Below are 115,343 nucleotides of genomic sequence, written 5' to 3'. Positions count from 1 at the left end.
GACGAAAGCTCAGGAAATGGGTGAGCTTCGAATTCGTGCTGGCCTTAGGGATAGTGCTGCTTGCCACCATCGTTGCCAACACGGTTCCTGCCAAGCACGCCCTGATCCAGGACTGGCCCTATTCCTTCCGTTTCTCCCTTGCCGCCACCTGGGGGGAGCCTGCCATCATGCTGCGCGTCTACAGCGGCATCGCCCTGCTCGCTCTGGCCGCGGCCGCAGTCTTCTTTGGGCGCAGGAAGCACTGGGACAAAAAGCTGCGCTTCGGGTTGCCCGTCCTCCTGGCACTCGCAGGTTTAGGCGTAGGCCTGCCGCCTTTGACGGTGGATGCCTATCCCGAGACCTACCGCAAGACCCCGGTGCCATTTGACACCATCTCCATTTCCAATGGCGCCGTCCATTTTGCCGAGAACTGTGTAGCCTGTCACGGGCTGCAAGGCAAGGGCGATGGCGTGATGGCCAAGAGCTTTGCCAAGCCGCCGGTGGACCTTCTGACCGAACCGCACACGGCCCGCCATACCGCAGGCGACTTCTTCCACTGGCTCTCCTTCGGCATCCCCGATACCGGCATGCCTTCCTTTGGCGACAAGCTCGATGAGGAAGACCGCTGGGACGTTGTGAACTTCCTGCACGCCATGTCGCGCGGCTACCAGGCGCGCCTGATGAGTCCCACTGTCAAGCCCGAGCAGCCGCAGCCCAACATGGGTCCGCCCAATTTCTCGTATATGGCGCAGGATGGCTCAAGCGGCACCCTGAAGGACTTCCGCAACCAGAAGAACGTACTGCTGGTATTATTCTCCTGGCCGCAATCGCGCGAGCGCCTGGCACAATTGGAAGCGCTCCATGCAGAACTGCAGGCCGGCAACACGGTGCTTCTGGCGGTGCCCGAGCATGATTTGAGCACAACCGCTCTTGGCCAGCTCAAAGCGAGCGTTCACTTCCCCGTCGTGACCGAAGGGGCGGAGGAGATCGTGCGCAGCTATGCCCTGTTCCGGCGCACGCTCTCCCATCCGGACCTCCTGGGTGCTGGCACGGTGCCTGACCACATGGAGTTCCTGGTGGACCGCTTCGGCTTTCTGCGCGCGCGCTGGATACCCGAATTCGATGGCGCGGGCTGGTCCAGCCCCGACATGCTGATGCAGCAGGTGGCGCAACTCAACCGCGAAGGGGAAATCCTCCCGCCGCCAGGCGAGCATGTGCATTAGCGATTAGCGGTAAAAGGGAGGCTGCCTCAATCAAGAGCCCCGACTCCTCATGTTCAATCGGGATTGCCTGTTTGAGGCGTGTTCTCTGGATCAGGCGGTTGTTCCACGTTTTCCTTCGGTTCAATCAGTGAACCCAGTTCTTCCAATGGCGGCAATTCCTCCAGGGAGCGAAGTCCAAGATCATTAAGAAATTCAACGGTCGTAGCATACAAGATGGGCCTACCCGGTACCTCACGATGGCCGACGGCAGATATCCAGCCTCTTGATTCCAATGCCTTCAGCACTGAACTGGCGACCGCAACCCCCCGTATCTCCTCGATATCGCCGCGTGTCACTGGCTGGCGATACGCAATGATGGCGAGCGTTTCCAATACTGCCCGCGAATAGCGAGGCGGTTTCTGCGGGTTGAGGCGATCGAGAAATTCCTGCATTTCCGCTTTAGCCTGGAAGCGCCACCCGCTTGCAACCTGCACGAGTTCCACGCCTCTTCCTTCCCAGTCCCTGCTCAACTCGTCCAGCAGGCGCCGCAGGATTTCCGAGCCTAGTTCACCCGCGAACAGTTTTTTCAGTTCCGACAGAGGGAGAGGTTCCGGGCTGGTGAGTAATGCAGCTTCCAGAACCTTTTTAACCTGAACAGGGGATGAAACAGAGAAACTAGGCGGTGGTAAGGACGCTGATCGGTCGGACATAAATCATTTCAAAAGCGTGCGGCTGACTGACCTCCACCTGGCGTTCCTTCACAAGCTCCAATAACGCCAGAAACGTCACCACAAGTCCCGCTGCTCCGGCAGCGGCATCAAATAAATCACTGAATTCCACAAAATGGTGTCCCTGCACATGCCGCAGGATACGGCTCATATGTTCGCGGACTGAAAGTTCTTCCCGCGTGATGTTGTGCCGGCGATTTACGTTCAGGCGCGCCATCAGGATAAGCCAGGCATTGCGAAGATCATCGGCGTTGACTTCCGGTAGGCGTTCAATCACTTTTTGCTCGATCCATACGTTCGTCAGCGCGAAATCGCGTTCCACCTGGGGCAGCGCGTTGAGCTTCTGCCCAGCGACCTTCATCTGCTCGTATTCCAGTAGACGCCGCACCAGTTCTGCTCGCGGGTCCACCTCGTCCTCATCCTCCCTGGCAACGGGTTTGGGCAGCAACATCCGCGACTTGATTTCGATCAGAACAGCGGCCATCAATAGGTATTCCGCGGCCAGTTCCAGTTTATTCGCACGCATCATTTCGATATAAGCCAAATATTGACGCGTGAGTTCCGCCATCGGTATATCGAGTACATCCAGATTGTGCCTGCGAATAAGATAAAGCAGCAGGTCCAATGGCCCCTGAAACGTATCGAGAAATACTTCCAGCGCATCCGGTGGAATATATAAATCCGATGGGATCTCCGTCACCGGCTCGCCATGTATGCGGGCAATGGGATTTACCACAGGGTTTGTCACCGGCGGAGCAGGGGGTTCCTCAATGGAAAGGCTTTGAAAATCGTTCATTCTCGGATAAATCGAGCAACGTCCATGATAGATAGCAAGCGTCGATGCGGCTGGACTGCCTATGTTGCTTCGTGCAAAGCAAAAATCAGGAATAATCCAGTCCCATTGCCTCCCTGACCTCGCGCATGGTTTCCTGTGCCAGCTTATCGGCCTTTTCGCAACCATCGGCAATGATATTTCGCACCAGTGAAGGCTCTTCTTCGTATATGCGTGCACGTTGGTGCATTGGTCGCTGCTCGGCCAGTATTGCATCGATGACAGGTTGCTTGCAGTCCAGGCAGCCGATACCCGCAGTGATACAGCCCTCATAAGCCCACCTCTTCGTATCTTCATCCGAGTATACGAGATGGAATTGCCATACCGGGCACTTCTCCGGGGTTCCAGGATCAATACGCCGTACGCGTGCGGGATCGGTCGGCATCGTACGAATTTTTCTGGTGACGCTCGCCGGGTCTTCGCGCAGGGTAATGGTGTTGTTATAGGACTTTGACATTTTCTGGCCGTCCAGTCCGGGCATTTTCGACGCTGTCGTCAGCATCGCTTCCGGCTCGGAAAGAATCATCTTTCCACCGCCTTCCAGGTACCCGAACAGGCGTTCCTGGTCACCCATGCTCAAATTTTGCTGCTCATCCAGCAACGATTTCGCTGCCGCAAGCGCTTCTTCGTTTCCCTGTTCCTGGTAACGGTTCCTCAAGTCCCGATAGAGGCGGGCTTTTCGGGAACCCAGTTTCTTGATCGCCGCTTCCGCCTTTTCCTGGAATCCGGGTTCCTTTCCGTAGACATGATTAAAGCGTCGCGCAATTTCCCGAGTGAACTCGATATGCGGCGTTTGATCTTCTCCCACCGGCACCCGTGTAGCCCGGTAAATAAGGATGTCCGCGCTTTGCAGCAAGGGATATCCAAGAAAGCCATATGTGTTCAATTCTTTTTCAACCAGCTTTTCCTGCTGATCCTTGTAGGACGGGACGCGCTCCAGCCAGCCTAGCGGGGTGATCATGGAAAGCAGCAGGTGCAACTCTGCGTGCGCGGGAATACGTGACTGTATGAATAACGTCGCCTGTGCCGGGTCGACACCGGCTGCAAGCCAGTCGATCACCATGTCCCAGACATGCTCTTCGATGATTTCCGGCGTATCGTAATGGGTTGTGAGGGCATGCCAGTCGGCGACGAAGAACAGGCATTCAAACTCGTGTTGCAGTTCTATCCAGTTTTTGAGCACGCCATGATAATGCCCCAGATGCAGCCCCCCCGTCGGCCGCATTCCCGACAAAACGCGATCAGCGAACATAAATCATTGCCTCGGTAACTTCCAACCAGAATCCTTCAGTAGAGAAGCAGTTCAATTAAGCATTGAAACCAAAAAACAACGCCATCAAATGGATCGTGATTGCAATCAGCGGTCCTATAACAGCCCCGAGTACACCCGTCGCCAGCAGAAACAAAAGGATCATGAAACCGTAAGGCTCGATCTTCGAAAAATTATAGGCCAGACGGGGTGGCAGCAGGCTTACCGCAACCCGACCTCCATCGAGCGGCGGCAGAGGCAACAGGTTCAGCACCATCAGCACCACGTTGATTTTGATTCCCGCCTCACCCATCAATATCAGCGGCTCGGCCAATCCGTCCTGGGGCAGCCCGAGCGCAAACTTGATGACGAACCCCCAAAGTATCGCCATGAAGAGGTTCGCGCCCGGACCGGCGAGTGCCACCCACATCATGTCCTGCTTGGGATTGCGCAACGCGGAGAAGTTGACCGGCACCGGCTTGGCCCAGCCGAACAGGATTCCCCCGAGCAGCATCGTTACGATCGGCAGAACGATGGTCCCCAGCGGGTCGATATGACGTATGGGATTAAGGCTGACGCGCCCCTGGGTATAGGCGGTGAGATCGCCGAAATGCTTGGCTACATACCCGTGCGCAGCCTCATGCAACGTGATGGCAAAAATGACCGGAAGCGCATAAATGGCAATGTTTTGGACAATGCTATCCATTCGGCATTCCAAAGGGTGCAAGGCTGCCCTTGCCTTGCCGTACTACCACAGGCGTATCCCCGGTCAGATCAACCACCGTGCTCATCTCGAGGCCGCAGGCGCCGCTATCCAGTATCAGTTCCACCCGATGCTCGAGACGTGCGCGGATTTCCAGAGGATCATTGAGCGGAAGCTCCTCCCCTGGCAGTATCAGGGTAGAGCTCAGCAGTGGTTCATTCAGTTCCGCCAGCAATGACTGGACGACGGCGTGATCCGGAATTCTCACACCGATCGTGTTGCGCCTGGGATGCAGCAGACGCCGCGGCACTTCCCGGGTAGCCTGAAAGATAAACGTGTAGCAACCGGGGGTGCAGGCCTTGAGCAACCGGTATTCCGTGTTATCGAATTTGGCGTAGCGCGAGATTTCCGTAAAGTCCCGGCACATGAGGGTGAAATGGTGATGCTCATCCACTCCGCGCAGCACGCGAATACGGCTCATGACGTTTTTGTCGCCCAGCTGCCCGCCCAGCGCGTAGCAGGAATCAGTCGGGTATACGATCACGCCTCCCGCCTGCACAATGGCCGAGGCCTGCCGTATCAGGCGCGGCTGAGGGTTATCAGGGTGAATGGAAAAGAATTGAGCCACGTAGCAAACAACGATTTGAATTTTTGGGAATGCTGCCCTCGTAAAAAGCAAGCATAATCTTCGCCTTACATCAGTCCGGGCCAATCATGCCAGACGGGGGCACAGTTGGCAGGTAAAGGAGGCATTCCACCGAGGTCGAAATAGCTCTCGCCCGGCCCATGAAAATCCGAACCGCGCGACGCCAGCAATCCCAGCCGCCGGCTATGGTTGGCGAAAAGCAGGGATTGCTCAGGTGTATGGCTTGCGGTAATCACTTCTATAGCCTCCCCGCCCAGGGTCTGGAATTCCAGCAGCAGTTCTTCCAGTGCATTCTTGCCTAATTTATAACGCCCCGGATGGGCGATCACAGCTCTGCCGCCACTGCTGCGGATCCAGTTTACTGCATCACTCAGCGAAACCCATTGATGGGGAGCATAGCCTGGTTTGCCTTTTACAAGGTATTTCCTGAATACCGTCCGTATATCCTTCGCGTAACCCTGCTCAACGAGAAAACGTGCAAAGTGCATGCGGCCGATCAGCCGTCCATTCCCCGCGTTCCTGCAAGCGCCCTCAAAACTGCCGTGAATACCGAATTTGTCGAGTTGCGCCGCAATATTGCGTGCGCGCGCCGTCCTGCCCTGGCGGATGGTGCTCAAGCCCTCGACTAGTTGGGGGTGTGCGGGATCGATTCCCAATCCCACAATATGCACGGTCTGTCCACGCCAACTGACGGAGATTTCCACGCCATCGATAAACAAAACGCTGTTTTTATCTGCGGCCTTGCGCGCTTCCTCCAGGCCGCCGATGTCATCGTGATCGGTCAGTGCCAGCACTTCCACGCCACGCGCAGCCGCATGCTCCACCAACTGGGTAGGAGTCAGCAAACCATCGGAAACCGTGGAATGGGAGTGCAGATCGATATTGAGCATGAAGAGGCGGTTCGCACGAAGCGAGAGAACGCATCATAACAAATAAGGGGCAGTATGAAAAATTTACCACGGAAAAGAAGCGAAAATTTGCTATCCGGCTGATATCGCAAGCACCCATGCCGCTGCCTTGCTCAAGGCCGCCCAAACCGGAAGAGTATTTTCGGGTAAAGTATGGAAAAGAACTCTTCCCATTCAAGTCGAAAAAATGAATTTCCTGCCGGTTTTTCTAGATATCCATGATCGTAATTGTGTGGTGGCAGGCGGGGGAGAAGTGGCCGCGCGCAAGGTCGCAATGCTGCTGCGCGCGGGTGCGCGTGTGACAGTCATCGCTCCGCAACTTTGCCCTGAGTTGCAGGAGCAACTGGATGAACAATCACAGGAAGGAAAGCTTGTTTATCGTGCCGAAACTTTCCATGGCGATCATCTGGCAGATGCCGTTCTCGCCATCGCGGCCACGGATGATTTCGCCGTCAATCAAAAGGTCTCGGAAGCAGCCAATCGGCTGCGCATTCCTGTCAATGTCGTCGATAATCCCGCTCTTTGCTCCTTCATCATGCCGTCAATCGTGGACCGTACGCCGGTTATTGTCGCGGTTTCGAGCGGAGGTACGTCACCTGTGCTGACAAGACTGCTGCGAGCGCGTCTGGAAACCATGATACCGGCGGCTTACGGTCGCCTGGCTGCTTATGCTGGCGAGTTCCGTGGCCGGGTAAAACACCGTTTCTCTCAGCCGGGGAAGCGCCGCCGGTTCTGGGAGCGGGTATTGCAGGGACCGTTTGCGGAAATGGTGTTCGCGGGCAAGGATCAGGCGGCAAAGGCCTGGCTGGAGCGCGAACTTGAAAATGAAACCGAAGAACCGGTCAAGGGAGAGGTATATCTGGTAGGGGCTGGGCCCGGTGACCCTGAACTGCTGACTTTTAGAGCCATGCGACTCATGCAGCAGGCAGACGTGGTCGTGTATGATCGGCTCGTGTCACCGGAAATCCTGGATATGGTGCGGCGTGATACTCCCCGGATTTATGCCGGCAAGGAACGCAACCGGCACACGATGCCACAGGAGTCGATCAATGATTTGCTGGTGCGCCTGGCCAGGGAAGGCAAACGCGTGTTGCGCCTGAAAGGCGGCGACCCATTTATTTTTGGCCGCGGTGGCGAGGAAATCGAAACGCTTTCGGGATACGGAATTCCCTTCGAAGTGGTGCCCGGCATTACCGCTGCGAATGGTGCTGCATCCTATGCCGGCATTCCGCTCACACATCGGGATTACGCCCAGTCCTGCATATTCGTCACCGGACACCTGAAGGATGGCAGTGTGGACCTGGACTGGCCAATGCTGGCGCGGCCGAAGCAGACCATCGTTGTTTACATGGGGTTGCTTGGATTGGCCGTTCTATGCAAACAGCTGGTCGCACACGGACTGCCCAATACCACACCCGCCGCAATCGTGCAGCAGGGCACCACCCGCAAGCAGCGGGTGCTTGCCGGTACCCTCGAAACGCTTCCCGACTTGACTGCTGCCGCCCATCTCGTTCCCCCCACTCTTGTTATCGTGGGCGAGGTTGTGAAGCTGCACCAAAAACTTGCATGGTTCCAGCCGGAGGAGAATCTGTCCGACGATGCAAAGTGAAATTATTGTGGACGGGTATTCTGCAAGGAGCATTCAATATCAGGTTAGATTTTGCCCGGGTCGACTCCGGGCAAAGGCGGGCTCCTGGTCTGCATGCCGTAGGCCAAACGCCACCTGATAATGGTAATGGTGTTTGGCGGACAGCCAGATGCTACTATTGCTACTATTCAGTGCCCTGGTTTACTTATCCGGCTGGGGCGTGATGCGCAGATAGGGGCGCGGAGCGGTATAGCCTTTCGGAAACTTCTGCTTGATCACTTCCTCATCACGGATAGTCAGCGGGATAATCACATCACCGCCGTCATTCCAGTTGGCCGGGGTAGCGACGGTATAGTTATCGGTCAGTTGCAGTGCATCGATCACCCGCAGCACCTCATCGAAATTGCGTCCGGTGCTCATAGGGTAAGTGAGGATAAGCCGCACTTTCTTCTTCGGGTCAATCACAAAAAGTGAGCGCACCGTCATGGTTTCCGACTGATTCGGGTGAATCATGTCATATAGCCCTGCGACCTTTCTGTCCTCGTCCGCAATAATGGGAAAGGCGACGGTACAGTTCTGCGTTTCCTCGATATCCTTGATCCACCCGGCATGTTTTGCCACAGGATCGACCGACAACCCGATCGCTTTCACATTACGCTTGTCGAATTCAGACTTGAGCTTGGCTGTCATTCCCAGTTCGGTTGTGCACACCGGCGTGTAATCCGCGGGATGCGAAAACAATACTGCCCAGGAATCATCTATCCACTCATGAAATTTGATCCTGCCGATGGAGGATTCCTGTTCGAAATCGGGCGCTGTATCGCCTAAGCGTAAGGTCATGGCATTCTCCGTGAGTTAAAACGTCGATGGAAATTTCATAGATATCGGCTCAATATAGCCTGCCTGCTGCAATCACTCAACAACTATTATTTGCGTTCATTATGCCTTGAGACGGTTGTTTTCGCCTTCGAAGGAAAACATCAGAACTCCTGCCACGAATCATCCTCCTTCCTGGCAACGATCGGAAAACCCCACGAATACGGAGGTTCGTATTTCTGCAAAATCTCATAATAGATCCGCACTGATTCTGCCAATACTACCGCTTGACCTCCACGCGCAAAGCCATGCTTGAGAGCACGGAAATGCTCGCTTTGGCTGAGTAACGGCAACGTTCTTTTCAGGTCAACCCACGCATCGGGGCTCAACCCCATCCGTTCCGCCAGTATGCGCGCATCTTCCAGGTGACTCGGCCCCTGGTTATAGGCAGCCAGCGCCATCCAGGTGCGATCCGGCTCCTTGATGCGCGTGGGCAGTTTATCCTTGAGTAACGCGAAGTAGCGTGCCCCGGCAAGTATGCTTTGGCGTGCATCCAGCCTATCCGTCACTTTCATCCGGTCTGCCGTGATTTCCGTCAACATCATGAGGCCACGCACGTTGGAGGGAGAAGTCGCCAGGGGGTCCCAGTGAGATTCCTGATAGGCGAGTGCGGCAATCAATCTCCAGTCGATGCCGCTCAGCTCTTCGGCTTCATGAAAATGTTCGCGCAACTCAGGCAAAACGGTGCGGCGTTTGGCAAGAATGCCGTTTACATCCGTATGATGAAGACGTTCTATGTGTCCGTAGTATCGGTCAAGCAGACGCGTCAAGGTGCCATCCTCCTGGATTCGGGTGAAGAATTTTTGTGTCGCCTCCAGTAACGCCTGTTCGGCAAATGGTGAAAATGCCCATGCTCGTCCTACCGAATCGCCCAAATTGAATGCTGCGTTCAGATTGGGGTAAAAATTCTTCGCGAGATTGATCTGGGTTGAATCCGCTACCACATAATCGACCTTGCCTTCCGCCAGTCTCGCGAGCAGTTCGTCGGGCGTGAGGTCCATTTCTTTCCATTTCAGCTCGGGCGCATCGTGCTTTGCCTTGTTCAGCTGCTCAGCGTGAGTTACGCCTTTCGCAATGCGAATAGTTCTTCCACCGAGCTGATGAAGGTTTTTTGGCTTGCTGTAGTCCGTGTTATAGGCGAGCTGGGGCTGTACGAGTTGGTAAATCGGGCCGAACTCGGCATGCCGCGAGTGCTTTGCGCTGATGTTCATGCCAGCGGCAAAATGTCCTTTGTGCCTTTCAAGGAGAGACCATACCTTATCCAGTCTGGGCACTGTCTTGAATCTCACTTTCATTCCCAGGTCCTTCGCAAATTCAGTGGCGAGGTCGTAATCCAGTCCGGCATAACCGCCTTCCGCATTCTCGTAATACGTGTCCGGACTATTGACGGTGATCACTACCAACTCATCCGTTTTGTCGAACGGCAATACCGATCTTTCAAACGAATCACAGGAAGTGAGCAGAGCGCCGCAACCGAAAATAGCAATTAAAAAACGAGAAAGAGATCGCATCGAGAAGAGATAACTAGAATCGGGAAACATTCTGCCATCGAGTCTTGTCCAAGCGCGAGAAAAACATAGGATAAGCTGATAAAATAGTTCATCACTGGAGAGGTACCGAAGTGGCCATAACGGCGCTGACTCGAAATCAGATGGTCAGGGTAACCTGGCACGTGGGTTCGAATCCCACCCTCTCCGCCAGCCTTCCTAAGTTATTGGTAATTCAATAACTTTCTAAGTATCTGTAGGTTTTTATGTTTTGCTACATAAAGTGCTACAAAACACCTCTACAGATCAATGCCTAGAAAAATCCCTTACCTGCAAAGACGCAGCGATACCTTTTCGTTCCGCGTGGCCGTCCCCGCTGAGCTTCAGGAAGTGATTGGCAAGCGAGAGTTTACCAAAACTCTTGAAACAGGGGAGAAAAGTGTTGCTATTTCGAAGATAAAGGAAGGTCAGTCTATCGATCGCTCGCGGTGCTGCTCACCGGCAGTTCCGGTCCAGGAGGTGTGAGTGGCATGAGGCGACGCGCTGCGATCCGCACGCTGCTGTGCGGGACCGCTGATGCGGCGAAGGTTGTACGCCGTATTGATCAAACCGACGTGGGAAAACGCCTGGGGAAAGTTTCCCAGCTGGCGCCGGTGACGGGGGTGGTATTCCTCGGCAAGAAGCCCGAGGTCGTTGCGTAGAGACAGGAGGCGCTCGAAAAGAACTTCCGCGTCGTGACCGCGGCCGATCATTGTATAGGCATCGGCGAGCCAGAAACTGCAAACGAGAAAAGTTCCTTCCTCACCGGGGAGCCCGTCTTTGGTTTCGCCAACGCGATAGCGCAGCACGAGTCCATCTTCCATCAGGTCGCGTTCAATGGCTTCTACCGTTCCCCGAAAGCGGGGATCGTCCGGTGGCAGAAATCCTACCTCGGCCATCAGCAGCAGGGATGCGTCCAGTCCCACGCCGTCGTAATGCTGCACGAATGTGTTCCGCTCCTTATCGTAGCCGCGCGCCAGCACTTCCCGATGAATCTCGTCGCGGAGCGTGCGCCATTTCCCGACAGGACCGGGGAAGCCGAATTGCTCCACAGCCTTTATGGCTCGATCAAACGCGACCCAAGCCATCATTTTCGAATAGACGAAGTGCTTGGCCCCACCGCGCACCTCCCAGATGCCTTGGTCTGGCCCGCGCCAAAGACTCTCCAGTCGGGAAAGAATTGCTTGCTGGAACCGCCAGGCATCCTGATGCGGCCCGAGTTGCGACTTACGGGCAGTATAAAGTGTGTCCATCAGCTCGCCGAACACGTCTATCTGAATCTGGTCGTGCGCGCCGTTGCCTATGCGTACGGGGAGGCTGTTCTCGTAACCCGGCAGCCAGGGAAGTTCGATTTCAGTCAGGCGGCGTTCGCCCCCGATCCCATACATGATCTGCATCTGGTCAGGGGCGCCAGCGGCAGCTCGGAGCATCCATTCCCTGAATGCCCCGGCCTCGTCGAAGCGTCCTGCATTCATGAATGCATATAACGTGAGAGTGGCGTCGCGGATCCAGCAGTAGCGGTAATCCCAGTTTCGGACTCCGCCGATCTCTTCGGGGAGGGAGGTCGTAAGCGCCGCGACGATGCCGCCGCTTGACTGATAGGAGAGCGCCTTGAGCGTAACGAGCGAGCGCTCGACTGCATCGTTCCATCCGGGTTCGTCGAACTCCGAGAGCTGGCAGACGCGGGTCCACTCCCGCCACCAGGCGAGCGTGTGCTCGAGTCTCATCCTGCTGTCGTCAATGAAGTGGGGCTCCCGATGTAGGGGATGATAGGCGAGCGTGAAGGGGATAACATCGCCTTCTCCCACCTCGAACTCGGCGACGGTGCACATGTGCTCGCCGCGAAGGGCGACAGGGGTTGCCAATTCCACCGCATCCGGCCCGGCAACGGCATGGATGCCATAGTCGCGGCGGCGTACCCAGGGAATGGTCTTGCCGTAACCGAAGCGCAGGGCCAGTTCCATCCGCATCGCCACCTTGCCTGACACTCCTTGTACAAGGCGGACGACGTCGACTCTCTCAGGGTCATTAGAAAGCGGCATGAAATCCACGAGCGTCACGATGCCACCCTCTGTCTCGAAGGTGGTTTCGAGGATCGGCGCATGGGGCAGATAACGTCGGCTAGGGCGTTTGCTCTTGCCAGCCGGGGAAATCCGCCAGTAACCATGCTTGGATGTCCCCAGCAGTGCGGCAAAGCATGCATCCGAATCGAACCGTGGAAGGCAAAGCCAATCCATCGAGCCATCACGGGCGACAAGCGCTCCGCTCAGCATGTTGCCGATGAATCCGTATTCCTCGATCGGTTTGCTCATCCCGCACCCCGGAATGCCGGATAGGCGGACATTGCACCATCGACGAACATTGTCGCTCCGTTCATGTAATCCGACAGATCCGAAGCAAGCCACAGCACAGCGTGCGCAATATCGTCAGGTTCACCGATACGCTTGTATGGAATAAGATCGAGCAGGTTTTTCATCGCCTCTTCAGTCCCCCATGCAGAGCGATTGATGGGAGTACGGATGGCGCCAGGAGCCACTGCGTTGACGCGAATTTTCTGGGGGGCAAACTCCTGGGCGAGCGAACGCATGAGCAGGTCCACGCCTCCTTTGGACGCCGCATAGTTAGCCTCGAATGCCCAGGGAATCACCTGATGGACGGAACTCATGCATATGATCTTGCCATTTGCCCGTGACACGTCGGGTTGCGCGCCCCGCCGCAGGAATTCGCGGATAGCTTCGCGAGAGCATAGAAACATTCCGGTGAGATTGACATCGATCACCTTCTGCCATTGGGAGAGTGTCATCTCCTGGAATTTGGCACTGCTCTCGATCCCGGCATTGTTCACCAGAATATGGAGGGTGCTGAAGCGTGCAACCGTGGCTGCGAACATCGCCACGACCTGATCCTCGTTGCTCACATCGGCGGCATAGGCAAAAGCGTCCCCACCGGCGTCTTCTATCTCCCGGCATACCTCGGCTGCATCTTTGCTGGCCTGAGGAAGATGATTGATTACAACCTTCACGCCTGCGCAACCCAGCGCGAGGGCGCAAGCGCGGCCTATGCCTGAAGACGCACCCGTTACCATGGCAACCTGTCCGGAAAGGCCGAACGTATCCTTGCTGATCGCGAACTGTTTTGCGTTCATTGGGGTTCCCTGATCCTCAATAGCTATCCTGTTGATCGATGAATTGAATCAGTGCAAAGCGTCTGCCCTTAACACGCCACACGCCTCTCGCCATCGGCGACCGATGCGAAGGATAAAGAACCGCGCCAAGCAGTTCGTCCCAGACTTTCGTATCCAGCTCAGCTTCGGGACTCCTAAGCTCTCCGGCTGCCTCGGGTCGGGTTTGCAGATAGGAAGGCCGCATACTTGTAATTCACGGGCGCTGATTTCAAAGTAGCACGCCTTCACAAGGGCGTCAAACTCGAACCCAGGCCGAAGAAAGAAATTGAATTGCGTTGTTTCTTTGAAGGAGGAGTTGCCAGACTCGCAAAACTTGATGATTCGACCTGTGCACCTTCGAGATTGATCTCATGGCAAACCCGCGCAAAATAGGTATGATATAACCGCTATTCCCGTTTCCTGTCCGCCCTCTCCGCAGAGCCAACAGTCACCGAAACAGGCGTAATGCGGGTTGTGGCGAGAAACCCGCAGACGACATGAGATACTCTGCTTTTTAGCAATTATCATTTCCTCGGGAAAATAAATGACAATCCAACTTACCCCGGAAAATATTCTTAAAACCGGTATGGCCTTCTGGCCGGCAAAGACCCTGCTTTCTGCGGTCGAGCTGGACGTGTTCACTCAATTGGCCCAAGGCTCATTGAGCCGAGGTACTCTTGCCGAAAAGGTAGGATTGCATCCGCGGGCGGCGTGTGACTTCCTTGATGCCCTTGTAGCGCTCGGCTTCCTGAAACGCGAAGGTGACCGTTACAGCAACACGTCCGAAACCGATCTGTTCCTCGACCGCAACAAGCCATCGTACATTGGCGGCATTCTGGAGATGGCGAACCGCCGGCTCTATCCGATCTGGAGCAATCTTACCGAGGCGCTCCAGACTGGCAAACCGCAAAACGAGATCAGGACGGGTGAGGCCGATCTCTTCGAGAAGCTTTATGCCGACCCTGCCGGGTTAAAGGAGTTTCTTGCCGCCATGACTGGCGTGAGCCGCGCGGCGAACATGACTATTGCACGTACCTTTCCCTGGCAGGGCTATCATACGTTCATTGATGTCGGCACGGCACAGGGGGACCTCGCTGTGCAGATCGCTCTTGCCAATCCTCATTTGCGCGGGATGGGTTACGACCGTCCGGAGGTTGGCCCGATTTTCGAGCAGTACGCTCAAGCGGCGGACGTGGGTGATCGAGTTTCTTTTGTGCCTGGTAATTTCTTCGACGAAGACCTGCCCAAGGCAGATGTCGTGTTGATGGGGCATATCCTGCACGACTGGGACCTCTCTACGAAAAAAATGCTCATCGCGAAAGCGTTTGACGCACTCACGGCAGGCGGCGCGCTTGTCGTGTATGAATCTATCATAGATGACGACCGGTCACAGAACGCGTTCGGTCTGATGATGAGCCTGAACATGCTGATAGAAACACCGGGAGGTTTCGATTTCACCGGCGCGGACTGCATGGGATGGATGAAAGAGGTGGGCTTTTCCGATACGCGTGTGCAACCCCTGATTGGGGCGGATTCCATGGTGATCGGCATCAAATAAACGTCCTTCCGCTCCCATTCCGCCAGCCTTGCCCTCTCCTGTATCATCGAGCCTCGCCCGTATTCGGAAAAATCATGAAAATCCAGGTCCTTACACTGCTGGCCGTTCCGTTGCTACATGCCTGTGCAGGCACGCCTGAATATACGCAAAGTTCGATGAAATTGAGGGATGGGACTACGCATTATTTCATTAAGACACGCATGGGGCCTTGTGCCAACAGCCGGGATTGGGCAACCAGAACGTTGACGAAGGGTGCCAATGAAATTTGCAAGGATGGCTACGTGCTCATTGACCAGCAGACACCCATCATCCTCGATCCGATGCGCGCCGCAGACAAGGATGGAGAGCTTTTGTGGCAAATCAGGTGCAACGATATCCGACAGTCTAACTCCTAGTTTTTTCCTGGTCGATGCCCCTCGTCACTGCCTGATTTCTCTTTGTAGGGGCGTACGTGTGCCAGACCGAATACCTCATGCAGGCTTCCTGCCAGGTCGTCCTGATTGATCCTCGACGTCAACAGAGGATTATTCATATCTTGAATTTCGATTGTCATCGTTCCGTCGCATTTTTTCTTCCGGAGGTGCCAACTGCTGTGTGTGATGCAACTGGCAGAGGGTTATACCGGTCGATGAAGAAGAAAAGTGGCGGACGGTTCCGTGCGACGCCTAATATATAATCTCAACGATGTGCTTTTGATATGTCTGCCTGATTCGCTTATTGACTGGAAACTGGGCAGACAATTGCGCCGGCTCCGGCTCCTTTTGCCTCTATTCAGCCCTAATCCAAGCCAAAATCCAAACCAGCATTGAGGGACTCTCGATATGAAACGCTATACCATCGAACAATTCATGGCGACGATCTCAATAATGGGGGCGTCGTTCAGCGCGGATGAAGAGCGCATCCTGTTCAGCAGCAATGAGTCGGGCATTTTCAATGCTTATACGCTTCCAGTGATGGGCGGTACGGCCGAGCCGATGACCCGCTCCACCATCGATACCACGTTTTCGGTCAGCTTCTTTCCGCACGATGATCGGGTACTGATCACGCGGGATTATCATGGTGATGAAAATTATCATCTGTTCCTGCTTGCCCCCGACGGCGAGGAGGAAGACCTGACACCGGGGGAAAAGCTCAAGGCGCAATTCATGGGCTGGAGCCCTGATGGACATGCTTTTTACGTCGCCACCAATGAGCGAGATGCCAGATTCTTCGATGTATACCGTTACGATGCCGAGACTTTTGCGCGAACCTTGCTGTACAAGAATCACCAGGGGTTCGATCTTGGTCCCATCAGCCGCGACGAGCGCTGGATTGCGCTGAACCGGTCGCATACTGCATCGGACAGTGACATTTACCTGTTCGATGTCGAAAAACAGGAAGTAAGGCACCTCACGCCGCATGAAGGCTCCATCAGTTTCCGTGCTGAAACCTTCGACCCCGCCTCGCGCAAACTCTTCTTTCTTACCACGGAGGGAAGCGAATTCAAGCATTTGTGCACCTATGATCTCACCTCCGGGGTCGTCTGCAACCACGAGAGCGCTGAGTGGGACGTGATGTACACCTATTTTTCACGCGATGGTCGATTTCGCGTAACGGGCATCAACGAAGATGGGAGTATCGTCATTCGTGTTGTCGAAATTGAGGATGGAGAAAGGGAAAAACCTGTAAAACTGCCAGCGCTGCCCGAAGGAGAAATCCGCGGTGTGGTCTTTTCGCAAAGCAGTGCGCGTATGGCCTTCTATGTAAATGGCGATCGCTCTCCCGATAATCTGTTCGTGCACGATTTCAACACCGGGCAGTTCCACCAGCTCACGCAGAGCCTGAGCAAGGAGATCGATTCATCACATCTGGTGGAGGCGGAAGTGGTACGGTTCCGATCCTTCGATGGAATGGTGATTCCATCCATCTATTACAAGCCGCATGAAGCATCAGACACTAACAAGGTGCCTGCGATCGTGTACGTTCATGGAGGACCTGGCGGGCAGACCATGCGGGGTTACAGCGCGCAGATTCAGTATCTCGTGAACCACGGGTATGCCGTGCTGGGCATCAATAACCGGGGAAGCTCCGGCTATGGTAAAACCTTCTTTACTGCGGCCAACCGCAAGCACGGACGAGAGCCCTTGTGGGATTGTGTGGAAGCGAAGACCTTTCTGGCCAGTCTCGGTTACATCGACCATGAGCGCATCGGTATCATGGGCGCGAGCTATGGCGGCTACATGACGCTTGCAGCCCTCGCATTCCGGCCTGAAGCTTTCAAGGTAGGAGTGGACATTTTCGGTGTCAGCAACTGGCTGCGCACCCTGGAGAGCATTCCTGTTTACTGGGAGTCCGTCCGCAAAGCCATTTATGATGAAATTGGAGACCCGGTGGCGGATATCGATTTTCTTATTGCGACTTCCCCGCTGTTCCACGCCAGGGAAATACAAAAGCCTTTGTTGGTCATTCAAGGAGCCAATGATCCGCGTGTGGTCAAGGCCGAGAGCGATGAAATGGTGGAGGCAGTCAGGAAGCATGGTGTTCCGGTGGAGTACATTGTTTTTCCTGATGAAGGCCACAGTTTTACCAAGAAAAAGAACCAGATCGAGGCCAATTGGCGAATACTGGAGTTTCTGGACAAGTATCTGAAAGGTGACGTGAACAAGACTGTAAGCCGGGGGGAAAAGTAGGACAACGCCGTTCCGCCGACCGTCCGATATCACCGGTGTAGGGCGGGCTTCGCCCGCCGTTTGCTTCCATCTTAATGTAGTACATGGGATAGCGGATAGCTTCGCCGTCAGGCAGGCGATCTTCATCGCCGTCGCGGCGCAGCCTCCTCTCCAAAAAACTCGCGTATCAGGAAATCCTCCAGGCCCTTGCTGTCTTCGGGTCGAGCGGAGAGGACGACCACACGGTCGAGACGATAGGATTCCCAGTTGAAATCCCCTTTGTGATATTGCCGGATCAGTTCGATCATTTTTCGAACGACGGCCCGTTGAATATCGCCACCGGGCCCGGCATCGACTTCCACCACCTCCCGGCGGGGAACGCTGCTATCCTTCTTCCAGGCACGAAACAGAAACTGTGCCGTTCGCGGCCCCATCCTGATGATCTGGAATATCCCGCTTGCGCCGGGCTCCTTGAGGTTGCGCATCACGTTAGCCATGCGCAGTTCTTCTTCGGAAGGCTCGCGCTCGATCGCCTCAGGTTCAACGGGTTCATCCTCGAAAATTCCGCTTGCCCGGCGCCGCTCCCGCGCCTCGTTCATATACGCCAGCAGATCTTTCGGGCGTTCAGTCTCTGGAGAAGCCTGTGGAACAGTTTTCTGAACCGGCGTGCGTTCCTTGCTGCCCTCACGGTTTTCCATTGCTTTTTCCCGTTTGGGTTTCAGTGGCTTGGTTCCTCCTTCTCCCAGCCGCGATTGAGGTCGAGGCTTAGGAGGTGGTTTAGGCGCAGGGGGTGCCTTGGGACTGGGGGGCGCGGGCGGCGGTGGCTTCTGTTCCGGTGTCTCTTCGGCGAGTTCCACGAAGCTGGCTTCAATCGCAGGAGGTCCCTTGATCTCCACCTCGGGCGCGGTGAGAAAGAACCCGAACGCCCAGATGATGAGCACCCAGAGGACAGACGCCAGCGGCAGGGGCCACCAGATGCGGATTTCCCTCGATCCGGACTTGAGCATCGTTCGGGATTACTTGTGTTTGACGGCTATCAGAAAGTGCTGTGCGCCCGCACTACGGGCACGCAGCATCGCCTGCACGACAATTCCTTGCGGTGCGTCGCTGTCTGCCGATACCACCACTTTCTGTTCGGAATCGCGCAGCAGTGGTTTGAGGGTGTCACCCAGCGTCTCCAGGGTCACGGGCGTGCGGTTGACAAAGATTTTGCTGTCGCTCGTCAAGGTCAATGTAACCGGCGTTTTGGCGCTGAGTTTCTCGGCCTCGCCTTGCGGCAGATTCACCTGCAGGGAATCGAGGTTCTGCATCGATAATGACGATAGCATGAATGTGGCAAGCAGGAAAAACATCACATCGATCATCGGGATGATTTCGATGCGCCCCCTGCGGTACTCCCTGGATTTACGCCGCTTCATGACGGCTCTCCTCCTGATCCAGGCGAATATGATCGATGAGGCGCGTGCCCAGCCGTTCCATCTCATCCATCGTTTGGGATTGAAGGCGGGAGAAGTAATTGAAGCCGAAGAGCGCAATCAGCGCAATCAGGAGGCCGACGACGGTGGCGACAAGCGCTTCGGCTACTCCTCCCGTCACGGCAGTGGGGTTGACCACCCCTTCGCCGCCAATGATCTGGAAAGCGCGCATCATGCCGATAACCGTGCCGACAAGCCCGAGCAGAGGTGCGGCGGTGACGATCGTTTCCAGAACCCACAACCGGCGTCCCAGCGATGTCTCGATCAACTGGGCTTCGTCTGCCGCGCGCGACTCCGTCCACCAGGACGGATGATGCCTGTTACTGATTACGACCTCGAAGAAGCGCTTGTAATAGTGGCGATCATCCAATCCGGAGAGTATTTTTTCCAGATCGGCCCATGCAAAGCCGTAAGTCTCAACCAGATTCAGCAGGTCGTGAGACAGGCGGGCAAACTTCCAATAGATGAACGCCTTTTCAAGCATGATCGCCAATGCGATCACCGCCAGCAAAGATAGCGGCACAACGGTAAAACCGCCGAGTTTCAGCGCGGTCCAGGTTGCATTCAGTTCCTGCATGTTTATCTCCGAGCGGGGACGATAAGTCCCATGTTGATTAAATTGTCGACAACTATTTCTTCAGTCCTTGCAATTTCCTGCAGCTGGAAAGAACGCTCTCCATCCCGCCAGGGCAAGTTTATGACGCGGTGAGACAGTGTGGTACGGCTTTAAGAGACGCGCTTCCCCTCCCCAAGAATAGGGGAAATTTACAGATCAGGCTGTTTTCGTTCTGCCCCTTTCGGTCTGCGGGAAGGTTTCGGTCAACACTCAAAAACACTCAAGCCTAATTTTCATCCTGCCAACCTGTAAAATCTTACAGCTATTCACCCAGCCCGTTTTAGGGTTTCATAGCTCTGTTTTTCCCGAGTTTTTTCCGAGTCGAATCGTTCTTGCAAAAGAGCATCAGGTTTTTCCGTAATGATATCCCTAAACCAAAACTACACAGGGAGTGTTGCGTGCGTTTCTGAGAACGCTCGCGATATGACCCGTCCTGCCACTGTGGAGAATATCCATACCCCGATTGCAGAAATTTTCGAGCAGAGTCTGAACGAAATTTATCTACTGAATGCTCAGACGCTGCATTTCGAGTACGCCAGCCGGGGAGCCCGGCGTAATCTTGGCTACAGCATGGATTCGCTGCAAAAAATGACGCTGCTGGAAGTCGAACGGGAGTTTGACGAAGCATCGTTCCGCGCTCTGATTGATCCACTCGTGAAGGGTGAGAAAGAAATCCTGGTTTTCGAGGCGACGCATCTGCGTGCGGACGGTACGCATTACCCGGTCGAGGTTCACCTGGAGTTGTCCACGCAGCCTGAGCAAGTGCAATTTCTTGCGATGGCGTTCGATCTCAGCGCCCGCCGCCGCGCCGAGGCCAAGTTGCGTGCAAATGAGGCGCGGTTCCGGACAATGATCAATACCATCCAGCAGCTTGCATGGATAGGGGAGACGGATGGATCCAGATCCTGGTACAACCAGCGCTGGTACGACTATACCGGAACCACTCCCGAAGAGATGATGGGCTGGGGCTGGCAAAAGGTTCATGATCCCGAACTGCTGCCGGAGGTAATAAAACGTTGGAATGAGGCTACTGCTGCCGAGCAGCCGCTCGATATGGAAATTCCACTGCGCGGCGCGGACGGGAAGCTCCGGGTATTTCTGACCCGCGCCGAGCCGTTAAGAAACGAGGAAGGTCAGGTTGTGCAGTGGTTCGGGACCAATACCGATGTCCATGATCAGAGACTTCTGGAAGAGGCGCAGCGTGAGACAGAAAAGCGGCTTCAGGTGGTGATGGAGCATATGACCGAGGGGCTTGTCATCTCCGATTTCAATCGTAATCTCCTCCACTGGAATCCCGCCGCTTTGCGAATGCATGAGATCGACGGTGCGGAAGAGGTCTTGGGCAATCTTCATAGTTTTGCCCGGATCTACGAGTTGTCGACCACCGAGGGCAACGTCATGCCTATAGATCAATGGCCTTTGCCGCGCATTCTCCGGGGCGAGCACCTGCATGATCTGGAACTGCGCATCAGGCGTCTAGATAAAGAGTGGTTGAGAATCTTCAGTTATTCCGGAACGGTCTTGCACTACGAGAACAGTAAAGGATTGGCGTTTCTTACCATCAAGGATATAACCGAGCGCAAACAGGCTGAAGAAGCCCTGCGTGATGCGAAGGTTAATCTTGAATACAAGGTGAATGAGCGTACCGCCCAGCTTCTTGCCAAGAGCAAGGAACTGGAAAATTTCTGTTATTCGGTATCTCATGATCTGAGAGCGCCCCTGCGCGGCATAGCCGGGTACAGCAGGCTGCTGCTGGAAAACTACTACGAACGCTTCGACGAGGAAGGTCGCAGTTTTCTGACAAATGTCCGTTCAGCCACCAAGCATATGACGGATTTAATCGAAGATTTGCTCTCCTACTCAAAACTTGAGCGTCGAAAACTGTCTTCGACCGTCATCAGGCTTCCCGCCTTCGTATCAAAGGTGTTGGCCCAGTTCGAGGATAGTCTGCAAAACGTGCGCCTCATTGTCAGTGTGGATGATTTCCACGTTCGCGCTGATCCCGATGGTCTTGCAATCGCTCTACGTAACCTGGTCGATAACGCCCTCAAGTTCTCCATACACGCTCCGGAGCCTGTCATCGAAATTCGCGCCTGGACTTCGGATAGCAATTGCATTCTTTGCATGCGCGACAATGGTATCGGATTTGATATGCGTTTTTACGACAAAATTTTTGAGATATTCCAGCGCTTGCAACGGGCCGAGGAATATCCGGGGACAGGCATCGGGCTTGCAATGGTGCAAAAAGCGATGGAGCGTATGGGAGGACGTGTGTGGGCGGAAAGCCAGGTAGGTGCCGGTGCTGTCTTTTACCTGCAACTGCCACTGTCCGGTCCTGCGCCAGGGCCATTCGAGCAGTTGCAAGAACAGGACTTATAGGGTGTGCTTTCATGAACACTGCGTTGCCGATTCTGCTTATTGAAGACAACCCGATGGATGTCGATCTCACCCGGCGTGCTTTTGTACGGCACAACCTGACCAATCCACTCGAAGTGCTGCGGGATGGTCAGGAAGCCCTCGATTTTTTTTCGAGCTGGAGAACGAGTGACCTCCCGCCTTCGGTTGTACTGCTAGACCTCAAACTGCCCAAAGTAAGCGGACTGGAAGTCCTGCGAACCATACGGGAGCATTCCGTGCTTGGAACTGTTCCGGTCGTAGTGCTTACGTCTTCCTCCGAAGATATCGATGTTCATGAAGCCTATCTGCTGGGCGCGAACTCCTACATCGTAAAGCCGGTGGACTTCGAGAAATTCATTGATGTGGCTCGCCAGATTGAGCTCTACTGGACTGTTCTCAATACCCATTGTCTTGCAAGGATTAGAGGTTTCTGAATGAGTTTCATGCAGGATGCGAGGTCGCCCAGGGCTCGGGCAATACCCCGGAGGGCGCGAGGATACGATAGGGGACCGAAGTCCGCAAAGGCCTTTTTCGACCCTCGGGGAGATCATTCAAAGGTTTTCCAATGAGAGTTCTCTACCTTGAGGATAATGCGTTGGATGCCGATCTGGTGCGATTGGAGCTGAAAAAACGCGCGCCCGACATCCAGCTCGATATCGTCAGTTCACTGGCAGAAGCTTTGCACCGCGTGGAAAGATTCCACGATCTCTATGGAACCAGCCTCGGAATCCCGGCGATTGCCAGACCGGAGCCGGATGCCCCTGCCCGCTATGATATTGTCCTGACGGACCTCAATCTTCCGGACGGGAGCGGTGAAACGTTGCTGGCTCAGATTCGCAGACGGCATCTACCGCTTCCAGTCGTGGTTCTTACGGGTTCCAGCAGGGAAGAAGCCATCCTCTCATTACTTCGAGCCGGGGCTGACGATTACGTCATAAAGCATGGGCGCTTTCTCGAAACTCTTGGGCTCGTGCTTCGCGCGACGCTCGACAAGTTCCAGACAGAAACTTACCGCCGCGCTACAGTACTCCAGGTTTTATACGTTGAGCCCAATCCGCATGACGCTGAAACGACGAAACAGGCACTGGCTTCCACTGCACCGCACCTTCGAATCGAGTCTGTTCAGTCAGCTGAGGAAGTTTTTTCCTATCTTGCTGGACAGAATAGAGAAACCGACGTTGACGTGTTGCTGCTCGATTATCGCTTGCCCGGGGCTTCCGCGACGGACGTTCTGAAGGAGCTTTGCCAGGTACGGGGGCTTGATCTGCCCATCATTCTCTTCATCGGAAGCGAGGACGAGGAGATCGCCAGGCAGTCACTGAAACTGGGTGCTGCCGATTACGTTGTGAAGACCGCAGGTTACCTCCAACGGTTGCCGACTGTCATAGAAAATGTCTGGCTGCGGGCAGAATCGAACAGAAGGGAGCGGGTTTTGCTGGAAGAGAGGACACGACTTGCTCTTGCCACGGAAGCAGCCGCCATCGGTATCTGGGAGTGGAACACTGCGACCAATGAAATGATCTGGAATGACCGGATGTACGAGATCTACGGGATTGCTTCCGGGAGCCGCATCACGTATGACATATGGAAATCCTATACCCATCCGGACGATCTGCCCCAGCAGGAGGCGCATCTGGAACGGGTCAGCGCCGAGGACGGGCGCGTTCAACTCGATTTCCGGATTCTGCGCGAACACAAGACAGTGCGTCATCTGCATATTGCGAAGGCATTGAAATGGAGCACCAATCCGGATGAATTGAGAATAGTGGGCACCGCCATCGACATTACCAAACGCAAGCAAACTGACTTTGCAATCCAGGAACATGCCATGCAGCAGGGACTCATTGCCGCGTTCGGGCAACAGGCGCTCGCCAGCGGGAATCTTGCCCTGTTGTGGAGCCAGGCAGCGGTGATCGCTTCTCAAGGTCTCCATGTCGAGTTCTGCAAGGCGCTCCAGCTTGCACCGGATTTCCGTTCTTTTGTTCTTAAATCCGGGATCGGCTGGCAGAAGGACTGGATTGGAAGGCAGATATCGTTTACGTACGAGAACAGCCAAAATCGCTTTGTGCTGGCGAGCCATCAATCCGTCATTGTGGAGGACTTCCAGACGGAAACCCGTTTCAAGGCTTCCAGCATCCTGAGGAGTCATAATATACGCAGTTGCGCGGATGTGCTTATCTCGGGGGCGGGAGGACCTTATGGGATCCTTGGAGCCTATTCGCGCGATCCGCAGCGCTTCACGTCCAGCAGTATCAATTTTCTGCAGAGTCTCGCGAATATTCTTGCAACCGCAATTGACCGCAAGACAACGGAGGAGCGTCTCACTTACCTGGCCCAGTTTGATCCCCTGACGGAACTGCCTAATCGAAGTCTTTTTCTTGATCGTCTCCGACAGGCGATGGAACATGCCCATCGCAACCGTCGCCGGGTCGGCGTGGTATTTGCGGATCTGGACCGGTTCAAGATCGTCAACGACACAATGGGCCATTCTACCGGTGACGAACTGCTGATCCATGTCGCAAAGAGACTGCAGCAGTGTGTGCGTTCATGCGACACGGTTGCCCGTCTTGGGGGAGATGAATTTGCTTTCATTCTGTCTGATCTCGTACAGGCTGAAGATGCAACCTTAATTGCGGAGAAGGTTATTTCGGCGCTCCACGTACCCTTCGAACTGGAAACACAGGAGATCTATGTCTCTGCGAGCCTTGGAATCAGCATCTATCCCGGCGATGGTACCGACGCAGACAGCCTGCTCAGAAATGCGGACACAGCGATGTTCCAGGCAAAAGAGCAGGGACCCGCGATTTATCAGTTTTACCTTCCGCAGATGAATGAGCGCGCGGTGGCTCGCCTGAAAATCGAGACGCAACTTCGTGGCGCCCTGGCGAGGCGCGAGTTCGTGCTTCACTACCAACCCAAAGCAAGCCTGATCAATGGAGAAATTACCGGTTTTGAAGCGCTGCTGCGCTGGCAGCACCCCGCGCACGGGCTGGTGCCCCCACTACAGTTCATTTCCGTTCTCGAGGATACGGGGTTGATCGTATCGGTAGGCGAGTGGGTGGTGAAAACGGTTTGTGAGCAGATCAGGGAATGGCAGGGCCAGGGGCTGGTGCTGCATCCCATTTCGATCAATCTGTCAGCGCGGCAGTTTCAGCAACAGGATCTGGATAGCGTTATTGGGGAAACGTTGAAGGCTACGAACATCGATCCGCGTCTGCTGGAATTCGAGCTTACGGAGTCGGTATTGATGAAGGAGGCCGAGATGGCCGCCAACGCCCTGCAGAATCTGAAAGCCTTCGGTGTCCAGATATCGATGGACGATTTTGGTACCGGCTATTCCAGTCTTGCCTATCTCAAGCGCTTTCCTCTGGATGTACTCAAGATCGACCGCGCCTTCATCCGTGACGTCACGACGGATCCCGACGACGCAACCATTACCGTAGCCATGATCAAGCTCGCGCACAGCCTCGGGCTGAAAGTAGTGGCTGAGGGCGTTGAAACAAGGGCGCAGCTGGATTTTCTGATAAGGCACGGATGCGACGAAATGCAGGGCTACTATTTTTCCCAGCCTTTGCCGCTCGAGGGCGCATCCAAAGTGCTCATGGATGGCTACCGTCTGTCAATGAGCAGGAGCGCTTGCGCCGAGCAGTAAGTCCCATTTACTCGCCGATCTTCACTCTCACTTGCTTCCCTGTTCCAGAAAAAACCCTTCCGTGCGCGCGCCTCCTAAACATAGCTCTTTCCCTAGCTCGGGATATTTGGTAATTTATCGACCGTAGTCCCAGTCCGCAGGGAGGGCGGACACTCCATGGATAATGACAAATGAAGAACGCCATATTGGTGGTTTGCGCCACGTTTGCGTTTATGGGAGGCGCTTTTGCAAAACCGGCCGACTTGTCTCTCCGGTCCAACGCAGCGCTGATTCTGGATCCACAGCGGGGACAGGTTCTTTTCCACAAGAACGCAGACAGTGTCATGCCGATTGCTTCGATTACCAAACTCATGACCGCAATGGTTGTGCTCGATGCAAAACTGCCGCTGAACCAGGAAATAGTCATCGACTCGGCTGATGTTGATGTCATCAAATATACTCGTTCCCGTCTGCGGGTAGGAACGAAGTTCACCCGCGGAGAATTGTTGCGACTGGCCTTGATGTCTTCGGAGAATCGCGCTGCTGCGGCGCTGGGACGTACGTATCCCGGCGGCCTGAATGCGTTTGTTACAGCCATGAACCGCAAGGCATTCCAGTTGGGAATGGGCAGCACCTATTTCGTTGACTCGACCGGCTTGAACAGCGGAAATGTCTCCACCGCGCGTGATCTCGCAAAAATGGTCAAGGCGGCACACGGGTACCGCCTCATCCGCGTATTTTCCACGACCGCTGCGCACGAGGTGGCATCTGTGGGGAAGGTACGCAGCCGCAACTTGAATTTCGTCAACTCAAACAAGTTGGTGAGGAGCAGCAGGTGGGATATCGGCATATCCAAAACAGGATTTCTCAGCGAGGCCGGGCGCTGTCTGGTGATGCACGCAAATATCACAGGCAAGCCGACCATAATCGTGCTGCTCGATTCCTGGGGAAAGAATTCCCGGATTGCCGATGCCAACCGTATCAAGAAGTGGATGGAAGCCGGCATGACTCGCAAAGTACGTGGTTAGCGTGTGCGGGGTGGCCTGCTTGCTGCGAGGGTAGCGCCACTTTCGTTCGGTTATCCTTTTGTTGATTCAGTGTGTGGAATCGCGTCCGGACCCGCCTTCGGACGCTCTCTTTCTATCGCTTTTTACAACCGGAACCGGCAGGTATTCTACCTTCGTATGTGGCACATCGTGCCTCTTGCCGAGAAGGAAGCCATTTTCCCCGATTTGGATGCGGGTGTCCGGAAAGGAGTTGTTGTGCAATTGCAATTGATTGCAGCGCTCGTCATCGTTTTCCTCATTGTCACGTTTGCAGTTCAGAATGCTGTTGAGGTAAGCGTCATATTCCTGCTTTGGCGTGCCGATGCATCGCTTGCCGTTGTGATCGCAGTCTGCTTCGGTCTGGGAGCGCTCATAGGGGCGCTCGTTACACTGCCGACCATGTTGCGCGAACGCATGGCGATAGGACGGCTACATAAAGAAGTCGAAGCGTTGCGCGCCGAGAATGACAGCTTGCGCGCCTTGAAGCAGAACGAAGCATCTGTCCCGTAAGGTTATTGAAGATGCGGACCAAAATGGACCGGGCTCGATTTTGCTGCAACCCGGATCGGAGCTTTGCGAGGGATTTGTTCAGTGGTTCCCTAAAGCAAGCGGAAAGCCAGGAGAGCCACGATAGTCGGTGGTATTGCCGCTGTCAGCAGACCTAACGGGTGAATGGTCGCATCCTCGAAATTGCCGCGCAGAATAGCGACCCCGGCAGGGTTGGGCGCATTCGCGATGATTGTGAGACCGCCTCCCGTAACGGCCCCTGCGACCAGCGCATATTTGAAAGAATCCGACAATCCCTCTACAAGCGAGCCAAGATAGGTAAGGGCTGCATTATCCGTTATCGCGGTCAGCAGCGTGGCACTAAAAAACACTGCCTCACTGCTCATTCCAAGCAATAGCGGCTGCAACCACCACTGCTGCTGTCCGCCCAGCACTACCAGACCGGCCAGGAAAAATGCCACCAGCAAACCCTCCCGCAGGATAAACCGGTTCTGATGTTTTTGATATGCATGGGCGATGCCAAGAAAAAACAGAAAAAGCCCCATAAAAGCGGCAGGATGATGAGCAAACGTTACTATCCCGATCAGGAAGATGAGGTGCACAGCTACAAGAAGGTCCGGCACTTTCTCTCCACGATCAGACAAATTCTGCCCCGGTCCCGCCTGGGACAATTCGCGGCGAAACAGCAACGTGGCGCTCCCCGCATTGATGATCACGGCGATAGCTGCTTTCCAGCCGAAAGTGGATATCATGAACCAGATGTCCCATCCCCATTTCCCAGCCACCATAAGCACGGGAGGTGCAGCGAAGGGTGTCAAGGTGCCGCCGATGGATACATTGACGAACAGAACCCCGAGCGTGGTGTATTTAAGCTTGAGCGAAATTCCGCGAGAGAAATAATTGTCTCGAAGAATCAGGGCAGCAAGCGTCATGGCTGCCGGTTCGGTGATGAAGGATCCGAGCAGTGGAACGAGGGAAAGCGTCGCAAAGTAGAAAACGGTCCCCCGCGACAGTGGAATGAACTGAGCCACGGTTCGTACCGAGAGCATGGCAAGCTGGAGGATCGGTTTTGTTCCAGCAACGACCATGATCGCAAAGACGAACATGGGTTCCGTAAAGTTACGCGAATCCAGGTAATCGATTGCGCTGTCGCGGCCTTCCACCGCAAACATGAACAGTATGAGAATCATGGCCCAGAAGCCGAATACGACTTCTACTTCACCCAATAAATGCCATATCCCTGCGTGGGCGGGACGCGTGTTTGCCAATCGTTCAAAAAATCTGGTGGAAAACGTATGCAGGAGTGCAACCGCGAATAGCGCTGCGCTGATTGCCTGAATTGTCGAAGGTGTCACCAACTCCCTTTATGTGGTAAGGATTGGAGGGTGGGAGCACAGAATACGATAACCTGCCCTCGGATAGGCATCTCCTTATGTCCTTATGGAGTGAAACTCCGAATGGTTACCGAAGACTGGCTGAATGCGCCGACACAATGACGAACAACATACCCTTTGCGATGATACAAGCGCAATGCCGTTCCCTTGCGTTACGAAGATGCCCGGGTTCTCGAAACAAACAGCGAAGCTCTTATTTCATTGCATCCAGGTTTGCCTGCGCGTCGGCATTGCCCTGGGCCGCCGCTTTCTTGAACCATTCTTTCGCCTTGGCCTCGTCTCTGGGCACGCCTTCACCTGAGTAATACATCACACCCACGTTATTTTCCGCGTCGACATTGCCCTGTTCGGCCGCTTTTTGAAACAACCCGAACGCCTTGGTGGAATCTTTAGGAACACCTTCGCCGTTGGCATACAGCAACCCCAGGTTGAATTGCGCATCCGCATAGCCCTGCTCAGCCGCGCGATGAAACCAGGCGGCGGCGGTAGCAGGATCGTTACTCAGGATTTTGCCCGAAGCATCCTTGGATATCGCTTCACCCGTATAGTACATAACGCCAAGGCCAGTCTGTGCTTTGGGATCGCCAGCCTCCGCGTCTTTTTTCAACCGCAGGAATTTTTCCTCCGGTGTAGAATCGCTCTCAGACCCGGCCGGCATGATTTCTTTCAATATTGCAGACTTCTCTTCCGGGCTCAGACTTTCCTCCAGTACTGATGGCATTTGCTTTTCAGAAGTGAACTCATCCGGCAGTTCCGTCTGCTGCTCGGCGGGTTTTTCTGCGTCCTTCGCTGTTTTCTGACCACATCCGGCAAGCATGAGCATCGGCAGCGCGAGCAATGTAACAAAAAGAGTTTTCATCAGATATTGTGTCCTGATCAATGAAACAGCATTAGCGGTCCGAACGTGAGAAACAGCGCTCACAAGCTGTAGTACATATCGAATTCGACCGGATGCGTCGTCATCCGGAAGCGCGTGACTTCTTCCATCTTGAGCTCGATGTAAGCATCTATCATATCATTCGAAAACACCCCGCCGCGAGTCAGGAAATTGCGGTCCTTATCCAGGCTGTCCAGTGCTTCATCCAGGGAAGCGCAGGGATTCGGAATTCTGGCAGCTTCCTCGGGTGGAAGGTCGTAGAGATTCTTGTCCATCGGGTCGCCCGGATGAATCTTGTTCTGGATTCCATCCAGCCCCGCCATCAGCATGGCAGTAAATGCAAGGTAAGGGTTCGCGGTAGGGTCAGGGAAGCGCACCTCGATCCGTCGGCCTTTGGGGTTATTGGCATAAGGAATGCGCACGGCAGCCGACCGGTTGCTGACGGAATAGGCAAGATTGATGGGTGCTTCAAAGCCCGGAACGAGGCGCTTGTACGAGTTGGTCCCGGGATTGGTTATGGCGTTCAAGGCCTTGGCATGCCTGATGATTCCGCCAATATAGTACATTGCCATTTCCGAGAGTCCGCCATAACCGTTTCCGGAAAACAGGTTTCGTCCGCCTTTCCAGATTGACTGGTGCACGTGCATCCCGGAACCATTGTCACCGACAATGGGTTTGGGCATGAAGGTTGCGGTCTTTCCGTAAGAGTGGGCGACGTTGTGCACCACATATTTGAATACCTGAGTCCAGTCAGAGCGCTTCACCAGGCTGCTGTACTTGGTACCTATCTCACACTGTCCGGCAGTCGCCGTTTCGTGGTGATGCACTTCAACTTCGATACCCATTTCCTCAAGTGCAAGACACATCGCCGATCGGATGTCATGCAAGGAGTCGATTGGGGGAATGGGGGAATAGCCTCCCTTGATACCAGGACGATGCCCGATGTTGCCACCCTCGTATTTTACTCTCGAACTCCAGGCTGCTTCTTCCGATTCGATTTTTACGGAACAGCCGGACATGTCCGCGTGCCAGGTGACGGAATCAAAAATGAAGAATTCAGGCTCCGGGCCGAAAAACGCGGTATCGCCGATGCCTGTCGATTTGAGGTAGGCTTCGCCGCGTTTTGCCAGGGAACGGGGATCGCGGTCATAACCCTTGCCATCCGAGGGCTCCACTACGTCACAGGTGATGAACAGTGTAGCCTCGTCCATGAAGGGATCCATTCGGGCGGTGTCGGTATCCGGTATCAGCAGCATGTCCGATGCCTGCACACCCTTCCAGCCGGCGATGGAAGAGCCATCGAATGCGTGACCGTCCTCCAGTTTATCAGCATCGACGGCGTGAGCGGGCAGGGTTACATGTTGTTCTTTACCGCGGGTATCGGTAAATCGTAGATCAACGAATCTGACTTCGTTGTCCTGAATCATTTTCAGAACATCGGCTACCGCCATTTCAGTCTCCAAACCATGTCAATATGCAATCGTGCGAAAGCGCCTTCCTTTTAAAAAGTGGAGTGTTCTCATATAAAGGGAATTTGCAGAATTAATATTATATATCAGGAGGGGAACGGCCATTCCCTCAGCAATAAAATACCGCAAGCTGGAAGAGGTACGGTTTGTTGCACTCTGTGCCTGGATTGAAGTTTTCCGGGCATCCAGATGGCTGAAAATCGATTACCATTACATATTATTTCATTCTTGTCATGGGTAAACCATATGGAAACCGAAACAATCACCGCAATACTCGAGAGGGCGCATAAGCGTGCCGAGGAAATGGATCTGCCCTATCAGGGGGCGCTGCTGCCGACCGAGGCGCTTACCCTGCTTCAGGAAGCGCCCGATGCAAAACTGGTGGATGTACGCTCACGCGCGGAATGGGATTGGGTAGGAAGAATTCCAGGTGCAGTGGAAATCGAATGGCAGTCTTATCCGGGAATGCGTTCCAACCCTGATTTCATCAACTATCTTTCCAGTCAGGTAGATCAGGAATCGTTGGTCATGTTCATCTGCCGTACGGGGGGACGCTCGCATCAGGCCGCAGCTACCGCTTCCGAACTGGGTTATACGAATTGCTACAACGTTCTCGAAGGATTCGAAGGTGAGAAGGACACCACCGGCCATCGCGGTAAGAAAGGCGGTTGGAAGGCGGCAGGACTACCCTGGGTACAGAGTTGAGTATCTTTCGTCTCCATCACTCTGAGTTATCGTCCCCCTGCTCATCCTGAGCCTCAAGGGGCTCAAGGCCTGCTTATCGCGGTGACAATAAGCTGGAAAATAATGGAGAATAAGTGCATAAGCAAAACTCATTGACATGAATCCTTCTCACGCTGCCGACCACTGAACCATCCCGGAGTAGGCCGTAATCAGGACGATAATCCCGAACCCGATGCGATACCAGGCAAAAACGGAGAAATCGTGCTGGCTGACAAAGCGGAGCAAGCCCCGCACCGCGAGAAGCGCACTGATAAAGGACGCCACGAACCCGATCGCGAACACGCTCACGTCATCCAGATGAAGAATATCGCGATTCTTGTAAAGATCATAAAAAGTCGCCGCGAACATAACTGGAATCGCGAGGAAAAATGAAAATTCAGTAGCGGCCTTGCGGGAGAGGCCGAAGAGGAGGCCCCCAATAATGGTGGCGCCTGAGCGCGAGGTGCCGGGTATGAGTGCCAGGCACTGCGCCAATCCCACTTTCAAGGCATGTTTCCAGTCCATGTCTTCGACCCGTTCCACGTCCACCACATGTGGCCTGCGCTCGGCCCAAAGAATCAGAAGGCCGCCGACTATGAATGCCAGCGCGACCGGCACCGGATGAAACAGGTGTTGCTTGATGGTTTTGATGAACAGCAAACCCAGAATTGCGGCTGGCAGAAACGCGATCAAAAGATTCAACACGAAGCGGTTTGCATCCTGACGGGAGCCGATGTCCGTTACTACATGCCGAAGCTTGACGCGATATTCCCAGCATACCGCCAGAATCGCGCCAAGCTGAATGACAATGGTAAATACCTTGCCCTTTTCGTCATTGAAGTTGAGCAGGTCGCTGACCAGAATCAGGTGACCAGTGGACGAAATCGGAAGAAATTCCGTCAGACCTTCGACTATGCCAAGGATGAGCCCCTTGAGGAGAAGAAACCAGTCCATTCCAGATTATCCGGCAGAAACCAGGAGGTCGCGGGTAACCGGGAACGAACGGGAATGAACCATGGTGTTACCAGGGAATACGGGCAATGGGATATCCAGTAGAGACGTAGCGCCGAGGGCGTGACTGTTATTTTTTGATATTATCGCATCAAACCGGCTTCGGGTTTGAGAATACTTGCGATGCTTTTGCGGGAAGAGCGCAGGAATGAATGCCCTGGCGCAATGTAGCCGCCTGCATCCTCCTGCCGCCTCCCCATTTCGCTTTTTCAACCGCAAGCCTGCGCCCAGGCTCACTCGTCATGCCGCTCACACCTTGCTGTAAATCTCTGTTCCTCCTGCTACAAATTCGCTCGCTTTCTCTTCCATGCCTTTTTCCAGGGCCTCTTGCTCGCTGACACCTTTGCTCGCCGCGAAGTCGCGCACATCCTGCGTGATTTTCATCGAGCAGAAATGTGGACCGCACATCGAACAGAAATGGGCGAGCTTTGCGCCTTCCTGCGGCAGGGTTTCATCATGGAACTGCCTTGCCTTGTCAGGATCGAGGCCGAGGTTGAATTGATCCTCCCAGCGAAATTCGAAGCGTGCTTTGGAAAGAGCATTGTCGCGTAACTGTGCGCCGGGATGCCCCTTTGCCAGATCTGCGGCATGCGCGGCGATTTTATAGGTGATGATGCCATCCTTGACGTCATCCTTGTCTGGCAGGCCGAGATGCTCCTTGGGCGTCACATAACATAACATCGCGGTACCGTACCAGCCGATCATGGCAGCGCCGATGGCAGATGTTATATGATCGTAGCCAGGGGCGATGTCGGTAGTGAGAGGCCCCAGCGTATAGAACGGGGCTTCGGCACAGTATTTCAGCTGCATATCCATGTTCTCCTTGATGAGATGCATGGGAACATGGCCAGGGCCTTCGATCATTACCTGCACGTCGTGCTTCCAGGCAATCTGTGTCAGATCGCCGAGGGTTTTCAGCTCCGCAAACTGGGCTTCATCATTCGCATCATATATTGAACCGGGGCGCAATCCGTCACCGAGGGAGAAGCTCACATCGTAAGCCTTCATGATTTCACAGATTTCCTCGAACTGCGTATACAGGAAACTCTCCTTGTGGTGGGCAAGACACCACTTCGCCATGATCGATCCGCCGCGGGAAACGATACCGGTGAGCCGTTTTGCCGTCATCGGAACATAGGCGAGCCGTACGCCGGCATGAATGGTGAAATAGTCCACACCCTGTTCAGCCTGCTCTATCAGCGTATCGCGAAAAATTTCCCAGGTCAGGTCTTCCGCCTTGCCATTTACTTTTTCCAGGGCCTGGTAGATCGGCACCGTGCCGATGGGAACGGGACTGTTGCGTATGATCCATTCGCGCGTTTCATGGATGTTTTTTCCCGTGGAGAGATCCATTACGGTATCTCCCCCCCAGCGTATTGCCCATGTCATCTTTTCGACTTCCTCCTGGATGCTTGAGCTTAGCGCCGAATTACCGATATTTGCATTGATTTTCACCAGAAAGTTGCGCCCGATGATCATCGGTTCGGATTCGGGATGGTTGATGTTGGCGGGAATGATTGCGCGTCCCCTGGCGACCTCATCACGTACGAACTCGGGCGTGATGTGGCGGGGCAGGAACGCGCCGAAATCATGGCCCGGGTGCTGGCGTGCAAGTAGTTCCCGCTGTTGATCGGCCAAATGCTCGCAACGCTGATTCTCACGTATGGCAATAAATTCCATTTCCGGCGTGACGATGCCACGTCGCGCATAATGCATCTGTGTCACGTTTGCTCCGGTTCTGGCGCGGCAGGGGCTGCGCTTCAGGTCGAAGCGCAATTCGGCCAGGCCTGGGTCATTCAGACGTTGCCTGCCATAGATGGAGGCCGGACCGGAGAGAATCTCCGTATCGCCGCGCTCATCTATCCATTTTTCGCGCAGCGGCGCCAGGCCGGAGCGAATGTCAATTTTGACCGCCGGGTCGGTATAAGGACCGGAAGTGTCATAGACATAAATCGGCGGGTTTTTTTCCGCTCCCATGCTGGCGGGCGTATCGGACTGGCTGATTTCACGCATGGGAACCCGGATATCCGGGCGGGAACCGCTCAGGTAGGTTTTTCGTGACCGAGGCAGAGGTTTGACCGCGCCTTCGTCAACCTGGGCGGTTTTGCCCGAAAAGGGCGATGAACTTTGTGCCGCGCTTGAAACTGTTGCATTCATATTACGCTCCTTGAGTGCCATAAAGGAGCGGGACGACCGGACAACCGATTCCCAGCTTCCCTACGGCGGCATTATCCGTGTCAGGTAGAGGAACCAGCGAATAAGCGTGATATGCAAGTGTACTTATTCGCGGGTTCCATGAGGGACTCTCTCACCGGTTTCCGGCTGCTCGCGGAAACGGACCCCTAGCTGCTGCTGTGAAGCTAACGGAAATGTGGAATAATTGCAAGTTTGTTATGACATTTCATATAGGAGCAGATGGTTGGATATGGATCTCGAACAAAGCCGGTATAACATGGTGGAGCAGCAAATTCGTACATGGGAGGTGCTGGACCAGGAGGTTCTCCAACTATTGTTCGAGCTGCGGCGCGAGGAATTTGTCCCGGCAGCTTACCGTTCACTTGCATTCGTCGATATGGAAATCCCGCTGGGATACGGCGAGGTAATGCTCGCCCCCAAGCTCGAGGCGCGGATTCTGCAGGAGCTGGGAATCAATAATACCGACAGAATTCTGGAGGTGGGGAGCGGCAGCGGTTACCTGACTGCGCTGCTTGCCAAAAAGGGGAGATTTGTTCATAGCGTCGAGATTGTGCCGGAACTGGCGGCCATGGCCGAAAAAAACCTGCGGACCCATCAGATTGCCAATGTCCTGGTGGAAAATGGCGATGCTGCCCGCGGCTGGGCCCAGCACGGCCCCTATGATGTTATCGTCCTGACCGGATCCACTCCCGTGCTGCCGGAGGGATTTCAGAAGAGCCTTAAAACTGGTGGGCGCCTCTTTGCTGTAGTGGGCGATCCACCGGTAATGCAGGCTCTTCTCGTTACTTGCGTGGCACAGGAGGAAAACGGACGTGCAGGCGCATATAGCACAGTCGGCCAGTTCGAAACCTGTATTGCGCCCCTCAGAAATGCAAAGCAGCCGGCGAGATTTACATTCTGATCTTTCGGCCCGAACTCCAGGAATTGCAGTCCACGCGACTTATCCATTGCTACTCCCCTATAGCTATCCGTCTATCTTTAACTGTAGTCAACGAAGATGTTCTTTTCAAGCAGCGCAAGGCGGTCCGGAATCAAATTGAAAATTGCGCCGTACGTCCATGCGCTCCTGTTTATCGGAGCGCTAAGCACTCCGCTGCAGGCCGCGGATATCATGGACATCTATCATGAAGCGCTGGAAAATGATGCGCAGTTTCGCGCAGCCCGCTTCACGCACCAGGCCGCGCAGGAAAAACTGCCCCAGGGCCGGGCGGGCCTGCTGCCCACCGTAACGCTTGCAGGTGTGCGCCGGCGGCAGTGGATCGATATAGAAAAAATCAGCGGAACTGGAACCGCGACCGGAACGGGTGTGGCCGCCAGACCTTCCGAAGTCGTCATCGATAACCAGAGCCTGACCATTACCGCCACTCAGCCGATCTATCGCAAGGAGAATTTTGCGATCTACGAACAATCGAAGCTTCAGGTTGCGCAGGCCGATTCGGAGTTCATCATTGCGGCACAGGATCTGATCCTGCGTGTGGCGCAGGCGTATCTGGATATTCTGTTGGCAGAAGTAAACTTGGAGGTTGCAGAGGCGCAGAAAAAAGCCATCAGCGAACAACTGGCGCAGGCAAAGCGCAACTTCGAAGTCGGAACCGCTACCATCGTCGATACTCACGAAGCTCAGGCGCGTTTCGATTTGACGGCTGCGTTGCAGATAGGCGCCCTGAACGAACTTGAAGTGCGCAAACGGACGCTCGAACAGATCATCGGGCGGATACCGGAGGATATGGTTCGTCCCACCGAGGTGCCCTCCGATCTGCTCACGTTGAAGTATCCCAGCATGCAGGACTGGATCAGCGTGGCCGAACAGAACAATCTCGCGCTGAAGGTCCAGGAGGCGGTATATGAAATTGCAAAAAAGGACGTTGAACGGGCTCAGGCGGGGCATTATCCGACGCTCGATCTCGTTGCGATATACAGCGACCAGAAAGGGGTGGGGGGTACGATCACGGGGCGTCCCATTGACCTGACATCGAAAGAAATCGGCGTACAGCTCAGCTTTCCGCTGTTTCAGGGTTTTGCGGTGCAGTCGCGCGTGCGCGAAGCAGTTGCTATCCAGGAAAAGGTGTTGCAGGACCTGAACAATACCCGGCGCAACAGCGTGCTGCAAGTAAGCCAGCAGTATCTCAATGTCACCAATGGCATTGCGCAGGTAACGGCGCTGAAGCAGGCGCTGGTGTCCAGTCAGAGCCAGGTCGATTCCACCAAGCTCGGCCAGGAAGTAGGTGTCCGAACCGAGGTAGACGTGCTGAATGCACAGCAATTGTATTATTCGGCGCGACGAGACCTCGCGCAGGCGCGCTACAATTTTCTCATGTCACGATTGCGGTTGAAGGCAGAGGCGGGAGAGCTGGACGAGGAGGATTTGAAGGAGGTGAACGATGCGTTGTTCCGGCCGCAAGCCCCAGGTCCCCTCCAGTCCCCACTCGCCGCGCATTGACGGGCGCCTGCCCCGGTGGTAGATTTTCAGGGGAAACGTGAAAGGTGGCATGCACACCGATGAGCACGCCGATGAGCACGTCGTGAGGCAGGCGTCCACCAAAAGGATGCTACGCTGTCGTAAACTGCTTTTCAGGCAACTATCTTCTCCTCCGGGCACCCCTCATTTCAGGAAGGTTGCCAATCTTATCCCGGAAATCGATCAATCCAACATAACTTGATCATGAATTCGCCCTCTGCTCCCAATTCATCCTGGAATCAAAAACCTGTTCTCTCCAGTGGCCAGAAGCCCAGCGGTATTCGAGACAGTCGGCCGAAGGAAGGCGACTACGGTGTACTGGATGCGAAAACGTTCGATGCGATCGAAGCCGATGAGTTATTCGATTCGGTCAATCACGCTATTACTCATGCAGGGCAATCTGTGCTCTATCGCTCGCTTGCGCGACCGGAGACAGATGCGGCGCTGATTCAAAAGAAACAGGAAGCAGTACGGGAACTCGCGTCAAATTCAATGCTTCGTGAAGCGCTTCAGCACTTTGTCGATACGGTGAAAGAGGGGGAACAGTCCCTTTATCATTTACTCTACGGTACTTTTAACGGGGGAATTGCCATAGACAATTCCAGGGGTGGTAAAGATGAAATGGAGTTCAGCGGTTACGGTTACCACCAGTTCATCGATGGTACGGGGTTTGCGATCGACATGGTCGAGACGGTAGAAATTCTACCTCAGCCGCAAAGCGCTTATCTCCGGGAGCTATTCCAGACTGTTCGCGACTTCGGCAAATCAAGAATTTATTCCCTGATGCGCGGACCTGTCTATGTCTCCGAAGGAAAATTCAAGACCCGGGAAGAAAAGCCGCGTTACCTGCCGCTCTCGCGCTTCACGCCGTCCATGTTCAAGCCGGTTCCGGTATTTTTCGTTGTGGCTGCGCTCGCTGCGGCGCTTTATTTTTTTCAGGGATTGCTGGCGAGTTTCGGCATCGCTTATCTCGGCTATGGGATACTCGTGCTGGCAGTGCCGATTCTGCCCGTTGTTCTGATTGCAATTGCCGCCTCCGATCGCGATACTGTCATCTATCCACTACGCAAGCTGTTCAAGCACAGTCCTGAACTGGCGCGATTGGTGGATGTGCTGGGAATGCTCGACGAACTGCTCTCCTTCCATCGCTATTCGGCAGCCTTCGGCGGCAAGATGACCTTGCCGGAAATATCGGAAAGCGAGCGGCACGCACTGGAAGTCACGGAAGCGCGGAATCCCGTGCTCGCGAAGGCCAACTCCAACTATGTGCCGAATGATGTTTCGCTCGATGATGCCGGCCGCTTGCTGGTCATTACCGGTCCCAACAGCGGCGGCAAAACTGCGTATTGCAAGACAGTCGTCCAGATTCAACTGCTGGGACAGATAGGTTGTCATATTCCCGCCGCTAGCGCCCGCCTGGTGCTGGCTGAGCATATTTTCTACCAGGTACCGGATCCCGGCCATCTGGATGAGGGCATGGGGCGCTTTGGCCACGAACTGAAACGCACGCGCGAAATTTTCTTCAATTCCACGCCGCGCAGTCTCGTCGTGCTGGATGAGCTTTCGGAGGGAACGACATTCGAAGAGAAGATGGAGCTCTCGGAGTATGTTCTCGCCGGTTTTTACAAGCTTGGCGCAAGCACCTTGCTGGTTACCCATAACCATGAACTGTGCGAGCGTTTGCAGGACAAGGGGATAGGCCGCTATCTCCAGGGCGAGTTTTCGCCACAGGGTCCGACCTATCGCCTGATTCCCGGTGTATCCCGGGTGAGTCATGCGGATCGGGTTGCGGCTGCCCTGGGTTTCAGTAAGGAAGATGTGGAAAAGCACCTTGCCAGCCGCGGCTAATTGCCAGGATCAGCAGGTGGGGTAAAGAGAGGTTCTACTATAAAGAGAGGTTCTACTATATTGCTGGATGCATTTTGTTCTTTGTAACGCTTCATCCTGCCTGCTTCAGACAACGATCTATTGTTGAATTACCCAGAATTCCCGTATAAAGGATCTCACCTGGTTTTCTCAAGTGGAAAGCTGTGAGTGCGCAACGCTTTTGCGGATTCGCCGCCGTCTGATCCCTGATCATTGCGAGTGGCTCTGACCAGATGCGCGACAAGCCTCGGCCTTCAAGCCGGGGAAGGATAGCGCGGACGCCTGCTGCTCTTTGATGTACTGTCGAATCACTGAGATTGGAGCGCCGCCACAGCTACCGGCAAAGCAGGACGGTGACCACAGTGCACCGTCCCATAGCTTCTTGCGGATGCTCGGGTAGCTCTTCTTGCGGATCATCTGGCTGGATACGTCCTTGAGGCTGTTCACCAGCGCCGAGACGGATACTTTGGAGGATAGTTCATCAGCAGGTGGACGTAATCGTCCTCGCCGTCGAACTCCACCAGTTCCGCCTCGAAATCGGCGCAGACGCTGGCGAAGATGTCACGCAGGCCGTCGAGAGTTTCCTTGGTGAACACTTCGCGGCGGTATCTGGTTACGAAGACCAGGTGCACATGCATCAGAAATACGCAGTGTCTGCCGTGCCTGATATCGTTGTCGTTGCTCATAGGCCAAACTATACTATCCGCATGAAACGTCTCCAAGCCTTCAAATACGAACTGATGCCGGCTGGCGAACAGCAGCACCAGATGCGCCGTTTCGCCGGGTCGTGCCGGTTCGTGTTCAACAAGGCGTTGGCCTTACAGAAGGAACGCTACGAGCAAGGCGAGAAGAAGCTCGGCTACGCCAGTCTGTGCAAGTTGCTCACCGAATGGCGCAACGGAACACAAACGCCATGGCTCAAGGATGCGCCCGTGCATCCGCTGCAACAGACGCTCAAGGATCTTGAGCGCGCCTACGCCAACTTCTTCGCCAAGCGGGCCGATTTCCCGCGTTTCAAGAAGAAAGGCCAGTCCGACAGCTTGCGCTATCCCGACCCGAAGCAGATCAAGCTCGATCAGGGCAACAGCCGCATCTTCCTGCCCAGGCTGGGCTGGCTGCGTTACCGCAACAGCCGTGAGGTGCTAGGCGAAGTCAAGAACGTCACAGTCAGTCTGAATGCAGGCAAGTGGTTCATGTCGATCCAGACTGAGCGTGAGCTTGAGCAGCCGATTCCGCAGGGCGGCGCGGTCGGTATCGACATGGGTATCACCCGTTTCGCCACGCTGTCGGACGGCACGTTCTACGCGCCCCTGAACAGCTTCAAGCGGCATGAGTCCGCGCTGCGCCTTGCGCAGCAGGCGATGAGCCGTAAACAGAAGTTCAGCAACAACTGGAGACGAGCGAAAGCTCGCATCCAGCGTATTCATGCCCGCATCGGCAACGCCCGCCGCGATTACCTGCACAAGGCCACGACCACGATCAGCCAAAACCACGCAATGGTGTGTATCGAGGACTTGCAGGTGAGCAATATGTCCAGGTCGGCGGCAGACACAGCCGAACAACCGGGTAAAAACGTTCGGACCAAGTCCGGCCTGAACAAATCCATCCTCGATCAGGGCTGGTTCGAGTTTCGCCGCCAACTGGACTACAAGCTGGCGTGGAATGGCGGCTATCTCATCGGGGTGCCGCCGCAGAACACGAGTCGCACCTGTCCGTGTTGCGGCCATGTATCAGCCGATAATCGCCAGACGCAAGCCAGGTTCGCGTGTGCGGAATGCGATTTCGAGGAAAACGCCGATGTCGTCGGCGCGATCAATATTTTAAGGGCGGGACACGCCCGGTTCGCCTGTGAAGTGAGCGATGCAGTCAGGTCGCCAGCAGCAGGAACCCACCGAAGCGACTCAGGGGCAACTCAATGCCGCGCTTGAGCGCCGTAGGAATCCCCTGCCTTCAGGCGGGGGAGGATGTTAAAGGGGCAGCATTCATCACTGAACGACACCAAAGCGAGTGGCTGCTCGCAGGTTCGCACTGAATCCGGAAGTCGAAAGGGTCAGATATGACTAAGTCTTTAATAACTGGAGCCAACGGATTTGTCGGTTCCGCAGTAACGCGCTGTTTACTGGAAGCGGGCCATGAAGTGCGCTGTCTTGTTCGGCCAGGAAGCGATCGACGAAATCTTGATAAGTTGCACGTTGAAATTTCGGAAGGTGACTTACGCTCTGCTCCCTCCCTGAAACGGGCAGTCGCCGGGTGTGATAACTTGTTTCATGTGGCAGCAGATTACCGCCTGTGGGTACCCAATCCGGATACCATGTACGAAATCAATGTAAAGGGAACCCGGGCACTGGTTCTTGCAGCCGCCGAAGCTGGAATGAAACGCATAGTCTATACCAGCAGTGTAGCGACGCTGGGCACGACTGAAAATGGCGTTCCTGCCAACGAAGATACGCCTTCCAGCCTGGGATCGATGTGCGGACACTACAAGCGATCGAAATTCATGGCTGAAGAAATTGTTCAGCAGATGACGCGGGAACATAACCTGCCCATGGTCATCGTCAATCCTTCCACGCCGATAGGGCCGCGTGATATCAAGCCAACCCCCACCGGCCGCATCGTAGTGGATACATTGCGCAATCGAATGCCGGCATACGTGAATACCGGCTTGAATATCGTGCATGCTGACGATATCGCTGAAGGCCATCTGCTGGCGTACAAGCATGGAAAACCTGGCGAGCGTTACATCCTCGGGGGCGAAAACATGACTTTGCTGCAGATTCTGCAGAAAATCGATGAGATAAGAGGCAAGCAGACCAGGCGACTTGGTCTTCCCGTCAAGCTGATGGTGCCCGCTGCCTGGTTGATGGAAAAAATGTCCGCCGTTACCAAGGTTGAGCCACGCGCTACCGTGGATAGCGTCTCCATGGCAAAGAAAAAAATGTTCTACTCCAGTGACAAGGCGGTAAGAGAACTGGGTTATCGCTATCGCCCGGCTGCGGCTGCGCTCGAGGATGCAATGAACTGGTTCCAGGCAAACGGTTACTGTGGCTAGTCCAGATATTTCACCGATTCACGGATAATGACGAGGTGGACCCGCTGGCGCGCTCTACTGTGCGCCTTTTCGGCTTCGGTCTACCTGTTCCGCAGTAACGAGACTTCCCCGGTTGCCCCACGAGTTACGGATATACGACAGCACCAGTGCAATCTCCCCATCGGGCAGAACTTGCGCAAATGGCGGCATTCCGTAGGGACGTTGCTGGACCTCAGTGACAGGAGCATATCCGCCATTGAGAATGCTGCGGATCGCGTTGGTCGGGGATGCCATTGTCACCCCACGGTTGCCGGCTAGCGCCGGATAGCTTCCCGGTGCGCCTTCCCCCAGGTTTCCATGGCAGTCCTGGCAATAGGTTTCGTAAATCTTCCCCCCTTTTTTAAGCTGCTTGTCGACTTCTTCGGTAAGGGGAGGGGCGATTCCACGGGAGCGAGGCTCGGTTTCGGGCAAAGATTTCAGATACTTTGCCACGGCGCGTGCATCGTCTTCTGTCAGGAACTGGAGACTCTGGCTGACAACATTCGCCATCGGTCCCGTAGTCACAGCGCGCGAAGTGGACCCGGTTTTTAGCAATCTCTTAATGTCTTCGATCGGCCAATCGGCGGTACTGGCCTCCTGGAGGGAAGTCAGCGACGGCGCATACCAGTTTGAACCCATGAGCTGACCTCCTCCCAGGATATCTCCTTTGCTTATTCCCAATATGTTGCGCCGGGTATGACATGCGTTGCAATGCCCGAGCCCCTGCACGAGGTAGGCCCCCCGGTTCCATTCTTCATCCTGCATCGTGTCAGGAAGATATATGCCTGGAGAAAAATAAATAAGCTGCCAGAGATGCAGCAGCGGACGCCAGTTGAAAGGGAAATTGATGCGGTTGGGTGCATTACGCTGCCTCACGGGTGGAAGTGATTGAAGGTAGGCAAAGATGGCATCCGAATCTTCGCGCGATACCCTGGTATATTCCGAATACGGAAATGCCGGGTAAAGGAGATTTCCATCGCGCCCCCTGCCGTTATGGAGAGCTCGCCAGAAATCTTCCTCGCTCCAGAGGCCGATACCCGTTTCTTTATCAGAAGTGATATTAGGCGTGATGAATATGCCGATCGAAGTATCGAGGATGTGTCCTCCAGCATATGGGAGTCCGCTATAGGCCGTGTGACAACCCAGGCAGTTGCCGATGCGTGCCAGATAAGCGCCGCGTGCCCGCTGCCCCTCGATTTCGGCAGTATCGCGTATCTCCGCTGCCTCCGGCTTTTCTGCTGCCGGCGACAGCGTAATGGGTGGCACCAGCAAAATGCCCAGGCCGGTAAATCCGGCAATCAGGATTGTTAGAGAGCCGTATAAGCCGTATCTCATTTTGGATTGCTTGTTTGTGGAATGATGCTGGCGCAGCGTCTTGCCAGCCTCTTGGGCAATTCTACCCCCGCACCTGCATGTCTCTCGTCCGACTCGGAAACAGGTTGCGCGGCCAGCCACATGGCAACAGCGCTTACCTCTTCGGTGGTAAGCTTCTTTGCTATTTCCGACATGCAGTCGGGCGTTCGTCCGCGCATCAGCGCGCCGTGCTGCCAGTTGCCGAACTGGGCCATGATATATACGCGCGGGAGACCAATAAGACCGGGAATGAACGGCGCTATGCCCATCAGGTCCTTGCCGTGACATCCGACGCAGGCGGGTATATTCCGGGCAGCATCTCCATGCTCGATCAGTTCGCGCGCTATTTTGACTTTGGGCGATGAAGTCCGCATTGGTTCAGGTGGAGGAAAGGCCTGTTTTAGCGAGGCAAAATATTCGGCCATCTCCCACAGATATGCGTCGGGCAGGCCTTCGAGCAGCAGGGCCATGGGCCGATAGTGGCGGCGGCCATCCCGGAAATTCCGCAGCTGATTGAAAAGATAGCCTTCCGGCTTGCCTGCGATGCGAGGGTAATATTCATCTCTACCCTTTTTATCTTCCGGACCGTGACAAATGATGCATGCCTTCACACGTTCTTCCGTTGTGTCCGGAATCTCGTGGGCTACGGCAGGCAACCCGATCAGCAGCAAGGCGATCAGGGCTGATCCAATGAGGATAGGAGGATTCATTGTGGAAGGTTCTTCTTGTGCAAGGGATTGCGGCCGTTACAATAAAAATTATCCTCAATCGGGACCACGCTAGCGGGCGAACCTGCGCACCACTGTCATCAGCTCATCGATTGCTGTGTCTCCCTCTCCCGACTTGATCGCACTCTGCATGCAGCCATGCGTGTGATTTTCAAGCAGGCGCATTGCGACAGCATCGAGCGCGGACTGAAGCGCGGACACCTGATTCAGGATGTCAACGCAATAACGGTCTTCCGTGATCATTTTCGCCACGCCGCGCACCTGGCCCTCGATGCGGTTGAGGCGTTTTATCAACGCTTCCTTATCCGGTTGCACCACCGCAGTTGGCATGTGGCAAGGTTTCTTGTCAGTTTTCGACTTCAAAGCCTGCATCCTTGATTGCCTCCCTGAATTGATCAGTATGAGCCTTGGAAGCATCATACTCAATGGTTACCTGTTGCTGTTCCAGGGAGACATTTGCATTGCTCACCCCGGGTATCTTTTCCAGCACATTTTTCACGCTATTGACACAGCCCATGCAGGTCATTCCGTTGATTTTTATGACTTCCGCTTGCATTTCTGCCTCCTTTGGTTGGTTTGGCTGGCTGAGGTTATTTATTATCGCTCATCCCGTGACGAAAGCTCAGGCACTCGCTCGCCAGCGCTTCAACAACAGGGAATTGCTTACCACTGATACCGAGCTCATTGCCATCGCCGCACCTGCAATGACAGGATTGAGCAGACCCATCGCCGCGAGCGGTATCCCCAGCACATTGTAGAAAAAGGCAAAGAAAAGGTTCTGCCGGATTTTCCCCAATGTCATCTGTGAAAGGGAGATGGCGTCGACCACGCTCATCAAATCATCGCGCATGAGGGTAATGTCGGCTGCCTCGATCGCGACGTCCGAACCCGCACCGATGGCAAAACTTACGTCAGCCGCCGCCAGCGCGGGCGCATCATTGATCCCATCGCCCACCATGCCGGTAACTTTGCCGCCTTCCTTCAAATTGCCCACCTCTGCGGCCTTGTCCTGTGGCAGCACCTCGGCCCGATACACGGTTATCCCTGCTTGGCCTGCGATTGCAGCCGCGGTTGGCGCATTGTCGCCGGTGAGCATCACAACCTCGATACCCATCGCTTTTAATCGCGACACCGCCCGTGCTGAAGTTGCGCGGAGCTGATCGGCGATGGCGAGATAGCCCACCATCTGGGGAGATTCCCCGGAGGGCATATTCACGGCGACAAGGCCGACGACCGTCTTGCCTTCGGACTGAAGGGCAGATACTGCATTCTCATCAACCCGCGCCCCGTGTTCCCGCAGGAATCCGGGTGAGCCAAGAATATACCCGATATCGCCAACATTGCCAGTGATGCCGCTGCCAGTGACAGCCTGAAAATTGGTTACAGGCTCCGGTTGAATACCCGTTTTACTGGCATGTTCCATGACTGCTTTTGCCAGAGGGTGTTCCGAACTCTGTTCAAGGGTCGTCGCAATGCGCATCAGCTCTCGTTCTGTAAAAGGCTCGGCAGGGACGATATCCGTAAGCGCTGGCTTACCTTCGGTGAGCGTGCCGGTCTTGTCCAGGATGAGTGTCTCGATTTTCCCGGCATGCTCGAGCGCTGCGGCATTCTTGACCAGCACGCCGCTCTGCGCGCCGCGGCCTACACCTACCATGATGGCGGTCGGGGTCGCCAGCCCAAGCGCGCAGGGACACGCGATCACCAGCACCGCCACCGCGCTGACCAGGGCCGGGACAAAATTGCCCGCCAGCCACCATGTCAGGATAAAAGTCAGGATACTGATGGCAGTCACGATTGGCACGAAGATACCGGAGATGGTATCCGCGAGACGCTGGATAGGCGCTTTCGAGCCCTGCGCTTCCTCAACCAGGCGAATAATGGCCGCGAGCTGGGTATGTGCGCCGACACCTGTAGCGCGGCATTTCAGCATGCCCTGCTGGTTCACTGTGGCGGCGTATACCGTGGCGCCTGCCTGCTTTGCCACGGGGAGGCTTTCCCCTGTCAGCATCGCTTCGTTTACACTGGATGCACCTTCGAGGACGATGCCGTCTACCGGCAGGCTTTCGCCCGGGCGAACCAGAAAAATATCGCTCTCCTTGAGCGTATCCACGTCCACCTCGATGATCTCGCCGTTGCGCTCCACACGCGCTGTCCTGGGTTGCAACTTGACGAGTTCCTCGATGGCGGCGGAAGTCCTGCTTTTGGCGCGTGCTTCCATCAATTTGCCGAGCAGCACCAGAGTGATGATGGCCGTGCTCGCTTCGAAGTAGACATGCTGATCCAGCCCCAGCAACGTGACCACCGCGCTGAAAAGATAGGCCATGCTGGTGCCCAGCGCGACCAGTACATCCATATTGGCGCCACCGCCTCGCAACGCGTGCCACGCACCCGCATAGAATCGCTTGCCTATCCAGAACTGTACCGGCGTGGCCAGCAGCAACTGGAGCCAGCGCGGCAGCAGCTCCATCTCACCGCCCCATAACATCGGCCCCATCTGCACCAGCAGCGGCACGCTGAGAGCCACAGAAATCCAGAACATGCGAAGCTCCGCCTGATAGGCAGCCAGCTTGCGCACTTTCTCTTCGGCACGACTAGTATCGCTGAGCTCGCGGGCGCCATAGCCAGTTTTGACGACAGCGTTGATGATATCTTCCACCGTTTCCACGGCAGGGTTGTAACTGACATGCGCGGTTTCGGTTGCCAGATTGACGGAGGCGGTAACGCCGGAAAGCTTGCTCAACGCCTTCTCGATCCGGCCGCTACATGCCGCACAGGTCATGCCAGTGATCTGCAACTGCACCGACTGAGGCGCAACTTGGAAACCTGCTTTTTCAATGGAATGAATCAGATCTTCTGGCTGAGTGCTCGACGCGTCAAACTCGATCCGCGCTTTTTCGTTGGTGAAGTTTACTGCTGCCTGCACACCTGGCAGCTTGTTGAGGTTTTTTTCGATTCGGGTCGCGCATGCCGCACAAGTCATGCCTTCGATGGGCAGTTCGATATGCCTGAGAGTAAGAGAACTCATGATGGCGTCTCCAAAACGGTCAGCTAACTTTATACCCTATAGGGGTATATGTCAAATCCCTTCGGTTGTCAAATTCCTTTAGCTGTCCATCCCTTGGGTACCTTGGCAGCAATCATCGTAGCAACCACGACGCCGACAGAAATGAAGCTGCTCATTGTGCCATCCACAGATAATCAATACCAGGGTAGGGTATATAAACTTTGGCAGGGAATGGAGTAAAAGGTTCAAGCAGACGATTTCATCTTCCAGCTTGAAGAAGATGGCGAAGGATGAAAGTGCTTCGCGATGCGAGCGAGCTGGGGAGTCCAGCCCGGAACGGTGAATCCAGCAGCGTTGAGGCAAAAGCTCAAGCCGCGCCGCAGAGCAAGTCTCTGTAAGCGGCGAGTAACGATGGACTGGATAAAATCCGTCCCGTCCCTTCGGGTTGCGCATGAAAAAACGTGGATGCTGCGTTGCAAAGCTTGACCATAGGTTCACTATGCCCTGCACTTCGCGCCTTGCCCCACGCTTTTTCGTGCAGCAACGCGGGTCGCGAAATAAGTGTTAACAGGCCCTAGACAATCGAAACGATCCAGATTTTCAATCCTCCCGCCGCAATTGGGGGAACAGGATGACATCGCGGATACTCGGGCTATCGGTCAGGAGCATGACCAGCCGGTCGATGCCGATACCTTCTCCGGCGGTGGGAGGCAGGCCGTATTCGAGTGCGCGGATGTAGTCGGCATCGTAGTGCATGGCTTCCGCATCGCCTGCTTCCTTGGCTCTGGCTTGCTCCAGGAAGCGCGCCGCCTGATCCTCCGGATCATTCAGCTCCGAAAATCCGTTTGCAATCTCACGCCCTGCTATGTATAGCTCAAACCGGTCGGTTATCGCAGGATTCGTGTCATTACGACGCGCAAGCGGCGACACTTCCGCCGGATAATCGACAATGAAAGTAGGTTCGAACAGCAAATGCTCAGTGGTTTCATCAAACAGGGCAAGCTGTAATCCTCCTATACCGTCCTCGGGCTTATAAGGAATTCCGAGTTCCTGCAATTTCTTCAACAGGAATGCGCGATCGTCGAGCTGCGCCTCAGTATATTCGGGATGAAATTTCCGGATAGCCTGGGTGATGGTGAGCCGCTCGAAGGGTTGCGCCAGATCCAGTTTCCGCCCCTGATAAGTGAAGCTGGTGGCGCCCAGCACCTTTAGCGTTACTTCCCGCAGCAGGGCCTCGGTAAGATCCATCAGATACGTATAGTCCCGATAGGCCTCGTAAAACTCCAACATGGTGAATTCGGGGTTGTGCCGTGTGGAAATCCCTTCATTCCTGAAGCTGCGATTTATTTCGAATACTTTTTCCAGGCCGCCTATTACCAGGCGCTTGAGATAAAGCTCGGGTGCAATGCGCAGATACAGCTGCATGTCCAGCGCGTTGTGATGCGTGATGAAGGGCCGGGCAGCCGCACCCCCGGGGATAGGATGCATCATGGGCGTTTCGACTTCCAGATAGCCGTGGCCCGCCAGAAACTCGCGGATGGTCTGGATGATCCTGGAGCGCGCGATAAACACCTTGCGACTGGTTTCATTCGTGATGAGGTCGAGATAGCGCTGCCGGTACTTCTGCTCCTGGTCGGTCAGCCCGTGAAATTTTTCCGGCAGCGGTCGCAGCGATTTCGTGAGCAATCTCAGGTTTGTTACCCGTACCGACAATTCCCCGGTGCGGGTCCGAAACAGGGTACCCTCTGCACCCAATATGTCGCCAAGATCATAATGCCTGAATGCGTCATAAGCGCTGTCGCCCGCTACATCCTTTGCAATGTAAAGCTGGATGCGACCGCTCATATCCTGCAGGGTGGCAAAGCTTGCTTTGCCCATGACTCGCTTGAGGACCATGCGGCCAGCCACGCAAACGGGTATCGGCTCTGCCTCCAGCGTTTCGTTGGCGTGCTCACCATACTGGCGATGAAGGTCCGCCGAGAAATGCTCGCGGGGAAAGTCATTGGGAAAGGCATTGCCCGTCGCACGCAGCGCATCCAGTTTGGCACGCCGCTCCTCGACAAGCCTGATCTCCGCCTGAAACCGATCCGTTTCCTCCGAATCCTTCTCTAAAGCCTCATCCATCTCAGGTCGGTCCTCTTATACGCCTTGTTTCAAGCTTGCTTCGATAAAATAATCCAGATCCCCATCGAGGATAGCCTGGGTGTTGCCGCTTTCCACCCCCGTCCGCAGGTCCTTGATGCGCGCCTGGTCCAGCACATAGGAGCGGATCTGATGCCCCCAGCCGATATCGGTTTTCGTGTCTTCTATCGCCTGCTTTTCCTCATTGCGCTTGCGCAGCTCCGCTTCAAAAAGGCGCGATTTCAGCATGGCCATTGCGTCCGCGCGATTACGATGCTGCGAACGCCCGCTCTGACATTGAACGACGATACCGGTAGGGTTATGGGTAATCCGGATCGCCGAGTCAGTCTTGTTGATGTGCTGGCCGCCGGCACCCGAAGCGCGGAAGGTATCGACCCGCAGGTCCGCGGGATTGATATCGATTTCGATGGTCTCATCCACTTCCGGATAGACGAATATACTCGCAAACGAGGTATGACGGCGATTGCCGGAATCGAACGGCGATTTGCGCACCAGTCGATGGACGCCGGTTTCGGTGCGAAGGTAGCCATAGGCATATTCACCCGATATTTTGAGGCTCGCGCTCTTGATTCCCGCCACTTCGCCCGGCGACTCTTCCATCACTTCCACCTCGTAGCCACGGCGCTCGCAATAACGCAGATACATGCGCTCCAGCATCGCGGCCCAGTCCTGCGCTTCGGTACCGCCCGAGCCGGACTGGATATCCACGAAGCAGTTATTCGTATCCATGGGGTTGGAAAACATGCGCCGGAATTCCATGTCCGACACTGCTTTTTCCAAGTGGCTGATGTCGCGCGCCACGCTTTGAAGAGTAGGGTCGTCATCCTCCTCTTCCGCCATCTCGAACAGCTCCCGCGTATCCTGCAACTGGCGGGAGATTGTTTCCAGGTTGATGACGACGCTTTCTAGCATCTTTTTTTCGCGCCCCAGTTCCTGGGCACGCTTGTTGTCATCCCAGACAGCCGGGTCTTCCGTCAACCGATTAAGTTCGGTCAGACGTGTTTTTCTGGTATCGAAGTCAAAGATACCTCCGCAGTTCTGCTGCCCGGCTATCCAGATCGCCGAGCTGGTGGGTGAGAGCGTTGACGTGTTCTGCTTCCATGAAAAAATGCTTTCAAAGTATAAAGGGAGTAAAAGGGAATTATACAGGAAGCGGCGCCCAGCCTCAGGCTGGATGCGGATGATCCGACTCTTTCGGCAAGGGGAAATTCTCATTGATAGAGCGCGGATTCAGTGGAGCGCTTAGAGAACAGTTGCTTCTCCAGGCCATTTCACGAAACCCTGCTGTGATGATATCGCTTGCCCAGCAGATTTTGATTGGGGCCTTCAACGGGCCGGAATCAGGGTGTCGCATACCAAGGCTACGCCGTCTATCATCTTGCGATCACCGCTGCCGTCGATGGTTCTGAACGCCATGCCGGTTGCTAGCATCCCAGCAGGACACGATATCTCCTTCTCCCAGTCTTCATCTGGTGGCTCACGTTTGGAACCCGGGCAATGCGGGCGTTTGACGAAGGAGGTCAAAGACCGATCACAGGAGACGGTTTTGAAGGCAGGAGCGTCCGGATCACAAATATTGAACTCACTACCACCAGAAGAACCTTGCGTGCAAGGAGGTACGGCTACAGTAACGGTCTCCGCGCCAAGAATGCATGCATCATAGTTGCCAATCAACGCTATACCTTTCATTTTGTTCCTGGCCGAGTTCATGCAAATCTGGACGCCAGTGACGAAAGCGCCATTCGGGAGTGAGGGGGTGAGTTGATCTCCGACTTTATGCCCAGCGCATTCCGAAAACTTTAACGATGATTGTGCTTCTCGGGTTGCCACGTCCCTATATTTGATTTCCATATAACATGGATCGTCAGAATCCTCACCGATAGACACGCCGTAGATCGCACCATTCGCCGAGGCTGCCTTAGCCAAAGTCTTGTTTGTCGGCCCCTTGCCAGATGTCGAGGTAGGAACCGGATGATCTGATAAATGTTGAACAGTCCGGTCGGGTGCCGAACCCGTAGCAGAACCTGGTTTGCCTAGCCGTTTCTTGGGGCAGTCCGGATCTTGGGGACATGCTGCTGCATTGCATACGCCATCCTGTCCGCAAGGAGGTGGGCCGCTTGGGCTATCCAGCGCCGCTATCTCAACAACCTTTTTCGTCTGTTCCGCTGTCACGCTTCCCGCGCTGCTGGCGAGCAGCAGAATTCCAATCCAAGTTATCGTAATCCGTTGGCAGTCCATAATTCTCTCCTGCTAAATCCTCAGAAAGCATCGATGTGGTCTCGCGATAATCTATGCTCGATACAATCCTTTATATGTACGCTACCGCACCCGTTTTCCGGGTCGTTGTTCTCGCTGGTTCAAAAGCGGCGTCCAAACATGATTAATTTTCTATCCCCAGGTTTAAACCACCGGCTTTAGCCGGTCAGCTTTAGCATCTCCGGGCGTTATTTCCCCTTGTTTTTTGGAAAGCGTGATCTATTTTTAATAGTGTTTCCTTACCCCTGACAGAAAAATGGTAAATGGCGGAATTTTCCCGATCAGCAAGGAAATACAGGCGAGCATGAAAAGAATCATCGGCATGAGAATAGGCGCTATCCACTCAAGGAGGACGCTAATTGCCGGGGTGTTGAAAAAGAACTGTGGGTCGCCTGCTCCAGGAGTAACTCCACCAGGAGGGAAGAAAGGGTCGGTTACGTGATCTTGTTAACTTAACTATTGGTGAGAGGAAAAAATGAAGAAATTAACTCATGCTTTTCTATTGGGAGTAGTACTGCTGGGCTCCACCGCCGTTATTGCCCAGCAACGTGAAGCTGGCGGAACCACCGGTGATCCGGCAAACCGCGCTGTAAACATTAACCTGGGCAGCACCGGAGGTGCGCTGGATAATTCCGCCCTGGCAACAGTTCGCCGGCAGGTCGGCAAGGCCATTTCCTCGGAGGCTGTCGATACTTTCATCGTCTACAGCCCAAGAATCGGTGGCCCTATACCACGTGAAGGTGGCATCAGTGCCTGTGCGGAGGCGGGATTCAGCGCAAAACCTAACCAATTTAGGGAGTTTGTACAAAATTTGCGTGGAATCCACCCAAGGGCAGGTACCTTCCTGAATGTTGAGCTTACAGACCAGTGTAAACCTGTTGGTTCCGGGACAGGGGAGGGGAACGTTTGTGGCGGCATTGCTGGAAAACGTTGTCCCGATGAAAAACAGTACTGTGATTTTGGGGTCGGTCAATGCAAGATCGCAGACGCGCAAGGCACCTGCAAGACAAAACCAAGAAATTGCACGCGCGAATTCCGGCCCGTTTGCGGCTGCGACGGAAAAACGTACGGGAACGCATGTACAGCGGCGGCTGCAGGAGTATCAATCGACCATGAGGGTGAATGCAAGACTGAGCAGCAAGCGTGCGGAGGAATCGCAGGTATTCGATGCCCCGAAGGCAAAACCTGTGTGGACGATCCTTCCGATGATTGCGATCCCAAGCGGGGCGGGGCCGATTGTCCGGGGATTTGCAAAGGTAGATAGCTTATGCCCTATGGGAAACCTCGTGGACGGGTGGCTTATCCGTCCATCAGGTTTTCCATCCAGGGTGTCCAGGGCTCCTGCGGCAAATCCGTTCACTTCCGCAATTGGCAACCCCCAGACCCGCATCTGAGCGCATATCCCGCCTTCACCGACAGCTACCTGCCAGCCGTTTCAGTATCACGAAAACGAGACGGAGTAACTATATTGTGAGGGGATAAACGAATACGCGGGAAGCTATAGTCCCGCTTATTGCTCGCCCAGTTTGAGCGCTCGCTCATCAAGGAGCGGCAGCGGGAAGGGATAGCCCTGGCAAAGGCCAAGGGAGTCTACAAGGGCAGGAAGCCGGCCCTGAGCGCAGACAGGATTGCGCAGCTGCGGGAGCAGGCCGCAGCGGGAGCAAACCGGACAAAGCTGGCGAAAGAGTTTGGGATAAGCCGCGAGACCCTTTATCAATACATCCGATAAGAAGAAAGATCCCGCTAGTTGGGGGAAAGTTTAAAAATAGAACCAAAAACCAAAGATCGAAAGAAGCTCCTTTGACAGTATGAACTCCATTATCTACATTGAAGCAATGGATTGTCAAACACGCCTTGCCGGAGAATATCATGACACTACTCAGCCATTCCTTCAAAGTTCGCCATCTTATCCTGGCTGCAGCCTTAACTACCGGCCTTGGTTTTGTCAATCATGCAAACGCCGAAACAACCTTCCTTGTTGACCTTAACAGCAGGACGGTAATTGACCTGGGCAATTTGGGAGGGGGCTCGAGCGATGCCCGCGGCATCAACGATGCCGGACAGGTGGTGGGAGCCTCTTTCACGGCTGATCGTAATTTCCATGCCTTCATCACTGGTCCTGATGGGGTGGGGATGAGAGACCTGGGCACTTTAGGCGGGGGCTCGAGCTATGCCTACGGCATCAACGATGCCGGACAGGTGGTGGGGACATCTAGCATGACTGAAGGTAATTCCCATGCCTTCATCACTGGTCCTGATGGGGAGGGGATGAGAGACTTGGGCACTTTAGGTGGGGACGAGAGCGAGGCCTATGGCGTCAACCATGCCGGACAGGTGGTTGGATACTCTCACACGGCTGAAGGTAATTCCCATGCCTTCATCACTGGTCCTGATGGGATGGGAATGAGAGACCTGGGCAGTTTGGGCGGGGGCGGGAGCTATGCCTTAGGCATCAACGATGCCGGACAGGTGGTGGGGACATTTAACGTGGCTGAAGGTAATTTCCATGCCTTCATCACCGGTCCTGATGGGGAGGGGATGAGAGACCTGGGCAGTTTGGGCGGGGGTGAGAGCTATGCTTCCGGCATCAACGACGCCGGGCAGGTGGTGGGGGTGTCCTACACAGCTGCAGGTGGACACGCTTTTATCACCGGCCCCGACGCCGTGGGAATGACCGATCTCAATTCACTGGTGCACTTGCCGGGCGGGCTTGTGATGACCCAGGCAGTTGCCATCAACAACAGCGGGCAGGTACTCGTATCTGCTGAGATTCTACCTGTCATTCCCGAGACGGAATCCTACGCCCTGATGCTGGTGGGCCTAGTCCTGACAGGCGTCATGGTGCGGCACAAACAGAAGGCAGATGCGCTGGAAGGGGTCTCATATCGAGCGTAGTCTTGGCGGATTGCCGCAATGAAACGTTCCGACGTATTGCTGGGGGTGGAATGATTGAGCATGAGGAAGAAAAAGAACGAGATGCGTTCACACTTCGGTGAGATAAAGCTCAAGGGTTAATTGGGCAGGGTGAGGCAGGTTTTCCGCTCCGTGCAAAAGCACTCCCTTTTGCTACAGCCAAGGCATGTCTGGGTCAAGCTAGGGAATATCCCCGTGTTATTGAATGCGGGCTGGCTCAATTTTTCTTGTAGAAGGGGAAACGGCTAAAAAGAATTTATGAATTAATAAGCACGCCAGTAAGCCGGCTTACGTCGTAGTCTCACTAAATGAATCCGTTCAATAAATTGCCTTCCCTCGGCCTCTCCCGCTACCAGATAGGACAGTTCTCCGTGTTGCCTGGAAGCTTTACTGCCCCAGCAGCGCATAAGGACCCAATCACCCAGCAAGTCACGAACAAGCTCAACCTCATACCACCGCTGCGCCGTTTCCCAACGTGCACGCGCAACCATTCGTTAACCCTTTGGTGAGTTTTTGTCCAAGCTGCCTCGCTATGTTTATGCAGTCTCTGGGATTACACGTATTTCAAGATGCAGACCAGCTGCAGCAGCCATGTTTACCAAGGTGTCAAGGGAAAACAAGTTGATTTTGCCACGCATCAAATCAGAAATACGCGGCTGCGTGACGCCAAACAGCTTGGCGGCTTCAGTTTGGCTGATGTTGTTGTGGAGCAAATGATTTTTCAGAGCCAGCATTAGAGACGACCGAAGCTTCATGTTTTCTGCTTCTTCGGGAGTGTCTTCAATAGCGTCCCATACGCTGGTAAATCGCTCGTTACTCATTGGGCTAACCTCAATTCCTGTAAAAGGTCACGATAGCGTTTCTCGGCCAAATCGATATCAGCTTTACTGGTTTTTGGTGTCTTCTTTTGAAAGCAGTGAAGCACATAGACGGTATTGGCGAATTTTGCGACATAAATCACTCGGAAAGCACCTGATTCGTCCCAGATGCGGATCTCTCGCACGCCTTGACCGATAGTGTTCATTGGCTTCCAATGGTCTGGATCACTGCCATGTTGCACCAAGTGGAGCTGGAAACCCGCCTCACGGCGGACAGAGGTAGGGAAGGCCCTTAAATCATTAAGGGAGGTTCCCCTGAATTCAATCCGCTTTGGTTCATCTGCTGGCTTATCCACAGTGCTAACTATACAAAATCTTGTATGTTTGTAGCAACGATTATATGTCGATTAAAAGGATTCGTATGGCTCCCTCGACAATGAACAGCATGTCTTATCGAATCAATAAGCCTCTTGATTTGCTAGCCAAGCTGAGCCTGGAAACCGGCGACTTCGGTTCGATGGTTGATGTTCTGGCGTAATCAATGATCATTTGCTCTCACAGGGATTAAGGATGCTGTGATAGAGAGCCCCTCATAAATCAAATCAGTGTCTATTGATAGGCTTTTTGGGAGGTTAATGAGTCTCTCATTAGAGCTAGATCTAGTGAGAGATCGGCCTTGCTCGCTCACACCTTGTCTTCGTTAAAGCTCGAGCAGCAAAAGTTAGCAGGGATACCATTTTTTGGCTACTCCGGGGGTACTGCAGTTAGGGGTTAAGGTGCGTAATATATAAATAAAAAATTATGATCACAATCAAAACACTTGAATCTTATTTATAGTAATACTGAGTACAATGTTCCAATGTCATAGGGCTCCAACCATAAATTAAGAGATCAAGGATTGAAATGAACCAAGCAACCAAGTCAGTGTCTCCGTATGGGTTTTGGAAGTCGCCAATTACCTCCGATTTAATTGTCGCCGAGGCGGTTACTCTCGTCGATGTTCTCTTGGATAATGATGACGTTTATTGGATCGAAAGCCGTCCAAAAGAAGCGGGACGCTTCGTTTTAGTAAAACGTTTAGCCGATGGGACTACGCGCGAGGTTGTGCCGGAGTCATTTAGCACACGAACACGGGTTCATGAGTACGGTGGAGGTGCTGTTTTAGTTAAAAATGGTACGGTATATTTCAGTAACGATTCAGATCAAAAATTATACCGTCAAAATCCGGGGGGACCTCCTCTCGCCATTGGGAGTGCACCTCAATGTCGGTATGCCGATGGCATTATTGATGAGAGTCGCGGCAGAATTATCACGGTACGCGAAGATCATAGCCAAGCAGATGGGGTAGCGGTCAACACTATTGTTGCCGTTGCCGTAGACGGTCTAAGTGACGATCAGATCCTAATTTCAGGCAACGATTTTTATTCCAACCCACGGCTTAGCTCCGATGGAAAGAGGCTTGCGTGGCTGACGTGGAACCATCCCAATATGCCATGGACGAGTTCGGAATTGTGGACGGCAAATGTGACTGACTCAGGCGAAATTACTTCGCCGCGGAAGATCGCTGGCTCTATAGATGAGTCGATTTTTCAACCAGAATGGTCGTTGAATGGGACGTTATATTTCATTTCGGACCGAAGTGGCTGGTGGAACTTATATCGAGTTAAGAACGATTCAATCGAAGCGGTTATGCCCAAAAAGGCTGAATTCGGTCAAGCGCAATGGTCCTTCGGTATGGCGACGTATGGATTCGCCTCAGACAGCAGGGTAGTGGTTAGTTACATTGCGAATGGCCGCACGCATCTTGAGATTATTAACGAGGAAACAGGGGATGTAACACCCATCAGTTTCCCTTACACGGAGGCGGCTAGCGTACGTGTAAATGCGAATTACATAGTTGTCAGGGCGGGTGCTCCGGACAAGCCTTCATCGGTCGTCAAGATCGGAATAAAACCACCAGCTACCATCGAGATTCTCCGGCGGTCAACGGAGGTCATAGAAGATTCCTCTATTCATGCCTACATTTCGATTCCGACACTTATCGAGTTTCCAACTGGCAACCGAAGTGCGTATGGATGGTATTACGCGCCATACAATCCGGACTTCACGGCTAGCGTAGATGAGTTACCGCCGCTCATTGTAAAAAGCCATGGTGGACCTACTGCTGCAGCATCCAGTACGCTTGACCTAAGAATTCAATATTGGACGAGTCGAGGATACGCGGTTGTTGATGTTGACTACGGGGGGAGTACGGGTTATGGCCGAGAGTTCCGCAATCGTCTTTATCAGACCTGGGGGATCGTGGACCTTGAGGACTGCACAAATGCAGCGCGCTTCCTTTGTAAAACCAAACGAGGTGACGAAGCACGTACCGCGATCACTGGGGGGAGTGCTGGGGGATACACTACCTTGTGTGCGCTCATATTTAATGACTTTTTCAAAATAGGTGCCAGCTACTATGGGGTTGGGGATTTAGAAGCTCTGGTTCGGGACACGCATAAGTTTGAATCCCATTATTTGGATTGGCTGGTTGGCAAATATCCCCAGGAAATAGAGAAATACAAGGCTCGTTCCCCTATCAATTTTACTGAGCGATTATCAGTGCCAGTGATTTTTTTTCAAGGTAACGAAGATAAAATAGTTCCTCCAAATCAAGCGGAAATGATGGTTAGTCGAATACGTTCAAAAGGACTTCCCGTAGGTTACTTTTTGTTTCATGGCGAGCAACATGGATTCCGCCAAGCCTCCAACATCAGACGATCACTGGATGCTGAACTGTACTTTTACGCGACGCTGCTAGTGCGATCCGGACTTCAATTTTAGTCGCTGGCATAGCTAAGCGCAGATCCTAAGCTTACCTAGCATGGAAATCATGAGCTAGTGAGCGTATCTGGGGTTAGACGCGGCTCGGGCAACGTACGCCAATCCTCTATCATTTTCGAGCGCTTTTTGCGCAGATTATCTCCAAACCAGCTCCCTTTCCCATCCAAACAATTCCTGGGCATGGCTCATGCGTCGATCGGCGTTCCAACTGTTCCAATCAGGATAGATTTGATGTGCCCCCGATAGTAGTGCCATGGGCGTTCTAGGGTCTGTTGACGTTGACCCTACCCCGGAATCAGTACCGGTCTAAAGTGATGTGCTCCCCATAAAACGTGCCATTTGGAATCTAGTAAAGTTCGTTTTTCGAGAGGAGAATGGACGTGAAGAAGCGATTTACGGATGAGCAAATTATTGGATTTCTGAAGCAGGCAGATGGAGGCATTCCTGCCAGTCAAAAGCACCGCCGTGCTTTAGGGCAACTGCTCGGCTACGGATGCGCCTGGCAGCTGCCGCCGCCTTACTGGAATCATGAAGAGGAGTATTCGGAATTAACCAGGCCACGGCTTTGCCATGGCGGGTGATAATCACCTCCAATCTTGTTTCCGAAGAAAATTGCCTCTCCCCTCTTATTATTTTTACCCATGATAACCTATTTTATCATGGGTAAATTTTGCCCCGACTCCCCCTTCCCAAACTCAAAGTGCTTCCCCAAACTCAAAGTACTTCCACCAGCAACAGGAAAAACTCGATCAGAAAAAGAAAAGGGCTCGTGACATCGTGGGGCGATGTGCGCCGAGCCCAAATGTAGAAGGAAAATAATGCGTAAAACAAACGCGGTACTACTGGCAACTTCAAGGAGAAGTCACAAGCAGAATAATGGATTTTTACCCCTCTGGGAATGTGGCAAATTGTCGCACCGTTTATCGCAGGGGTTGGGGGATGGGAATATCCCGTTTACAGGTTCAGGGAATCTGTTCAAGAATTCTTGAGGGCGTCTGCGTGAAAACGCAGGTGCTCTCCGATAAATGTGCTGATAAAGAAATAGCTGTGATCGTAACCTTCACGCATGTTGATTCGTACAGGGTAATTCGCCGTATTACATGCGGCGATAAAACGTTCGATTTTCAGTTGCTCGGCCAGAAACTCATCGGCAGAGCCCTGATCGATCAACATGGGCAGATACTCCGAGGGGCGGGCAGATTCTATAAGCAAAGAGGCGTCATAGTTCCACCAGTTCTTGACGTCATCTCCCAGGTAGTGACTGAAGGCCTTCATACCCCACGGACTGGTGGTAGGATTCACGATAGGTGCGAAGGCGGATACTGATCGATAGCGCTGCGGATTGCGCAAGGCGATCATCAGAGCGCCATGTCCTCCCATTGAATGACCGCTGAGCGAGCGCCGATCAGCGAGAGGAAAGTGTTTCTCCATCAGGGGCGGCAACTCATCGACGATATAGTCATACATCCGGTAATGCCGGCTCCAGGGCTCTTGCGTGGCATTCACGTAGAAACCCGCGCCCAGGCCCAGATCGTAGGCATGATCGATTGCTCTCGCCACCTTTTCTCCTCGCGGACTGGTGTCTGGCATGATCAACGCGATGCCAGATTCTGCTGCCGCCCGCTGCGCCCCGGCTTTAATCGTGAAATTCTCATCCGTGCAGGTCAAGCCAGATAGCCAATAGACAGCAGGCACTTTTTCGCCCTGGTCTGTCGCCGGTGGAAGATAGATGGAAAAATTCATTTCGCAGTTCAGCGATGGCGAAAAATGCCTGTAGCGTTTTTGCCATCCGTCGAACGAACGATGCGATGAGAGAAGCTGCAACTCCTCTGGATTCTGATTCATGGGTACAAACCTTTGCGGTTAACGGAAACTGCACAAATCATTTGTCGAAACGTATCACCGTGCGGATGGACTTGCCCTCATGCATGAGGTCGAATGCCTTGTTGATATCCTCCAATCCCATCGTGTGGGTAATGAAGATGTCCAGCTCGAATTCTCCATCGAGATAGCGCTGCACATAACCCGGCAACTCGGAGCGGCCTTTTACGCCACCAAAAGCAGATCCGCGCCATACGCGCCCGGTAACGAGCTGGAAGGGACGGGTGCAGATTTCTTCTCCCGCGCCGGCAACGCCGATAATCACCGATTCCCCCCAGCCCTTATGACAGCATTCCAATGCCGACCGCATGACCTTTACATTGCCGATGCATTCGAAGGAAAAATCCACGCCGCCATCGGTCATCTCGATGATCACCTCCTGGATGGGTTTGTCGTGGTCTTTGGGATTCACTACATCAGTAGCGCCCAGTTGACGCGCAATTTGAAATTTGTCCGGATTGATGTCGATAGCGAGGATGCGTCCAGCTTTGGCCATCGCAGCACCGATTATCGCGGCCAGCCCTATGCCACCCAGGCCGAATACCGCTACCGTATCGCCTGCCTTTACCTTTGCAGTGTTGGTCACCGCACCCAAGCCGGTCGTAACGCCGCAGCCGAGCAGGCAGACCTTTTCCAGCGGTGCTTCCTTGCTGATCCTGGCCAGGGCAATTTCAGGGATTACCGTATATTCGGAAAAAGTCGAAGTACCCATGTAATGATAAATGGGTTTTCCATCCTTTGAAAAACGGGTAGTGCCATCCGGCATCAACCCCTGTCCCTGGGTTGCCCTTATCGCCTGGCACAGGTTGGTTTTCCCCGATCTGCAGAACTTGCACTGGCGGCATTCGGGGGTATACAGCGGGATGACGTGATCGCCTGCCGCCACGCTGGTCACCTCCTCGCCGACCGCCTCGACGATGCCGCCGCCTTCATGCCCCAGAATAGCCGGAAATTTGCCTTCGGGGTCTTTCCCGGACAAAGTATATGCGTCTGTATGACAGACTCCCGTAGCGACTATGCGCACCAGCACCTCGCCTTTCCTTGGCGGCATCAAGTCCACTTCCTCGATCTTCAAAGGCTGGCCTGGGTTCCACGCCACTGCCGCGCGGGTTTTTATCGTATCCATGTAACGTATGCTCCTTATTTTTGCACGATCTCGCATTAGTATGCAGGAGGATGCGGGCGACTTACAAATGCGGCACGGGTAAATCAGTATCCATCATTTTCTGATCCCTCCACGGGCGCGTTGGTTTGCTTTTTCGGTTGACCTGTCCTATGCTGGAACAGCCGGTTTTGAATATTTTGAATATTCTGCACGCTGGTGATTTGCCTTGTTAACCACTATCAGGAGATCATGATGCGAAGAATATACTTTCTGGTTCCCGACATTTCGACGACCAAACGCATTGTCGATGAGTTGCTTCTATCCCGAATAGAGGAAAAACACATTCATGTGGTGGCCAAGCGCGGTACCGAGCTTGAGGATCTGCCCGAGGCCAGCCTGTTGCAGAAGACTGACTTCATTCCCGCGGTGGAACGGGGGCTGGCGGTAGGCGGTACCGCCGGTGCTCTGGCCGGACTGGTTGCGGTCGTTCTGCCGCCAGCATCCACGGTAATTGCGGGCGGTATTGTGCTGGGAAGTGCGCTTGCAGGAGCAGGTGTCGGCGCCTGGGCGGGAAGCCTGATTGGTGTGAGTGCGGCAAGCTCGAGAATAAAGCAATTTGAACAGGCGATCGAAGCAGGTCAATTGCTCGTACTGGCTGATGTGCCAAAAGCTCGTGTCGAGGAGATCGAGGCGCGCATAAAAAATCATTTGCCGACTGTAGAGATTGAAGGAACCGAACCGAAACAGCCCGCTTTTCCGTGATCGGGCAGTCTGCGCCATCAGCGCTTTGAATTGCGCAATGGAATAATGTTGCACTCTGTTCAGTTGCGAGGTGAGCGGGAAAGGTAGCCCTGACAGCGACGAGGAGCAGTGAGAATTGCGTATGCTATATATGATTTTATCAGCAGATAATTTGCATTGATCCTCAGCGCGTGAGGGGCAAAGGTGAACGCGGATAGGCTGGTTCTCGTAAAGGCCCGGGAGTCGGCGGAATCTTGTTGGCATGTTTCCGGATACCTCTCTTTTGCCCTTGGTTCTTCTGGCTGGGATCTGCATTTTCGTATCGCAATCTTTGCGGTACCCGATTTTGCCGGAAATCACATCCAGTTTGCCGCCAAGGTTTTAGTTTTGCCCCTACTGGTTTATCATTCCCCATTCCCAACCGGGATCAAACTGGAGAAAGGCAATGGCTGGCTTGAGTAAAAACACGCCTGTTCCCGTCGAAATCAAGCTGCACCGAAAATCACGATTGCTGGAAATCACTTTCAGTGATGGAAAGACGTTCCAGTCCACCAGCGAGTTCCTGCGGGTGTATTCGCCCTCGGCGGAGGTGCGAGGTCATAGCCCCGGCCAGGAAGTGCTGCAGACCGGCAAGAAAGAGGTGAATATCAATCGTATCGATCCGGTAGGCAACTATGCGATCCAGCTGACTTTTTCTGATGGCCATAATACCGGGCTTTATTCCTGGGATCTGCTCTACGAGTATGGCCTGCACCAGGATGAAATGTGGCAGCGTTACCTGCGTCGAATCGAAGAAGCGGGAGCCAGCCGGGAACCGGCCGGGCATTTACCGGGCTCAAACCTGGAATCGGCGGCAAAAAGCTGAGACTATCCGGAACAAGGCTTCTTCTCCCTCTACCCTTTATTTAAGTTGAACATCGATGACGAGAACTACCCATTTTGGCTTTAAGACCGTGTCGGAAACGGAGAAAGCACGCGAGGTAGCAGGTGTGTTTGATTCTGTTGCGGAACGTTACAACCTGATGAATGACCTGATGTCTGGGGGCATGCATAGGCTGTGGAAGCGATTTGCAGTTGAGGTGAGCGGAGTCCGGACAGGTGACCGTGTACTGGATATTGCCGGGGGAACGGCGGATCTGAGTTCGCTCTTACTTGAGCAGGTGGGGAGCAGGGGAGAGGTCTGGCTGACCGATATCAACAATTCCATGCTGACCATTGGCCGCGATCGTTTGCTGGATGAAGGTACTGCCGTGCCGGTTGCACAGTGCGATGCGGAAAAGCTGCCATTCCCCACCAATTACTTCGATTGCGTAAGCGTTGCTTTTGGTCTGAGGAACATGACGCACAAGGATGTTGCGCTGAAAGAAATGCTGCGCGTATTACGCCCCGGTGGCTGCGTTATCGTGCTTGAATTTTCCAGGATATGGAAACCTCTGCAACGGCTCTACGACCTCTACTCGTTCAAAGTACTTCCCGCGATGGGTGGTTTCGTCGCAAAGGACCCGGACAGCTACCGATATCTCGCTGAATCCATCCGCGTGCATCCCGGGCAGGAGGAGTTGAAGCAATTGATGCAGAAAGCCGGATTCGAGCGCGTGGAATATTTCAATCTTGCCGCAAATGCGGTAGCACTGCATCGCGGGTACAAGTTCTAGAAATCTTTCGAAAAACTTGCCCGGAAGCTGGCAGACTTTCTTCTCGCAGTATGTCTGCTATCGTACAGAAACCCTTTCCGTAGCTGATGGTATTGTTGGTTTTTCCTGTTGTTATTCCTGCTTTCACAGGCGGATGGAAAAGAGGCAAGAGAAGCGGTAATCATGACAGATAAGAGCGGAGTGTTCTCATTTTCCCCTGAATTTTCTCCTGATGCTTCCTTTCTTCCTTTATCCGCAGGGAGGCGCTTCGGGAGCGGCAGCGCAGCAGGCAATAAGCTTCTGAATCGGCCATATGCACCGCTTTAAAAAAGCTGCTTTAAAAAGCTTTGTGCAGGTGTTGCTGGAGGTGCTTGTATAGCAGGCAATATCCCTCTTTTCCCATGGCTTCACACGGAAGTATAAGGAAGACCCGTTCATGTGCGTCGGCGAACCCGGAGATTCGCGACCGATTTTTTCAAGTTATCATGATGATCGACGTCCACCACTCGGTACTCCTTTTTGGCGAAACACTGATAGACCGGTTCCCCGGCGGGGATGTGCTCGGTGGCGCACCTCTCAATGTTGCCCGCCATTTGCGCGCTTTTGGCTGTGCACCTGTTCTCGTGAGCCGGATAGGCCAGGATGCGGAGGGTGCGCGTCTGTTGCAGGCGATGGAGAGGGCCGGATTGAGCACGCATGGTGTACAGCTTGACTCGGTTTACCCTACGGGCGTGGTAGCGGTCCATCTGGGAGCGGAAGGGCATCGGTTCGATATTGTCCCTAACCAGGCCTACGATCATATTCATCCACGTCTGGCACGGGTAGCCGCGCTTGCGGCAAACCCGGAAATGGTCTATTTCGGAACGCTGGCTCAGCGCGCCGATTCGCATCGCGCCCTGCGCCATATGTTGCGCGCAACCAGCGGCCAACGTTTTTTTGATGTCAATCTGCGCGATCCCTGGATTTATGGCGAACGACTGCACTGGTCGCTGCAGCATGCTGATATCGTTAAGGCGAACGACGATGAACTGGATCGCATCGCTCAACTGTTGAATATAGATGAGCCTGTTGCCGAGGCTCAGGCCAGAGCGCTGATTGAGCGATATCAGTTGCGCGGGATGCTCATTACTTGCGGCGGAGCCGGTGCCTGGTGGCTGGAGCGAGCGGGAGAAAAAATATCGATCGCGCCGGACAAGGCAGCGGATGTTGTCGACACGGTGGGAGCGGGTGATGCGTTCTCTGCGGTCTTCATATTCGGCTTGTTGCAGAGATGGGGTATGCCCGTCATCTTGAAGCAGGCACAGCAATTTGCCAGTGCAATTTGCGGAATACGGGGGGCTATTCCCGAACACGATGATTTTTACGAACCGTTCATTAGACAGTGGCCAGTGGACGGTTAGGAGACGGATGAAAGAGTTATACATACTGATGCTGAGCCTGCACGGGCTGATTCGGGGAAACGACATGGAGTTGGGGTGCGATGCGGATACCGGCGGCCAAGTGCTGTATGTAGTGGAGTTGGCGCGAGCACTCGCGCGTCAGCCCCAGGTCGGCAAAGTGGATCTGCTCACGCGAAGGATAGAAGATCCTTCGGTTTCCGCGGATTATGCCCGTCTTGAGGAAACGCTGGGCAACAACGCGCGCATTATCCGCCTTCAGTGCGGTCCCCGCCGCTATCTGCGCAAGGAAAGCCTCTGGCCCTATCTGGATCAACTGGTGGATCGCGCACTGCTTTTTCTCCGCGGGCAGAAGCGCTTGCCGGATGTTATCCACAGCCACTATGCCGATGCCGGTTATGTCGGCATGCAGCTTTCCCAACTATTGGGCATCCCTCAGATTCATACCGGGCACTCCCTGGGACGCAGCAAGCAACAACGCCTGCTGGCACAAGGCCGGAAGCCGCAGGCACTGGAGCGCCAATTCAGCTTCTACCGGCGAATAGCCACAGAGGAAGCCGTACTGCAACATGCTAGCCTGGTCATAACCAGCACGCCTCAGGAAAGCGTCGAGCAATACGGGTTGTACACCAACTATCGCCCGGAACGCGCGGTTGTCATTCCGCCGGGAACTGATATATCGCGTTTTTCTCCTCCCAGCCGTCAAAAACCAGTGGAAGTGGAGACCGCGGATCTCATCGATCGCTTTCTCGCGCACCCGCGCAAGCCCCTGGTATTGACCATTTGCCGTCCTGAAATTCGAAAAAATCTGGGGGCGCTGGTCGCCGCCTTCGGCAATTCGCCCAAACTGCATGAACAGGCCAATCTCGCCATCGTGGCGGGCAACCGGGATGACATCCGTCAACTGGATGCTGCCCAGAACGAAGTGATGACCGATCTGCTGCTGGATATCGACCGCTACGATTTATGGGGCAAGGTGGCGCTGCCCAAACACCACAAGCCTTCCGACATCGCCGGTTTCTACCGTCTCGCAGCCCAGCGGCGCGGCGTGTTCATCAATCCGGCGCTTACCGAACCCTTCGGCCTTACACTGATCGAAGCCGCCGCCAGTGGGCTTCCCATTGTCGCGACAGAAGATGGAGGACCGCGCGATATCGTGGCGAACTGCAAAAACGGGATACTGGTAAATCCATCGGACACCGGTGCGATTGCCGAAGCGATCGAGTATGCGCTTGCTGACCCTATGCGCTGGCGGCGCTGGGCGCGGAACGGCGTTTCAGGGGTAAAAAGCCACTACACGTGGGAGGCGCATGTCAGGAGATATCTGCACGTTCTGTCGCGTCTGCTGTATCAGGAGCGTAAGCGCATCCGCCGGAACCTGGCGATATATCAAAGGCAACCGCGCCCGCTGCCTTTGATATCGCATATGCTCATCACGGATATAGACAATACGCTCCTCGGCGACCGTGCTGCCCTGCGTCGCCTTCTTGCTATCCTGCGGGCGACGCCACCCAACCTGGGCTTTGGTGTCGCCACTGGCCGCACGCTGGAAAGCGCTGTGAAAATATTGAAGGAATGGGGCGTACCCTTGCCCGATGTGCTGATCACCGCGGTGGGCAGCGAAATCTATTATGGTCCCGAACTTCGTCCGGATATCGGGTGGCAAAACCTGATCAAGTATCTATGGCGTCGTGATGCCATTGAAAACGTATTGCGGAAAGTGCCGGGACTCAAGCTGCAGGCGGGCGAAAACCAGCGCGAATTCAAGCTCAGCTACAACGTGGATCCGGAAAAAATGCCGCCAGTAGCCAAAATCCGCACATTGTTGCGTGAGCAGAATCTGTCAGCACACCTGATCTACTCACGACAGACTTATCTCGACGTGTTGCCGCTGAGGGCGTCCAAAGGGCGGGCAATACGTTATCTTGCCTATAAGTGGGGACTGCCGCTACGCGCGTTTCTGGTTGCGGGGGATTCCGGCAATGATCATGAAATGCTGATCGGTGACACCCTCGGCGTTATAGTCGCCAACCATAGTTCCGAACTCGCAAGCCTGAAAGGGAATGAGCAGATCTATTTTGCCCGGTCCGCATATGCCGACGGCATTGCAGAGGGTATGGCGCATTATGAATTTGGTACTTCCATCATGGAGACTGCAAATGCTGGACAAATTTGAAGCCTGGGCTGTCGATCATCGCGGTGATATGTATACGCTTCTGCGCAGGTGGTTCGAACTGGAAAGGCCGCTTCTGCTTCATTCCGATCTGGGAGCGGTTTTTGATGCGTTGAGCGCGGATCATGCGCATCTGCTTGCTGACTCGCAGGTGCAGGAGATCGTAGACATTTTGCAGGAAGCGGTGTGCCGGCCGCCAATGGTCTATATGGCGGCCCGCGAGGACGCGGGGTGCTGGTGGTACGCGCGCCTGCATCTGGATCGGCTGATCCCCGAGCCTGTCACCGTGTCGGAATATCTCGCTTTCAAGGAACTGCTGGTAAATCCGGAGGGAGCGAATGAGCCCGTGCTGGAAATTGATTTTGCGCCTTTTAATCGCAGTTCTCCAAAGCTCAAGGAAATCCGGTCTATAGGACAGGGTGTGATTTTCCTCAACAAGCAGCTTGCCGGGGGTCTGTTTGGGCAACTGGGATTGGGGTCGGACAAGCTGCTGCATTTCCTGACAGTACATTCCATGGATGGGAAGCAGTTGATGCTGGGCAGCAACTTCACCGATGTACCGGCGCTGCGTTCCGGACTGCGCAGGGCTTTGAGTATGCTTGAGAAGTATCCCGACGATACCGAGTGGAAGGATGTTGCCGAACCGCTGGGGGGTATCGGGTTTGCGCCTGGCTGGGGAAATTGCGTGGGCCGTGTGAGCGAGACGATGAGTTTGCTGGTGGATATTCTGGAAGCCCCCTCTCCACAGATCCTGGAGAACTTCCTCGCCCGCATTCCGATGATCTCGAAACTGCTGATTCTGTCTCCCCATGGCTACTTCGGCCAGGATAACGTGTTGGGATTGCCGGATACAGGCGGGCAAGTGGTATACATCCTCGATCAGGTGCGGGCCCTGGAACGGGATATGAGCGAGCGTCTGATATTGCAGGGAATAGATGCGCCGCCAAAAATCCTGATCGGCACGCGCCTCATCCCCGACGCGGGCGATACACTCTGCCACCAGCCTCTGGAAAAAATTCACGGTACCCAGAATTCGTGGATCGTGCGGGTGCCATTTCGCAAAGCGAGCGGTGAAATCGTTCGCCATTGGATTTCCCGGTTCGAGATATGGCCATACCTGGAAAATTTTGCGCATGACATTGAACGCGAAGCACTGGCCCAACTCAGCGGTAGTCCCGACCTGATCATAGGCAACTATTCCGACGGAAATCTTGTCGCCTCGCTGATTTCCAAACGGATCGGCGTAACCCAGTGCAATATTGCGCATGCGCTGGAGCAGAGCAAGTACCTGCACTCGGCGTTGTATTGGCGGGAGAACGAAGCTCAGTATCACTTCAACTGCCAATATACCGCCGATCTCATCGCGATGAACAGCGCCGATTTCATCATCACCAGCACCTTTCAGGAAATTGCCGGTACTGAGCAGACAGTAGGCCAATATGAAACGTACCAGAACTATACGATGCCGGGCTTATACCGGGTGGTGAACGGCATTGACCTTTTCGATCCCAAGTTCAACATTGTTTCGCCGGGCGCGGATGCGGAAGTCTATTTCTCTTATCTCGACCGCGAGCGGCGCCTGGATGCCCTGGTTCCGGACATCGAGCGTCTTTTGTACGGGGATGATCCGGGCGTGCCCTACCGCGGCTACTTCGCTGATCCTGCGAAACCTCTGATTTTTACAATGGCTCGCCTGGACATGGTGAAGAATCTTACCGGCCTTGCCGCGTGGTTCGGGCAGTGTCAGCCCTTATCGGACGCAGCCAACCTTCTGGTAATCGGCGGGCATATCGATCCAGCAGCCTCCAGTGATGGCGAGGAGCGTGCCGAGATCGAGCACATGCATGCGCTCATGAACGAGTACAAACTGGAGGGACGCATGCGTTGGCTTGGCACCCGACTGGAAAAAAATCTTGCCGGTGAGTTGTACCGGCACGTGGCGGATCGTCGCGGCATTTTTGTTCAGCCGGCGCGATTCGAGGCATTCGGGCTGACCATTATCGAGGCCATGGCCTCCGGCCTGCCTGTATTCGCCACCTGCTATGGCGGCCCGCGCGAAATCATTCAACATGGGGTTTCGGGCTACCATTTCGATCCCAACAATGGATCGGCGGCCGCTTCCGCCATGACGGATTTTTTTGCGCGAGCGGCAGCCGATCCGGGTTTTTGGGACAAGGTTTCCCAGAGGGCCTTGCAGAGGGTCGAAGCGCGCTATACCTGGCGTCTCTATGCCGAAAGAATGATGACGTTATCGCGTATTTACGGCTTCTGGAAGTTCGTCAGTAAGCTGGAGCACGAAGAAACCGTGCGTTATCTCAACATGTTCTATCACTTGCAGTTTCGGCCCATGGCAAAGGCGCTTCCCCAATAAAAGGGCGGTCATGCTGTCGTTTTTAAAGAATAAAGACCAGTTCCAATGCGCGCCGTGTCGTCAATTGTGAAAGCTTATCTGTTGTTCGGCGATGTTTTCTCTGCTGTCGGCATCACTTGAGAACGATCGGCAGCATGCAGTTTCTGGAATAGATCCAGCAGGCAGTTTTTTACCGTAAAAGTGCTGACCTCCAGTATCGCAGCCGTTTCAGAAATCGTTTTACCCATCCGGGTCCACTCCATTATCGCGATTTCGCGAGGGCTGAATCCATACTCCTCCGGATTTAACGGAACCAGGGCACGTCGGTTGTTCCGGAGCGGTGGATCGATGCGGCCGAATGCCGCGTCGATGTATGGAAGCAGTATTCCGATGACGTCCTTCGAGGAAGGGGAGATATTCCTGCTCGAACTGAACATCACGTACAGACAATCATGCTGTCCGCGTTTGTCGCTGATGCCATGTATCAACATGGAATGCATACCTTGCAGCGCCCCTCCCAGAGGACATTGCAGGACGCGTTCTTCCATCAGAAAACCATATTCGCCGCTACCAAGAGCGTAAGGAGCCTTGCCAAGTTGAACCCAGCGGCGGAACAGTCCCTGGAGTAAGGGCAGCAGCGTCCTTGCATCCGAGTTTTCGCTCCTCACTTCGAGCAAGGCAGAGACAACGTCATGACACACAGCATCTGCATCGAAATCTCCCCATGCAGCGAGCATGATCTCGTGAGGCAGGTAGTGTTGCATCTCACCTTGCAACCACAGCAATAGATCATAGTGACAGCTTACTTCCAGCCCTTCCTGGATGATATGGCGATATCGCTCCACGTGTTCCATAGAAAAAGAGGGCGACAGGTTCATCTGGAATATTCAATTGAAGTTACGGGAGATATCCATTCACCCTATAATGTAAGCAATATTCACGCCAGGACGTAATTCGCGGATTTCAAAGGTCGAACAGACGTTTGATGGAAGAAATATGGGAAGAATGTAAAGATTTCTGACAGGTGATCAAACCTGTTTAAACTTGTAACGCCGAAGCTCCTGGATTATTTCTACCCACCGCAACGCCGGAACATGGCTTTTCCGTAGCTGGTATTTTCTTGTTGACCACTTTCTTTGTTGATAAAATGAATTGGATTTAGCCCCTTGAGGGTTCTTGAGCTAGAGCTATTTGTTCCAGAGACAGGGGAACAGGGCAGGTTGAGAATAGGGCGAGTCACGATTCCTCCCCTGAGAGGGGGAAAGGCACGTCTTTTTTATTGCCGATTTTGACCAGTGCGGAGAAATTCCGTAAAGGAGTATCATGAACAAGAGAGTAAACGACAAGAGAGTAATAGCGATGGCATTCTCTATTATTATTCTGTCATGGTCCGTCTCTGCCTTCTCATTGCAGCAGCCGGAATCACAGTCGCAATCGCAATCACAATCGGCTTCATCCCCGGAGCTGCCTCATGGAGACGGTTGGCGCCTTGTGCGCTCGATTCAGCTTGGCAACTCAAAAAATTATATCCATATGGTCCTGATCGATGGCAAGCGGGATATGGATAAGGCGGTTTACGGCGCTGCACTCAGCAAGATATGCAGATCGGAACCCGATTTCTGCAGAGTCAGATTCTGGAATGAAGAACGTTACGTAGCTGACTCGATTTCGTTTACAGATGCTCAATTCAAAGCGCTGCGGGCCGAATACATATTCAATCGTGCCGGCCAGGTGCAGCAAATGAAATATGCATGCACGGTCGTATCCGACAAGAATCAGTGTTTCTCTCACTGAGGAACACGATCAGGTACATCCGGAAAGGCGGTGGGAGGTTTGTCCGCGCTGACCATAAAGAACAGGAAGCTCAGATGATACGCAGATTGATCAGTTCAGGATCAACGTTCGAACAGGAGATCGGTTACTCCAGGGCTGTGGTTGAGGGTGACTGGGTCTTCGTCTCAGGCACGACAGGTTTTGACTACAGCAAAATGACAATTTCGGACGATCTTCTTGAGCAGGCTGAGCAATGTTTCAGAAATATCGGTGCTGCTCTGGATGAAGCTGGGGCAAGCATGAGAGATGTTGTGCGCGTCACCTATATATTGCCTGATGCTGCTGACTTCCCCAAGTGCTGGCCCATATTCCGGAAATATCTCGGGGATGTAAGGCCAGCGGCAATGATGTTGGCTGCCGGCCTCTCGGATCCGCGTATGCGTATCGAGATACAGGTAACCGCAAGGCGCGGTTCAGGAGCGTGAGATATTTGAACGATCAAGGGAGAGGCCTGCTGCTGGCGGAGAGGATGATTGGGGCTTGGGATTCCACGCTAATAACAAATGAGGAGGGGGTAATTGATGGCTGAAAAAACAAACAAGATTTTTATCAGTTTTGCACTCAAGGACAGAAGTGCGCACGATCAGCTTCTGGAGCAATTGAAGGAGCAAACAAAATTTTCCTTTGAGGAGATGCCCGTCAAGCAGTCCTGGGAGCCTTCCTGGAAAGACGAGTGCCGGGAGACGGTGAAGGGATGTGATGGCGTGATTGGCCTGATTACCAAAAACTATGTCAGAGCCGACGGCCAGCAATGGGAACTGCGCTGCGCCTACGATGCGAGAATGCCTGTACTGCTTATTCACGGAGATTCCGACAGGCTCCCCTCCAAACTGCCTGAACCCGTTGGAGACCGCGAGATCGATGCGTGGAACTGGCCAGCAATCTCATCGTTCCTCGACAGACTATAAGCATTTTTTCCTGAGCACTCCGGGCGGCAAAAAACCGGATATTGCCGACCGGAGCATGTCAGTATTTTCATGCACTGCCTTTCATAACCTGGGGAAACCTGTCAGAAGGCGCTCGCAGCTTGAACTAAGTTCGATCGCTGCCTTCGACGGAAGTGTAAGCGGGCCGGCCGTTAAGAGTATCGCTGAAGGGTATCGATGCTCCCGATGGAGCCGTTCGGTGAGTCGAGAAAACGTTTATTGCAACACGCCCAGATCCGCTACCCGTTGTTCGATAGTCCGCATCATTTCCTCATAGGCGGGCGCTCCGATTCCCCCAAAGCGTTTTTTGAACTCGGCCTCCGGCATGAATTCCGGCAGATCGGACCAGGAGGGCATCAAATCCGTGTCCCCAATGCCGGAAAGGACGCGATACTGAAGTTGCTGGGCTGATGTCTCGCTTGCTACCGCCTTTTCTCCAAATTTTGTGCCTGCGTGATCTGCAGCAAGATCGTTAAAGGAGAAGCCGCTGCCATGGCGGGAGTCCTCGAATTCCTTGTACAACCCGATTGCATCCGCGAGTGCGGTATCGGCATAGGCAGCGATAGCGGCGGAAACCATGAAGTGCTTGGCAAAATCATCACGACCATCCAGTGTTACAACCTGAGGCTGGGCTCGGGGCCAGGTTGTTTTTCCTGGAAGAATCCGCTTCAGTGAAACGCCCAGCACATGTGCCGTAGCCACCAGAATAAGGGCGCGGTTTTCAGCACGCGGGTCGGCCTCCGTCGATTGTCCGGCCGCTGCGCGCATGAGCGGTGAAAGCACGTCCGACAGCGATAATTCTTTCTCGCCAGTTCTGCTGCTTTCCACCAGCAGACGTTGATAACGAAGCAAACGTTCGCGCTCCTCTTCGCCTATGATCGAGGCCTTCATGCCGTGGGAGAGGCCGCCGCGCCAACGATAAACAATGGTCAATTCATCCGGGGAAACCTTTACCATCCGAAGCGAGTCCAAACTGTCCTTATATTCCGGGCTCTCTCTTAGCCATTCCAGTATCCGGGGCATGAGCATGTCCGCAAGCGCGTCGGGCAACGAAAGTTTGCCGATCTGGATCGATCTGAGCTGTGGCAGGTGATCGGTCTCGACTAAAGATGCTTGAATGTTGAGATACCTATCCGGGTAGCGCCTGAGTGGAGTCTCGGAAAGAGGAATGCTGAGGCGAATCACTGCGCTTCGATGGGCAAGGGTGAGGTGAGCGCTGCCTTTCAGGAGCCTGCGCGCCAGGTAATTTACGGCCAGATCCGCATCTGCCGGCATTATCCTTGCGGCAGCGAACATTCCCGGACGTACCCAGTAACGGTGCTTATCCACAATGCGCTTTGCGCGTTCTATGTGATCCGGAGTCAGGACGACCTGACGGTTGACGCGTGGGCGATCTTCAATGGCGAGCGAGATTATGACGACCAGGATCAGGGAAAAAATCAATAGCAATCCAGCCGAGACAATCAGAAGTTTGCGCATGAAATTTTATTGAAGTGTCCGCTCAGGACAAAGGGCGCACGATGCCGGTATTCCGGACCATGGCATCTGCGCCCTTGTGAATTTACCGGTCCTGTGGGTTTGCCGCGAAAGGATAAAGAAAAACGCCGCGGTTTCGACTGATGCTCAAATCGCTTTCTCAAAAAAGGCGGAACAGATCACAACGGTTCCACAAGGCATGCAAGCCGTGCCAGGTAGGGCGGCGCATGCTGCACCCGGGCGATGATTATCCCGACTTTACCGAGAATGCTCAAGGAGGACTTATCAAGGGGTTTCTAATACCACCAGTAGGGGTGGTAGAATCCTCCCCAATAGGGTCCGCCATAATAATACCCATACCCGAAGTATGGACTGAAGCCGTAGCCGGGGCCACCATAATAAGTGTAAGGCTGATATTGGTACGCCGGCCATAAATAAATGCCTTTGGAAGAAAGCAGAGGCAGACGTACGTGTTTTTTTCCTATCGTACGCTCGATATCACCTTCGATTGTTCCCGCAACTGTGATTTCTTTATCCTTTGCATAAACGGCGGGATCCAGAAATTCGGAACTCTTGATCACGAAACGTCCCTCGCTCTGTTTGTTCAGTTGCGGCCGTCCGGAATAATTGAGGGGATAGGACAGCACCTGCACCAGGGTGAAGTTTTCTTCATTTTCAACATCAATCACCATGCCTCCCCAACGGACGGACGTATCCTTATAGCTGTTCGGGTTCTGGCTCACCTCGCCATAACCGACCTTTGCCACCGGTACGTCTCTCACTGCCGCTGGCAGTCCGACGCACCCGCTCAAGAAGATACAGACGAATAACAGGTATGGTCTCATCTTTTTTCCTTTTATGAAAACACGGCCCATGGATTGTTTATTTGCCATCTTCGCCTAGAATTGGAATTTCTTAATAGAGCCACTACAAGCATAGTTTAATCTGGGTTAAAAATACGTCCCATTATTAATAGGGCGCCTTTGAATACTTTCTCGCGACTGGGCAAGCTGTCAGCAGATTCCTTGGGGTTTATGCCGTCAGCGTCGTGAGCAGGAAGATGCTTTCCTGAAGTCGGCTTATGCCTCGTTGCTGAAAGCGCGGATTTTCCGCCAGCACGTCGCGTTTTGCGAGCAGACGAACGTCCGCGCGTTTTCCATAAAGTACCTCTACTTCGGCTGCGGAAACCGCAAAAGGCGGACCGGACATTTCGGACTCGGGATAATCGAAAGTAACGAGCAGTATCGGGATTGCGGGCGGCAAGATGCGCAGCAGGTGGTCTGCGTATGCGCGGCGGGTTTCCGGGGATAGCGCGACCAGGGAGGCACGGTCATACACTGCCCCCATCTCTGCAAGGTCGTCTTTTTCCAAGTCGAAAAAATCTCCACACAGGATGCGGATGCCGTCCGCATCCCACTGATCGAATTTCTCGCCGACGGTATGGCGAGGGGAATATTCGTTTTCCTTGAAGAACGCTTCTACTGCCAAAGGGCTTAATTCCACCCCCAGCACGGAAAGATTCTGCTCGCGAAGCCATATCATGTCACGGCTTTTGCCGCAGAGGGGAACGAATACCTGTTTTCCGGCCGCAACCTGTAATTTCAGCCAATACTGGCGCAAATATGGATTGATCTCGCCTTGGTGAAAACCGATTTCTTCCTGCCTCCAGCGTTCCAGCCAGTATTCTTTCTTCATTTTCCTGTGTTCTCCCGGCGTTATTTAAGATAAATTTATCCTGCCGCCATCCACTTGAGCTCGCAAAAGATTAAGCCGACAATGTTTCGCCGATATAAAAATCCGCCAAAATTATCTCGCTGACAACTACGAAATGCTTCAAAAACTTGCTGCACTTTTCAAGGAATTCGGATTTTTTGCTGGTCTGTTATATATTTCAGACCGTTTTCTTGCGAATATCTCACCGCACCTGCGACTGTATTTCTACGATATTATGGTCCAGCCGATTCACAAAGAGCCGCTTATTCCAGAGCGATTAAGCAGGAATCTTGAAATTCGCGAGATCAAACGAGGTGATCCGGAAGTGGAACTCATGCCAGCGCGGCCGGACATAAAGGAGGCCCGTTTCGAGCAGAATGCGGTCTGCCTTGGCGCTTTTCAAAAGGGAAAATTTATCGGATATATGTGGTTTTGTCCCCATACCTATATAGAAGACGAAGTTCGCTGCATCTTCCTGGTGTCACCCGCCGGCGAAGCGGTCTTCGATTTCGATTTCTACCTTTTTCCTGAATATCGCATGGGCCGAGGATTTATCGGCATGTGGAGCGGAGCCAATCAATATCTTAACGAGCGAGGGATAAAATATACGTTCAGTCGTATCACCCGGACGAATATCGCCTCGCGCCGGGCGCATAGTCACCTGGGATGGAAATGTGTAGGACGCACCCTATTCCTGCAGGCCGGGCAGTTGCAGTTCATGGCTGCCACTATTTTTCCCTTCCTTCACTTGTCGTTTGGGAAGTCCGGGCGTGTTCAGCTAAAATTACGTCCCGATGCTCTGCTGGTCCAATAATCCCTCCCTGAAATAAATGTGGAACTCGGGCTTGCCAGGGCAATCGAAAGCACCAGAATAAACCAGAATATCCAAGTGCCCGAAGTGCGAAGGGTTGAAGGAAGTAACCTCAGGTCTTTTTACGCGGTACCGCGGTATGAAGCATCAGGCGGCCGAGCGTCAGCAATTCAGGAGAAACTCCTCTTCACTGTGTGCTGTCATGTTTTTCAGTGCTGAGTTCTCTGATCCATGATTCCTGGCAATAGTGAGGCAATGTATCCGGGTGTACACTTCGTTTATTTTATATTGAGAGGCTATATCCATAACCGAGGGTGAACATGAATTTGAATGCAAAGAAAACAACCACAGCTGTTCAATCTGCTTCCGAAAACCCCAAGTTGCGTGTAATGCCCAAACAACTCTTTTCCCGAACTCCTGTTCTTACAGGTGATAATGCTGCGGCAAAGCGCGAGGAAATACGCGAATACTTTCATTCCACGCTGGACCGTTACGAGCAACTCTTCGAAACGTTGCGGGGAGATGCAGCCTACTTCAAAAAACCCATTTCTTTGCGTCACCCGCTCATATTCTACCTCGGCCATACGGCCACCTTCTTTACAAATAAACTGCTGCTCGCGGGTCTGATCACTGAACGTATCAACCCAAAAATGGAATCGATGTTCGCAGTGGGTGTCGATGAAATGAGCTGGGATGATCTGGATACGACGCATTACGATTGGCCTTCTGTCGAAGAGGTGCGAGCCTATCGCAGAAGAATGCGGGAAGTCATCGACCAGCTTATTCATGAAACACCCCTGACCCTGCCCATCGGCTGGGACAGCCCCTGGTGGACGATCATGATGGGTATCGAACACGAGCGCATTCATCTCGAAACTTCGTCAGTCCTTATCCGGCAGCATGCGCTGGAATACGTCGTGCCCCATCCTGCCTGGGAGCCCTATCGTAAAACCGGACCCGCGCCTGACAATCAGTTGGTGAAGGTACCGGAAGGCACCGTGCAGCTTGGGAAGAAGAAAGATGATCCTTTCTACGGATGGGATAACGAATACGGTACGCATATTGCGGACATTACAGCCTTCGAAGCCGGCAAGTACCTGGTGAGCAATCAGGAATTCCTGGAGTTTGTCGAAGCAAATGGGTATGGAGCCGAAAGTTACTGGGAAGAGGAAGGGCGCGCCTGGCTGAAGCATGCTGCCGCGAAGCATCCCACCTTCTGGATCCGGCGAGGCGTCGAATGGGAGTTGCGTCTGATGACCAAGGAAGTTCCCATGCCCTGGGATTGGCCCGTGGAGGTGAATTATCACGAAGCCAAGGCCTTCTGTAACTGGAAAGCGTCCGTGAGCGACCAGCCTTATCGCCTCCCGACAGAGGATGAATGGTACCGTCTCTATGAGGTGGCGGGATTATCCGAGGTTCTGGCTGCCGCACCAGCCGAAGCCAACATTCATCTCGATCATGGTGCATCCAGCCACCCTGTCAACGAATTTGCTCAGGGCGATTTTTACGATGTGGTCGGGAATGTGTGGCAGTGGACCGAAACGCCCATTTATCCTTTCGACGGCTTTGATGTTCATCCCCACTATGATGATTTCACAACCCCGACTTTCGATGGCAGGCACAACCTTATCAAAGGAGGGTCCTGGATTTCCTGCGGCAACGAATCCCTGAAGAACTCACGTTACGCGTTCCGGCGCCATTTCTTTCAGCACGCGGGTTTTCGTTATGTGGTCGGCGCTGCCCCGGCGATTCAGCATGGCTCGCACTACGAAACCGACAAGCTGCTCTCCGAATATGCGGAATTTCATTATGGAGAGACCTATTTCGGTGTGCCAAATTTTCCGAAAGCGCTGGCCGAGCTCGCTATTGCCGCCATGGGGGACAAGCCGGCGCGCAAGGTGCTCGATCTGGGCTGCGCATCGGGGCGGGCTGCCTTTGAACTGGCGCGACATTTCGATGAAGTGACAGGAGTCGATTTCTCCGCCCGCTTCATTGGGCAGGGAGTTCAGCTGGCGTCGCAAGGGGTATTGCGCTATACCCTGGCCGATGAAGGTGATCTGGTCTTTTACCGGGAGCGGACGCTGAGTGGACTGGGCCTCGATAACGTCAGGCATAAGGTGGCGTTTTATCAGGGCGATGCCTGTAATCTCAAGCCGCTCTATACGGGTTATGACCTGATCCTCGCGGCGAATCTCATAGACCGCCTTTATGATCCGGCCAAACTGCTCACATCCATACATACGCGCCTCAATCCCGGCGGTATTCTGCTGATTGCCTCTCCCTATACCTGGTTGGAGGAACATACCAAGCGGGAAGCCTGGATCGGCGGCTTCAAGCGGGATGGTGAAAGTTTCGGAACGCTCGATGGCCTGAAAGAAATTCTGGGTACCCACTTCAAGCTGATTCAGGGGCCCACGGAAGTTCCATTTGTCATTCGCGAAACACGCCGTAAATTCCAGCATACGCTCTCGGAAGTAACAATCTGGGAGAGAGTTGCTTGAATAGAAGCTCATCTATCGGAAACCAGGATTTTGATAAGGAAATCGACCGGACCGGGACAGCCAGCCTGAAATACGACAAGCGCCAAAGCATGTTTGGCGCAGCGGGAGTGATTCCCCTATGGGTCGCGGACATGGATTTTGCCGCTCCAGCCGCGGTCACCCAAGCGCTTTCCCGACGCGCCGCCCATCCGGTGTATGGGTACACTGTCTTTCCCGACAGTTTGTATGAGTCGCTGATTGATTGGCTGAGGCGTCGTCATGGCTGGGAGATCGAGCGAGACTGGATCATGATGTGCCCCGGCGTGGTTCCGTCGTTGCATGCCGCCATCATGACCTTTGCGCAACCCGGAGAACCGGTTATCGTGCAGCCGCCGGTATATTTCCCCTTTTTTTCTGCCGTCACCAGTACCGGCAGGCAACTCGTACAGAATCCGCTGCGGTTGCGGAATGGCCATTATGAGATCGATTACGATCATCTCGAGCAATGCGCGCAAGGCGCGCGTGTCCTGCTGTTATGCTCACCGCATAATCCCGTCGGCAGGGTGTGGAGCAGGGGGGAGCTCGAACGCATCCTGCGGATAGCGGATAAACACAACCTCGTGGTATTTTCCGACGAAATCCACGCTGATCTGGTTTATCCCGAAGCCAGGCATCATATGCTCTCACGGCTGGCGAAAGCATGGGCCGGAAGCAAGGCGAGTGTCATAACAGCTGTCGCCCCCAGCAAGACATTCAACATTCTCGGATTGAATCTTTCCGCTCTCGTCGTGCCGGATTCCAGGCATCGGGAAGAGCTTGCGCGGACGTTCGATATCCTGCATGTCAGCGCATCCAATCCTTTCAGCATTGCTGCTTTCGAGGCAGCCTATCGGGAAGGTGAAGTCTGGCTGGATGAATTGCTGGTTTATCTACAGAAAACCCGTGATTTTGTCTCAGAGTATCTGGAGATCCACCTCCCGGAAATCCACCTCATCGACCCCGAAGGCACGTATCTGCTCTGGTTTGATTGCCACGAGCTGATGAACACATTGGGGATGACTGATATCCAGCTCAGGCATTTTTTTGTGCATGAAGCGGGTATCGGCATGAGTCCGGGCACTTTGTTTGGCGAAGAAGGCAGCGGTTTCATGCGCATGAATATCGGTGCTCCCCGTAGCATCATTGAAGCAGCACTTGAAAGCATCAGAAAAGCTGTGCACAAAGCGAAGCAGGGGAGCGCCTGAGCGTATGGAGGTTCCGGCAGTTCTGTTTTCCCAGGAAGGGAAGCTCCGCTCGTACTCATGAAACAGCCGCAACAAAGAACAACCAGACAATAACGAGCGCTGTTTCAATACATGAGCGAAGCACTCAAATCCTGGAGCGGCTGGATAGCGGTCTTCTTTTCCATATGCATCTGGACCGGCTTCATTCTCGTCAGCCGATACGGAGGAATGGGCACATTGACAAGCTGGGATATTGCCCTGCTGCGATTCGGAGTAGGCGCTTCGATCGCCGTCTTTTTTTTGCCGCGAATCCTGCTGCCCCCACTCAAGGTGATAGCCCTGTTCTCGCTGTTCGGCGGCATCGGTTACGCTGCGGTGGTATACGCTGCCTTTCGCTGGGCGCCGGCAGCTCATGCTTCCGTTCTGTTGCCCGGCACACTGCCTTTTCTGACTGCGATTATTGCGTGGCTGTGGTTCGGCGAAAGATTTACAGGCGCGCGCCAGATGGCGCTGCTTATTGTTTTTGTCGGCATCCTGCTGACCGCCGCTGACTCGCTCTCACTCGGAACACATGTATCTTCCACGCAGATTCTCGGTGACGTGCTATTTCTTTGCGGGTCCTCATTATGGGCGATATTCACGCTGCTGCTTGCGCGCTATCCGATGCCGCCGCTTGCTGCTACTGTAACGACCACCCTGGGCAGCGCGGCAATTTACCTGCCCGTTTGGCTGTTATTTCTGCCCAGCAATCTCGCACAGGCCTCTGTTCGCGAAATCATCATTCAGGCAGCATATCAGGGCGTGCTGGTCGTCTTTATCGCGATGCTGCTCTATACGTTCGCCGTGCGTCGCCTCGGGTCGCAAACGGTCGCCCTGCTGATGGCATTCGTGCCCGTCGTATCCGCATTGGCGGCCGTGCCTGTCCTGGGAGAACCCTTGTCTCTGCTCACTCTGGCTGGATTGGGGGCGGTTACCGTAGGCGCTGTGCTAGGAGCGCGCCAGGCATAAATATTGGACGGGGAGTAAATGCTCAGACACAGCATCCCGATAAGGGCATAATGAGCACTATCTGATACTCCAGCCGACCATACTCGGGTTTCGGGGTGGAGGAGCTGCGTCATTGTGCTCGTGTACATGTGAATCTCGCTCTGCGAATTGTTCTTGAACGATGACGCCTCAAAGCGAGGCAAAGATGCCTGTCGCGAACTGGGGCGAACGAAGAGACAGAACCGCTCCTGTTCGCTATTTTTGAATATCTGATATTGATTCCCCTATATAGAGTAATGCCGGAATCCGGTCTTTCGCCGATTTCTCCCGATGACATGCTGTCAGACGCAGGGGCGCCTGCTCTGCCGGCTGCCTGGATTGCGGCTGTTGAATCCCAGCTTTCCAGGGAAGAAAAGGTGGCGGCATGGCTCGAAACTGACCTCAATGGCCGACTGCATTTTGATCCTGGACTTGTAGTCGTCACCAATAAACGTCTGCTCGTTAAGGTGGGAGCGGAGGAGTCGGCAACGTGGCAGGAGTGGAACTACCGATCCGGACTGACGCTTGTGCGCAGCGATCATGCAGGTGTCGGCAGCCTTGAACTCTTCGATGAGAACGCGCTGCTTGCACGCTGGCGCTACACATTGGGGAGGGATGCTGCGGCCAGCCGGCTGATCGATAATTTCCGTGAGCAACTTCATTATCACTTGACAGGGGAGTTTCGCCCTTTACCTGTACAGATTCTCTGCCCCAAGTGTCACCGGATACTGGATATCCCCCTGGCTCCGGGGCAGGAGGAGTGCGAAGCGTGCCGCAAGCAAGTACACGCGCCCCCCTCTACCTGGACCCTGTTACGCTTGTGGCGTTTCGCCAGACCCTACAAGTGGAGGCTTTTTGCCGGTTTTCTTCTGACGCTCGGCAGCACGGGAGCGGCGATGGTGCCTCCGTACCTGACCATGCCCCTGATGGACAACGTACTGATTCCCTATCAGAACGGCAAGCCGATTGACGTTGAACTGGTCAGCTTTTATCTGACCGGACTGCTCGGAGCCGCGATTCTGGCTTGGGGACTGGGGTGGGCGCGTACTTACGTGCTCGCACTGGTTTCCGAGCGCATTGGCGCTGATTTGCGCACAGCCACTTTCGAGCATCTTCTCAAACTCTCACATGCCTATTTTGGCGGCAAGCGCACTGGCGATCTCCTGGCGCGCATTGGGTCGGAAACAGATCGTCTCAACATTTTCCTGTCGCTGCACCTGCTCGATTTCGCGACCGACGTGCTGATGATCGGCATGACGACCGTTATCCTGGTCTCGATCGAGCCGTGGCTCGCGCTGGTCACGCTGACGCCATTGCCGATCATCGCGTGGTTGATCCATCTGGTTCGCGATAAGTTGCGGACCGGGTTCGAGAAGGTCGATCGCGTTTGGGCCGAGTTGACCAGCGTGCTTGCCGATACCATCCCCGGCGTGCGGGTGGTGAAGGCGTTTGCACAGGAGAAGCGGGAGGCAACCCGCTTTCGCGCCGCCAATGAACGCAACCGAGAAGTCAATGACCGGGTCAATAAGGTCTGGTCGATGTTTACGCCAACGGTCGTGCTGCTGACCGAGATCGGTTTGCTGGTGGTGTGGGTTTTCGGTATCTGGCAAGTATCAAAAGATGAAATCACGGTAGGCGTGCTGGCGGCTTTTCTCACCTACATCAGCCGTTTCTATGTCCGGCTGGACTCGATGAGCCGCATCGTCTCGTTTACGCAAAAGGCCGCTGCCGGCACCAAGCGCATCTTCGAAATTCTCGACCACGTTTCCAGCGTTCCGGAGCCGGCCCACCCTGTGCACCTGCCTGCTGTAGACGGGCGTATCGAGCTGCGAAATGTCGGGTTCCGCTACGGTACCCGCGCGGTCACGCACGATATCAATATTACGATCGAACCGGGTGAAATGGTGGGTCTGGTAGGGCACAGCGGCTCAGGCAAGAGCACGCTCGTCAATCTCATCTGCCGCTTCTACGATGTGACGGAAGGCGCAATCCTGCTGGATGGGGTGGATATACGCGCACTCCCGGTCGCGGAATACCGCAAGCATATCGGGCTTGTTCTTCAGGAACCCTTTTTGTTTTTCGGTACCATTGCCGAGAATATTGCCTACGGCAAACCGAACGCGACGCAGGAGGAAATTGTTGCCGCCGCACGAGCCGCGCATGCGCATGAGTTTATTCTCCGCCTGCCGCACGGCTATGACTCCCTGGTCGGCGAACGGGGGCAGGCGCTCTCGGGCGGAGAGCGGCAGCGCATATCAATTGCAAGGGCACTGCTAATCGATCCGCGTATTCTGATACTGGATGAAGCGACATCCTCCGTGGATACGACCACCGAGAAAGAGATCCAGAAAGCGCTCGAAAACCTGGTGCGCGGTCGGACTACCATCGCGATTGCCCACCGGCTCTCCACGTTGCGCGATGCCAGCCGGCTTATCGTGCTTGACCGCGGAAGCGTTATCGAAATAGGCAATCATGATGAACTCATGGCGCGTGAAGGGCATTATTACCGGCTTTACCAGGCGCAAGTGCGTAATGTGGACACAGAGGACGATCTGCGCAGGCTGAGCCCGGAGCCAAGGGCTGAAGGTGGCCGGGAATGACGGAAAAAGCGCCCTTATACTACTCCCTGAGCCGCAATGCCTTTGGACGACTGGTGTTTACCGGAGCGAACGGGGAGGTACGAGAGGGTGTGGTTCCGGTACGGGCTTTTCCCATTACCGCTCCCTGCCGCGGTATCTCGCTGGTCGATACGGATGGCCATGAGCTGGCGTGGATCGAGGTGTTGAGCGACCTTCCCGATGAGACGCGCAGGCATGTTGAAACGGATCTTGCCAACCGGGAGTTCATGCCGGAAATCAAACGCATCGAGGCAGTTTCAAGTTTTGCCACCCCCAGCACCTGGCGGGTTGAAACCGACCGCGGTGCTACGTCGTTCGTGCTCAAGGGCGAAGAATACATTCGCCGTCTGACTCCAATCGCTTTGCTGATCACCGACAGCCAGAACATCAATTTCCTGATACGCGACCGTACGGCGCTCGATCATCACAGCCGAAAGGTTCTCGACCGCTTCCTCTGATTCAAAGCCAGGGTAGCGATTCCGGTACTTGCAGTTGGAGCATTGTTTCGCAGTTGCGTGCTTACAGCACCCCTCTGCAAAGCCTGTCGCTGACAGGAGACATATAACATTGCGTGATATCAACGGCATATTTTCGCCGGGAAACCGATTGTCGGCAAATGGCGACAGAATAGGCTCTTTTCCTGCTCCAAATAACTGTTTTGCAAAGATTATTTTAGCTGGCATAATCCATGCTTGATTTCTTGCGGATGGGGACTCCGTACTGAAAGCGAGACGCTCGTGAGAAAATCATTTGCTTTTCATATTAATTTATCTGGTTGTAAACCTATTGTAGTCAGCCGCGTTAGTTCAACCTTACCTTATTTCTTGTGAGAATCTCACTTTATGCTGGCTTACGCAGATACCACACCTGACTACATAGCGGTAAATCGAGATATCAAGTTTATTGAAATACGCCACCTCAACGGACCCAATATCTGGAGTGTTCGTCCCGTACTTGAAGCCATTGTCGATATCGGGGAACTCGAAGACTTTCCCTCCGACACAATCCCTGGTTTCTATGAATGCCTGTCTTCCTGGCTTCCTTCGCTCATTGAGCACCGCTGCAGCTATGGAGAGCGGGGCGGATTTCTGCGCCGTTTAAAGGAAGGTACCTGGACTGGCCATATTCTCGAGCACGTTACGCTTGAACTGCAAAATCTGGCGGGAATGCCTGGCGGCTTCGGTCGGGCGCGCGAAACATCCTTGCGCGGTGTCTACAAGGTGGCTGTGAGCGCCTGGCATGAGGATATCGCGCGCAATGCTCTCGCAGCAGCAAGGGAATTGCTGCTTGCGGCAATGGATTATTCGCCGGGGAACGAACCTTACGATGTGAGAGGCGCTGTTGCGCGTCTGCGCGGTATGGTCGATTCGCTGTGGCTGGGGCCATCCACTGCCTGCATTGTTGAAGCTGCCGCCAGCCGCAACATTCCGGCGATTCGCCTTCTTGCCAGAGGCAATCTGGTACAGCTGGGTTATGGCATCCGAAGCCAGCGCATCTGGACAGCCGAAACGGACCGCACTCCCGCAATTGCAGAAAGCATCTCGCGCGATAAGGATCTGACCAAGGTGCTGCTGCAATCGTGCGGTGTCGCCATCCCTGAAGGCCGCATCGTTCACAGCGCTGAGGATGCATGGGAAGCGGCGCAGGAAATCGGTCTGCCGGTGGTGATCAAACCGTGTGACGGAAATCATGGACGCGGTGTTTTTATCGAGTTGAGCAAGCGTGAAGAAATCGAGTCCGCTTATAGGGTAGCTCTGGAAGAGGGCAGCGGTGTCCTGGTTGAGGGTTATGTTCCCGGTACGGAACACCGTCTGCTGGTAGTCGGGGACCGTCTTGTCGCCGCAAGCCGGGGTGATTCCGTTTCGGTTACAGGCGATGGGATTTCCACCATAAACGAACTGATCCAGCAGCAGATCAACTCTGATCCCCGCCGGGGGGAAAGTGAAGAGTATCCGCTGAATCCGGTCAGTGTGGATGGGGTAACGATAATGGAACTCCTGCGGCAAGGTTTCACCACGGATTCAATACCCCTTGCCGGACAGGAAATCATCATTCAGCGTAACGGTAATCATGCTTTCGATGTTACCGACGAGGTGCATCCCAGTACGGCGGCGGCAGCTTCGCTGGCGGCGCGTGTTGTCGGCCTGGATATTGCGGGCATCGATCTTGTCGCCACGGATATCGCGCGGCCGCTTGCAGAACAGGGCGGAGCCATTGTCGAAGTCAATGCGGGGCCCGGTTTGCTGATGCACATCAAGCCCGCTATCGGTACCCCGCGTCCGGTCGGTGAAGCAATCGTCGAGCATCTCTTCCCGAGCCACGAGGACGGCCGCATTCCGATTGTAGGTATTACCGGCAGTTATGGTACAACCAATCTGGCTCATCTCATTGCTCAACTGCTCGTGCTATCCGGAAAGCAGACGGGTCTGGCATGCAGCGACGGCTTCTATCTTGACCGCAGGCAAGTGAAAAAAGGTGATCAGGCCAACTGGAAGACAGCGCGCAACATTCTCATGAACCGGTCAATCGAGGCAGCGGTTTTTGAAAACGGCAGTGACAGCATGCTGCGCGAGGGATTGGCCTACGATGGTTGTCATGTCGGCATCGTTACCAATGTGGAGTTGACCCGTCATTATGGAAAATATCTCGAAACCCCCAAACAGGTCTTCGACCTGTTGCGTACCCAAGTCGATGTAGTCGTGCCCGCAGGTGTGGCAGTGCTCAACGCCAGGGAGTCGATGCTGGTGGAAATGGCTGCGCTGTGCAATGGGGAAATTATTTACTTCAGCCTGGATTCCGATCTTCCGGTAATAAAAGAGCATTGTTTACACGGTACCGCTGGTATAAACGGCGTTCAAGGCAAACGGGCGGTAACGGTTCGAAACGGAGAAATTTTCCTTGTTGACGGGTCCGGTGAACTGCTACTGAGTAAATTGAACGATGTTCCGGTTACATGTAACGGGCAGGATGTTTTGGAGGTCGAAAATGTACTCGCGGCAGTAGCCGCCGCATGGTCACTCGGCATCGACCTGGCCGTCATACGCGCGGGGATTGGAAACTTTCACGCGTTTAACAAGGCGTAAAAAGAATCAGTAAACCTCCGCTGAATAAGAAACGCTAGGAGAACTGCCGATGCAAGTATCACGTCTCCGCGCTTTGCGCGGGCCCAATTTGTGGAGCCGTCAGACAGCCATAGAGGCAGTCGTTTCCTGCGACACTCCTGAATTCCTGCCGGGCGGCATGCCGGGTTTTCTGGATCGCCTGTATGCACGATTCCCGCAAATCGATTTGCTTCGAACCGCATCTTGCCCTGAAGCGGAAATGCTTGCGCATGCGCTCGAGCGCGCTGCACTCGGACTGGAAATACAGGTGGGTTGTCCGGTGGCTTTCAGCAAGACCGCTCCGACGCTTGAAGCCGACATCTATCAGATCGTCGTGGAATACAGCGAAGAGGCGGTTGGCAGGCTCGCCTTTGATCTTGCACAAGCTCTGTGCAGCGCGGCTATCGCAGATACCCCTTTCAATCTGGCCGATGCTCTGCAGCATCTGCGTGAGCTCTATGAGGACATACGCCTGGGGCCGAGCACCGGTTCAGTAGTGCGGGCAGCGGTTGCCCGCGGCATTCCCTTCCACCGGTTGACTGATGGCAGCATGGTGCAATTCGGCTGGGGTAGCAGGCAGCGGCGTATTCAGGCTGCAGAAACCTGCCTCACCAGCCTGGTAGCCGAGTCGGTTGCGCAGGACAAGGAGCTTACCCGATTCTTGCTGGATGCTGCCGGCGTACCTGTCACACCCGGAAGGCCGGTTACAAGTGCGGAGGATGCATGGGTGGCGACCTGTGAAATCGGCAGTCCTGTCGTCGTCAAGCCGCAGGACGGCAATCAGGGAAGGGGAGTCCGCGTGAATCTCGTGAGCCGCGAACAGGTGGAAGCAGCGTATGCCGTTGCAGTTGAAGTCACTGGAAAAGTAATGGTTGAGCGCTACATTCCCGGCCACGACTATCGCATGCTGGTAATCGGCAACAGGCTGGTCGCCGCAGCACGACGTGAGCCACCCCAGGTTGCAGGGGATGGGATTCACACGGTTGGAGAATTGGTGGAACAGATCAACAGTGATCCGCGACGCGGTGAGGGACATGCCAACGCGCTTACAAAAATCCATTTGGATGAAATCGCTCTTGCCCACCTTGCAACTCAGGGTCTGACATCGGAATCCGTGCCCCCAGCGGGCACGCGAGTGGTTCTCAGGAATAATGCGAATCTTTCGACCGGTGGAATGGCGACAGATGTTACCGACGAAGTTCATTCTGAATTTGCGGCGCGTATGGGCGAAGCTGCGCAGATGATTGGCCTTGATATCTGTGGAGTAGATGTTGTCTGCGAAAGCGTGTCCAGACCTTTGGAGGGACAAGGCGCCATTATCGAAATCAATGCAGCACCGGGTTTGCGCATGCATTTGCAGCCTTCCTTCGGCAAAGGGCGTGCGGTGGGAGAGGCGATCATTGCAAACATGTTCAAGAAGGGTGATGATGCCCGCATCCCGGTAGTGGCGGTCACAGGCACCAACGGTAAAACGACTACCGTCAGGCTGATTGCCAATATTCTTGATTGTCAGGGTCTGCGCGTTGGCATGACAAGCACGGACGGCGTCTATATCGAGGGGCAGCGTATCGACACCGGCGATTGCAGCGGTCCCAAGAGTGCAAGAAAAGTGCTTCTTCATCCGGATGTGGACGCGGCAGTGCTTGAAACTGCGAGAGGTGGTCTGCTGCGCGAAGGATTGGCTTTCGATCGTTGTGATGTCGCAGTGGTTACCAATATCGGAGTCGGTGATCACCTCGGTCTTTCCTACATCAATACCGTGGAAGATCTGACCGCCGTCAAACGCATTATCGTGCAGAATGTGAAGCCCGGGACGGGTGTGGCAGTGCTGAATGCGGCTGATCCGTTTGTGGCAGGCATGGCCGCTCATTGCCCTGGCAAGGTCACTTTTTTTGCGCGCGATCCAGATAATCCCGTGATCGCGAAGCATCGCGCTCAACGTAAACGTATCGTTTATGTGGATGGCGACGCAATCATCGCTGCGGAAGGCAATTTCGAATATCGCCTTCCGTTTGCAGGCATCCCTGTGACACAGAATGGCGCGATCGCATTCCAGATTGAAAACGCCATGGCGGCCGTCGCAGCGGGTTGGGCGCTGGGTCTCGACTGGCAGATCATTCGCGGCGGTCTCGCGAATTTTGTCAGTGACATGCAAACCGCCCCCGGCCGCTTCAATTTCTTCACTCATCGCGGCGCTACACTTATTGCTGACTACGGCCATAATGTCGATGCGATTCGCGCACTTGTAAATGCGATCGACAAAATTCCGGCGAAACGGCGTTCTGTGGTTATCAGCGGTGCTGGCGATCGACGTGATGAGGATATTCGACGGCAGACGGAAATATTGGGAGATGCTTTCGATGAAGTGGTGCTTTATCAGGATCAGTGCCAGCGCGGACGCGCGAATGGGGAGGTATTGAGCCTGCTGCGGCAGGGCCTGGAAAAGGCTAAACGCACCCGGAAGATCAAGGAAATCTACGGGGAGTTTGGAGCCATTGACGCCGCATTTGACGATCTGAAAGAGGGAGAATTGTGTCTTATTCTCATCGATCAGGTGGATGAAGCGCTTGGATACATCACCAAGCGGGTGGTGGCTGGCTGATAGGGGAGTTGTCCATTCCCCGAAGCCTCGCGGAATACCTCTTGATCCGAGCGTTTCAAGGATTTCTTACTCCGGGGTTTCTTACTCCGGTTTTACGCAAAAACGTCGAGTCCTTCTTCTCCGTTCGCCCGATCCTGAGCTTGATGAAGGATCGAAAGTGCGAACGCAGCTCAGGACAGGCTTGTCGAAGGATTAAGGGCTAGCTAATTGCTGGAGACGTTGCCACTTCCCCCCCATTTGCTCTCGAAATCCGCATTATTTCGGGGAGAGTGGGCAGTTTTAGCTCCTTCCCGGTTGCAATCCGCAAAAATTGAACCTAAACTGAAAATCACGTCAGTAGAGATACCAGTTTGCCCGGTGCTGAGTTTATGTTGTTCACCTACGAAGGAGAATTTCATGGCTGGAGATAGCGTTTACAAAATAACGGAGATAATCGGAACCAGCACGACTTCCTGGGAAGACGCCGCCAGGAACGCCGTGGAAACAGCATCAAAGACATTGAGAGACTTACGCGTTGCTGAAATAGTGAAGCTGGATCTGGTGGTTGAAAACGGCAAGGTGGTGGCTTATCGTGCGAGGGTAAGTCTGTCTTTTAAATACGAGACCGGTAAATAACCGACTTTCCGGCACCATGAGGCATAAGGAGCTCATAGGGGGCTCATAGAGTTAGATGGACCGGGATGCCGCTGGTCTCGCTGAATCAGCGCGCGAAGAATAATCGGGACAACAGCCGAGGCAAAGTAAAAAAGACAAAAACAAAGGAGGCGCGGATTTCTGCGTCTCCTTTGTTTTTTCTGCCCTGATGAATCGAGTTTATATCGCTGCCGCTGCTTCTTCCTCAAACTGAAGCTTCACCTTGCTATCGGCATCGATATCGACAGTCACTCTGCCGCCATTGGCCAGACGTCCGAACAGTAACTCATCCGCCAGGGCACTGCGTATGGTGTCTTGAATGAGACGCGCCATCGGCCGTGCGCCCATGAGGGGATCCACGCCGTTCCTGGCAAGATATTCTCTCAGTGCATCGGTGAATATCGCATCCACTTTCTTCTCCTGCAACTGTGTTTCAAGCTGCATCAGGAATTTATCCACCACGCGCAGAATCACTTCTCTATCCAGCGGTGCAAAGGAAATGATCGCATCCAGCCGATTACGGAACTCAGGCGTAAACATCCGCTTGATATCGGCCATCTCGTCACCTGTCTGCGCGGCCTTGGTGAAGCCCATAGTAGCCTTGCTCAAGGCTTCCGCTCCGGCATTGGTCGTCATGATGATGACGACGTTACGGAAATCCGCCTTGCGGCCGTTATTGTCCGTCAATGTGCCGTGATCCATCACCTGCAGCAGGATATTGAAAATATCCGGATGCGCCTTTTCAATTTCATCCAGCAGCAGCACGGAATACGGTTGCTTGATGATAGCCTCGGTGAGCAAACCACCCTGGTCAAACCCGACATAACCCGGCGGTGCGCCGATCAGACGCGAAACAGCGTGCCGTTCCATATATTCGGACATGTCGAAACGATGCAGGTGAATGCCAAGCGCATAGGCCAGCTGCCGCGCGACCTCGGTTTTGCCAACTCCGGTCGGGCCGGAAAAAAGAAAAGAACCGACCGGCTTTTGCGGATTGCCCAAGCCGCTTCTCGCCATCTTGATCGCCGCGGTCAGCGCATTGATGGCCTTGTCCTGTCCGAACACAACCGCTTTCAGATCACGGTCAAGCGTCTTCAAGGTGTTGCGGTCATCACTGGAAACATTCTGCGCCGGAATGCGCGCAATCTTGGCAATAATGCTTTCTATCTCATGCCTGCTGATTACCTTGCGCTGCTTCGATTTCGGCAAAACACGCTGAGCCGCGCCGGCTTCATCGATCACGTCGATCGCCTTATCCGGCAGATGCCGGTCGTTGATAAAGCGCGCTGACAATTCCGCAGCAGTCGTAAGCGCGGTAGCGGTATATTTGACACCGTGGTGCGCCTCATAGCGCGCTTTCAAGCCACGTAGTATGGAAACCGTTTCATCCACGCTCGGTTCGGGCACATCAATTTTCTGGAAGCGCCGCGAAAGCGCATGATCCTTTTCAAAGATGCCGCGATATTCGCTGTAGGTGGTGGCGCCAATGCATTTCAGCTGCCCGGTATTCAATATCGGTTTCAACAGGTTGGAGGCATCCAGGGTGCCCCCGGAAGCCGCCCCGGCCCCGATCAGGGTGTGAATTTCGTCGATGAACAGTATGGCATTCGAGCTCTCGAGCAACTGTTTCAGCACTGCCTTCAGGCGTTGCTCAAAATCACCCCGGTATTTGGTACCCGCCAGCAATGCGCCCATATCGAGGGCATAGACCTGATGATGTGCAAGGATCTCGGGAACGTCGTTCTCGATAATTCGCCGCGCCAGACCTTCAGCGATAGCCGTTTTGCCTACCCCTGCCTCCCCTACCAATAACGGGTTGTTCTTGCGCCGGCGGCACAGCGTCTGTATCAGGCGCTCCAGTTCGCGCTCCCGCCCGATCAACGGATCGATCTTGCCTGCCAGCGCCTGGGCGTTGAGGTTGACCGCATAACTTTCCAGCGCGCCCCCCGCATTCATTTCCTGCTCCGTATCTCCTTCGCTTTCGGTTTTGGCGTTGGTTCCCTGCGGAACTTTGCTGATGCCGTGAGAAATATAGTTCACGACATCGAGTCGGGTTACTCCCTTTTGATGAAGAAAATAAACTGCGTGAGAATCCTTTTCGCCAAATATCGCTACCAGTACGTTTGCGCCCGTAACTTCTTTTTTCCCCGAGGACTGCACATGCAGAATCGCGCGCTGGATAACGCGCTGGAAACCAAGAGTAGGCTGCGTATCTACCTCTCCACTCCCTCCCACAGTCGGCGTGTTTTCGGTAACATGCTCAGTCAGCAGCCGGCGTAAATCGTCCATATCAACCGAGCAGGCGCGCAATACCTCTGCGGCAGTCGGATTATCGAGCAGGGCCAGTAACAGATGCTCGACCGTAATGAACTCGTGGCGCTTCTGACGCGATTCCACGAATGCCATATGCAGACTTACCTCTAATTCTTGAGCAATCATTTCAGTTCTCCTCCATCACGCACTGTAGCGGATGCTGATGCTGCCTTGCAAATGCAACTACCTGCTCGACTTTTGTGGAAGCCACATCATTGGGATAAACCCCACATACTCCAGCTCCGTCCATATGGACTTTGAGCATGATCTGTGTCGCCTGTTCTCGGTTTTTGGAAAAAAAAGTCTGTAATACAGTCACCACGAAATCCATCGGCGTGAAGTCATCATTCAGCAAAATAACCTTGAACATTGGTGGCGGCTTGAGTTTACTCTTTTTAGCCTCAAGTACAACATCACCATAATTTCCTGCAGCCATGATCCTGTATTTTTGCCTTCAATTAAAACGGAAATATAACAACTTCCAGTCTTTATATTTGATGATTGCGCTGAAATATTCAAGTACCTTTTAAAAAATTTTCTGTTGCATTTCTACCAAATAACGGGACCGACTACTTGACTTGAACAATGGATTTGCGTAAAACAGTTCTTGGCGTTTGGCTTCAAGTTCTCTGCAGTACCGGTTACAGCCGTTTTGCGGTCTTGAAACTCAAACAGTGTTCGGGTTTCCGGCCCGGTTTTATTTATAGGAAGCAATAATGGCAACTGGTACAGTAAAATGGTTCAATGACTCAAAGGGTTTTGGCTTCATTACACCCGATGATGGAAGCGAGGATTTGTTCGCGCACTTCTCCGCGATCAATATGTCCGGATTCAAAACTCTCAAAGAAGGTCAAAAAGTAACGTTTGAGGTTACCCAGGGTCCGAAGGGCAAGCAAGCATCAAATATTCAGTCTGCTTAAAGATTTCATGCTGAGGTGTGCGAGCACGCTGAGCAGCATGTGATCCATCACAGAATTATACAAAGCCCCTTGCTGTAAATCGGCAAGGGGCTTTTTCTTGTCGAGGATAAGCCGCAAGCTCAGCAGTACACTTGCGCTTTTGTATCCTTCCGGCCCCAGGGCGGCAGATTTTCAACGCGCCATGTTTTCAACTGGCCATGTTTTCGACCAGAGCCTGCCCGAATACTGAACAGGAGACTTTTTGCGCGCCGGCCAATAAGCGGGCGAAGTCATAAGTGACGATCTTATCCTGAATGGTTTTTTCCATCGACCGCGTAATGAGATCAGCGGATTCCGCCCAGCCCATATGCCTCAGCATCATCTCCGCGGATAGAATGATGGAGCCGGGATTGACCTGATCCTTGCCGGCATACTTGGGGGCAGTTCCATGGGTCGCCTCGAAAATGGCTATAGAGTCGCTCATATTTGCGCCAGGGGCGATTCCGATGCCACCCACCTGCGCGGCCAAAGCATCGGAAATGTAATCGCCGTTCAGGTTCAGCGTGGCGATGACATCATATTCCTCCGGCCGCAGCAGAATCTGCTGAAGAAAAGCGTCGGCGATCACATCCTTGATCACTATACCGCCTTTGTCCTCGGGCAACTTCATCCACGGTCCGCCGTCGAGCAGGCTTGCCCCAAACTCTTTTGCTGCAAGCTGGTAGCCCCAGTTCTTGAACGCACCCTCGGTAAATTTCATGATGTTACCTTTGTGTACAAGGGTTACCGAGCGTCGTCCGTTATCTATCGCATACTGAATTGCCTTGCGCACCAGCCTTTCGGTTCCTTCCCGGGATACCGGCTTTATGCCGATCCCTGCGGTTTGGGGAAAGCGTATCTTGGTGACGCCCATATCGTTCATTAGAAAATCGATGACTTTTTTTGCACCTTCCGACTCGGCTTCCCATTCAATACCGGCATAGATGTCTTCCGAGTTCTCGCGAAAAATGACCATGTCGGTTTTTTCCGGATTTTTCAGGGGGCTAGGGACTCCCTGAAAATAGCGAACAGGACGAAGGCATACGTACAGGTCCAGTTCCTGGCGCAAAGCTACATTGATGGAGCGGATGCCGCCTCCCACCGGGGTGGTCAACGGCCCCTTGATCGAGACCACGTACTCTTTCGCCGCCTGCAGGGTTTCCTCGGGTAGCCAGACATTTTCGCCATAAATCCGCGTCGATTTCTCGCCGGCATAGATTTCCATCCAGGAAATCCTGCGTTTGCCTCCATAAGCTTTTTCTACAGCGGAATCCACCACCTTCCTCATTACTGGCGTAATGTCCACCCCAATCCCGTCGCCTTCTATATAGGGTATGACCGGATTGTCCGGCACATTCAGGGAAAAATCCGGATTTACGCTGATTTTTGAACCTTCCGCTGGTATGCTGATGTGCTGATACATGCTATCTCCATTTATTGAGCTGGACTGGTTCCATAATCCAGAACAAGCCGGAACCGGATCGGCAAAATTTGTACATTTTAACCGCGTTTCGGACAGAAGCGCTTGCTTTTGCCCCCGGGCCTTCCCTATATATCCCGAAAAGCGTTACAGGCGGCAGCAGCAGGACAGCTTCCCTTATAATAAAGGGGGCTGACATTTTGCGCCGTATCCGGTTGTATCCACGTTCCGCTATTTGATAATTAAAACGGTTGAAATAACGAAATCATGATCTGGAAACCCAATGTGACGGTTGCAGCTGTGGTGGAGAAAGACGGGCAATATCTTCTGGTGGAAGAGCAAACCAGTGGCGGTTTGTTGTTTAACCAGCCGGCGGGTCATCTGGAGCCGGGCGAGTCCATCATCCATGGCGCGATACGGGAAACCCTGGAAGAGACGGGCTACACGTTTGTCCCTCGATCCGTACTCGGCATTTACCACTGGCATTCCCCGGCGGAAGATACGACATTCATACGCTTTGCTTTTTCCGGTTCAGTGAGCGACCACGATCCCGGCCGTAACCTGGATTCGGGGATCGTACGCGCTGACTGGTTCGGCATCGATGAAATCCGCAGCATGACCTATTGCCACCGTAGCCCACTCGTCATGAAATGCATCGAAGACCACCTGGCGGGCAAGGGTTGTCCGCTCGACATTCTTACTCATTTGGCTTGAAATGAGCAAAGCACGGGTAGTTGTCGGAATGTCCGGCGGCGTGGATTCCTCTGTCGCCGCCTTGTTGCTGAAGCAGCAAGGGTATGAAGTAATCGGTCTCTTCATGAAGAACTGGGAAGATGACGACACGGACGAATACTGCTCATCCCGACAGGATTTGATAGATGCGGCATCAGTGGCGGATGTCATTGGAATTCCCCTTGAAGCGGTAAATTTCTCCGCCGAATACAAGGAGCGGGTATTCAGCCATTTTCTTGCCGAATACAAGGCAGGCCGGACACCCAATCCGGACGTGCTGTGCAACGCCGAGATCAAGTTCAGGGCGTTTCTGGATCATGCGGCGGGGCTGGGGGCGGATTATATTGCAACAGGCCATTATGCCCAGGTGCGCAATACGGATGGCGTATTCCAGCTGCTTAAGGGTGAGGATGGAACGAAGGACCAGAGCTATTTTCTCTACCGGCTCAACCAGGCGCAGTTGTCCCGGACACTGTTTCCCATCGGGCATCTTTATAAGCGGGATGTGCGAAGCATCGCGAAAGACCACGGGTTGCCCAATTTCTCCAAGAAGGACAGCACCGGTATCTGCTTTATCGGTGAACGGCCCTTTCGCGAATTTCTCAACCGTTATTTGCCGAACGATCCAGGCGAGATCCGGACGCCTTCCGGGGACGTCATGGGCAGGCATGCCGGCCTTATGTATTACACCATCGGTCAACGGCAGGGATTGGGCATAGGCGGAACAAGGGGGGGAGACGGCGAGCCCTGGTTTGTTTCGGACAAGGACGTGAAGCGGAATATCCTGACGGTGGTTCAGGGGCATGGTCATCCCGACCTGGTCAGGCCCGCGCTTACCGCAACCGACCTGACATGGGTGAGCGGCAAGATGCCTCGCTGCAACTGGGTGTACGCGGCCAAAATCCGTTATCGCCAACCGGACGCCCCCTGTTCGATCACTTCCCTCGATCGCAACAAATGCGAAATCGAGTTCGCCCAGCCGCAGTGGGCCGTGGCCCCGGGGCAGTCAGTGGTGGTATACGAAAGCAAAGTGTGCCTGGGGGGAGGTGTAATTACCGCTATGCAGAATGATTGAGAGGGAAAGCAGATAAAATGGACAATGGACGGACACACATGCTGACTTTCCGGAATCTGCCCGTCACCTACCTGTTATCTTTCGTTTGCACAGAGGCAGGATAGACGGAGCAGAGGTGGTAGGGGTAGGATGGATGGGCACAGCATAATCCATCGAATTCTGGTGATGGGTTGCCGCTTTCCGCCTCCACCCATCTTACAGGCTACTTACTACCTATATAGCTGTGGAATCTGGGGGGAGTAACAACGTCATTTCCAAGAAAGTGGAAATCCAAATTTATCTCCAGGTAAAAATGGATACCCGCTTTCCGCAGGTATGACGCCATCTTATCATGGCAATATCGCTGTCAGTCCCGCGGAGCGGTTTCCGTGAACGCAGGTCGCTTTTCCAGGCGGTCGGAAAGATCCGCAAGATTGGGAAAATTCTCCCGCCACTTGATCTCCGGAAACCGGAAAGCAAGATAGCCCAGCGCGCAGCCCAACGCGATGTCAGCCAGCGAATAGGCATTTCCATCGCACCATTTTCTGTCACCGAGTTCCCTTGCTGCCGCTTCCAGACCTCCCTCAACCTTTTTCTGCTGGCGGGAAATCCATTGCATACTCTGCTGCGTCTTGCTGCGCTTGCGTTCCAGGAAAATGGCGGCAGCGGCATCGCAGATACCGTCCGCCAGCGCTTCCCAGCGTTTTACCGCGATGCGCCGCCGATTGCCGTCCGGAATCAGACGCGATACGGGATTGACACTGTCGAGATACTCGACGATCACACGTGAATCAAACACGCTCGTCCCGTCGTCCATGATCAGCACTGGCACCTTGCCGAGCGGGTTGTAGTCGGGTACCTGGCTATCATCGTTCCAGGGGACATCCAGTTCGAAGGTATAACCAACGTGCTTTTCGGCGAGGACAATACGTGCCTTGCGTACGTAGGGGCTGGTAAGCGATCCAATAAGCTTCATGGCGAATCTTGAAGAGAGTGGTCAGCGCGCATTATATCGGCTTTCCGCACTGCATGGCATAACGGGACCGAAGCCTACCTGTGTTAAAATTTCGCCGGAAACTAAGCTATGAATTCATCCTTTCTCACCGCACTCTCTCCCCTTGATGGCCGTTATCACGGCAAAGTCGATGCACTGAGGCCCTATTTCAGTGAACTGGCACTGATCCGTTACCGCGTCCAGCTTGAGATCGAATGGCTCAAGGCATTGAGCCAGGCATCCGTCATTGCTGAAGCACTGCCGTTATCCGCAGATACGGTTGCGCAGCTCGATACCTTGGTAACGGATTTCTCCGAGAGGGATGGCGAAGCGGTCAAACTCATCGAGGGGCGCACGAACCATGACGTGAAAGCCGTGGAATACTGGCTTCGCAAGCAGTTAACGGGAAATGCCGAGATTGGCAGAATCGAACAATTCATTCATTTTGCCTGCACTTCAGAGGATATCAACAATCTTTCCCATGGATTGATGCTGATGCACAGCCGCGACGACATCATGTTGCCGGCGCTGGACAACATCATTGGCAGGCTCATCCGGTTTGCGCACGAACTGGCCGAGGTACCCATGCTTGCGCGCACGCATGGGCAGCCTGCCACGCCGACCACGGTGGGCAAGGAGTTCGCCAACTTCGCTTATCGTTTGCAACGGGGACGCCGGCACCTGGCGCAGGTGGCTATTCTCGGAAAAATCAATGGCGCTGTGGGCAATTACAACGCCCATCTGGCAGCGTACCCCGACTTCGAATGGGAGAAATTTGCGCAGGATTTTGTGGAAAAGCTCGGTTTGGAATTCAATCCTTATACCACTCAGATTGAACCGCACGACACCATAGCTGAACTGTTCGATGCCTATGCCAGGATCAACACGATCCTGCTGGATTTCAACCGCGATATATGGGGATACATCTCGCTGGCGTACTTCAAGCAAAAAACCCGAAAAGATGAAGTGGGTTCCTCAACCATGCCGCACAAGGTCAATCCGATAGATTTTGAAAATTCCGAAGGCAACCTCGGGATTGCCAACACGCTGCTGCGGCACTTGAGCGAGAAACTGCCAATATCGCGCTGGCAGCGCGATCTTACTGACTCCACCGCGCTGCGTAACATGGGTGTGGCATTAGGGCACACTTTGCTGGCATATGACTCCTGCAGCAGGGGGCTGGACAAACTGGAAATCAATCCAGGCCGTCTGGAGGAGGATTTGAGAAATGCCTGGGAAGTGCTGGCCGAGCCCATTCAGACTGTGATGCGCCGTTACGGCATGCCGGATTCATACGAACGGCTGAAAGAGCTGACCCGCGGCAAAGGCGGCATCACTCAGGCAGCACTGCATCAGTTTATTGATGGTCTCGCTCTTCCTGATGCAGAAAAAAAACGATTGCGTGAACTGAGACCCGAAACATACCTGGGGAACGCTGCTGCATTAGCGAGAAAAATCAGCGTAGAACACTGAGTTTCACGTCCTTTCTTTTTCTATCAAGCTGCCCCCTGCACACATTATCGAGCCTGGAAATTTTTGGGCTTGAAATTCGAGAAACCATCCCGATATGTTTATGGATAGAAAATCAGGAGAAAGCCATGACAGAAGAAAACCGACCTCAACCAGACCAGCCCGAACTGACCGTTACAAGCGAAAGCGGTGTACAGGAAACCGGGGAAAACAAGGCCAAGACGCCCGGACAGGAGGGCGAAACCATGCCCAGCCTGGAGCAGTTACTGAAAAAAGCGGAACTCGATGCAGCGGAACATTATGATGCATGGCTTCGCGCCAAGGCTGAGGGCGAGAACATAAGAAAGCGCGCCCAGATCGATGTCACCAACGCGCACAAATACGCTATTGAAAATTTTTCGACTGAGCTGCTCTCGGTCATGGACAGTCTGGATGCTGCATTGGCGGTGGAAAATGCAACCGTCGAGAATTTCAAAAGCGGCATGGAGTTGACGCTCAAGCAGCTCACTGCGGCTTTCACCAAGTTCAATATCAAGCAGCTCGATCCCCAAGGTGAAAAATTCGATCCGCATTTGCACCAGGCCATGTGCATGGTGGAGTCCGAGTTTCCGCACAACACTGTAGTGCAGGTTATGCAGAAAGGCTACGTGCTGAATGATCGCGTTATCCGGCCGGCGCTGGTTTCGGTTTCGAAGGGAAAAGAGTCTTGAAATCACGATCTTTATCCCCATTTCAGCGGTAACAAGCGAATTATTCAATGGATTTATAACAACGGATATCAAGAATCAACTAATACAAGGATCAATTATGGGAAAAATTATCGGTATCGACTTGGGAACCACTAACTCATGCGTCGCCGTCATGGAGAGCGGCAAGCCCAAGGTGATAGAAAACTCCGAGGGGACACGCACCACGCCTTCCATCGTTGCTTATACGGAAGATGGCGAGGTTCTGGTGGGCGCGTCTGCTAAACGCCAGGCGGTCACCAATCCGAAAAATACCTTGTTCGCGGTGAAACGCCTGATCGGTCGGCGCTTTAACGAGGAGATGGTGCAAAAGGACATCAAAATGGTGCCCTACACCATTATCAAGGCCGACAACAACGATGCCTGGATTGAAGTACGTGGCAAAAAGGTAGCGCCGCCCGAGGTTTCGGCACAAGTGCTCATGAAGATGAAAAAGACGGCGGAGGACTATCTGGGTGAACCCGTCACCGAAGCCGTCATTACCGTTCCGGCATATTTTAACGATTCCCAGCGGCAGGCCACAAAAGACGCGGGCCGCATCGCGGGACTCGAAGTCAAGCGTATTATCAACGAGCCGACCGCGGCTGCGCTTGCTTTCGGAATGGATAAAAAGGAAGGAGATCGCAAGATTGCCGTGTACGATCTGGGCGGTGGAACATTCGATATTTCCATTATCGAGATTGCGGAAGTGGAAGGCGAGCACCAGTTTGAAGTGCTGGCGACGAATGGCGACACCTTCCTGGGCGGCGAGGATTTCGATGCCCGCATCATCGAGTATTTGGTGGATGAGTTCAAAAAGGAAAACGGTATCGATCTCAAGAAGGATATGCTTGCTTTGCAGCGGTTAAAGGACGCCGCGGAAAAAGCCAAGATCGAACTCTCTTCCAGCCAGCAAACCGAGGTCAATCTGCCGTACATTACGGCGGACGCCAGCGGTCCGAAGCATCTCGCGGTAAGAATCACGCGCGCGAAGCTCGAAAGCCTGGTGGAAGATTTGATCACGCGCACAGTGGAGCCCTGCCGTACCGCCATCAAGGATGCGGGTATAAAGGTTTCCGATATCGACGACGTTATCCTGGTGGGTGGTCAGACCCGCATGCCCAAGGTACAGGAAAAGGTCAAGGAAATTTTCGCCAAAGAGCCCCGCAAGGATGTGAACCCTGACGAGGCCGTGGCCGTGGGCGCAGCGATCCAGGGTGGTGTGTTGCAGGGCGCGGTGAAGGATGTGCTGCTGCTGGATGTGACGCCGTTGTCGCTGGGTATCGAAACGCTGGGCGGCGTGATGACCAAGCTGATCCAGAAGAACACGACTATCCCGACAAAGGCGCAACAGGTATTTTCCACCGCGGATGACAATCAGACCGCCGTAACCATTCACGTGCTGCAAGGCGAGCGCGAGATGGCATCCGGCAACAAGAGCCTGGGCCAATTCAACCTGGCCGATATCCCGCCAGCTCCGCGCGGCATGCCGCAAATCGAGGTGACATTCGATATCGACTCGAACGGCATACTGCATGTGTCGGCCAAGGACAAGGCCACAGGCAAGGAAAGCAAGATCAAGATTCAGGCGAGTTCCGGCCTGTCGGAAGAGGAAGTGCAGCGCATGGTCAAGGATGCCGAAGCCCATGCCGAGGAAGATCATAAGGCGATGGAATTGGTCACGGCGCGCAACCAGTGCGATGCGATGATCCACTCTGTGCAGAAAACCATGAAGGAGCATGGGGATAAGCTGGCCGATGAGGAAAAATCCAGAATAGAGGCGGCTCTAAAAGAGGCGGAAGAAGCGTTGAAGTCCGGCGACAAGGAAACCATCGAAGCCAAAACCCAGGCACTGGCCGAGGCTTCGCATAAATTGGCGGAAAAGATGTATTCACAGGGGCAGGGCCCGCAGGCCGGACCCGGTGAGGAACCTTCCGGCCAGAGCGGTGGGACCGAAAAACCTGTCGAAGGAGAAGTTGTCGATGCGGAGTTCGAGGAAGTAAAAAACAAGAAGTAAATCCGCGAAGCAGCCAAAAAGCAGCAGCCAAAAAAGCATCAAGACATTCTAAGCGCAGCGGTGCGGAAAAGGTGCAGCATTCCTTTCCGCATCCTGCGTTTTGGCGTGCCGGAGAGGAAGCTGGTTTAAGCTACTCTGCTACTCTCCGTGCTGCCAAATTTTCAAGAAGACTATATGAGCAAACGCGACTACTACGAAGTGCTGGGCATTAATCGCGACAGCAGCGAGGATGAAATAAAAAAAGCATATCGCAGGCTGGCGATGAAATATCATCCGGATCGCAATCCGGATAGCCCGAAAGCAGAGGAACACTTCAAGGAAGCAAAAGAAGCCTACGAAATACTTTCAGATCCGAGAAAGCGGGCAGCATACGACCAGCATGGCCATGCCGGAGTGGATGCCAGCATGGGCGGCGGAGCCCAGGGATTTGCTGATGCATTCGGCGATATATTCGGTGATCTTTTCGGGGGCCGCGGCGCGCAAGCCAACGTCTATCGAGGGGCGGACCTGCGTTATAACCTGGAAATTTCACTGGAACAGGCAGCGCGCGGAACCGAAACGAAGATTCGCATTCCTACCATGGATGCCTGCGGCACCTGCCATGGCAGCGGCGCAAAGCCTGGCACCTCGCCCACCACTTGTCCCACCTGCAACGGCCACGGGCAGGTGAGGATGCAACAGGGATTCTTCTCGATTCAGCAGACGTGTCCCAAGTGTCATGGCAGCGGCAAATTCATTTCCAGCCCATGCAATACCTGCGGCGGTTCCGGTCGCGTCAAACACCATAAGACGTTATCCGTAAAAATTCCGGCGGGTGTGGATGAAGGCGATCGCATCCGTTTATCGGGAGAAGGCGAATCAGGGGTCAATAATGGTCCTCCAGGAGACTTGTATGTTGTCATTCACATGACGCCTCATTCAGTCTTTCAGCGCGACCACAACGATCTGCACTGCGAAATGCCCATCAGTTTCACGACCGCAGCGCTGGGGGGCGAGATCGAAATTCCCACGCTGGAAGGGCATGCGAAAATCCGGATACCGGCGGAAACACAAAGCGGAAAAATTTTCCGACTGCGCGGCAAAGGGATCAAGGGCGTGCGCAGCAATAACCCGGGCGACCTGTTGTGTCATGTCGTGGTGGAGACGCCGGTCAAGCTTACCTCCCGTCAGAGAGAGCTGTTGCACGAACTGGAGGCGATCAACCAGGAAGACGGCTCTCGCCACAGTCCGCGCGCAAAATCCTGGATGGACAAGGTCCGGGAGTTCTTTGCAGAGTGAATTCTGTTCCAGCAGTTGTAATTGGTAGCAACTTTGGGTTAATTCGGAAGATGTCACCTCATATTGACTACGATGCCAGAAGCGTAGTATGGATTAATGAAAACTCCAAAAAGAATTGAACCGCTAATCCAGGATGGTCTTATCGACGAGGTCATCGGACAGTTGATGAGCGGCAAGGAAGCCACAGTCTACGTGGTACGCTGCGGAGAAGAGATACGTTGCGCCAAAGTTTACAAAGAAGCCAGTAAGCGCAGTTTCCGCCAGAGTGTGAATTACACCGAAGGTCGCAAGGTAAAAAACAGTCGACGTGCGCGAGCCATGGCAAAAGGCACTGGCTATGGACGCAAAGCGCAGGAAGAAGCTTGGCAAAACGCCGAAGTAGATGCCTTGTACCGTCTCGCGGCTGCGGGCGTGCGTGTGCCCAAGCCCTATAACTTCCATGAGGGCGTACTGCTGATGGAACTGTTGACCGACAGCGAGGGCAACGTGGCTCCAAGGCTCAATGATCTCGTACTCACCCCTGAGATGTCACGCGAATATCACCGCACGTTGATCACGCAGGTGGTGCGCATGCTTTGCGCCGGAATTATTCATGGCGATCTGTCTGAATACAACGTGCTGGTTGACAGCATGGGGCCCGTCATCATCGATCTACCCCAAGCCATCGACGCTGCGGCCAACAATCAGGCTTTGGAAATGCTTCTGCGAGATGTCGAAAATCTGGCAGCTTACTTCGGCCGCTTTGCGCCTGAGTTGCGGGCCAACGATTATGGCAGGGAGATATGGTCCCTCTACCAAAGCAGTAAGCTGCATCCGGAAAGTGTTCTGACTGGCTACTTCGAGCACATTGAGAACCCGGTCGACATGAACAGTGTCATGCGTGAAATCAACGACACACTCAAGGAAGAAGAGGCACGGCGGCTTTATCGTTCATTACGTTGATCGCAGCAGTGACAGGGCTGCGCATTGCAGCTTACCACTCGCCTCTCAATATCTTCTCTGCCCAGAATAAACCTGACACCGATTTGTTGTCGGTAATTTTTCCTTCCTTTACCCATTCCAATGCTTCTGCCGGCGTCAGGGTAAGCACTTCCAGATGTTCTCCATCATCGAGGTTTGCGCCCTCGAAGGTGAGTTCCTGCGCGAGATAGTAGATCAGTTTCTCGTTCGAGTAACCGATGCAAGGGTGCAGGGTGGTGAGATAACGCCAGCTTTTCGCTGTATAACCGGTTTCTTCCAGTAGTTCCCGTTGTGCGCACACGAGCGGGTCCTCCCCGGAGTCGATTTTTCCAGCAGGCAATTCGTAAAAATCCTGATGCAGCGGGTAGCGGAACTGACGTTCCAGCACCAGTTCGCCATTGTCGAGCAATGGGATAATGACCACGGCGCCAGGGTGGGCGATGTACTCGCGTATTTTCAATTTGCCGTCGGGGAGGCGTGCGTGGTCCTGATAGACATGCAGCAGGTCGCCTTCAAAAACCTTCTGGCTGCTGACAGTAGTTTCGGTAAGGTCGGGATGTTCAGGCCGGATTCTGGACATAGGAACGGTACGCCTCTTCATGCAATGGGATAGCGATATCTTGTCTGCGGTGGATCTGCTGATTCCGCTGCTCGCCGCATCCAATATCCGATATCCGCTTTCCTGGGAAATGGGATGCAGGCGATTATACCGCGCGTAGCAGGCCGCTATTCACTCGTCTTGCTGTATCAGAAGCCGGGCAGCCGGGAACACTGCGCTGAAGCGGCTGCCTTTGCCCGGTTCGCTGGTAACCTCCAGCTTCGCCTGGTGGCCGCTGAGCACGTGCTTGACAATGGCAAGACCCAGGCCTGTACCTCCAGTTTCGCGCGAGCGGCCGCGGTCCACCCGATAGAAACGCTCCGTCAGGCGCGAGATATGTTCGGGTTCGATCCCTATTCCGGTATCCTGCACGGAAAATACACCTAGCCCGCCCTGAACTGCCCAGTTCAGCGTTATATTTCCTCCATCCGGGGTATAGCGTATGGCATTGCTGATCAGGTTGATGAAGGCGCTGCGAAGGTCATAAAAACTGCCAAGGAGCTTCGCCCTGGTATCGAGATTAAGGATGATATGATGACGTCCTGCGCTCAGGGATTTTGCTTCTTCATAAAGCGTTCGCAACATTTCCGGTATATTGACCTGCTCCTCGCGCGCCAGGTTTTCCGTATCCTCGAGCCGCGACAGGGTCAACAGATCTTCCACCAGGCTTTGCATACGTCGCGTCTGTTCGCTCATCAGCCCCACCGCCCATTTACGTGTTTCGGGGTCTGATTGATTCTCGTCCGACAGCGTCTCGAGAAATCCACCGATGACGGTCAAGGGGGTGCGCAGTTCATGTGAGACATTGGCGACAAAATCGCGGCGCATTGTCTGGATTCTTTCGAGCTTTGTGACGTCTCGGCTGAGAAGCAGCTTCTGCTTGTCACCGTAAGGCACGAACTGGAGCGAAAGCGTCAGTTCGTGCTGACGGGGTTGTTTAATCACCAGGGGTTCGTTGTAGTTCCGCGATGCGAGATATTCCGCGAACTGGGTTTGACGCATCAGATGGGTGATATGCTGACCGGTATCGAGACTGGCATTGATGCCCAGATGTTTTTCGGCCACTGGATTGCACCATTCGATGCGGTCCATCTCATTGAGGATGACGACTCCCTCGGGCATGGCGGAGGTAGCGCGCCGCAGACGTTCCAAAGCGGAGCTGAGGTTTTGGTGGCTCTGTTTCTGATCACGCCTGAGTCGCGCCAGGCGCGCGAATACATCTCCCCATCTGCCGGAACTGTCGGGTAGCGTGGCTTCTTCACCGTGAAGCCATCGGTCCAGCTGCTTCAGGTTGTACGAGTGGCGCAAGACCAGCAGGACCAGAGCGATGACATAAAGTGTCAGCGTCGTTACGGAGCCGAAGGCAGTCATCAGTACTCCGCTTACAACAGCAATCAGAACGAGACTGGCGAGACGCTCCCAGAAACCGGACACGAACGTCAGCTGGAACGATTACAACAAGTCATTCCAGCTTTCATCCTGCGCTCACAGCTTGTCCTGTCGACAGGCGATAGCCGGAGCCTCGTACCGTCTGCACCAATCCATCCTTGTCGACGTTTTCGAGGGCCTTGCGCAGGCGGCGGATATGCACATCGACAGTACGGTCCTCGACAAATACATGATCGCCCCATACCTGGTCGAGTAATTGGGAACGGCTATGTACTCGCTCGGAGTGAGTCATGAGATAGTGCAGCAAACGGAATTCGGTGGGCCCGAGCACGACTTCAGTCTCATTCGCAGTGACGCGATGGGTTGCCGAATCCAGCCGCAGTCCACCGATCTCCACCACATCGTCAGCGGCTTCGGGAGCGCGCCGCCGCAGTACCGCCTTGATTCTCGCCAGCAGTTCCCGGGGTGAAAAAGGCTTGGTAATGTAATCGTCGGCGCCGCTTTCCAGTCCGATCACCTTGTCGCTCTCGTCCGCGCGAGCGGTGAGCATAATAATGGGAATATCCTTTGTGCGGGTGGCTCTCCGCAGCATGCGGGCAAAATCCGCGCCGCTCATCCCAGGTAGCATCCAATCCAGGAGCACCAAGTCGGGCAGCGCATCATTGATGATTTTCATGGCTTCCTCTGCGTTTTTCGTCGAGGAAACCGTATGCTTGGCTTGCCGGAGACTATATGAGATCAGTTCCTGGATCGCGGGTTCATCTTCCACCACCAGAATTGTTGCTGCCATTAGATCATTCCTTCTATCGTCAGAATCTTCTCCGTTTTTGATTTTTTCTTATATTTCGATGATATGTAAACAGTATTGCGGTTTTGTGACATTTGCAAGCAGCGAGAGATTCCGCAACAGGCATCGTAAAGACGAGAGGGGCTTCCGGCCGCATCGACGAGGGGATTCAGATCTCCTGTCGCAGATTCACAAAATCAGTATGACGCGGTAGTCGTTGACGTTGGTTCGGGTCGGACCCGTCGTGACCAGATCGCCCAGCGCTTCAAAGAAGGCATAGGCATTATTACAGATTAACAAGGACGAAGGGTTCATGCGCCGTTCGGCGGCGCGCCTGAGGGAGTCCGGCGTGATGAGCGCGCCTGCATTGTTTTCAGTGCCGTCTATGCCATCGGTATCGCAGGCGAGCGCGTAGATGTTTGCCGCACCGTTCAGTTCGATGGCGAGCGACAGCAGGAACTCGGTATTGCGACCGCCCCGTCCGCCTCTCTTATATCCCTGTTCATTTTCCCGTAATGTGACTGTCGTCTCGCCCCCTGAGATCAGGGCTATCGGCAGCTTCCACGGCTGCCCATGTTGACGCACCTCCTTCGCCATTGCGGCGAAGACCTTGGCCACCTCGCGCGCTTCCCCGGTAACAGAATCCCCCAGTACTACAGCCGGAATTCCTTGAGCGCAAAAATATTCTGCCGCTGCCGCGAGTGAAGCATGTGCCGTTGCAATCACCCGGTTTTCCACCTGATCGAAAACGGCATCCCCAGGTTTGGGTGTCTCCCTGATCCTGCCTTCCACTCCTGCACGCAACGTTTCCGTCACGGCGGCCGACGCATTGATTTTATAGTGTTCGAGTATGGCGCCTGCATCGGAGAACGTCGTGGGATCAGGTGCACAGGGGCCGGAAGCAATATGGGTCGGATCGTCTCCCGTTACATCGGAAATGATCAGGGCCAGCACCGGAGCCCGGCTCGAAGCCGCCAGTCGCCCGCCCGCTGTCACAGAGAGATGCTTTCGTACAATATTGATTTCCTGGATGGTTGCCCCGCTGCGCAGCAGCTGGGTAGTGACATCGCGGAGATCATCAAGCGATATGCCGGTTACCGGTACCGACAGAAGACTGGAGCCGCCTCCACTCAGCAGGCACAGCAGGAAATCGCTAGGTCCCAGTTTTTCTACTTCCGCCAGAATGGCACGGGCCCCTTGCTCCCCGCTTTCGTCGGGCAGCGGATGGCCTGCCTCTATCAAGTGGATTCGTTCGAGGGGCAGGCCGTGACCATAGCGGGTGAGTACGATTCCGCTCAAAGGCATCTCTTGCGGCCAATGGGTTTCCACAGCCTGCGCCATTGCCGCCGCAGCCTTGCCCGCACCTACTACCAGGGTCCGTCCTTCAACACGGTCCCTGATATGGCCTCTAATGCAGCCCTCATGCTGTTTGACTGCAAGCGCGCGAGATGACACGGAAGCAAGATGCGGCGGTACGACGCGCAGCGGATCGGCTGCGGTGAGCGCAGCGTTGAAACTGTTGAGCAGGAGTGCTCGGGGATTCATGGTACTTTCACCTTCCAGCCTCACGCCAGTATTCAGGTGACCGCGTGAAAATTCTCCAACATGTCCTTGAGGTGATGTCCGGTAAAGCTCCTTTCATTCGCTGCTATTTCCTCCGGCGGCCCCTGTGCGATGATTTCACCCCCGCCTTCGCCGCCCTCGGGACCGAGATCGATAATCCAGTCCGCAGTCTTGATCACATCCAGGTTGTGTTCGATCACGACCACGGTGTTGCCGTGGTCGCGCAATCGATGCAGCACTTTGAGCAGGAGGTCGATATCCTGGAAATGAAGGCCGGTGGTGGGTTCATCGAGAATATAGAGCGTACGCCCCGTGTCTCGCTTGGAGAGTTCCAGCGACAGCTTCACCCGTTGCGCTTCGCCGCCTGAAAGCGTCGTTGCGGACTGGCCCAGGCTGATGTAACCCAGGCCGACATCCAGCAAGGTTTGGAGCTTGCGCGCCACTACGGGTACGGGACTGAAAAATTCATGCGCCTGCTCTACCGTCATCTGCAGGATTTCATGAATGTTTTTTCCCTTGTATTGAATCTCCAGGGTTTCGCGGTTATAGCGCTTGCCGTGGCAGACATCGCATGATACGTAGATGTCGGGAAGAAAGTGCATTTCCACCTTGATCATACCATCACCCTGGCAGGCTTCACAACGGCCCCCCTTCACATTGAACGAGAAGCGCCCCGGCCCATAGCCGCGTTCCCGTGCCTGCGGCACACCGGCGAATAACTCCCGGATCGGAGTGAACAACCCGGTATAAGTGGCTGGATTCGAGCGTGGCGTGCGTCCGATGGGGCTTTGATCCACGCTGATCACTTTGTCAAAAAACGCCAGCCCTTCCAGATTCCGATAGGGAGCGGGTTCCGTTGCGCTGCCATAAAGATGCCGGGCAGCAGCCTGGTAGAGCGTTTCGTTGATGAGCGTGGATTTGCCCGAGCCGGATACACCGGTGACGCAAACGAACAGCCCGACCGGCAGGTCCAGGGTGACGTTTTTCAGATTGTTTCCCGAGGCGCCTTCAATCCGCAGCCAGCGGCCATTTTTCGCTTCCGTGCGTTTTTCGGGTACCCTTATGGTCAATTCGCCCGAGAGATATTTTCCGGTAAGCGAACCGGCATCCCGCTGGATAGCTTCCGGCGTACCCTGGGCGATAATGGCGCCGCCATGCTCACCGGCCCCCGGACCCATGTCTACCACATGATCCGCAGTCAGTATTGCATCCTGGTCATGTTCCACCACGATCACGCTGTTGCCGAGATCGCGCAGGTTCTTGAGGGTTTTCAGCAGGCGGCTGTTGTCCCGCTGGTGCAGGCCAATGGAAGGCTCATCGAGCACATACATCACACCGGTGAGACCTGACCCGATCTGGCTGGCAAGCCGGATGCGCTGGGACTCCCCTCCGGACAAAGTATCGGCGGACCGATCCAGAGATAGATAGTCTAGTCCGACATTGTTGAGAAATGATATACGGCTGGAGATTTCCTTGATGATCTTCTCTGCAATGGCAAGTTTATGACCGGTCAGCGCCACCTGGTCGAAAAAAACCTTTGCTTCTTTAAGCGGCAAGGCGTTGATCTCATATATTGCCATGCCGCCTACATGCACATGGCGTGCTTCCCGCCGCAAGCGCGTTCCAGTGCATTCAGGGCAGATCTGGGAATTCAGATATTTCGCCAGTTCCTCGCGTACGGTAACTGAATCGGTTTCCTTGTAGCGCCGTTCCAGGTTGGGAATGATTCCTTCGAACGTATGCTTGCGATAATTTCTCGACCCGTTTTCGTTCAGATACGAAAACATGATTTTTTCATTGCCGGATCCATTCAGGATGATGTCCTGAATATGGCTGTTCAGTTGCTCGAAAGGCACCTCCAGATCAAAATCGTAATGGCTGGCCAGGCTCACCAGCAACTGATGATAAAACTGGTTGCGCCTGTCCCATCCCTTGATGGCGCCGGAAGCCAATGACAGATGCGGAAACGCGACGATCCGTTTGGGATCGAAGAAGGTGATTCTGCCCAGTCCATCGCACTTGGGGCAGGCGCCCATCGGGTTGTTGAACGAAAACAGACGCGGTTCGAGTTCGGGCAGCGAATAGCTGCATATCGGGCAACTGAACCTGGCTGAAAAAAGATGCTCGGCGCTGGAATCCATCTCTACTGCCAGAGCGCGCCCCTCGGCATGGCGCAGCGCTGTTTCGAATGATTCAGCCAGCCGCTGCTTCGAATCCAGGGAAACTTTGAGCCTGTCGATTACCACCTCGATCGTATGCTTCTGGTTTTTTTGCAGCCTGGGCAGGGCATCGATTTCGTATACGTTCCCGTCGACCCGCAGCCGGATGAAGCCCTGGGCGCGCAGTTCATCGATCAAGTCCACCTGCTCGCCTTTGCGCCCCACTACCAGCGGCGCAAGTATCATCAGCCGGGTATCCGGCGGCAGTCGCAGCACATGATCGACCATCTGGGAAACGCTCTGCACGGTCAGCGTGATGCCATGGTCGGGACACTGCGGATCTCCTACCCGCGCGAAAAGCAGGCGCAGGTAATCATGTATTTCAGTGACAGTGCCGACAGTCGAGCGCGGGTTATGCGAAGTGGCCTTCTGCTCTATGGCGATGGCGGGCGATAATCCTTCAATCAGATCGACATCCGGTTTTTCCATCAATTGCAGGAACTGGCGGGCGTATGCCGAAAGCGACTCCACATAACGCCGCTGGCCTTCCGCATAGAGCGTGTCGAATGCCAGCGAAGACTTGCCCGATCCGGACAGACCCGTAATGACGACAAGTTTGTTGCGCGGCAGATCGAGGTTGATATTTTTAAGGTTGTGCGTGCGCGCACCGCGGATCTTGATGAGTTCCATTGACTCCTTTCGCTGAGGTCCGGCGCCTGCTCATTGCCATGTTCATTCACCGAGGCAAGGCTACCTGAGAACCGGCCAAACCTGTTAATATACTCAAGTTTCCGCGTTTTCCCAATCTGATTCATGTCCCCCTCATCGTCTTCCGAGAAACTGTCACCCACAGAGGTACGCGCGATCGCGGGCCTGGCGAGTATTTACGGCCTACGGATGCTGGGAATGTTCATCATTCTTCCGGTATTCGCGTTTTACGCCGAAAATCTGCCGGGAGGCGACAATTACACGCTGGTCGGGATTGCACTGGGGGCGTACGGGTTGACGCAGGCGATATTGCAGGTTCCGTTCGGCTGGCTCTCTGATCGCTTCGGCCGCAAACCGGTGATTTATGGCGGGCTGCTCTTGTTCGCGCTGGGCAGTTTTGTCGCAGCCGCGGCAACGGATATTTACTGGGTAATCATTGGCCGTGTTATCCAGGGCGCAGGTGCGATTTCGGCAGCTGTGATGGCGCTTGCCGCGGATCTCACGCGCGAAGAGCATCGCACCAAGGCAATGGCAGCGATCGGCATGACGATAGGGACTACCTTCGCGCTGTCGCTGGTTATTGCACCATCGCTCAACCGCATGATTGGCGTGCCCGGAATTTTTTTCATGACAGGTGTGCTGGTGCTGCTGGCGATGGTCGTAGTTTCGCGAGTGATTCCCAACCCGACAGACAGTCGGTTTCATTCGGATACGGAAGCATCCGCCGGGCGATTTTCCAATGTTTTGCGAAATCCCGAACTGTTGCGGCTCGATTTTGGTGTCTTCGTACTGCACGCCGTACTGATGGCGCTGTGGCTGGTGGTACCGCTATCGCTGCGGCAGGCAGGGCTCGCAGCGGATCATCACTGGCAAGTCTATTTTCCCGCGCTGGTCATTTCCATGCTGCTGATCATTCCAGTGATCATCTATAGCGAAAAGAAGGCAAAGCTCAAGCAAGTGTTTGTCATATCTGTCGCTGTACTGCTGGTAAGCCAGATTCTGCTGGCTTATACATTCGATTCGATATGGGGCACTGCGGGCGCGTTGCTGGTATTCTTCGCCGCCTTCAACATGCTGGAAGCAACCCTGCCGTCACTCATTTCCAAGATCGCTCCGGTAGGGGCCAAAGGCACCGCCATCGGCGTCTATAGCAGTGTCCAGTTCCTGGGTACGTTTATTGGCGCCAGCGCCGGTGGCTATCTGTATCAGCATTACGGAAGTACCGCGTTGTTTGCATTCTGTGGCGCACTCCTCATGTTCTGGCTGATATTTGCCGTTACCATGAAGGCGCCCGCAGCTGTCCGTACCAGGATGTATCACGTGCAGGTAATGGATACCGGCACTGCCCACGGGCTTTCGCGGCAACTTGCGGCGCTGCCCGGTGTGCATGAGGCGCTTGTGCTTGCGAGCGAAGGGGTGGCTTACCTGAAAGTAGATATGCACGGTTTTGATGAGCAAGGCGTTGCTCAATTACTTGGAGGGGAAGCATAAATGGCATCAGTCAACAAAGTCATACTCATCGGCAACCTCGGCAAGGATCCTGAAACCCGCTATATGCCGAACGGTGACGCGGTAACGAACATCACCGTGGCAACAACCGAGACCTGGAAAGACAAGAACGGCGAAAAACAGGAAAAAACCGAGTGGCATCGCGTCACCTTCTACCGCAAACTGGCTGAGATCGCAGGCGAGTACCTCAAGAAAGGACGCTCGGTCTATGTGGAAGGGCGGCTGGAGACGCGCAAGTGGACCGACAAGTCGGGTGTCGAACGCTACACCACCGATATCATCGCCACCGATATGAAAATGCTAGGGAGCAAGCCTGGCGGCACCAGTTATGAAGCCCCGGAGAGGGAAGAAGGCGGATTCGCGCCGAATTCATCCAGCAGTAAGGCGCCTGCCAGAAGCAGCACCGGGTTTGATGATATGGATGATGATATTCCGTTCTAACACCGCTTTCCCTGGCATGAATGCAAGATGCTGCATGATCGAATCTGCTAAAAATATGACGAAACTGTTTCTTCTCCTTATTACGCTGTTTGTATTTACCGGAGCAGCATTCGCGGCTGTCAATATCAATACCGCTACCCAGGCCGAGCTTGAAACGCTTCGGGGTATTGGTCCGGCCAAAGCCAAGGCGATCATCGACTATCGCAAGAAGAAGGGATCTTTCAAATCCGTGGACGATTTGCAGGGCGTAAGCGGCATTGGTCCCGCCACGGTTCAGAAGCTGCGCAAGGATATCACTGTCGGCGGCAGCAGCGGGGGCCCGGCAGGCAGGAAGGAGCACAAACCCGCTGCCAGAGAATAATCCCCTCGCATGCCGATTGGTGTGGCAGGTTGCGGAATGGGTGAAGGCTTGGCCAACCTATCCACTATCCATAGATTACGCTTTCGCCTCATCTCCTACGGTCACTACGCGTCACTCCGGTACTACTGCGGCAATTCGTTGTGACGTTTCACAAGTCGGGCTGATCATGTTCAAAACCATAGAAGATTTTGTCGGCAATACACCTCTGGTCAAGCTAAAACGCCTGCCAGGAAACACTACCAACACGGTTCTCCTGAAGCTGGAAGGCAATAACCCGGCGGGTTCGGTAAAGGACCGTCCCGCTTTGTCGATGATTACACGCGCGCAGGAGCGCGGGGAAATCAAGCCTGGCGATACGTTGATAGAGGCTACCAGCGGCAACACCGGCATCGCGCTCGCCATGGCGGCGGCAATCATGGGATATCGCATGGTGCTGGTGATGCCCGAGCATCTCAGCGTGGAGCGTCGGCAATCGATGAAGGCGTACGGAGCGGAAATCATACTGACTTCCAGGGAGGGCAGCATGGAAGAAGCGCGCGACGTAGCCGAGCGCATGCGCGACGAGGGGCGGGGAATCATCCTCGACCAGTTTTCCAGCCCTGACAACCCGCGCGCCCATTACGAAGGCACCGCTCCCGAAATCTGGCGGGATACCGAAGGAAAGATTACTCATCTGGTGAGCAGCATGGGCACGACCGGAACCATCATGGGTTGCTCCCGCTATTTCAAGGAGAAGCAACCCCAAGTCCGGATCATCGGTGTGCAGCCGGAAGAAGGCGCCCAGATTCCCGGTATCCGCAAATGGCCGGAAGCCTATCTGCCAAAAATCTATGATCCGAGCTGGGTGGACCGCATCATGCTGGTTTCCCAAAATGAAGCCGAGGAAACGACACGGCGGCTTGCATCCGAGGAAGGGATTTTTGCAGGAATTTCGTCGGGTGGGGCGCTCGCTGCGGCGCTCAAGGTTTCTGCGGAAACAGAAAATGCAACGATCGTCTCGATTGTTTGCGACCGAGGCGACCGTTATCTTTCCACGGGTGTTTTCCCTGCTTGAGCGGTGAGGGGTAAGGAAGGGGATATCGTGGCGTTGTAGCGTAGCGCTGCCTAGAGCGACGCCATTCCGATTCCTTCATCAAACTCACAGCTTGCCTCTTCTTTATCCGGCAGCCTCAACAAGCGCCCCTCGACAAGCCCAGGACGAACGAAAAATGGCTTGCTCATGATGAAATTCCTCATCAGGATACTGGCAGCGTTCTTCCCCGCGGTAGTATCCGTCCATGCTGCGTCTCTTGCCCTTTCTGCAGAGGATATCCGCGGCCCGCTTTCCAATATCAAGGGGATCCAGATCACCCTCACTGCTCCTCCGGCGTCCTCGCTGAGAATGAAGCTGGCCGAGGTAGCGATACAGGGAAAGACCTGGCATAACCTGCATTTTTCATGTGATCGATTTCGCACCAGCAGGGAGGAGATCAACTGTGATAGCGGTGCGCTGAGGTTGTCGGAGTCCGCGCTACTGCCTGTGTCATTTCGTTTATCTGTTCCCGGCAGAACTTCCGACGTAAAAATCCTGGATGTGAGAATCAGAAACAGTGCAGGCAAGACAGGCGAGGGGTGGAAGCTGTCGCTTCGCACGGGAAGAGCAGGTTGGGAAGGTACGCTTACCGCGGCTAACGGAGAGGTCGCGCAGATCGTGCAATTGCTGCCGATCAGTGAGAATGCGATCCTGCCTTCATCCACAAAAGGGAAAATCAATGGCGCAGCGAAACTGCGGGCTGACCTTAGCGGACCTGCTGCCATCGATGCCCATCTGACCGTGGAGGGCGTAGCT

Annotated in this window: 99 protein-coding genes, 1 tRNA gene and 1 pseudogene (2 of these 101 cut by a window edge); 54 read left to right on the top strand and 47 right to left on the bottom strand. The window is 54.3% G+C overall.

The window, feature by feature from the left end; translation table 11 throughout:
- Positions 1–1,202, top strand: partial view of a CopD family protein gene (locus ACZ5BW_RS12095; protein WP_464540282.1) — the 3' portion only. 907 nt of this gene lie to the left of the window's left edge; the window shows 1,202 of its 2,109 coding nt (coding positions 908–2,109); its start codon lies off the left edge, out of view; its stop codon occupies positions 1,200–1,202.
- A 53-nt stretch (positions 1,203–1,255) separates the two neighbouring features.
- Here ACZ5BW_RS12095 and scpB read toward each other — a convergent pair whose 3' ends face one another.
- From scpB to ACZ5BW_RS12065, 6 genes are all read right to left on the bottom strand, one after another.
- The gene (gene scpB / locus ACZ5BW_RS12090; protein ID WP_464540280.1) at positions 1,256–1,891 is read right to left on the bottom strand and encodes an SMC-Scp complex subunit ScpB; all 636 of its coding nucleotides are present in this window, start codon (positions 1,889–1,891) and stop codon (positions 1,256–1,258) included.
- Positions 1,857–2,705, bottom strand: a complete 849-nt coding sequence (locus tag ACZ5BW_RS12085; protein ID WP_464540278.1) for a segregation and condensation protein A — start codon at positions 2,703–2,705, stop codon at positions 1,857–1,859. Before ACZ5BW_RS12085 ends, scpB begins: the two co-directional genes overlap by 35 nt.
- Positions 2,706–2,790: 85 nt before the next feature.
- Entirely contained in the window at positions 2,791–3,993 is a 1,203-nt protein-coding gene (locus ACZ5BW_RS12080) for a tryptophan--tRNA ligase (protein WP_464540276.1), read from the bottom strand.
- A 55-nt stretch (positions 3,994–4,048) separates the two neighbouring features.
- Positions 4,049–4,696 (bottom strand): site-2 protease family protein, encoded by a 648-nt coding sequence (locus tag ACZ5BW_RS12075; RefSeq protein WP_464540274.1) that lies wholly within the window; start codon positions 4,694–4,696, stop codon positions 4,049–4,051.
- Positions 4,689–5,321, bottom strand: a complete 633-nt coding sequence (locus ACZ5BW_RS12070) for an L-threonylcarbamoyladenylate synthase (protein ID WP_464540272.1) — start codon at positions 5,319–5,321, stop codon at positions 4,689–4,691. Before ACZ5BW_RS12070 ends, ACZ5BW_RS12075 begins: the two co-directional genes overlap by 8 nt.
- Before the next feature lie 65 nt (positions 5,322–5,386).
- Positions 5,387–6,229 (bottom strand): 3',5'-nucleoside bisphosphate phosphatase, encoded by an 843-nt coding sequence (locus ACZ5BW_RS12065; protein ID WP_464540270.1) that lies wholly within the window; start codon positions 6,227–6,229, stop codon positions 5,387–5,389.
- Between the two features lie 205 nt (positions 6,230–6,434).
- Between ACZ5BW_RS12065 and cysG the strand changes: the two genes are divergently transcribed.
- Positions 6,435–7,856, top strand: a complete 1,422-nt coding sequence (gene cysG / locus ACZ5BW_RS12060) for a siroheme synthase CysG (protein WP_464540268.1) — start codon at positions 6,435–6,437, stop codon at positions 7,854–7,856.
- Positions 7,857–8,036: 180 nt separating this feature from the next.
- On the opposite strand, the gene ACZ5BW_RS12055 is transcribed toward cysG, so the two are convergent.
- Both ACZ5BW_RS12055 and mltF read right to left on the bottom strand, forming a co-directional pair.
- Positions 8,037–8,675, bottom strand: coding sequence for a peroxiredoxin (locus ACZ5BW_RS12055; protein ID WP_464540266.1), 639 nt, complete (start codon positions 8,673–8,675; stop codon positions 8,037–8,039).
- Between the two features lie 140 nt (positions 8,676–8,815).
- The gene (gene mltF / locus ACZ5BW_RS12050; protein WP_464543703.1) at positions 8,816–10,222 is read right to left on the bottom strand and encodes a membrane-bound lytic murein transglycosylase MltF; all 1,407 of its coding nucleotides are present in this window, start codon (positions 10,220–10,222) and stop codon (positions 8,816–8,818) included.
- Positions 10,223–10,318: 96 nt separating this feature from the next.
- Here mltF and ACZ5BW_RS12045 point away from each other — a divergent pair.
- Positions 10,319–10,411, top strand: a tRNA-Ser gene (locus tag ACZ5BW_RS12045).
- Positions 10,412–10,507: 96 nt separating this feature from the next.
- The gene (locus ACZ5BW_RS12040; protein ID WP_464540264.1) at positions 10,508–10,723 is read left to right on the top strand and encodes a DUF6538 domain-containing protein; all 216 of its coding nucleotides are present in this window, start codon (positions 10,508–10,510) and stop codon (positions 10,721–10,723) included.
- Here the strand turns inward: ACZ5BW_RS12040 and ACZ5BW_RS12035 are convergent.
- The 3 genes from ACZ5BW_RS12035 to ACZ5BW_RS12025 are packed head-to-tail and all read right to left on the bottom strand — an operon-like array spanning position 10,666 to position 13,605.
- The gene (locus tag ACZ5BW_RS12035; protein ID WP_464540262.1) at positions 10,666–12,549 is read right to left on the bottom strand and encodes a glycoside hydrolase family 15 protein; all 1,884 of its coding nucleotides are present in this window, start codon (positions 12,547–12,549) and stop codon (positions 10,666–10,668) included. The two genes, ACZ5BW_RS12040 and ACZ5BW_RS12035, sit on opposite strands and share 58 nt — an antisense overlap.
- The gene (locus ACZ5BW_RS12030) at positions 12,546–13,382 is read right to left on the bottom strand and encodes a glucose 1-dehydrogenase (RefSeq protein WP_464540260.1); all 837 of its coding nucleotides are present in this window, start codon (positions 13,380–13,382) and stop codon (positions 12,546–12,548) included. The genes ACZ5BW_RS12035 and ACZ5BW_RS12030 overlap by 4 nt, the downstream gene beginning before the upstream one ends.
- Positions 13,383–13,398: 16 nt before the next feature.
- On the bottom strand, positions 13,399–13,605 hold the full coding sequence (locus tag ACZ5BW_RS12025) for a hypothetical protein (protein WP_464540258.1): 207 nt from the start codon (positions 13,603–13,605) through the stop codon (positions 13,399–13,401).
- A 339-nt stretch (positions 13,606–13,944) separates the two neighbouring features.
- Here ACZ5BW_RS12025 and ACZ5BW_RS12020 point away from each other — a divergent pair, with 339 nt between their 5' ends.
- Both ACZ5BW_RS12020 and ACZ5BW_RS12015 read left to right on the top strand, forming a co-directional pair.
- The gene (locus tag ACZ5BW_RS12020; RefSeq protein ID WP_464540256.1) at positions 13,945–14,958 is read left to right on the top strand and encodes a methyltransferase; all 1,014 of its coding nucleotides are present in this window, start codon (positions 13,945–13,947) and stop codon (positions 14,956–14,958) included.
- Between the two features lie 74 nt (positions 14,959–15,032).
- Positions 15,033–15,353, top strand: coding sequence for a hypothetical protein (locus ACZ5BW_RS12015; RefSeq protein ID WP_464540254.1), 321 nt, complete (start codon positions 15,033–15,035; stop codon positions 15,351–15,353).
- On the opposite strand, the gene ACZ5BW_RS12010 is transcribed toward ACZ5BW_RS12015, so the two are convergent.
- Positions 15,350–15,490 carry a hypothetical protein gene (locus ACZ5BW_RS12010; RefSeq protein WP_464540252.1) on the bottom strand — a complete coding sequence of 47 codons (141 nt, stop codon included), beginning with the start codon at positions 15,488–15,490 and terminating at the stop codon, positions 15,350–15,352. The genes ACZ5BW_RS12015 and ACZ5BW_RS12010 overlap by 4 nt on opposite strands.
- 289 nt (positions 15,491–15,779) lie before the next feature.
- Here ACZ5BW_RS12010 and ACZ5BW_RS12005 point away from each other — a divergent pair, with 289 nt between their 5' ends.
- Positions 15,780–17,627, top strand: a complete 1,848-nt coding sequence (locus ACZ5BW_RS12005; protein WP_464540250.1) for a S9 family peptidase — start codon at positions 15,780–15,782, stop codon at positions 17,625–17,627.
- Between the two features lie 122 nt (positions 17,628–17,749).
- Here the strand turns inward: ACZ5BW_RS12005 and ACZ5BW_RS12000 are convergent, their stop codons facing one another.
- The 3 genes from ACZ5BW_RS12000 to ACZ5BW_RS11990 are packed head-to-tail and all read right to left on the bottom strand — an operon-like array spanning position 17,750 to position 19,658.
- A complete protein-coding gene (locus ACZ5BW_RS12000; protein WP_464540248.1) occupies positions 17,750–18,613 on the bottom strand; it encodes a hypothetical protein in 864 nt (287 codons plus the stop codon).
- A gap of 9 nt (positions 18,614–18,622) precedes the next feature.
- Positions 18,623–19,024 carry an ExbD/TolR family protein gene (locus tag ACZ5BW_RS11995; RefSeq protein WP_464540246.1) on the bottom strand — a complete coding sequence of 134 codons (402 nt, stop codon included), beginning with the start codon at positions 19,022–19,024 and terminating at the stop codon, positions 18,623–18,625.
- A complete protein-coding gene (locus tag ACZ5BW_RS11990; protein WP_464540244.1) occupies positions 19,011–19,658 on the bottom strand; it encodes a MotA/TolQ/ExbB proton channel family protein in 648 nt (215 codons plus the stop codon). Before ACZ5BW_RS11990 ends, ACZ5BW_RS11995 begins: the two co-directional genes overlap by 14 nt.
- 462 nt (positions 19,659–20,120) lie before the next feature.
- On the opposite strand from ACZ5BW_RS11990, the gene ACZ5BW_RS11985 reads away from it, so the two are divergent.
- The 5 genes from ACZ5BW_RS11985 (at position 20,121) to ACZ5BW_RS11965 (ending at position 27,281) form a co-directional block, all read left to right on the top strand.
- A complete protein-coding gene (locus tag ACZ5BW_RS11985) occupies positions 20,121–22,076 on the top strand; it encodes a PAS domain-containing sensor histidine kinase (protein ID WP_464540241.1) in 1,956 nt (651 codons plus the stop codon).
- Between the two features lie 11 nt (positions 22,077–22,087).
- A complete protein-coding gene (locus ACZ5BW_RS11980; RefSeq protein ID WP_464540239.1) occupies positions 22,088–22,528 on the top strand; it encodes a response regulator in 441 nt (146 codons plus the stop codon).
- Between the two features lie 131 nt (positions 22,529–22,659).
- Positions 22,660–25,746: an EAL domain-containing protein gene (locus ACZ5BW_RS11975; RefSeq protein ID WP_464540237.1), complete on the top strand. Its 3,087-nt coding sequence runs from the start codon at positions 22,660–22,662 to the stop codon at positions 25,744–25,746.
- Between the two features lie 170 nt (positions 25,747–25,916).
- Complete coding sequence (pbpG, locus tag ACZ5BW_RS11970) at positions 25,917–26,753, top strand: D-alanyl-D-alanine endopeptidase (RefSeq protein WP_464540235.1); 837 nt, start codon at positions 25,917–25,919, stop codon at positions 26,751–26,753.
- 3 nt (positions 26,754–26,756) lie between these two features.
- Positions 26,757–27,281 carry a LapA family protein gene (locus ACZ5BW_RS11965; protein ID WP_464540233.1) on the top strand — a complete coding sequence of 175 codons (525 nt, stop codon included), beginning with the start codon at positions 26,757–26,759 and terminating at the stop codon, positions 27,279–27,281.
- A gap of 89 nt (positions 27,282–27,370) precedes the next feature.
- Here the strand turns inward: ACZ5BW_RS11965 and ACZ5BW_RS11960 are convergent, their stop codons facing one another.
- From ACZ5BW_RS11960 to glnA, 3 genes are all read right to left on the bottom strand, one after another.
- Positions 27,371–28,633: a putative Na+/H+ antiporter gene (locus ACZ5BW_RS11960; protein ID WP_464540231.1), complete on the bottom strand. Its 1,263-nt coding sequence runs from the start codon at positions 28,631–28,633 to the stop codon at positions 27,371–27,373.
- A 232-nt stretch (positions 28,634–28,865) separates the two neighbouring features.
- Entirely contained in the window at positions 28,866–29,531 is a 666-nt protein-coding gene (locus ACZ5BW_RS11955; protein ID WP_464540229.1) for a tetratricopeptide repeat protein, read from the bottom strand.
- Positions 29,532–29,590: 59 nt separating this feature from the next.
- The gene (glnA, locus tag ACZ5BW_RS11950; protein WP_464540227.1) at positions 29,591–31,000 is read right to left on the bottom strand and encodes a type I glutamate--ammonia ligase; all 1,410 of its coding nucleotides are present in this window, start codon (positions 30,998–31,000) and stop codon (positions 29,591–29,593) included.
- A gap of 264 nt (positions 31,001–31,264) precedes the next feature.
- Between glnA and ACZ5BW_RS11945 the strand changes: the two genes are divergently transcribed.
- Complete coding sequence (locus ACZ5BW_RS11945; protein ID WP_464540225.1) at positions 31,265–31,723, top strand: rhodanese-like domain-containing protein; 459 nt, start codon at positions 31,265–31,267, stop codon at positions 31,721–31,723.
- A gap of 147 nt (positions 31,724–31,870) precedes the next feature.
- Here ACZ5BW_RS11945 and ACZ5BW_RS11940 read toward each other — a convergent pair whose 3' ends face one another.
- From ACZ5BW_RS11940 to thiC, 3 genes are all read right to left on the bottom strand, one after another.
- The gene (locus tag ACZ5BW_RS11940; protein WP_464540223.1) at positions 31,871–32,695 is read right to left on the bottom strand and encodes an undecaprenyl-diphosphate phosphatase; all 825 of its coding nucleotides are present in this window, start codon (positions 32,693–32,695) and stop codon (positions 31,871–31,873) included.
- A 148-nt stretch (positions 32,696–32,843) separates the two neighbouring features.
- The gene (locus ACZ5BW_RS11935; RefSeq protein ID WP_464540221.1) at positions 32,844–32,996 is read right to left on the bottom strand and encodes a hypothetical protein; all 153 of its coding nucleotides are present in this window, start codon (positions 32,994–32,996) and stop codon (positions 32,844–32,846) included.
- Positions 32,997–33,001: 5 nt separating this feature from the next.
- Positions 33,002–34,909: a phosphomethylpyrimidine synthase ThiC gene (gene thiC / locus ACZ5BW_RS11930; RefSeq protein ID WP_464540219.1), complete on the bottom strand. Its 1,908-nt coding sequence runs from the start codon at positions 34,907–34,909 to the stop codon at positions 33,002–33,004.
- 268 nt (positions 34,910–35,177) lie between these two features.
- Between thiC and ACZ5BW_RS11925 the strand changes: the two genes are divergently transcribed.
- From ACZ5BW_RS11925 to ACZ5BW_RS11915, 3 genes are all read left to right on the top strand, one after another.
- The gene (locus ACZ5BW_RS11925; protein WP_464540217.1) at positions 35,178–35,849 is read left to right on the top strand and encodes a protein-L-isoaspartate O-methyltransferase family protein; all 672 of its coding nucleotides are present in this window, start codon (positions 35,178–35,180) and stop codon (positions 35,847–35,849) included.
- A gap of 135 nt (positions 35,850–35,984) precedes the next feature.
- Positions 35,985–37,388, top strand: coding sequence for a TolC family outer membrane protein (locus ACZ5BW_RS11920; protein ID WP_464540215.1), 1,404 nt, complete (start codon positions 35,985–35,987; stop codon positions 37,386–37,388).
- A gap of 222 nt (positions 37,389–37,610) precedes the next feature.
- The gene (locus ACZ5BW_RS11915) at positions 37,611–39,254 is read left to right on the top strand and encodes a MutS-related protein (protein WP_464540213.1); all 1,644 of its coding nucleotides are present in this window, start codon (positions 37,611–37,613) and stop codon (positions 39,252–39,254) included.
- Positions 39,255–39,482: 228 nt separating this feature from the next.
- On the opposite strand, the pseudogene tnpA reads toward ACZ5BW_RS11915, so the two are convergent.
- Positions 39,483–39,958: pseudogene (gene tnpA, locus ACZ5BW_RS11910) on the bottom strand (IS200/IS605 family transposase).
- On the opposite strand from tnpA, the gene ACZ5BW_RS11905 reads away from it, so the two are divergent.
- Positions 39,905–41,200, top strand: a complete 1,296-nt coding sequence (locus ACZ5BW_RS11905) for an RNA-guided endonuclease InsQ/TnpB family protein (RefSeq protein WP_464574152.1) — start codon at positions 39,905–39,907, stop codon at positions 41,198–41,200. The pseudogene tnpA and the gene ACZ5BW_RS11905 sit on opposite strands and share 54 nt — an antisense overlap.
- Positions 41,201–41,328: 128 nt before the next feature.
- The gene (gene hpnA / locus ACZ5BW_RS11900) at positions 41,329–42,321 is read left to right on the top strand and encodes a hopanoid-associated sugar epimerase (RefSeq protein ID WP_464540209.1); all 993 of its coding nucleotides are present in this window, start codon (positions 41,329–41,331) and stop codon (positions 42,319–42,321) included.
- Positions 42,322–42,375: 54 nt separating this feature from the next.
- Here the strand turns inward: hpnA and ACZ5BW_RS11895 are convergent, their stop codons facing one another.
- The 8 genes from ACZ5BW_RS11895 to ACZ5BW_RS11860 all read right to left on the bottom strand — a co-directional run bounded on the left by ACZ5BW_RS11895 (position 42,376) and on the right by ACZ5BW_RS11860 (position 51,804).
- Positions 42,376–43,674 (bottom strand): c-type cytochrome, encoded by a 1,299-nt coding sequence (locus ACZ5BW_RS11895; protein ID WP_464540207.1) that lies wholly within the window; start codon positions 43,672–43,674, stop codon positions 42,376–42,378.
- A complete protein-coding gene (locus ACZ5BW_RS11890; RefSeq protein ID WP_464540205.1) occupies positions 43,671–44,402 on the bottom strand; it encodes a c-type cytochrome in 732 nt (243 codons plus the stop codon). The genes ACZ5BW_RS11895 and ACZ5BW_RS11890 overlap by 4 nt, the downstream gene beginning before the upstream one ends.
- A 69-nt stretch (positions 44,403–44,471) precedes the next feature.
- On the bottom strand, positions 44,472–44,783 hold the full coding sequence (locus tag ACZ5BW_RS11885) for a metal-sensitive transcriptional regulator (RefSeq protein WP_464540203.1): 312 nt from the start codon (positions 44,781–44,783) through the stop codon (positions 44,472–44,474).
- Complete coding sequence (locus ACZ5BW_RS11880; RefSeq protein WP_464540200.1) at positions 44,767–44,976, bottom strand: heavy-metal-associated domain-containing protein; 210 nt, start codon at positions 44,974–44,976, stop codon at positions 44,767–44,769. Before ACZ5BW_RS11880 ends, ACZ5BW_RS11885 begins: the two co-directional genes overlap by 17 nt.
- Positions 44,977–45,042: 66 nt before the next feature.
- Positions 45,043–47,445, bottom strand: coding sequence for a heavy metal translocating P-type ATPase (locus tag ACZ5BW_RS11875; protein ID WP_464540198.1), 2,403 nt, complete (start codon positions 47,443–47,445; stop codon positions 45,043–45,045).
- 579 nt (positions 47,446–48,024) lie between these two features.
- Entirely contained in the window at positions 48,025–49,548 is a 1,524-nt protein-coding gene (lysS, locus tag ACZ5BW_RS11870; RefSeq protein WP_464540196.1) for a lysine--tRNA ligase, read from the bottom strand.
- 15 nt (positions 49,549–49,563) lie between these two features.
- Positions 49,564–50,668 (bottom strand): peptide chain release factor 2 gene (gene prfB / locus ACZ5BW_RS11865; protein WP_464540194.1). Its coding sequence is split into 2 segments (ribosomal slippage): positions 49,564–50,586 and positions 50,588–50,668, totalling 1,104 coding nucleotides; the frame shifts between segments, so codons are not numbered across the junction.
- Positions 50,669–50,892: 224 nt separating this feature from the next.
- A complete protein-coding gene (locus ACZ5BW_RS11860; protein WP_464540192.1) occupies positions 50,893–51,804 on the bottom strand; it encodes a hypothetical protein in 912 nt (303 codons plus the stop codon).
- 493 nt (positions 51,805–52,297) lie between these two features.
- Here ACZ5BW_RS11860 and ACZ5BW_RS11855 point away from each other — a divergent pair, with 493 nt between their 5' ends.
- From ACZ5BW_RS11855 to ACZ5BW_RS11845, 3 genes are all read left to right on the top strand, one after another.
- Positions 52,298–53,086, top strand: a complete 789-nt coding sequence (locus tag ACZ5BW_RS11855; RefSeq protein WP_464540190.1) for a Kazal-type serine protease inhibitor family protein — start codon at positions 52,298–52,300, stop codon at positions 53,084–53,086.
- A 249-nt stretch (positions 53,087–53,335) separates the two neighbouring features.
- Positions 53,336–53,551 (top strand): helix-turn-helix domain-containing protein, encoded by a 216-nt coding sequence (locus ACZ5BW_RS11850; RefSeq protein WP_464540188.1) that lies wholly within the window; start codon positions 53,336–53,338, stop codon positions 53,549–53,551.
- Positions 53,552–53,691: 140 nt separating this feature from the next.
- A complete protein-coding gene (locus ACZ5BW_RS11845; protein WP_464540186.1) occupies positions 53,692–54,717 on the top strand; it encodes an HAF repeat-containing protein in 1,026 nt (341 codons plus the stop codon).
- 554 nt (positions 54,718–55,271) lie between these two features.
- On the opposite strand, the gene ACZ5BW_RS11840 is transcribed toward ACZ5BW_RS11845, so the two are convergent.
- Both ACZ5BW_RS11840 and ACZ5BW_RS11835 read right to left on the bottom strand, forming a co-directional pair.
- On the bottom strand, positions 55,272–55,556 hold the full coding sequence (locus ACZ5BW_RS11840) for a helix-turn-helix domain-containing protein (RefSeq protein WP_464540184.1): 285 nt from the start codon (positions 55,554–55,556) through the stop codon (positions 55,272–55,274).
- Positions 55,553–55,909: a type II toxin-antitoxin system RelE/ParE family toxin gene (locus ACZ5BW_RS11835; RefSeq protein WP_464540182.1), complete on the bottom strand. Its 357-nt coding sequence runs from the start codon at positions 55,907–55,909 to the stop codon at positions 55,553–55,555. The genes ACZ5BW_RS11840 and ACZ5BW_RS11835 overlap by 4 nt, the downstream gene beginning before the upstream one ends.
- Before the next feature lie 547 nt (positions 55,910–56,456).
- Between ACZ5BW_RS11835 and ACZ5BW_RS11830 the strand changes: the two genes are divergently transcribed.
- Together ACZ5BW_RS11830 and ACZ5BW_RS11825 are read left to right on the top strand one after the other, a co-directional pair.
- Positions 56,457–58,376, top strand: a complete 1,920-nt coding sequence (locus ACZ5BW_RS11830; RefSeq protein WP_464540180.1) for a S9 family peptidase — start codon at positions 56,457–56,459, stop codon at positions 58,374–58,376.
- Between the two features lie 374 nt (positions 58,377–58,750).
- Positions 58,751–58,957 (top strand): hypothetical protein, encoded by a 207-nt coding sequence (locus ACZ5BW_RS11825; RefSeq protein ID WP_464543756.1) that lies wholly within the window; start codon positions 58,751–58,753, stop codon positions 58,955–58,957.
- A 394-nt stretch (positions 58,958–59,351) separates the two neighbouring features.
- On the opposite strand, the gene fghA is transcribed toward ACZ5BW_RS11825, so the two are convergent.
- The gene (gene fghA / locus ACZ5BW_RS11820) at positions 59,352–60,221 is read right to left on the bottom strand and encodes an S-formylglutathione hydrolase (RefSeq protein ID WP_464540178.1); all 870 of its coding nucleotides are present in this window, start codon (positions 60,219–60,221) and stop codon (positions 59,352–59,354) included.
- A gap of 37 nt (positions 60,222–60,258) precedes the next feature.
- Positions 60,259–61,383 carry an S-(hydroxymethyl)glutathione dehydrogenase/class III alcohol dehydrogenase gene (locus tag ACZ5BW_RS11815; protein ID WP_464540176.1) on the bottom strand — a complete coding sequence of 375 codons (1,125 nt, stop codon included), beginning with the start codon at positions 61,381–61,383 and terminating at the stop codon, positions 60,259–60,261.
- 231 nt (positions 61,384–61,614) lie between these two features.
- On the opposite strand from ACZ5BW_RS11815, the gene ACZ5BW_RS11810 reads away from it, so the two are divergent.
- The 6 genes from ACZ5BW_RS11810 (at position 61,615) to ACZ5BW_RS11785 (ending at position 69,678) form a co-directional block, all read left to right on the top strand.
- Positions 61,615–62,124, top strand: a complete 510-nt coding sequence (locus ACZ5BW_RS11810; RefSeq protein ID WP_464543702.1) for a DUF1269 domain-containing protein — start codon at positions 61,615–61,617, stop codon at positions 62,122–62,124.
- Positions 62,125–62,548: 424 nt separating this feature from the next.
- Entirely contained in the window at positions 62,549–62,968 is a 420-nt protein-coding gene (locus tag ACZ5BW_RS11805; RefSeq protein ID WP_464540174.1) for a gamma-butyrobetaine hydroxylase family protein, read from the top strand.
- A 55-nt stretch (positions 62,969–63,023) separates the two neighbouring features.
- Entirely contained in the window at positions 63,024–63,758 is a 735-nt protein-coding gene (gene ubiE, locus ACZ5BW_RS11800; protein WP_464540172.1) for a bifunctional demethylmenaquinone methyltransferase/2-methoxy-6-polyprenyl-1,4-benzoquinol methylase UbiE, read from the top strand.
- Between the two features lie 464 nt (positions 63,759–64,222).
- Positions 64,223–65,137, top strand: a complete 915-nt coding sequence (locus tag ACZ5BW_RS11795) for a carbohydrate kinase family protein (RefSeq protein WP_464540170.1) — start codon at positions 64,223–64,225, stop codon at positions 65,135–65,137.
- A gap of 7 nt (positions 65,138–65,144) precedes the next feature.
- On the top strand, positions 65,145–67,310 hold the full coding sequence (locus ACZ5BW_RS11790) for an HAD-IIB family hydrolase (RefSeq protein WP_464540168.1): 2,166 nt from the start codon (positions 65,145–65,147) through the stop codon (positions 67,308–67,310).
- Complete coding sequence (locus ACZ5BW_RS11785) at positions 67,294–69,678, top strand: sucrose synthase (RefSeq protein WP_464540166.1); 2,385 nt, start codon at positions 67,294–67,296, stop codon at positions 69,676–69,678. The genes ACZ5BW_RS11790 and ACZ5BW_RS11785 overlap by 17 nt, the downstream gene beginning before the upstream one ends.
- 74 nt (positions 69,679–69,752) lie before the next feature.
- On the opposite strand, the gene epsA is transcribed toward ACZ5BW_RS11785, so the two are convergent.
- A complete protein-coding gene (epsA, locus tag ACZ5BW_RS11780) occupies positions 69,753–70,535 on the bottom strand; it encodes an XrtB/PEP-CTERM-associated transcriptional regulator EpsA (protein ID WP_464540164.1) in 783 nt (260 codons plus the stop codon).
- Between the two features lie 445 nt (positions 70,536–70,980).
- Between epsA and ACZ5BW_RS11775 the strand changes: the two genes are divergently transcribed.
- The 3 genes from ACZ5BW_RS11775 to ACZ5BW_RS11765 all read left to right on the top strand — a co-directional run bounded on the left by ACZ5BW_RS11775 (position 70,981) and on the right by ACZ5BW_RS11765 (position 72,398).
- Positions 70,981–71,451 carry a hypothetical protein gene (locus ACZ5BW_RS11775; RefSeq protein ID WP_464540162.1) on the top strand — a complete coding sequence of 157 codons (471 nt, stop codon included), beginning with the start codon at positions 70,981–70,983 and terminating at the stop codon, positions 71,449–71,451.
- Positions 71,452–71,525: 74 nt separating this feature from the next.
- Positions 71,526–71,915 carry a RidA family protein gene (locus tag ACZ5BW_RS11770; protein WP_464540160.1) on the top strand — a complete coding sequence of 130 codons (390 nt, stop codon included), beginning with the start codon at positions 71,526–71,528 and terminating at the stop codon, positions 71,913–71,915.
- Between the two features lie 96 nt (positions 71,916–72,011).
- Complete coding sequence (locus ACZ5BW_RS11765) at positions 72,012–72,398, top strand: TIR domain-containing protein (RefSeq protein WP_464540158.1); 387 nt, start codon at positions 72,012–72,014, stop codon at positions 72,396–72,398.
- Between the two features lie 234 nt (positions 72,399–72,632).
- Here ACZ5BW_RS11765 and ACZ5BW_RS11760 read toward each other — a convergent pair whose 3' ends face one another.
- The 3 genes from ACZ5BW_RS11760 to ACZ5BW_RS11750 form a co-directional block, all read right to left on the bottom strand.
- The gene (locus tag ACZ5BW_RS11760; protein WP_464540156.1) at positions 72,633–73,895 is read right to left on the bottom strand and encodes a hypothetical protein; all 1,263 of its coding nucleotides are present in this window, start codon (positions 73,893–73,895) and stop codon (positions 72,633–72,635) included.
- Positions 73,896–74,188: 293 nt separating this feature from the next.
- The gene (locus tag ACZ5BW_RS11755) at positions 74,189–74,737 is read right to left on the bottom strand and encodes a Slp family lipoprotein (RefSeq protein WP_464540154.1); all 549 of its coding nucleotides are present in this window, start codon (positions 74,735–74,737) and stop codon (positions 74,189–74,191) included.
- Between the two features lie 187 nt (positions 74,738–74,924).
- On the bottom strand, positions 74,925–75,587 hold the full coding sequence (locus ACZ5BW_RS11750) for a thiopurine S-methyltransferase (protein WP_464540152.1): 663 nt from the start codon (positions 75,585–75,587) through the stop codon (positions 74,925–74,927).
- A gap of 253 nt (positions 75,588–75,840) precedes the next feature.
- Between ACZ5BW_RS11750 and ACZ5BW_RS11745 the strand changes: the two genes are divergently transcribed.
- The 9 genes from ACZ5BW_RS11745 to ACZ5BW_RS11705 all read left to right on the top strand — a co-directional run bounded on the left by ACZ5BW_RS11745 (position 75,841) and on the right by ACZ5BW_RS11705 (position 90,081).
- Complete coding sequence (locus ACZ5BW_RS11745; RefSeq protein WP_464540150.1) at positions 75,841–76,419, top strand: N-acetyltransferase family protein; 579 nt, start codon at positions 75,841–75,843, stop codon at positions 76,417–76,419.
- Positions 76,420–76,805: 386 nt separating this feature from the next.
- Positions 76,806–78,917, top strand: a complete 2,112-nt coding sequence (gene ovoA, locus ACZ5BW_RS11740; RefSeq protein ID WP_464543701.1) for a 5-histidylcysteine sulfoxide synthase — start codon at positions 76,806–76,808, stop codon at positions 78,915–78,917.
- The gene (locus tag ACZ5BW_RS11735; protein ID WP_464540148.1) at positions 78,914–80,140 is read left to right on the top strand and encodes a MalY/PatB family protein; all 1,227 of its coding nucleotides are present in this window, start codon (positions 78,914–78,916) and stop codon (positions 80,138–80,140) included. Before ovoA ends, ACZ5BW_RS11735 begins: the two co-directional genes overlap by 4 nt.
- 111 nt (positions 80,141–80,251) lie before the next feature.
- Positions 80,252–81,127 carry a DMT family transporter gene (locus ACZ5BW_RS11730; protein ID WP_464540146.1) on the top strand — a complete coding sequence of 292 codons (876 nt, stop codon included), beginning with the start codon at positions 80,252–80,254 and terminating at the stop codon, positions 81,125–81,127.
- 275 nt (positions 81,128–81,402) lie between these two features.
- Positions 81,403–83,745: a cyanophycin metabolism-associated ABC transporter gene (locus ACZ5BW_RS11725; protein ID WP_464540144.1), complete on the top strand. Its 2,343-nt coding sequence runs from the start codon at positions 81,403–81,405 to the stop codon at positions 83,743–83,745.
- Positions 83,742–84,221, top strand: coding sequence for a cyanophycin metabolism-associated DUF1854 family protein (locus ACZ5BW_RS11720; protein ID WP_464540142.1), 480 nt, complete (start codon positions 83,742–83,744; stop codon positions 84,219–84,221). The genes ACZ5BW_RS11725 and ACZ5BW_RS11720 overlap by 4 nt, the downstream gene beginning before the upstream one ends.
- A 384-nt stretch (positions 84,222–84,605) precedes the next feature.
- Entirely contained in the window at positions 84,606–86,846 is a 2,241-nt protein-coding gene (locus tag ACZ5BW_RS11715) for a cyanophycin synthetase (RefSeq protein WP_464540140.1), read from the top strand.
- A gap of 49 nt (positions 86,847–86,895) precedes the next feature.
- On the top strand, positions 86,896–89,466 hold the full coding sequence (gene cphA / locus ACZ5BW_RS11710; RefSeq protein WP_464540138.1) for a cyanophycin synthetase: 2,571 nt from the start codon (positions 86,896–86,898) through the stop codon (positions 89,464–89,466).
- A 396-nt stretch (positions 89,467–89,862) separates the two neighbouring features.
- Positions 89,863–90,081, top strand: a complete 219-nt coding sequence (locus tag ACZ5BW_RS11705) for a dodecin family protein (RefSeq protein ID WP_464540136.1) — start codon at positions 89,863–89,865, stop codon at positions 90,079–90,081.
- 198 nt (positions 90,082–90,279) lie between these two features.
- On the opposite strand, the gene clpA is transcribed toward ACZ5BW_RS11705, so the two are convergent.
- Together clpA and clpS are read right to left on the bottom strand one after the other, a co-directional pair.
- Positions 90,280–92,538, bottom strand: a complete 2,259-nt coding sequence (gene clpA / locus ACZ5BW_RS11700; RefSeq protein ID WP_464540134.1) for an ATP-dependent Clp protease ATP-binding subunit ClpA — start codon at positions 92,536–92,538, stop codon at positions 90,280–90,282.
- Between the two features lies 1 nt (position 92,539).
- A complete protein-coding gene (gene clpS, locus ACZ5BW_RS11695) occupies positions 92,540–92,848 on the bottom strand; it encodes an ATP-dependent Clp protease adapter ClpS (RefSeq protein WP_464540132.1) in 309 nt (102 codons plus the stop codon).
- A 280-nt stretch (positions 92,849–93,128) separates the two neighbouring features.
- Between clpS and ACZ5BW_RS11690 the strand changes: the two genes are divergently transcribed.
- Entirely contained in the window at positions 93,129–93,332 is a 204-nt protein-coding gene (locus tag ACZ5BW_RS11690; RefSeq protein ID WP_011381544.1) for a cold-shock protein, read from the top strand.
- A gap of 187 nt (positions 93,333–93,519) precedes the next feature.
- On the opposite strand, the gene icd is transcribed toward ACZ5BW_RS11690, so the two are convergent.
- Positions 93,520–94,773 carry an NADP-dependent isocitrate dehydrogenase gene (icd, locus tag ACZ5BW_RS11685; RefSeq protein WP_464540130.1) on the bottom strand — a complete coding sequence of 418 codons (1,254 nt, stop codon included), beginning with the start codon at positions 94,771–94,773 and terminating at the stop codon, positions 93,520–93,522.
- A gap of 264 nt (positions 94,774–95,037) precedes the next feature.
- Between icd and ACZ5BW_RS11680 the strand changes: the two genes are divergently transcribed.
- Positions 95,038–95,484: an NUDIX hydrolase gene (locus tag ACZ5BW_RS11680; protein WP_464540128.1), complete on the top strand. Its 447-nt coding sequence runs from the start codon at positions 95,038–95,040 to the stop codon at positions 95,482–95,484.
- Between the two features lies 1 nt (position 95,485).
- A complete protein-coding gene (gene mnmA, locus ACZ5BW_RS11675; protein ID WP_464540126.1) occupies positions 95,486–96,577 on the top strand; it encodes a tRNA 2-thiouridine(34) synthase MnmA in 1,092 nt (363 codons plus the stop codon).
- A gap of 346 nt (positions 96,578–96,923) precedes the next feature.
- Here mnmA and ACZ5BW_RS11670 read toward each other — a convergent pair whose 3' ends face one another.
- Positions 96,924–97,532 (bottom strand): glutathione S-transferase, encoded by a 609-nt coding sequence (locus tag ACZ5BW_RS11670; protein WP_464540124.1) that lies wholly within the window; start codon positions 97,530–97,532, stop codon positions 96,924–96,926.
- 108 nt (positions 97,533–97,640) lie between these two features.
- On the opposite strand from ACZ5BW_RS11670, the gene purB reads away from it, so the two are divergent.
- The 5 genes from purB (at position 97,641) to ACZ5BW_RS11645 (ending at position 103,982) form a co-directional block, all read left to right on the top strand.
- Positions 97,641–99,023 (top strand): adenylosuccinate lyase, encoded by a 1,383-nt coding sequence (purB, locus tag ACZ5BW_RS11665; protein WP_464540122.1) that lies wholly within the window; start codon positions 97,641–97,643, stop codon positions 99,021–99,023.
- 125 nt (positions 99,024–99,148) lie between these two features.
- On the top strand, positions 99,149–99,730 hold the full coding sequence (gene grpE / locus ACZ5BW_RS11660) for a nucleotide exchange factor GrpE (protein ID WP_464540120.1): 582 nt from the start codon (positions 99,149–99,151) through the stop codon (positions 99,728–99,730).
- A gap of 97 nt (positions 99,731–99,827) precedes the next feature.
- Positions 99,828–101,762, top strand: coding sequence for a molecular chaperone DnaK (dnaK, locus tag ACZ5BW_RS11655; protein WP_464540118.1), 1,935 nt, complete (start codon positions 99,828–99,830; stop codon positions 101,760–101,762).
- A 174-nt stretch (positions 101,763–101,936) separates the two neighbouring features.
- Positions 101,937–103,040 (top strand): molecular chaperone DnaJ, encoded by a 1,104-nt coding sequence (gene dnaJ / locus ACZ5BW_RS11650; RefSeq protein WP_464540116.1) that lies wholly within the window; start codon positions 101,937–101,939, stop codon positions 103,038–103,040.
- Positions 103,041–103,136: 96 nt separating this feature from the next.
- Entirely contained in the window at positions 103,137–103,982 is an 846-nt protein-coding gene (locus ACZ5BW_RS11645) for a PA4780 family RIO1-like protein kinase (RefSeq protein ID WP_464540114.1), read from the top strand.
- Between the two features lie 31 nt (positions 103,983–104,013).
- Here the strand turns inward: ACZ5BW_RS11645 and ACZ5BW_RS11640 are convergent, their stop codons facing one another.
- From ACZ5BW_RS11640 to uvrA, 5 genes are all read right to left on the bottom strand, one after another.
- Positions 104,014–104,580: an NUDIX domain-containing protein gene (locus ACZ5BW_RS11640; protein ID WP_464540112.1), complete on the bottom strand. Its 567-nt coding sequence runs from the start codon at positions 104,578–104,580 to the stop codon at positions 104,014–104,016.
- A 150-nt stretch (positions 104,581–104,730) separates the two neighbouring features.
- A complete protein-coding gene (gene phoR, locus ACZ5BW_RS11635) occupies positions 104,731–106,032 on the bottom strand; it encodes a phosphate regulon sensor histidine kinase PhoR (RefSeq protein WP_464540110.1) in 1,302 nt (433 codons plus the stop codon).
- Between the two features lie 40 nt (positions 106,033–106,072).
- Complete coding sequence (gene phoB / locus ACZ5BW_RS11630) at positions 106,073–106,777, bottom strand: phosphate regulon transcriptional regulator PhoB (RefSeq protein WP_464540108.1); 705 nt, start codon at positions 106,775–106,777, stop codon at positions 106,073–106,075.
- A 186-nt stretch (positions 106,778–106,963) separates the two neighbouring features.
- Positions 106,964–108,319, bottom strand: coding sequence for a glycerate kinase type-2 family protein (locus ACZ5BW_RS11625; protein WP_464540106.1), 1,356 nt, complete (start codon positions 108,317–108,319; stop codon positions 106,964–106,966).
- Positions 108,320–108,351: 32 nt separating this feature from the next.
- Entirely contained in the window at positions 108,352–111,186 is a 2,835-nt protein-coding gene (uvrA, locus tag ACZ5BW_RS11620) for an excinuclease ABC subunit UvrA (protein ID WP_464540104.1), read from the bottom strand.
- Between the two features lie 123 nt (positions 111,187–111,309).
- Between uvrA and ACZ5BW_RS11615 the strand changes: the two genes are divergently transcribed.
- The 5 genes from ACZ5BW_RS11615 to ACZ5BW_RS11595 all read left to right on the top strand — a co-directional run.
- Positions 111,310–112,695: an MFS transporter gene (locus ACZ5BW_RS11615; protein WP_464540102.1), complete on the top strand. Its 1,386-nt coding sequence runs from the start codon at positions 111,310–111,312 to the stop codon at positions 112,693–112,695.
- A complete protein-coding gene (gene ssb, locus ACZ5BW_RS11610; RefSeq protein WP_464540100.1) occupies positions 112,696–113,154 on the top strand; it encodes a single-stranded DNA-binding protein in 459 nt (152 codons plus the stop codon).
- 55 nt (positions 113,155–113,209) lie between these two features.
- Complete coding sequence (locus ACZ5BW_RS11605) at positions 113,210–113,515, top strand: ComEA family DNA-binding protein (RefSeq protein ID WP_464540098.1); 306 nt, start codon at positions 113,210–113,212, stop codon at positions 113,513–113,515.
- Positions 113,516–113,681: 166 nt separating this feature from the next.
- Complete coding sequence (gene cysM / locus ACZ5BW_RS11600; RefSeq protein ID WP_464543700.1) at positions 113,682–114,569, top strand: cysteine synthase CysM; 888 nt, start codon at positions 113,682–113,684, stop codon at positions 114,567–114,569.
- A gap of 165 nt (positions 114,570–114,734) precedes the next feature.
- Positions 114,735–115,343 carry the 5' end (the start) of an intermembrane phospholipid transport YdbH family protein gene (locus ACZ5BW_RS11595; protein ID WP_464540096.1) on the top strand. The gene runs 1,482 nt beyond the window's last position, so 609 of the gene's 2,091 nt are visible here — the first part of the coding sequence; its start codon is at positions 114,735–114,737; its stop codon lies off the right edge, out of view.

The sequence above is a fragment of the Nitrosospira sp. TNL300 genome (assembly GCF_055385915.1).
This window is presented reverse-complemented; position numbering and strand designations above follow the sequence as displayed.

Excerpts from the sequence above, each read along its gene's own strand:
- scpB (WP_464540280.1), bottom strand. The coding sequence starts at position 1,891 with ATGTCCGACCGATCAGCGTCCTTACCACCGCCTAGTTTCTCTGTTTCA.
- ACZ5BW_RS12085 (WP_464540278.1), bottom strand. The coding sequence starts at position 2,705 with ATGAACGATTTTCAAAGCCTTTCCATTGAGGAACCCCCTGCTCCGCCG.
- ACZ5BW_RS12080 (WP_464540276.1), bottom strand. The coding sequence starts at position 3,993 with ATGTTCGCTGATCGCGTTTTGTCGGGAATGCGGCCGACGGGGGGGCTG.
- ACZ5BW_RS12075 (WP_464540274.1), bottom strand. The coding sequence starts at position 4,696 with ATGGATAGCATTGTCCAAAACATTGCCATTTATGCGCTTCCGGTCATT.
- ACZ5BW_RS12065 (WP_464540270.1), bottom strand. The coding sequence starts at position 6,229 with ATGCTCAATATCGATCTGCACTCCCATTCCACGGTTTCCGATGGTTTG.
- cysG (WP_464540268.1), top strand. The coding sequence starts at position 6,435 with ATGAATTTCCTGCCGGTTTTTCTAGATATCCATGATCGTAATTGTGTG.
- ACZ5BW_RS12055 (WP_464540266.1), bottom strand. The coding sequence starts at position 8,675 with ATGACCTTACGCTTAGGCGATACAGCGCCCGATTTCGAACAGGAATCC.
- mltF (WP_464543703.1), bottom strand. The coding sequence starts at position 10,222 with ATGCGATCTCTTTCTCGTTTTTTAATTGCTATTTTCGGTTGCGGCGCT.
- ACZ5BW_RS12040 (WP_464540264.1), top strand. The coding sequence starts at position 10,508 with ATGCCTAGAAAAATCCCTTACCTGCAAAGACGCAGCGATACCTTTTCG.
- ACZ5BW_RS12035 (WP_464540262.1), bottom strand. The coding sequence starts at position 12,549 with ATGAGCAAACCGATCGAGGAATACGGATTCATCGGCAACATGCTGAGC.
- ACZ5BW_RS12030 (WP_464540260.1), bottom strand. The coding sequence starts at position 13,382 with ATGAACGCAAAACAGTTCGCGATCAGCAAGGATACGTTCGGCCTTTCC.
- ACZ5BW_RS12025 (WP_464540258.1), bottom strand. The coding sequence starts at position 13,605 with ATGCGGCCTTCCTATCTGCAAACCCGACCCGAGGCAGCCGGAGAGCTT.
- ACZ5BW_RS12020 (WP_464540256.1), top strand. The coding sequence starts at position 13,945 with ATGACAATCCAACTTACCCCGGAAAATATTCTTAAAACCGGTATGGCC.
- ACZ5BW_RS12015 (WP_464540254.1), top strand. The coding sequence starts at position 15,033 with ATGAAAATCCAGGTCCTTACACTGCTGGCCGTTCCGTTGCTACATGCC.
- ACZ5BW_RS12010 (WP_464540252.1), bottom strand. The coding sequence starts at position 15,490 with ATGAATAATCCTCTGTTGACGTCGAGGATCAATCAGGACGACCTGGCA.
- ACZ5BW_RS12005 (WP_464540250.1), top strand. The coding sequence starts at position 15,780 with ATGAAACGCTATACCATCGAACAATTCATGGCGACGATCTCAATAATG.
- ACZ5BW_RS12000 (WP_464540248.1), bottom strand. The coding sequence starts at position 18,613 with ATGCTCAAGTCCGGATCGAGGGAAATCCGCATCTGGTGGCCCCTGCCG.
- ACZ5BW_RS11995 (WP_464540246.1), bottom strand. The coding sequence starts at position 19,024 with ATGAAGCGGCGTAAATCCAGGGAGTACCGCAGGGGGCGCATCGAAATC.
- ACZ5BW_RS11990 (WP_464540244.1), bottom strand. The coding sequence starts at position 19,658 with ATGCAGGAACTGAATGCAACCTGGACCGCGCTGAAACTCGGCGGTTTT.
- ACZ5BW_RS11985 (WP_464540241.1), top strand. The coding sequence starts at position 20,121 with ATGACCCGTCCTGCCACTGTGGAGAATATCCATACCCCGATTGCAGAA.
- ACZ5BW_RS11980 (WP_464540239.1), top strand. The coding sequence starts at position 22,088 with ATGAACACTGCGTTGCCGATTCTGCTTATTGAAGACAACCCGATGGAT.
- ACZ5BW_RS11975 (WP_464540237.1), top strand. The coding sequence starts at position 22,660 with ATGAGAGTTCTCTACCTTGAGGATAATGCGTTGGATGCCGATCTGGTG.
- pbpG (WP_464540235.1), top strand. The coding sequence starts at position 25,917 with ATGAAGAACGCCATATTGGTGGTTTGCGCCACGTTTGCGTTTATGGGA.
- ACZ5BW_RS11955 (WP_464540229.1), bottom strand. The coding sequence starts at position 29,531 with ATGAAAACTCTTTTTGTTACATTGCTCGCGCTGCCGATGCTCATGCTT.
- glnA (WP_464540227.1), bottom strand. The coding sequence starts at position 31,000 with ATGGCGGTAGCCGATGTTCTGAAAATGATTCAGGACAACGAAGTCAGA.
- ACZ5BW_RS11945 (WP_464540225.1), top strand. The coding sequence starts at position 31,265 with ATGGAAACCGAAACAATCACCGCAATACTCGAGAGGGCGCATAAGCGT.
- ACZ5BW_RS11940 (WP_464540223.1), bottom strand. The coding sequence starts at position 32,695 with ATGGACTGGTTTCTTCTCCTCAAGGGGCTCATCCTTGGCATAGTCGAA.
- ACZ5BW_RS11935 (WP_464540221.1), bottom strand. The coding sequence starts at position 32,996 with ATGACGAGTGAGCCTGGGCGCAGGCTTGCGGTTGAAAAAGCGAAATGG.
- thiC (WP_464540219.1), bottom strand. The coding sequence starts at position 34,909 with ATGAATGCAACAGTTTCAAGCGCGGCACAAAGTTCATCGCCCTTTTCG.
- ACZ5BW_RS11925 (WP_464540217.1), top strand. The coding sequence starts at position 35,178 with ATGGATCTCGAACAAAGCCGGTATAACATGGTGGAGCAGCAAATTCGT.
- ACZ5BW_RS11915 (WP_464540213.1), top strand. The coding sequence starts at position 37,611 with ATGAATTCGCCCTCTGCTCCCAATTCATCCTGGAATCAAAAACCTGTT.
- ACZ5BW_RS11905 (WP_464574152.1), top strand. The coding sequence starts at position 39,905 with ATGCATCAGAAATACGCAGTGTCTGCCGTGCCTGATATCGTTGTCGTT.
- hpnA (WP_464540209.1), top strand. The coding sequence starts at position 41,329 with ATGACTAAGTCTTTAATAACTGGAGCCAACGGATTTGTCGGTTCCGCA.
- ACZ5BW_RS11895 (WP_464540207.1), bottom strand. The coding sequence starts at position 43,674 with ATGAGATACGGCTTATACGGCTCTCTAACAATCCTGATTGCCGGATTT.
- ACZ5BW_RS11890 (WP_464540205.1), bottom strand. The coding sequence starts at position 44,402 with ATGAATCCTCCTATCCTCATTGGATCAGCCCTGATCGCCTTGCTGCTG.
- ACZ5BW_RS11880 (WP_464540200.1), bottom strand. The coding sequence starts at position 44,976 with ATGCAAGCGGAAGTCATAAAAATCAACGGAATGACCTGCATGGGCTGT.
- ACZ5BW_RS11875 (WP_464540198.1), bottom strand. The coding sequence starts at position 47,445 with ATGAGTTCTCTTACTCTCAGGCATATCGAACTGCCCATCGAAGGCATG.
- lysS (WP_464540196.1), bottom strand. The coding sequence starts at position 49,548 with ATGGATGAGGCTTTAGAGAAGGATTCGGAGGAAACGGATCGGTTTCAG.
- ACZ5BW_RS11860 (WP_464540192.1), bottom strand. The coding sequence starts at position 51,804 with ATGGACTGCCAACGGATTACGATAACTTGGATTGGAATTCTGCTGCTC.
- ACZ5BW_RS11855 (WP_464540190.1), top strand. The coding sequence starts at position 52,298 with ATGAAGAAATTAACTCATGCTTTTCTATTGGGAGTAGTACTGCTGGGC.
- ACZ5BW_RS11845 (WP_464540186.1), top strand. The coding sequence starts at position 53,692 with ATGACACTACTCAGCCATTCCTTCAAAGTTCGCCATCTTATCCTGGCT.
- ACZ5BW_RS11840 (WP_464540184.1), bottom strand. The coding sequence starts at position 55,556 with ATGAGTAACGAGCGATTTACCAGCGTATGGGACGCTATTGAAGACACT.
- ACZ5BW_RS11830 (WP_464540180.1), top strand. The coding sequence starts at position 56,457 with ATGAACCAAGCAACCAAGTCAGTGTCTCCGTATGGGTTTTGGAAGTCG.
- ACZ5BW_RS11825 (WP_464543756.1), top strand. The coding sequence starts at position 58,751 with ATGGACGTGAAGAAGCGATTTACGGATGAGCAAATTATTGGATTTCTG.
- fghA (WP_464540178.1), bottom strand. The coding sequence starts at position 60,221 with ATGAATCAGAATCCAGAGGAGTTGCAGCTTCTCTCATCGCATCGTTCG.
- ACZ5BW_RS11815 (WP_464540176.1), bottom strand. The coding sequence starts at position 61,383 with ATGGATACGATAAAAACCCGCGCGGCAGTGGCGTGGAACCCAGGCCAG.
- ACZ5BW_RS11810 (WP_464543702.1), top strand. The coding sequence starts at position 61,615 with ATGCGAAGAATATACTTTCTGGTTCCCGACATTTCGACGACCAAACGC.
- ACZ5BW_RS11805 (WP_464540174.1), top strand. The coding sequence starts at position 62,549 with ATGGCTGGCTTGAGTAAAAACACGCCTGTTCCCGTCGAAATCAAGCTG.
- ubiE (WP_464540172.1), top strand. The coding sequence starts at position 63,024 with ATGACGAGAACTACCCATTTTGGCTTTAAGACCGTGTCGGAAACGGAG.
- ACZ5BW_RS11795 (WP_464540170.1), top strand. The coding sequence starts at position 64,223 with ATGATGATCGACGTCCACCACTCGGTACTCCTTTTTGGCGAAACACTG.
- ACZ5BW_RS11790 (WP_464540168.1), top strand. The coding sequence starts at position 65,145 with ATGAAAGAGTTATACATACTGATGCTGAGCCTGCACGGGCTGATTCGG.
- ACZ5BW_RS11785 (WP_464540166.1), top strand. The coding sequence starts at position 67,294 with ATGCTGGACAAATTTGAAGCCTGGGCTGTCGATCATCGCGGTGATATG.
- epsA (WP_464540164.1), bottom strand. The coding sequence starts at position 70,535 with ATGAACCTGTCGCCCTCTTTTTCTATGGAACACGTGGAGCGATATCGC.
- ACZ5BW_RS11775 (WP_464540162.1), top strand. The coding sequence starts at position 70,981 with ATGAACAAGAGAGTAAACGACAAGAGAGTAATAGCGATGGCATTCTCT.
- ACZ5BW_RS11770 (WP_464540160.1), top strand. The coding sequence starts at position 71,526 with ATGATACGCAGATTGATCAGTTCAGGATCAACGTTCGAACAGGAGATC.
- ACZ5BW_RS11765 (WP_464540158.1), top strand. The coding sequence starts at position 72,012 with ATGGCTGAAAAAACAAACAAGATTTTTATCAGTTTTGCACTCAAGGAC.
- ACZ5BW_RS11760 (WP_464540156.1), bottom strand. The coding sequence starts at position 73,895 with ATGCGCAAACTTCTGATTGTCTCGGCTGGATTGCTATTGATTTTTTCC.
- ACZ5BW_RS11755 (WP_464540154.1), bottom strand. The coding sequence starts at position 74,737 with ATGAGACCATACCTGTTATTCGTCTGTATCTTCTTGAGCGGGTGCGTC.
- ACZ5BW_RS11750 (WP_464540152.1), bottom strand. The coding sequence starts at position 75,587 with ATGAAGAAAGAATACTGGCTGGAACGCTGGAGGCAGGAAGAAATCGGT.
- ACZ5BW_RS11745 (WP_464540150.1), top strand. The coding sequence starts at position 75,841 with ATGGTCCAGCCGATTCACAAAGAGCCGCTTATTCCAGAGCGATTAAGC.
- ovoA (WP_464543701.1), top strand. The coding sequence starts at position 76,806 with ATGCCCAAACAACTCTTTTCCCGAACTCCTGTTCTTACAGGTGATAAT.
- ACZ5BW_RS11730 (WP_464540146.1), top strand. The coding sequence starts at position 80,252 with ATGAGCGAAGCACTCAAATCCTGGAGCGGCTGGATAGCGGTCTTCTTT.
- ACZ5BW_RS11725 (WP_464540144.1), top strand. The coding sequence starts at position 81,403 with ATGCCGGAATCCGGTCTTTCGCCGATTTCTCCCGATGACATGCTGTCA.
- ACZ5BW_RS11720 (WP_464540142.1), top strand. The coding sequence starts at position 83,742 with ATGACGGAAAAAGCGCCCTTATACTACTCCCTGAGCCGCAATGCCTTT.
- ACZ5BW_RS11715 (WP_464540140.1), top strand. The coding sequence starts at position 84,606 with ATGCTGGCTTACGCAGATACCACACCTGACTACATAGCGGTAAATCGA.
- cphA (WP_464540138.1), top strand. The coding sequence starts at position 86,896 with ATGCAAGTATCACGTCTCCGCGCTTTGCGCGGGCCCAATTTGTGGAGC.
- ACZ5BW_RS11705 (WP_464540136.1), top strand. The coding sequence starts at position 89,863 with ATGGCTGGAGATAGCGTTTACAAAATAACGGAGATAATCGGAACCAGC.
- clpA (WP_464540134.1), bottom strand. The coding sequence starts at position 92,538 with ATGATTGCTCAAGAATTAGAGGTAAGTCTGCATATGGCATTCGTGGAA.
- clpS (WP_464540132.1), bottom strand. The coding sequence starts at position 92,848 with ATGGCTGCAGGAAATTATGGTGATGTTGTACTTGAGGCTAAAAAGAGT.
- ACZ5BW_RS11690 (WP_011381544.1), top strand. The coding sequence starts at position 93,129 with ATGGCAACTGGTACAGTAAAATGGTTCAATGACTCAAAGGGTTTTGGC.
- icd (WP_464540130.1), bottom strand. The coding sequence starts at position 94,773 with ATGTATCAGCACATCAGCATACCAGCGGAAGGTTCAAAAATCAGCGTA.
- ACZ5BW_RS11680 (WP_464540128.1), top strand. The coding sequence starts at position 95,038 with ATGATCTGGAAACCCAATGTGACGGTTGCAGCTGTGGTGGAGAAAGAC.
- mnmA (WP_464540126.1), top strand. The coding sequence starts at position 95,486 with ATGAGCAAAGCACGGGTAGTTGTCGGAATGTCCGGCGGCGTGGATTCC.
- ACZ5BW_RS11670 (WP_464540124.1), bottom strand. The coding sequence starts at position 97,532 with ATGAAGCTTATTGGATCGCTTACCAGCCCCTACGTACGCAAGGCACGT.
- purB (WP_464540122.1), top strand. The coding sequence starts at position 97,641 with ATGAATTCATCCTTTCTCACCGCACTCTCTCCCCTTGATGGCCGTTAT.
- grpE (WP_464540120.1), top strand. The coding sequence starts at position 99,149 with ATGACAGAAGAAAACCGACCTCAACCAGACCAGCCCGAACTGACCGTT.
- dnaK (WP_464540118.1), top strand. The coding sequence starts at position 99,828 with ATGGGAAAAATTATCGGTATCGACTTGGGAACCACTAACTCATGCGTC.
- dnaJ (WP_464540116.1), top strand. The coding sequence starts at position 101,937 with ATGAGCAAACGCGACTACTACGAAGTGCTGGGCATTAATCGCGACAGC.
- ACZ5BW_RS11645 (WP_464540114.1), top strand. The coding sequence starts at position 103,137 with ATGAAAACTCCAAAAAGAATTGAACCGCTAATCCAGGATGGTCTTATC.
- ACZ5BW_RS11640 (WP_464540112.1), bottom strand. The coding sequence starts at position 104,580 with ATGTCCAGAATCCGGCCTGAACATCCCGACCTTACCGAAACTACTGTC.
- phoB (WP_464540108.1), bottom strand. The coding sequence starts at position 106,777 with ATGGCAGCAACAATTCTGGTGGTGGAAGATGAACCCGCGATCCAGGAA.
- ACZ5BW_RS11625 (WP_464540106.1), bottom strand. The coding sequence starts at position 108,319 with ATGAATCCCCGAGCACTCCTGCTCAACAGTTTCAACGCTGCGCTCACC.
- uvrA (WP_464540104.1), bottom strand. The coding sequence starts at position 111,186 with ATGGAACTCATCAAGATCCGCGGTGCGCGCACGCACAACCTTAAAAAT.
- ACZ5BW_RS11615 (WP_464540102.1), top strand. The coding sequence starts at position 111,310 with ATGTCCCCCTCATCGTCTTCCGAGAAACTGTCACCCACAGAGGTACGC.
- ssb (WP_464540100.1), top strand. The coding sequence starts at position 112,696 with ATGGCATCAGTCAACAAAGTCATACTCATCGGCAACCTCGGCAAGGAT.
- ACZ5BW_RS11605 (WP_464540098.1), top strand. The coding sequence starts at position 113,210 with ATGACGAAACTGTTTCTTCTCCTTATTACGCTGTTTGTATTTACCGGA.
- cysM (WP_464543700.1), top strand. The coding sequence starts at position 113,682 with ATGTTCAAAACCATAGAAGATTTTGTCGGCAATACACCTCTGGTCAAG.